Source organism: Candidatus Rhodobacter oscarellae, assembly GCF_001078595.1.
GTDB lineage: Bacteria > Pseudomonadota > Alphaproteobacteria > Rhodobacterales > Rhodobacteraceae > Rhodobacter_B > Rhodobacter_B oscarellae.
In genome coordinates, this window is sequence record NZ_LFTY01000001.1 from 126528 (window position 1) to 240741 (window position 114214).

Genomic DNA, 114214 nt, shown 5'->3' on the forward strand with positions numbered 1-114214 from the left:
CATTTCGTCGCGCACGAGAGCGGCCTTCGCCGCCTTGGCCATCGTCGACAGTTGTTCACGGTCGTGCCCGGCATTGATCACGTCATGCGTGACAATCAGATGGGTCTCGGTATCCACCGCCGACTGGGCGTTGTAGCCAACAAAACCGCTGCCTTTGGCGCTGGTGGCCATCGAGCGGCAATCCGGATCAGTCAGAGAGATCTGACTGTCCGGGCTCTGTCTGAGCGCCTCACCCATGTCCACCAGGCACTCGATCTCCTGCCGGATGCGCTCGCAGCGTTGCGCCAGGTTGGCGATCTTCTCGGCCCGGACCTCACCCTCTTCCTGACGGTCGATCCGGACCATTTCATCAAGATAACGCTGAATGCTCGCGACCAGATGGGCGGTACGGCTGGCGACCTTGCCCTTGGTGAAATTCTTATCTCGATTATTGACCGCCTTGAATTTGGAGCCATCAATGGCGACGCAATCCCCCTTCAGCACCCCGATCCGGCGACAGAGCTCGACGAATTGCGCACAGGTTCGCCGAATGGCGGGGCCGTTATCGCGGCGAAAATCGGCGATCGTCTTGTGGTCCGGAGCTAACCGCCCGGTCAGCCACATCACCTCGACATTGCGAACAGCCTCCCGCTCCAGCGCGCGGCTGGAGGGCACGCGGTTCAGATAGCCGTAGATGAACAGCTTCAGCAGCACTGATGGATGATACCCAGGCCGCCCTGTCCGCGCCGGCAAGGCTCTCAGGAAACCGATCTCCCCAAGATCAATCTCCTCCACAAAGAGATCAATCACGCGAACCGGATTGTCCTCGTCGATCCAATCCTCGAGCCGGTCTGGAAAAAGCGTAACCTGACCCCGCTCCGCACCCTCGATATATCCCGACATGCCTGCCTCCAGCCTTTGCCAAAATATACATCATCTGGAGTTTCCACACACCCTCGGCTCTATCCTGCCGTTCTCCGCATCACAGCAAAGCTGCCAGTCTGTCTAAGGAGCTTGGTCACAAACGGCCCAAAGCAGCCATACGATTGGTGCCTCGAATGCTGCGGGCGCAGCCCGCATTGCGGACATTGGCTGTTTCCTGCAGCCTTTCGGTCTTGGCAATGACGGGGTTGCGGACCAAGTTGACGTTCAACATTTAAAGTTCAACGTCCGCTTTTCCGAGGCAGTGTCTTCAAGACCCACGCAGTTTTGAAACCAATGCCTCAGAAAATGCCGCCTCCAGTGGTTCCGACTTTCACACATCGAGCCAAGAGCAGCTTATGATGCCTAGGTCTGATCCACCCGATGCCGGGACTGACCGCTTAGCTCGTGCATCGCATGGACCAGCTGCTGCACGAATCGTGCCGAAGCCACAGGCAGGGTCCTGCCGCGCATTTGCCCCAGAAGCAGCTTGCCCGGCGCAACATCTTTGGTTGCAACCGGGCGCGTGACGAGCCCCGCCCTGTCTGCGATGCCAATGGGGAACTGAAAGCTGACCGCCCCTTCCCAAAGCACGTAATTGCTCATGAAATCAAAGGATTCGGAAACCAGGACTGGTTCGACGTCTATGTAAGGCAGTTGCTTCAGCGCTTCGTCCAGCAGGACGCGCACTGCAAATTGCGGCGGCGGCATCACAAGCACCTGCCCGGAAAGGTCGCGCAGTCGGATGACATCGTGCCGTGCCAGTGGATGATCGGGCCGCATGACCGCGTGAATCGGCTGCGAGATGGCGGCAATGACTTCGAAATCGGCCATATGTTTGGGCTCGAACACCAGCGCGATATCACTGGCGAAACTGGCAAGCTCCTGTTCGGCGGCCAGCCGGTCGCGGGTGTTGACAGAAAAGGTCACGCCGGGGTGCAGCTCGCGGTAGCGCGAGATTTGTTTCGGCAGAAAAGCGGGCATCAGGGCCTGCGAGCAGGCGATAGAGACATGGCCGCGTCGCACCCCCGAGAGATCCGCCACCTGCGACCGCACCCGCGCCAGATCGGATTTCTGGCGGCGAATATGTTCCAGCAGCAGCTCTCCGGCGGGGTTGAGGCGCATACCGGCAGGCAGACGTTCGAAAATCTCATAGCCGAAGTCGCGTTCGAATCGGTTGATACGGCGGTTGAGTGCAGAGGCGGTGATATTCATATCCTCAGCCGCCTTGCGGATCGATCCGGCTCGCACAACGGCCTCTACGAAATCGAAGTCTATGAACTGACGCATCTTGGTTCCTTTGTATCAGCAAAGCTGGGTGTCAGTTTTGCCGGTTTGCTCAGGTATCGACATGGCTCGTGTTGTAACGGGTGGTGCAGAAAATTCACCGCATATCTGAAATCTTAGCATTTGCAGAACCGGGCAGAAAGAACGCAAAAGGACATCGAAGACGAGGAGTTCCCTGATGGTTGACCTAACGCTCACAAGCCTGCGCGCCGCATATGCCGGTGGATTGAGCCCGACTGAGGTCGTGGATCAGGTCTATCAGCGCATTGCCGAGGTCGATGATCCCAATATCTTCCTTTGCCTGTTTGATCAGGACGATCTGCGGGCCGAGGCGAAAGCCCTAGGGGCTTACGATGCTGCCAAGCCATTGTGGGGTGTACCCTTTGCAATCAAGGATAACATCGATGCAGCGGGCAAGGTCACGACGGCCGCCTGCCCGGCCTTTGCCTTTGAAGCGGACGAGGATGCCTTTGTGGTCGCGCAACTACGCGCAGCTGGGGCGCTGTTGATTGGCAAGACCAATCTGGATCAATTCGCGACCGGTCTGGTCGGGATACGCACGCCCTATGGTGCCCCCAAGAATGCGGTGGACCCAGAGATCGTTCCCGGCGGATCCTCTGGCGGCTCCGGGGTGTCCGTGGCGCATGGTATCGTCAGCTTCGCGCTGGGGACCGATACGGCCGGATCAGGCCGCGTGCCTGCGGCGCTTAATAATATTGTCGGATTGAAGCCCACGCTGGGCAGCCTGTCCGCAACAGGTCTGGTGCCCGCCTGCCGCACGCTCGACACTATTTCGATTTTCGCGCTGACCGTCGAAGATGCCTATACGGCCTTTGCCGCCGCCGCGGCCTATGACGAGGCCGATAGCTACTCCAAAGACATTAGCACGCCAGCGCTTACGCAGGTCAACGCCCCGCTGATCGGTGTGCCGACACCGGACTCCCGCCGGTTCTTCGGCGATGATGTGCAGGCACAGTCCTTTGAAGCCACCTTGGATCTGCTGCGCGCCGAGGGTGCTGTGATCCGCGAGGTGGATTTCACACCACTCTATGATGTGGCTGACATGCTATATGAGGGCGCCTGGGTGGCGGAACGCTATGCGGCCATCGAGGATCTGATGGTCAATCATCCGCAGGACCTGCATCCCGTGACGCGCCAGATCATTGGTGCGGCAGAGAAGCTGTCGGCTGCGGATGCTTTTAAGGGTATCTATCGGCTGAGCGACCTGATCCGGCAGGCGGAGCCGTCGCTGGCGGGGCTGGACATGCTTTGTGTGCCGACGATTCCGACTTTTTATTCGGTAGCCGACCTTGAGGTGGATCCGGTTGGCCCGAATTCGCGTTTTGGCACCTATACGAATTTCGTGAACCTGATGGATATGTGTGGCATCGCGGTGCCGACACCGGCGCGCAGCGATGGACGGCCCGGCTCGATCACCCTTTTGGCCAAAGCGGGCGAGGACGCAAAAATTGCGGCCTATGCCAGCAAGATCGAAGCTGCAGGTGATCGCAGCCTTGGAGCCACAGGCTGGGCGCGTCCAAAGACCAAGCTGCCGAAAGCCGCTCCGCAAGAAGACATGATCGAGGTCGCGGTCTGTGGCGCCCATATGTCTGGCCTGCCGCTGAACGGCGACCTCACAACCCGCGGCGCAGAGTTTGTGCGCAAGGACGCAACTTCTTCGGACTATGCCTTTTATGCGCTTGAAGGCGGCGGCGTTGCACGTCCCGGATTGCTGCGCGTAGAGGCCGGTCAGGGCGCACAGGTGGCGCTGGAGATCTGGCGCATGCCGAGTTCGCAGTTTGGGAGCTTCATCGCTACGATCCCGCAACCGTTGGGCATTGGCACCCTCAACCTGGCCGATGGGGCGCAGGTACAGGGTTTCCTTTGCGAGGCGACGGCAACCAAAGGCGCGCGTGATATCTCTGAACTGGGGGATTGGCGGCGCTATCTCGAGGCGGAGCGATCCTGAGCGGTGCATTTTTTGCACCGGCATCTTGAATATCTAGCACAATCCAGCGGCACCAAAGCGTGCGAACGTCTTGGGCGACACACAAAAACCGTTTGAAATCCGGGCGAGGTGCTCGGGCGGCGGACCAACAGAAAGGGGTGAACGATGACGAAAACGACCACAATGAACCGGCGCGGATTCCTGCGCAATACGGCGGCCTTTGGTGGCGCAGCAGCAGCTGGGGCGATGCTTCCAGGCAGCGCAATGGCAATGAGCGACTTAACAGTGGGCTTCATCTATGTCGGCGCAAAGGACGACTTTGGCTACAACCAGGCCCATGCCGAAGGCGCCGCAGCAGTCAAAGCGCTTTCCGGCGTCAAGGTGATCGAAGAGGAAAATGTTCCCGAGACCGTGGACGTACAGAACACCATGGAATCCATGATCAACTTCGACGGGGCGACGCTGCTGTTCCCGACCTCTTTTGGCTACTTCAACCCGCATATCCTAGAGATCGCGCCCAAGCACGAAGACATCCGCTTCCAGCATTGTGGCGGCTTGTGGTCGGCAGATCAGCACCCCGGCAATGTGGGCAGCTATTTCGGCTATATCGGCATGGGGCAATATCTGAACGGCGTTGCCGCCGGTCACGCCAGCAAATCCAAGAAGATCGGCTTTGTTGCCGCGAAACCGATCCCTCAGGTTCTGCTGAACATCAACGCCTTCCTGCTGGGTGCCCGTTCGGTCGATCCCACGATCACCTGTCAGGTCATCTTCACCGGCGAATGGTCGCTGGCCGTTAAAGAAGCCGAAGCCACCAATGCGCTGGCCGACCAGGGTTGCGACGTCATCACCTGCCATGTGGATGGCCCCAAGGTGGTCATGGAAACCGCCGCTGGCCGTGACGCATTCGTGTGCGGTTACCACGCCAATCAGTCCCCGCTTGCGCCCGAGAAATACCTGACCGGCGCGGAATGGAATTGGGCCGAGGTCTATACATCCATGATCAAGACCGTGCAGTCCGGTGGCGCCGTCGACAACTTTGTACGTGGCGGTCTGCAGGATGGTTTCATCAAGATGTCACCGCTGGGTCCCGCCGTGTCTGACACGGCCCGCAATCAGTTCGAAGCCACCAAGGCCGAGATCATGAAAGGCGGCTTCAAAGTCATATCTGGCCCGATGAAGGACAACAAAGGCAATATGATTGCCAGCGCGGGTGAGAGCTTTGCTGAAGACGATATCGCTTTGGAGAGCATGGATTATCTTGTAGAGGGTGTGCTGGGTTCCACCAGCTAGGCCTCTAGAATACCAAGAAAATCATGACAGACACGACGACAGCCTCTTTTGCGCCACGCCATGCCTACCTGGCGCTTTGGCTTCCCAGAATTGAGGCTGTTGTCATCCCACTGGCGGCCCTGATCTCAGGGCTGCTGGTGTTTTCACTGTTTCTGCTCGCCTTGGGGAAATCCCCGGTCGAATTTTATTCGCTGATCTACAAGGCGGGGTTCAGCTCTGGGTTCTCATGGAAAAACACTCTGTCACGGGTGGCGCCGCTGTTGTTTGCCGCGCTCTGTGTGGCCCTGCCTGCGCGGCTTGGCCTGGTGGTGATCGGCGGCGAGGGCGCGATTGTTCTGGGTGGGCTGGCTGCTGGCATCACGGGGGCGATGCTGATCGGCGCGCCTGCCGGGATCGCGATGCTGATGATGGTGCTGATGTCGGCCCTTGTCGGGGCGCTCTGGATCGGCGGCGTCGGCTGGATGCGCGTCAAACGCGGGGTCAATGAAACCATCGCCTCGCTCTTGATGGCCTATATCGGTATCGCGCTTCTGAACCATTTCGTCGAAGGCCCGTTTCGCGACCCGGCGAGCCTGAACAAGCCCTCGACTGCCCAATTGCCCGATGCTCTGCGGGTGGGCGACATGCCGATCGGCATCGAAGTGCATTGGGGCTTTGGCGCAGGGGTTGTCGCCTGTATTCTCTGCTGGTTCATTCTGGATAAGACGACCATTGGCTTTGCCGCCAGGATCACCGGACAGAATATACGCGCCGCACAGGTGCAGGCGCTGCCTGTGGGCAGGCTGATCATCGGTTTCACCGCGGCTGGCGGTGCTCTGGCCGCTCTGGCCGGGTTCTTTGAAGTGTCAGCCATTCACGGGGCTGCCAATGGTTCGCTGATCGCGGGCTATGGCTATACCGGAATTCTGATCTCCTTTCTGGCGCGGCACAATCCGCTGGCAATCATTCCGGTGGCGATCCTGCTGGCTGGCTTTGAAGCCTCTTCCGGTCTGATCCAGCGCCGCATGGATCTGCCCGATGCGACCATCCTTGTGCTGCAGGGAATCGTCTTTGTCATTCTGCTGCTGAGCGAGACCCTCTATGGCCGTCTTGCTATCTTTCGCCCGAGCTACTGGAGAGTATAGATGAGTGACCCGGCCGATATCGGGCTTTGGGGCGTGCCGCTGGCGATGCTGGGCGGCGCAATTCGCGTCTCTACACCCTTTCTCTTCGTCTCCCTTGGTGAGTGCCTGACAGAACGGTCAGGGCGCATGAACCTTGGTCTGGAAGGCACGCTGATCTTTGGCGCAATGGCCGGATATGCCGCAGCCTATCACAGTGGTTCGGCCTGGTTCGGCGTGCTTGCCGCCGGGTTTGCCGGGATGTGGTTCGGGCTGTTTCACGGCTGGGTCTGTCGCTTCAAAGGGGTCAATGACATCGCAATGGGCATCGCCCTCATGCTCTTGGGCATGGGGCTCGCGTTCTTTTTCGGCAAACCCTATATCCAGCCGGTGGCGCCGGACCTGCCTGCGATCTCGCTGGGCTGGTGGTCCGATATCCCGCAGGTTGAGGCCGCACTGCGGGTCAATGTTCTGTTCATTATCGGCGCGGTGCTGGCGCTGGCCATGGCATGGATGTTTCGCGCAACCCGCATCGGGCTGAAGGTGCGCGTCGTCGGAGACAGCACCGCCGCTGCCCGCGCCATCGGGTTCAACCCCGATCTGGTGCGGCTCTGGTCCACTGCGGCAGGTGGTGCACTGGCCGGTGTCGGCGGGGCCTATCTGTCGCTTTACTATCCCGGCAGCTGGAACGAAGGCATCAGTTCGGGCCAAGGCCTGATGGCGATCGCGCTAGTGATCTTTGCCCGCTGGAACCCCATTAACTGTTTCTGGGCGGCGCTGCTGTTTGGCGGCGCGGGCGCGCTTGGCCCTGCCCTACAGTCCGTCGGAGTGAGCAGCGGCTATTACCTGTTCTTTGCCGCGCCCTATATCCTGACCCTCATCCTCTTGATCGCAACCTCATCGCCGGACCGCGCCCTCAAAGGTGCGCCGAGTGAGCTGAGCATCACAAAATAGGAGCCAACTATGCCCGCCATCGAAAGCACCCCCTATGCCTGGCCCTATAATGGCGATCTGCGGCCCCAGAACACCGCACTGATCGTGATCGACATGCAGACCGATTTCTGCGGCAAGGGCGGCTATGTGGACGCCATGGGCTATGATCTGTCCATGACGCAGGCACCGATCGAGCCGATCAAGGCGGTACTGGCGGCGATGCGGGCCAAGGGCTATCACATCATCCACACCCGCGAAGGTCATCGCCCGGACCTGTCGGACCTGCCCGCCAACAAACGCTGGAGATCGCAGCAGATCGGCGCAGGGATCGGTGATCCCGGACCCTGCGGCAAGATCCTGATCCGCGGTGAAGCGGGCTGGGATATTATCCCCGAACTCTATCCCGAACAGGGCGAGATCATCATCGACAAGCCGGGCAAAGGCAGCTTCTGCGCCACCGATCTGGAGATGATCCTGCGCACGAGAGGCATCGAAAACCTAATCATCTGTGGTATCACCACGGATGTCTGCGTCTCCACCACTATGCGCGAAGCCAATGATCGCGGCTTTGAATGCGTTGTGCTGTCGGATTGCTGTGGCGCCACCGACAAGGGCAACCATGACGCGGCGCTGAAGATGGTCACAATGCAGGGCGGTGTCTTTGGTGCCGTCGCCGACAGTAAGACGCTGATTGCGGGTCTGGTCTGAGCCATGAGTGATGCCCGGACGGCAAGCGCAGTAGAAGTCGAAGCCGTCGCCATGTCCATGCAGTTCGGCGACTTCAAGGCGCTTGACAATGTCACCTTGCGCGTAAAAGCGGGCAGTTTTCACGCACTTTTGGGCGAGAACGGTGCCGGGAAATCCACTCTGGTGAAATGTATTATGGGGTTTCAGGCCCCAACGCAGGGCGGCCTCTTGGTGGGTAGGCGCGAGGCCCGGATCAAGGATCCGGTGGATGCCCAGAAACTGGGCCTTGGGATGGTCTATCAGCACTTCACGCTGGTGCCCTCGCTGACTGGCAAGGAAAATCTGGTGATCGCGCGCGCCGATGCGCCGCATGTGATCGACTGGCGGGCGGAAACCGCGCGGCTTGAAGAATTTCTGGCACGGATGCCGTTTCAGGCTCCTTTGGACCGGCCTGTGACAGACCTGTCAGCCGGGGAAAAACAGCGGCTGGAAATCCTGAAGCAACTCTATCTGGGCAGCCGCTTCCTGATCCTGGATGAGCCGACCTCGGTTCTGACGCCGAATGAAGCGGATGAGGTCCTGACCCATGTGCGTGCACTATGTCAGGAGGGTGGGCTCTCGGTTCTAATGATCACCCACAAGTTCCGCGAAGTCGACCAATTCGCCGATCACGTCAGCGTTTTGCGCCGCGGGAAACTGGCAGGCAGCGCCAGGGTCGGTGAGCTCAGCAATGCAGAGCTGACGCGTATGATGATCGGCGAGGAGTTTACCCCGCAGGAAACTCAGCGCACAAAGACCGGCACCCATGTCATGCTCAATCTGCGAGCGGCCTCAGCACCCGATCAATCGGGGCTGAAGACGATCAAGATCGAGGATCTGAAGGTGCATGCGGGAGAAATCCTCGGCATCGCCGGGGTTTCCGGCAATGGGCAGAAAGATCTGATGGAGATCCTGACCGGTCAAAAGAAACTCAGCACCGGGGCTATCGAAGTAGACGGCAAGCCCTATTGCGCCAACCGCGAAGAGTCTCAGGCCGCACAAATTCGCTTTGTGCCCGAAGAGCCTTTGCAGAATGCCTGCGCGGCACGGATGAGCGTGGCCGAGAATCTGGGTTTTCGCAACTTTGATCGTACAAGAAACGGCGGCTGGAAGCTGCTGGCCAACAAGGCAGACTTACAGGCGCAGGGCATGCGCCTGATTGAAGAGTTCAACATCAAGACCACCTCTGCGCATTCCCCGGTTGGTGTCCTGTCAGGCGGCAATGTGCAGCGAACGGTTCTGGCACGCGAACTCTCCGGAGATGTCAAAGTGCTCGTGGTTGCAAACCCATGCTTTGGACTGGATGTTGCTTCGGTCACCGCCATCCGCTCGCGCCTTATCGCGGCGCGCAACCGAGGCGTTGCAGTCCTGCTGATCTCGGAAGACCTGGATGAAATTTTGGAACTTTCAGACCGCTTGATGGTCATGTACGAGGGCAAGGTCGCCTTTGAGGCTCAGACCAGACAGACCACCAGCTCTGAGGTCGGGACCTATATGGCCGGAGGCTGAAAGACCCTCTCGAATAAAATCCTGGACGAACTGCTGAAGGGCGTGGAGCGCCCTGAGGACCTGCTCGGTGATGCCGGGCTGATAAAAGAGCTGAATATCAGGCTGAACCGCACCGGGTTTGCCGGAGGCTCCAACTCCTGAGTAGGATGGAGCATCATGAGCAAGACAACGAACAAATATTCCCCCGAAGACCGCGAACGCGCTGTTCGCATGTTTCTTGACAACGCAGGGCAGCATGAGAGCCGCTGGTCGGCGATCTTGTCGATTTCCTCAAAGATCGGCTGTGCACCTCAGGCGCTGAATGAGTAGGTCAAGAAGGCCGAGGTCGATCGGGGCGACCGAGCCGGCGTCACGACCGAGATGGCAGAGAAGATGAAAGCTCTGGAACGCGAGAACCGCGCGTTGAAGCAGGCCAATGAATCCTGCGCAAGGCGTCCGCATATTTTGCTCAGGCGGAGCTCGACCGCCGGTCCAGGACATGATCGCCTTTTTCGAAGAGAACAGGGATATCGGGGGCGAGCCGATCAACGGCCTTTTCAAGGCAGCGGTCATTCATCGTCGTGGGCCATGGCGCAGCTTCGACGCCGTCGAATACGCCACACTCGAATGAGTCGACTGATTCAACAGCCGCCGCCTGCTGGAACCCATCGGAAACATCCCGCCAGCAGAGGCCGAGGCAAGCTTCTACGCAGCTCCGGAAAAATCAGACATGGCCGCGTAACCAACCGAAATCAGCCTTCGGCAAACCCGGCGCGGTTCACTTTCCCGGCAAACGAGCGTCTTAGGGCGGTGTTTGCTATTGGCGATCGCGGGGCGAGCCGGGCCCTACGGAGATGCCGAGATGGTTAGATACCCACCCCGACCCAGAGCGGGTACCGTGGTGAGGCGGAGACGGTTACTCAGATCCTAACGCACCGCGCGGCGGATTCGTGACGGCTTCCGGCGAATCGGGGGTTAAGGCCAGTATTTCTTGAGGTTTGGGCGTGTCGGCAAAGCGTCGGCAAAACGTCGGCCTTGCGTATGGCACCTTGTCGGGCAAACGGGCGGGTTAACAGAGCGCGCGGTGGTTTCGCCGGGGTTTTGGGCCCGTAGAGTTGTTTGATTTTAGGGAGCGTTGGTGACCGAAGCAAAACGACCCGTTGCGTCACCGGCTCCGGATGCTGCAACACCCAATGGAGTATCTCTCTCAGCCGCCAGAGGTCCGCTGCGAGACCAATCTGCATAATCGATTTTCGCGCTGCGCGCGCTCGCAGCGCGATTCAGGCTAGACTTGCAAGTGTTCACGTACCGCAAGCTCTCGTTAAAACCCGAAATCTGCCGTCGCAATGCGCGGGCCGTCGCAGTACGCTGACTATTGCAGCCACGAGTAGGTGACGGGCTTCCATTGCTGGTCACACTGGAAGACATCTACCTAGAGCAGAAAGACGGGCTATCATAGGACGCCTATCAACCAGGCGATTCAACACATGCTTGGAAACCAGCAAGCGCATGAAATTGATGAGTTTCACCATTGATATCTTCATAGCTGCCTTTCGCAAACCCAAATGCTTTGAGAGCATTACCGTCTGCTCCCAACACGTGACCGCGCATGTACAGAATTTCCGCAGTCATTGATATCCATTCGTCCGGTTTGTGACCAGCTAATCTTTGGTTCTTCCCATTGACGTGGCCTGACAAAGAAACGGTGCCGTCAGAATTGATCTTTAGATCGATTGCGCCCCCGGCTTCAACAACTGCATGCCCCCCACCTTCGGTAATCAAAAATGCCCCAGAGCCATCAGAAAACGTAAGATTTCCAAGGAAATCTGCATGATCCAAGCCTCCAAGATAGTCTTCATCTTCAACGTTTTTGGTCCGCTGCGGGAACTGGGCTTGGGAGATAGAATGCAATGATAATGCTGCAAATTCTGCTTCAGTATTAGAAGGCATGCTGAAATTTTGCGTCAATGTATAGCCGTTCACACCGACGGAACCATAAGTATCATCGGGAATATTTATTCTTTCCTCACGCCCGCCATAGAATACAAAGTACTCGTCGTTTTCAGTACAATCAAAATTTGTGAAATTTAGTTGGTCGCGAAGCTCTTGATATATTGATGATTCAATAATCTCTAGGCGCTTGCCGTTCTTACTTTTTTCAACCAGAGTGTAACCACTTTGAGATTCATATGATGTTACCGTTCCCTTTTCTTCATCGACACAGATATCGCTTAATACTATGACAGGCCCGATCTCGGTGAGGTAGTGATAGTTTCCAAAGGCTCTTGTCGCGGCACATTGGTCTATTTTAAAGTCCATGAAGGGTTCATTCGGGATCGGATGTGTTACTCGGCCTTCCGCCTGTGCAAAAGCAGCACCTGTCGTTATTAAGAATAGAAAAGTGCTGAAAATATTTACCCGCATCATCCTGCCCCCTCAAAGACTTCCACATGAGTAATGCGACCGTTCTTGCCCATAACTCTAACATAAACGAAGTGCCCGCGACCGAAGAGAACATCTTCTCGGATGTGTGCCTCAACCGGTGGACCAGCTTTGTAGAATTCCGGAAGCTTTGCCCGCAGTCGTTTATCGTGGAAAATTGGGTCATCGTAGTCGAATTGCTGCCGAATACCGAATCGATGGTAATTTGCCCGGTCCTGCGCAAGTATCGCTCCAAAGGATGTCAATTTTGTGCCTTTTGAAGACACCCTGTCTTCCGGGGCCAAAAATGTTGAATACGCAGCGATAACCTCCTCGGCATGAGCGGGCGCCGTGAAAAGTAATGAGGACGCAGTGAGTAAGCTGGCAATTGTGTTTCTGAGCAATTGATTTATCCCAAATATTGACTCTCTTTCACCTCACAATATCCGATGATTTCGACAAGTCCATGCGTTGCGGTTACTTTTGGGTGGGATCGTTTGCCATTGGCGATCGCGGGGCGAGCCCCGCCCTACGGAGACGCCGAGATGGGTTGGGCACCCGCCCCAAAAACGACAAACCCCCGGGCGGGTGCCACGGGGGTCGTCAATTTCTTGGCCAAATGGTGCGTGCAAGCACACACCCTACGGCGAGTGCATGTTACATCATGCCTTCGCGCTGGGCCTTCTTGCGTGCGAGTTTGCGGGCGCGGCGGATGGCCTCGGCCTTCTCGCGCGCTTTCTTCTCGGAGGGTTTCTCGAAATGCTGCCGAAGCTTCATCTCGCGGAACACGCCCTCACGCTGCAGCTTCTTTTTCAGGGCACGGAGCGCCTGATCGACGTTGTTGTCGCGAACACTGACCTGCATGTGGTTGTCACCACCTTTCTAGGTTAAAGTTGCATAAGATTGCAGGAGCGCGCCGTATAGCAGCGGCTTTTGCGTTTGTCTACCGCCAAGGAGTGCTGAATATGGACGCCGTTAAGACCGCCTTACTGAAAGCCGCCCTGCCGCATGTCGCCTTTGACGGCTGGGGCGAGGCGTCGTTCCGGGCGGCCGCCGCGGATGCCGGGCTGGACGCGGAGGCGGCGCGCACCGCCTGCCCGCGGGGCGCGCTGGACCTGGCTGTCGCCTACCACAAGGCCGGGGACGACGCGATGCGCGCCGCCGTCGCCGCGACCCCGTTCGTAGGCGCGCGCGTGCGCGAGCGCATCACCTTCGCGGTGCGCAGCCGCATCGAGGCCGGCGACCGCGAGGTGGTGCGCCGCGGCACGGTGCTGTTCGCGCTGCCGCTGCACGCCGCCGAGGGCGCCGGGCTGATCTGGGGCACCGCGGACGCGATCTGGGAGGCCCTGGGCGACCCCTCGGACGACATCAACTGGTACTCCAAGCGGGCGATCCTGTCGGGGGTCTATGGTTCGGTCGTGCTGTTCTGGCTCGGCGATGACAGCGAGGGCGCGGCGGCGACCTGGGACTTCCTCGACCGGCGCATCGAGGACGTGATGCGCATCGAGCAGGTGAAGGGCCAGCTGCGCGCGAACCCCTTGACCAAGGGGCCGGTGGCGGCGGTGGAATCGCTGCTGTCGCGCGTGAAGGCGCCCAGCCGCACCCCGCGCGACGACCTGCCCGGGCGCTGGCGCGCTTAACCAGCGGCTGCCAGACCACCTTCCCCCCCGCGCCGCGGGCTGCTAAGCCAATGGCCAAACGGAGGTTTGGCGATGCCCGAGATGATGCGCGTTGTGGAAATTACAGAGCCCGGCGGGCCGGAGGTGCTAAGACCGGCCGAGCGCAAGCTGCCCGCGCCGCGCTATGGCGAGATCCTGATCAAGGTCGCCTATGCGGGGGTGAACCGCCCCGACGCGCTGCAGCGCGCCGGCAGCTACAACCCGCCCCCCGGCGCGAGCGATCTGCCCGGGCTGGAGGCCGCGGGCGAGGTCGCCGCGGTGGGCCCCGGCGTGAGCGAGTGGAAGAAGGGCGACCTGGTCTGCGCCCTGCTGCCGGGCGGCGGCTACGCGGAATACGTCACCACTCCCGCCGCGCATGCCCTGCCGGTGCCCGAGGGGATGAGCCTGGACAAGGCCGCCTGCCTGCCCGAGACCCATTTCACCGTCTGGACGAACGTCTTCATGCGCGGCGGATTGAAGGCGGGCGAGCGGTTCTTGGTGCATGGCGGCTCGTCTGGGATCGGCACGACGGCGATCCAGCTGGCGCGGCTCTCGGGCGCGCGGGTCTTTGCCACGGCGGGCTCGGCAGAGAAGTGCCAGGCCTGCTTGGACCTGGGCGCCGAGCGCGCGATCAACTATCGCGACGAGGATTTCGTAGAGGTGATACGCGCCGAGGGCGGCGCGAATGTGATCCTCGACATGGTCGGCGGCGGGTATATCCCGCGCAACGTCAAGGCGCTGGCCGATGAGGGGCGACTGGTGCAGATCGCGTTCCTGAGCGGGCCCAAGGTGGAGCTGAACTTCGCCCAGGTGATGATGCGGCGGCTGACGATCACCGGCTCGACCCTGCGCCCGCAGAGCGATTTTGCCAAGGCCGCCATCGCCGAGGGGCTGCGTGAGCATATCTGGCCGCATCTGGCCTCGGGGCAGATCGGGCCGGTTATGGACAGCGAATTTGCGTTGGAGAAGGCCGCCGAGGCGCATGCCCGGATGGAGAGCTCGTCGCATATCGGGAAGATCGTCTTGAAGGTATAGGGCGCCTGCCCCGGCGGGCCGCCCACCCACCCGCCCCGGCACCGCCGGGGCAGGCGGCGCTTCATCGCGGCGTTGCGAGGGGCGGTGAGGTCGCGCAGTCCGTATTTATGGCCGAAAAGAATGAGGACCGATTCGCCTCGGCGATGGGCCGTCCAGTGGACGGGGCGGGATCCTAATGCGCGGAGCGCCAGACCGGTTCTCACCAGTTGTGCAGATGGTCCCTCGATATGGTGCAATGGCGGTCGATCTTGACGGCCGGAGGACGAGGCCGGATGGCCGAGGACGACTTATAGAGCGCGCCGAAGGCGCTCAATTTAACAGCGGGCCCCTCCCTAGGAGAGCCGGTAGAACTCTTCCGCCGTGCCGCCAAAGACGCGGGCCTTTTCGGCGGGCGTCAGGTGATCGGTTAACTCAAGAGCGGCCTCCCGCCAGCGGTCATAGCTCGACGCCAGCGTGCAGACCGGCCAGTCCGAGCCCCACATGATCCGGGCCGGGCCGAACTCTGCCAGAACGTGATCCACATAGGGCTTCAGGTCGGCGACTTGCCAATCCTCAGCGGCCTCGGTCACAATGCCCGAGAGCTTCAGATAGGCCCCGGTGTCGCGCGCCAGCCGCGTGATCCCGGGCGCCCAGACATCAAAGGCCCCGTCCCGGATCTGCGGCTTCATGCAATGGTCGATCACCGCGCGCATTTGCGGGTACCGCATCAGCACCGTGCGGAAGTTCTGCAAATGGCGCGGGAAGCCCAGCGCGTCAAAGGTCAGGTCCAGATCGACCAGCGCCTCAAACCCCCATTGCACGTCCGGGCGCAGCATCCAATCCACGTCCGGGATGTCCTGGATCATCGGGCGCACGCCTCTGAACTTGGGGTGCCTTGCCAGCCGTTCGAGATGCCTGCGGTCCTCCGGGCGCTCGAAATCCACCCAGCCCACCACACCGGCCACGCTGTCGGCCCCATCGGCGATGCCCAGCATGTATTCCGTCTCGTGGATCGTATCAGCGGCCTGCACCAGCACGCTGCGCGCGATCCCATGGCGGTTGAGCATGGGCTCCAGGTCCCGCGGGCCAAAGGGCCGCGCCAGGATGGGATGATCCGGCGGCATCCAGAAATAGTCGCCGCGGGCGGGGTTCCAGTAATGCTGATGGGCGTCGATCTGCATCTGGCTCAGCCCCCCGTGGGGGCGTCGGCGCGCATCAGCCCCTCGGATTTGAGGTCAGCCCAAAGCCCCGCGGGGATCTCTGCCGCCGCCGCCGCGAGGTTGCCCTCCATCTCCGCCAGGCCCTGCCCGCCGGGGATCACCGAGACATGCGCCGGGTGCAAGAGCGGGAACTGGAACGCGGCGTCCACCAGCCGCACGCCATGCGCCGCGCAGACCGCCTGGATGCGCCCGACCCTGTCCAGCACCGCCTGCGACGCAGGCTCGTAGTCGTAATACGCGCCCTCCACCGGCCCGGTGGCCAGAATGCCCGAGTTATAGGGCCCGCCGGTGATGATCCCGATCCCGCGCGCCTCGCAGAGCGGCAGGAGGCTGGACAACGCCTCCTGCTCCAAGAGCGTGTAGCGCCCGGCCAAGAGAAAGAGGTCGAAATCACCGCGCTCGGCCAGCATCTGGCAGACCGGCCATTCATTCACCCCCGCGCCGAAGGCCTTGATCACGCCGGTGCTGCGCAGCCGCTCCAGCGCGTGGTAGCCCCCCGCCATAAGTTGGTCGACCTTGGCGCGCATATTCGCCTCGCCGCCCTGGTTTCGCGCGTCGATGTCATGCGCCAGCAGGATGTCGATGCGGTCCACGCCCAGCCGCTCCAGCGACAATTCCACCGAGCGCATCACGCCGTCATAGCTGTAGTCATAGACCTCGCGCCGGTTGGGCACCTCGAACCACTTGCCGACGCCGTGGCGCGCCGCGGGCGGGCAGGCCTCCAGGAGCCGCCCCACCTTGGTCGAGAGCACATAGTCGTCGCGGGGCTTGTCCCGCAGGAAGCGGTTCAGGCGGGTCTCGCTGAGCCCGTAGCCATAGAGCGGCGCAGTGTCGTAGTAGCGCACGCCGCCCGACCAGGCGCGCTCCAGCACCGCATGGGCCTCCTCGTCGCTGATCGCCCGGTAGAGGTTCCCAAGCGGCGCGGTGCCCATGCCGATCTCGGTGAACGTCACGCCGCCATTGCCTAGCCGATCCCAGTGCCTTGTCTTCATGCTTTAATCCCCCCGCGCATCCGCGCCCAGAGTAGCGCATCGTGCCCGCAGGGGAACCCCGGTTCCATGGCGTGGCTGCTTAGTGCATGGCGGCGCGCATCGGCGCTTGCGCCAATTCTTCACAGGCGCCAAAAAAATCAACGAAATCTTTACCCGTGACCGGAAAGCTAAAACTGGGTGGGAGCCGCCGGCTCTGCGCCGCGACGCCCTCCCGGATCTATGATCCGGGTCGAATCACCAAGATTTTCCTAACGAAATCCAGATTTCAGCGGCAGCTCGCGAAAAAGACGAATGACCGTCCGTTGGGCGCGTGGCGCGCGCTACAGCCAAAGCCCATGCGCGCGCTGAAAATACTCCACCCCATGCCGGTTCGCGCTGCGCCGGTCCGCGCCGTCGATCACGGATTTGCCCAGCGGCGCGTGGCGCTCGCTCTCGGCCTGGCGCGGGTCCAGCAGGCCGCCTTCCAGCCAGATCGGCACGCCCCGCGCGGCCAGCATCCCCGAGAGCCACACGTCGTCCACCCCCCAGAGCACCGGCGGGATGTCATAAAACGCATCATCGAACATCTGGGGCCGCACCAGCACGCCGGCATAGCCCTCGAAGACATCGATATAGCCCGAGCGCTTGAAGGTGCGCCGCGGCGGGGCCGTCATGTCGCGCCCCTGGGTGAGGTTCTGCCAGAGGTATTTGAGCTGGAACTCAACGTCCGTCACGCGCAAGCGCCGCACCGCACGGGGCTGCAGATCGCGCATAGTCGAACTCGCGGCATATTCCGCCGCCTGCCAGCCGCCCTGGGCGATCACGGCCTCGGGGTGGCGGGACTTTGCCTCCAGGAAGGACTGCGCCCAGCCCGGCCCATAGATATGGTCGTCATCGGCAAAGAGCAGGTCCACGTCCTGCCCCGTGAAGTCGCGCGCCGCGGGTAGGATCTTTGTTGCGGGGCCAAGGTCCGCCGCGCAGCGCCTTATGTCCACGCCCTGCGGCACCGCGGGCAGCGCGCCGTCCCAATCCGGGAACCGCCGATAGGCCTGCGGCACATAGAGCAGCACCCGGTCCGCCCCCTGCCCCACCAGGCTTTCCAGCACCGGGCCTATTTTACCAAACCGCGCCGGGATCGATGACAGGGTTATGATCAAAGCCATATGCCGAACTTTCGCTGCATATGCTCCACGCCCAGCCGGTTCGCGCTGGCGCGGTCCAGCCCCTCGACCACGCTGGTGACCAGGGGGGCGAAGGGTTCGGCCTCGGTGCAGGCGGGCTCGTGGATGTTGCCATGCAGCCAGATCGGCACGCCCATCCGCGCCAGCATCCCCGAGAGCCAGATGTCGTCCACATGGCGCAGCGGCTCGGGGATGTCATAGGCCACATCGTCAAAAAACTCAGGCCGCACCAGCACCCCGGCGCAGCCCTCGAAGATGTCCACGTAACCGGAGCGCTTGAACACCCGGCGGCGCGGCTCCTCGACGTTCAAGCGGCGCGCGCGGAGCTGGCGCCAGAGGAACTTTGCCTGGAACTCGATATCGGTGATCCGCCAGGTGCGCTCCGAGCGCGGCTGATGCGCGCGCGGCCGGGTGCTTTTGGCGATCATATGCGCCTGCAGGCCGAGATTGGCGATGGCGGCGCCCGGGTGCCGGGCGCGATCCTGCAGAAAGCGCGCGGCCCAGTGCGGCGGGTAGGCGCGGTCGTCATCGCCAAAGAGTATCTCGACGTCCTGGCCGCGCAGGTCGCGCGCGGCGGGCAGGATCTTGGTGGCGGGGCCGAAATCCTCGGCGCAGCGGTGGATCTCGACGCCCGCGGGCACCGCGGGCAGCGCGCCGTCCCAGTCAGGAAAACGCCGGTAGCTTTGTGGGATATAGAGCCGGATCGCCTCCACCGGTGCCGTCTGGGCGCGCAGCCCCTCCAGCGTCGCCCCGATTTTGTCAAAGCGCGGCGGGATGGTGGAAAGCGAGATCACCAGGCGCGTCATGGCAGCCAGACCCCGTGATGCGCCTGCAGGTGCCGGATGGCCGCGATGTTCTGGTCATGCCGCGCGGCGTCGTCCAGCGGCGCGGCCGCATGCGCGGCGCTGCGCGCGCCTGCCTCCAGCCAGATCGGCACGCCCTTGGCCGCGAGCATGCCGGACAGCCAGACGTCGTCGACGGGCCAGGCCACATCGGGGATGTCCGAGGCCGCGTCGTCGAACATCTCGGGGCGCACCAGGACGCCGCCGCAGCCCTCGAACATGTCAACATGACCGGAGGCGCGGAACAGCATCGCTTCGGCGCCCGGATGGGCGCGCTTGTCGAGCCATTTCTGCCAATCCTGGCTGGGCTTGGCCTGCGGCCGCAAGACCCGCGCCACTCCTTGGCCGGTTTTCCACGCAACCATCATGCCGCGCAGGCAAAGCGCCGCTTCTGGCTGTGAGGAGCGCGCCTCGCAGAGGCGCCGCCCCCAATCGGAAGGGTAGATGCGGTCATCATCGCAGAACAGGAGGTCGACATCTTCGCCTCGAAAGGCGCGCGCGGCGGGCAGGACCTTCGTGGCCGGGCCGAGGTCTTCCTCGCAGCGCAGGATCTCGACCCCCGCGGGCACGTCCGGCAGCGTGCCGTCCCACTCCGGAAACCGGCGATAGGCGCGCGGGATATGCAGCAGAATGCGATCCGCCGTCACGTCCTGCGCCAGCAGACTGTCCAGCGTGGGCTTAATGTAAGGGAAGCGCGGCGGGATCGACGATAGGCTAATGATCAGCACGGGCCCAAATCCTTACAGAGGATTTGGTTCCGGATTTTTCCAAAAATCCGGCCACCGCCAAGATCAAAGCCAAACGCCATGGGTCTCCTGGAAGTACTGGATGCAGGCCTTGTTGGCGTCGTCGCGGTCGGCGCCTTCGATGGTGGCCTTGTGCAGGGCGTCATAGACGCCCGCGGGTGTGTGCTGGGTGTCGTGCTGGCCCGCCAGCGCCCAGATCGGGACGCCCTTGCGCGCCAGGCAGCCCGACAGCCAGACGTCGTCCACCGCCCAGATCACCTCGGGGATCTCAAAGGCCGTATCGTCGAAGAAGTCGGGCTTCACCAGCGCCCCGCCGAAGCCCTCAAAGCAGTCGACATAGCCGCTTTGGCGGAACAGCACCCGCGTGGGCTCGCGCAGGTATTTGCGCTCCACCGGCGGGAAGAGGAACTCCCAGACCATCTTGGCCTGGAACCGCAAATCCAGCGCGCGCGAGCGGCGGCTGGCGCGTGGCTGCGGGCGGTCGCGCATGGCGGACTGCCCGTAGCGGTCCGCCTCGAACCCCGCGATTGCGATGCACGCCTCCGCGTGCTCGGCCCGTGCGTCCAGAAAGGCCTGCGCCCAGTCGGGTTTGTAGCGGCGGTCGTCGTCGCAGAGCAGCAGCTCAACGCCCGCCTGGCCGCGGAACTCCTGCGCGGCATAGAGCACCTTTGTGGCGGGGCCCATGTCGCGTGGCACGCGGCGGATCTCGACGCCCTGGGGCACCGCGGGCAAGGCGCCGTCCCAGTCCGGAAAGCGCCGATACGCCTCTGGAATATACAGGATGATCCGGTCGATCTGCGCCGTCTGCCGCAGCAGGCATTCCAGGGTCGGCCCGAGCTTGTCGAACCGGGTCGGAATGGAGGAGAGCGTGACGATCAACATATCGGGCAGGGTTTAACCACCTCGGTCGAGATGCCGCAAGTGTTCGGCTTGTGGCAGTGCGGCGATGCCCTTATCTCTGCGCCCATGGCCTACACTGATCAGACCCAGGAACGAGAGAAATCCAAACGCGTTGGCGCGCTGCGCGGGCTGCTGCCGTTTATGGCGCCCTACCGGCTGATGCTGCTGGCGGCGCTGGTGGCGCTGGTGTTCACCGCCGCAATATCGCTGGTGCTGCCGCTGGCGGTGCGCCGCGTGGTGGACGGGTTCGAGACCGGGGCCGCGGCCCTTCTGGACCAGTATTTCGTCGCCGCCTTGGCCATCGCCATCGCCTTGGCGCTGGGCACGGGGCTGCGGTACTACCTGGTCACCCGCCTGGGCGAGCGCGTGGTGGCCGACATCCGCAAGGCCGTCTTTGACCGCATGATCGGCATGTCGCCCGCCTTCTATGAGAAGATCATGACCGGCGAGGTGCTGTCGCGCATCACCACCGACACGACGCTGATCCTCAGCGTGATCGGCTCTTCGGTCTCGGTGGCGCTGCGCAACGTGCTGATCTTTCTGGGCGGGCTGGTGCTGTTGTTCTTCACCTCGCCCAAGCTGACCCTGCTGGTCTTGCTGATCGTGCCCGCAATCATCGTCCCCATCGTCCTGCTGGGCCGCCGCCTGCGCGTGCTGAGCCGCGAGAACCAGGACTGGATCGCGGCCTCCTCCGGCAGCGCCTCGGAGGCGCTTTCATCGGTGCAGACCGTGCAGGCCTTCACCGGCGAGGGCCAGAGCCGCGAGAATTTCTCGGAGGTGACCGAGGAGAGCTTTAACTCCGCCAAGGCGCGCATCATGACCCGCGCGATGATGACGGTGATCGTGATCGCGCTGATATTCTCGGGCGTTGTGGGCGTGCTCTGGATCGGCGCGCGGGATGTGCGCGCGGACGAGATGAGCGTCGGCGCATTGGTGCAGTTCGTCATCTACGCGGTGATGGTGGCGGGCTCGGTGGGCGCGCTGTCGGAGATCTGGGGCGAGCTGCAACGCGCCGCCGGGGCGACCGAGCGACTGGTCGAGCTATTGAACGCGCAAGACAGCGTCGACGATCCCGCCGCGCCGCGCCCCCTGCCCGACCAGCGCCACGGCGCGATCCGCTTGGAAGACGTCACCTTCCGCTACCCGTCGCGCCCCAAGACCGCCGCGCTGTCCTCGATTTCATTCGACATCCAGCCGGGCGAGACCGTGGCCATCGTCGGCCCCTCTGGCGCGGGCAAGTCCACCATCTTCCAGCTGCTGCTGCGCTTTTACGACCCGAGCGCTGGCAAAGTGTGCATCGATGGCGTGGACGTGGCCGAGATGTCACGCGCCGAGTTCCGCAAATGCATCGCCCTGGTGCCCCAGGACGCGGTTATCTTTGCCGCCACCGCGCGCGAGAACATCCGCTTCGGGCGCCCAGAGGCCAGCGATTCCGAGGTCGAAGCCGCCGCCCGTGCCGCCGCCGCGCATGACTTTCTGACCGCGCTTCCGGAAGGCTATGACAGCTATGTCGGCGAGCGCGGCGTGATGCTGTCGGGCGGGCAGAAACAGCGCATCGCCATCGCGCGCGCGATCCTGCGCGACGCGCCGATCCTGCTGCTGGACGAGGCGACCTCGGCGCTTGACGCCGAGAGCGAGCGGCTTGTGCAGGCCGCCGTGGATGAGATCAGCCAGGACCGCACAACCTTGATCGTGGCGCACCGCCTGGCAACCGTGAAGAAGGCCGATCGCATCCTGGTCTTCGACGAGGGCCAAATCGTAGCCGAGGGCACCCATGCCGAGCTGGTCGAGGCGGGCGGGCTATACGCGCGCTTGGCACGGCTGCAGTTCACCGAAGGGCTCGCCGCAGAGTAGCGCCCGCAAACAACCTCAGAGTGAGGGCTGCCTTAAAAATAAGGCATTGCCAGCCCCTGAATGGCTGGTAGGTTGTCCGCGCAGTCCGGATCAGGGACGCATGCGGCGACCAAATTCAACGCCGTTCGCGCAGCGTCCTATTTGGGATCGGCTCTGTAAATGGTTTCTTTCTTTGCTTTGTCGAAGGACCCAGTATCAGTATGACCAATCAACGCGATCATAGCGTCTCTCTGGTCAATCTTCGCCAGTCTGAGCGCGTCCTAAGCGCCGCGTTCTTTGCGCGCACCGCGCTTGTGATCACCCTCGCCACCGTTGGGTGGCAGGTCTTACAGCTGCACATTTTGCCGTTATGGGTCTTGGCCTATTACTCCGCCGTCACCGTCGAGAAGGTTCTGCTGGCCCATGGCGGCAGGCTGGGCGCCACGGTTCAATTCTATCTGATCCTGGTGGCGAGTTTTGCCATCGCCTGCATCTTCGCCTGGCTGCCGCTTTACCTCTGGCAGATGGACGGCACGATCTGGAAGTTCGCCGCAATGGTCCTGATGGTGTGCGGCACGTTGAACATCATCCTGCTGCGCGCGCGGGTCTGGGAGACCGCGGTGGCGTATTTGTTGCCCGTTGCGTTGGTCTTCTTCGTCATGGCGGCTGACTTTTGGGTATCCCCCTGGGGCGGGCCTGCCTTTTGGGCGGCCATGTGCTTGGCGGTCGGCGTGGCGACATATTTTGGGATCGCCGTCTGGGAATCCTTCCGCTCGACCAAGGAGCTCAACGAGGCGCGCGCGCAGCTCTTGCAATCGCAGAAGGTCGAGGCGCTGGGCACTTTGACCGGCGGCATCTCGCACGACTTCAACAACCTGCTGAGCGTGATCCAGGGGAACCTGGAGTTGCTGCAGACCTATCCCGATGTGGAGGACAAGGACGAGTTCCTAAGAGAGGCCTTGCTGGCAACTGCCCGCGGCGCGCAGCTTACTCGAAAGCTGCTGGCCTATGTTCGAAAGTCCGAGCTTACCCCCGATGCTTTGGAGCCGGGCCAGGTATTCGCAGAGGTCGAGGCGCTGGCCCAGCGGGTCATCCCGACCAGCATAGCGCTGGAGACACAGGTTCTGACCGACGGCACGCGATTATTGGCGGATCAGGCCATGCTGCAAACCGCGCTGCTTAATCTGATCGTCAACGCGCGCGATGCGATGCCCGAGGGCGGTCTATTGGTGCTGCGCGCGGAAAGCTGGAGCGGCCCGGTGCCCGGCATCGAAAGGCCCTCTGCCCGGGAATTCGTGCGCCTGCAGGTCTCGGACACCGGCACGGGCATACCGGCGGAGAAGTTGAGCCGCGTTTTGGACCCGTTCTTCACCACCAAGCCGCCCGGCGAAGGAAGCGGCCTGGGCCTGGCCATGGTGCAGGGCTTTGTGCGCCAGTCCGGCGGCGAGCTGGTTGTGGAAAGCGAGCTTGGGTTTGGGACCACGATCTCGCTGTTCCTGCCCCAGGTGGAAGACAAGCGCCCCGAGGTCAGCCCGCATGCAGAGCCCGGCACGCTTGACGCGACGGAACGCGCCTTCGGATAGCCGCCAGCGCATGGAATCTGCGCGAACATAAGATTTCTACTTGCAACATTCCAAGTTTCGCTGCGTCATACTTGCAATAAAACTGCGCGTTAGGTTTACCCAAGCGTCAGGGAGACGCGCATAAGGCGTGGATAAACGGGAGGAACACCGCGATGGGATATGCCACGCTTGATGATCGCAACGCGATCGAACAGGAAATGCCTTGGTCGGAACGGGACGTTCCCACCACCACATGGGAGTTGCTGTGCCGCACCGCGGACGCCCATGGCCCCCGGCCAGCCACGACCTTTCAGATGTTCTCTGGCCCCACCGACCCCGCCGAGACGATGACCTGGGCCGAGCTGCGCGATAAGACCGCGCAGGTGGCCAACCTCTTCCGCTCGCTGGGCGTGGGCGAGAAAGACGCCGTGGCCTTTGTGCTGCCCAACGCGTCCGAGACGATCCTGACCTTCCTTGCGGGGCAAGTCGCGGGCATCGTGAACCCGATCAACCCGCTTTTGGCACCCGAGCAGATCGCCTCGATCCTGCGCGAGTCCGGCGCCAAGGTGGTGGTCACGCTCAAGGCCTTCCCCAAAACCGACGTGGCGCAGAAGATGGCCAAGGCCATCGAGCTGGCGCCCAATGTCGAGACCGTGCTGGAGGTGGACTTGCTGCGCTACCTCACGGGCCTGAAAAAGCTGATCGTGCCGCTGATCCGCCCCAAGAACCCGGTGAACCACAAGGCCCGCGTGCTGGACTTCACCCGCGAGGTCGAGGCGCAGCCCGCCACGCTGAACTTCGCCGACGCCACCGAGGACCGGGTCGCCGCCTATTTCCACACCGGCGGCACCACGGGCATGCCAAAGGTCGCCCAGCATTACTACAAGGGCATCATCTACAACGCCTGGCTGGGCGGGCGCCTGCTCTTCACCGAGAAGGACGTGCAGATCGTGCCGCTGCCGCTGTTCCACGTCTTCGCGACCATCGTGAACATGGGCGCGTCGCTGGGCTCGGGCGCGCATATCGTCTTCCCCACCCCGCAGGGCTACCGCGGCGACGGCGTGTTCGACAACTTCTGGAAGCTGGTCGAGCGCTACAAGGTGACCTTTATGGTGACCGTGCCGACCGCGATCTCGGCGCTGATGCAGCGCCCGGTGGACGCGGATATCTCTACTCTCAAGATGGCGTTCTGCGGCTCCGCGCCCCTGCCGGTGGAGCTTTACAAGCGCTTCGAGAGCGCGGCGAATATAAACATCTGCGAGGGCTACGGCCTGACTGAGGCCACCTGCCTGGTGTCGATCAACCCGCCCGATGGCGAGAAGAAGATCGGCTCGATCGGGCTGCCCTTTCCCTACACCGACATCCGCATCGTGCAGAACGGCGCCGAGCAGCCCACGGGCGAGGTCGGCGAGATCTGCGTGGCCAGCCCCGGCGTGACCCCAAGCGGGACCTATACCGAGGCCGACAAGAACAAGGACCTCTACTACAACGGCGCGCATCTGCGCACCGGGGACCTGGGTCGCCTGGACGAGGATGGCTATCTGTGGATCACTGGCCGCGCCAAGGACCTGATCATCCGCGGCGGCCATAACATCGACCCCGCGATCATCGAGGAAACCCTGGCGGGTCACGAGGCCGTGGCCTTTGCTGGCGCCATCGGCCAGCCGGACGCCCATTCGGGCGAGATCCCATGCGCCTTCGTGGAATTGGTCGAGGGCGCCACTGTGACCTCGGACGAGTTGCTCGCCTACGCCGCCGAGAAGGTCGGCGCGATAGAGCGCGCGGCGGTGCCCAAGTATCTGGAGATCATGCCGGAGCTGCCCAAGACCGCCGTGGGCAAGGTTTTCAAGCCCGACCTGCGCAAAAGCGCCATCACGCGGATCTACAACGCCGCTTTGGCCGAGGCCGGTCTGAGCGCCGAGGTGACCTCGGTGGTGGAGGACAAAAAGCGCGGCCTGGTGGCGCAGGTCACCGCGACGGGCGACGTGGACAAGGATGCTGTTAAGGACACGCTCGGGGCCTTTCCAAGGCCGTTCGATTGGACATAGCGGAGACCGGGCGCGGAGATCGGTTCAGCAAAGGTCGCAAAAACTGCGCCGACCGGCGCCGGCCTTAACCTGATCTCAACCCGAATCGCGCCACCCTCCACGGGTGGTTGGCTCGGGGACTGTCTTTCAGACAGTGCCCCAACCACCACCCGCAGATTCTGCGCGGAGCGAGATTGATATTTCGTGAAGAGCTGCGCGGAGTTGTCTGCAAAGCAGATCTTTCGGTCCGGGTTTCTGCAATCGGCGCGCTGGCCTTCACGTCCCGGCCCTGCACACCAAGACGCCCTATCGGTGTGCCGCCGACTGCCCCAAGGCCGTCATGCCCCCAGGCTTGAAACGCCAATCATAATCTGGCGCGGCTGCCTCGTGATGCTGCACTGATTGCCCATCAAGATGCCGGATCGTGCCTTGTGCCTGACAGGGCTAACCATCCGCGCCAGAACCGGGGCCGTCGGCCCTATTGGCTAGGCCCTTCGGGAAAACAAAAAAACGCAATTCCGTCCGCCCGCCACCAAACGCGTGGGAAAGCATCGCATGGGGCGTCGCGATGGCCTAGCCGAGCGACGCCCTCGGACCGTTACAGAACGCGCCGGATCAACTTGGGTCGGCGGTTGTGCGCAGATAGGACAGCTTTTTCTCAAAGCTTCCGAATTTGGCAATCGCGTCCTCGTCGCTGACCGCGGCCGGGATGATCACGTCCTGGCCATGCGTCCAGTTGGCCGGGGTGGCGATGCCATGCTTGGCCGTGGCTTGCAGCGCGTCCAGCGCGCGCAGGATCTCGGCAAAGTTGCGCCCCACGGTCATCGGGTAGGTCATGCTCAGCTTCAGCTGCTTGTCCGGCCCGATGATGTAGACCGAGCGCACCGTGGCGGTGTCATTCGGCGTGCGCCCGTCCGGCAGGTAGGCCTCGGCGGGTAGCATGTCATAGGCCTTGGAGACCGCCAGCGCCTCGTCCGCCACGATGGGAAAGCCCACATCGGCGCCGCCCACGCTTTCGATGTCCTTGATCCAACCGGCGTGGTCCTCGACCCCGTCAACCGAGACGCCCATCACCTTGGTGTTGCGCTTGGCCCATTCATCGGCCAGCTGCGCCACGGCGCCGAATTCGGTGGTGCAGACGGGCGTGAAGTCCTTGGGATGCGAGAACAGGATCGCCCAGCCGTCACCGATCCAGTCATGGAAATCTACGGTGCCTTGGCTTGTCTCGGCGGTGAAGTTGGGAACGGTATCATTGATGCGAAGCGACATGGGGCAAGTCCTTTGTTTGGTTAATACGACGGGTGTTGGTACTCACATGAGCAGAAATGCCGGTTTATACAAGGGCGCAAAAACGGCGTTGGGCATTCGTTCCACGCCGTTCCGCGAATTGTGAAAAGTTATCTTCGCGAACAGAAGTATCCGAGAATATCATTTCGCCAGCCGGAAAGTCTCGACCGGCAATCTGGGGCAGGGCGCACCGCCTAGAAGGGAACCGAAGCCTTGAAGGTAAGCCCAATGCCGCCATCGGGATGGCGCAGCCGCAGGCTCTCGGAATGCAGCATGAGCCGCTCGAACGCGCGGGCGGGGCCCGTCGCATAGAACGGATCGCCCAGGATCGGGTGCCCGATCTCGCGCATATGCACCCGCAGCTGGTGCGAGCGCCCGGTATGGGGCGTCAGCCGCAGGCGCGTCGTCTCGCCCTCAGCCCGCAGCACGCGCCAATTCGTCACCGCGGATTTGCCATTCTGGTGGTCGACCATCTGCAGGGGCCGGTTCGGCCAGTCCACGATCAGCGGCAGATCAACGGTGCCGGTCTTCTCTGCGACCTTGCCCCAGACGCGGGCCACATAGGTCTTCTTGACCTGCCGCTTCTCGAATTGCAGGCCCAGATGCCGCTGCGCATGCGGGGTCAGCGCAAAGACCATCACGCCAGAGGTGTCGCGGTCCAACCGGTGCACCAGCAACGCCTCGGGGAAGGCCTCTTGCACGCGCGCCAGCAAACAATCGGCCAGATGCGCGCCCTTGCCCGGCACTGACAAAAGCCCAGAGGGCTTGTCGACCAGCAGGATCTCGTGATCCGCGTGCAGGACCTCGAGCGGCGTGTCCGGCGGCGCGTAGACGTCGCTCATCTCGAAGACGCCCAATCGGGCGGATGAGAGCCTCTCAGCGATAAAGTCACGTCAGCGCGTACCCTTCGAAGACATCCGCCAGGATGGATGAGAGCCCCGCCGCGTCGCCCGCGTCAAACGCATCCGGCTGGTCGCTGTCAATGTCCAGAACCGCGATCAGCGCGCCCTTGTTCCACACCGGCAGCACGATCTCGGAGCGCGTCGAGGAGGCGCAGGCGATATGCCCCGGAAAGGCGTCCACATCCGCCACAAGCTGCACCTCGCCTGTGCGCGCGCAGGCGCCGCAGACCCCGCGCGAGAACGGGATCACAAGGCAGCCATGCCCGCCCTGATAGGGCCCGATCTTCAGCAATTCCGGCGCCACGACGCGGTAGAACCCGGTCCAGTCAAAGCGCGCATCCGCGTGATGCAGCTCGCAGGCCACGGTGGCCATAAGCGCCACGGCATCGGTCTCGCCCTCCGTCAAGGCGGCGATGGTCTTTGCGATTGCGGTGTAGTCAATCCGGGTTTGGTCCAGCATGCGCGTCCCCTTTCAGTGCGCCGCCGCTATAGCGCGATCGGCCCGGCGCCGCCACCATGCGAGCCGCATTCCGACCGCCAAAACGCGCCCAAAATGAAGACGGCAGGATTGCGCGGCGGGGGCTTTTGTTTCCGCTGGTCGGCAGGTCCGACATTGGGGCGGGGATTGATCAATCGCGCTCATTTTTTAGGCAATCCCTCTGTTAACTTGATATAAACAGTAGGGTATGGTTGAGAAAACGCGCGTGCCATGCAAAAATGCGCCCATGGCCGTCCAGTACCAGCAAGACCCCCACAAAACAGCGGAATTTGGCGAGAGTGACCTGCAGTCCGCTGTTGGACGTCAGGTGCGCCAGCTGCGCCGCTCTAAGGGGCTGACGATCACGCAGCTCGCCGCCGATGCGCATCTCTCTTCGGGCATGCTCTCCAAGCTCGAGAACGGCCAGACCGCGCCGTCTCTTGGGACCTTAAAGGCGCTGTCACAGGCCCTGGGCGTGCCCATCACCACGCTCTTTAAGGGCTACGAGGAAACCCGCGAGGCGATGCATGTTAAGGCGGGCGACGGCATAATCGCCGCGCGTGCGGGCACCCGGGCGGGCCACCAGTACAACCTGCTGGGCAGCATCTCGGGGTCGTCCAGCGTCACGGTCGAGCCCTATCTGATCGAGCTTACCGAGACCTCTGACACCTTCCCCACCTTCCAGCACGAGGGGCTGGAGTTCCTCTACATGCTCGAAGGCCGCGTCGGGTACCGCCACGGCAAGGCGCTTTATGACCTCGAGCCCGGCGACAGCCTGTTCTTTGACGCCGACGCCCCGCACGGGCCCGAGAAGCTGCGCGCCCTGCCCGCGCGCTACCTGTCAATCATCTGTTACCCGCAGGAAAATTAGCCTTAGAGTCATTCTCATTGGGAACAAAATTTTCCCCGTGAGAATATGGGCTTGAAGCAGGCGCGGAATCTCATAGCTTACGGCCCATTCAACACGAGGTGAGCTATGTGCGGGATTGTTGGCCTATTCCTCAAGGATAAATCGCTGGAACCAGAGCTTGGCGCGATGCTGACCGAGATGCTGGTCGTGATGTCGGACCGCGGGCCTGACAGCGCCGGCATCGCGGTCTATCGCGGCGCCGATGACGGCCAGGTCAAGATCACCCTGCAGTCGCCGGACCCGGCAAGCGGCTTTGACGGACTGGCCGAGCGCCTGGGTGCGCAGGTCACCCAGATCGACACCCACGCGATTGTTTCCTGCGCACCGGGCGAGGCCGCGGCGATGCGCGACCGCATCCGCGCCATGCCAGAGCTGCGGGTGATGAGCCAGGGCGACGCGATTGAGATCTACAAGGAGGTCGGCCTGCCGCGCTCGGTCGCCGAGCGCTTTGACATCCCCGCCCTGCAGGGCAGCCACGGCATCGGCCACACCCGCATGGCTACCGAGAGCGCCGTGACCACCCTGGGCGCGCATCCCTTCTCGACCGGGGCGGACCAGTGCCTGGTCCATAACGGCTCGCTTTCCAACCACAACGACCTGCGGCGCAGGCTGGCCAAGCGCGGCGTGACCGTCGAGACCGAGAACGACACCGAGGTCGCCGCCGCCTATCTGACCTGGCGCATGAACGAGGGCGACAACCTGGGCGCCGCGCTGGAGGCCGGGATCGAGGACCTGGACGGGTTCTACACCTTCGTGGTGGGCACCAAGACCGGGTTCGGCGTGCTGCGCGACCCCATCGCCTGCAAGCCCGCCGTGCTGGCCGAGACCGAGCAATTCGTGGCCTTCGGGTCCGAGTACCGCGCGCTGGTGAACCTGCCGGGGATCGACAACGCCCGCGTCTGGGAGCCCGAGCCCGCCACCGTTTACTTCTGGGAGCACTAAAACATGCAGGAGCTTGACCTGGCTCAAATGGAGCTACGCGCGATGAACGCCGCGCTGCAATCCCAGGAAACAGGATCGAACCTGCGGTTCGAGATTCTCAACCCGCGTGGTGCCCATGCGGTGGCCGTTGGCCTGGACGCGCCCATCGAGGTCACCGTGCGGGGCTCCACCGGGTACTACTCCGCCGGGATGAACCAACAGGCGACCGTAAGGGTGGACGGGTCCGCAGGGCCCGGCGTGGCCGAGAACATGATGTCCGGCAAGGTGGTGATCGAGGGCGACGCGTCGCAATACGCCGGTGCGACGGCCCATGGCGGGCTTTTGGTGATCAAGGGCAACGCCTCTAGCCGCTGCGGGATCTCGATGAAGGGCATCGACATCGTGGTGCATGGCAATATCGGGCACATGTCGGCCTTCATGGCGCAGGCGGGCAACCTGGTGGTGCTGGGCGACGCGGGTGATGCGCTGGGAGACAGCCTCTATGAGGCGCAGATCTTTGTGCGCGGCGCGGTAAAATCCCTGGGCGCGGATTGCGTCGAGAAGGAGATGCGGCCCGAGCATCTTGAGACCCTGGCGCGCCTTCTGGCGGAGGCGGAGGCCGACGCCAAACCCGAGGAGTTCCGCCGCTATGGCTCGGCCCGGCAGCTCTATAACTTCGATATCGACAACGCAGGGGCCTACTGAGATGGACGACACACCACGCACCCACCCGGTGAAGCCCTGGACCTTCGACGACTACACCAACAGCTATATCCGCCGCGCCGCGGCCACCGGCATCTATGACATCAGGGGCGGCGGCGCCAAGCGTCGCGTGCCTCACTTTGATGACCTGCTGTTCCTTGGCGCCTCCATGAGCCGCTACCCGCTGGAGGGCTACCGCGAGAAATGCGAGACCTCGGTCACGCTGGGCGACCGCTTCGCGGCGAACCCTATCGAACTGGACATCCCAATCACCATCGCGGGCATGAGCTTTGGCGCGCTGTCCGGCCAAGCCAAGGAGGCGCTGGGGCGCGGCGCCAACGCCGCGGGCACCTCGACCACCACCGGCGACGGCGGCATGACGCCGGAGGAGCGCGGGCATTCCAACAAGCTGGTCTACCAGTACCTGCCCAGCCGCTACGGCATGAACCCCGACGACCTGCGCAAGGCGGACGCCATCGAGATCGTGGTGGGCCAGGGCGCCAAGCCCGGCGGCGGGGGAATGCTATTGGGCCAGAAGATATCAGACCGCGTGGCCGAGATGCGCACCCTGCCCAAGGGGATCGACCAGCGCTCGGCCTGCCGGCACCCGGATTGGACCGGGCCGGACGACCTGGAGATCAAGATCCTGGAGCTGCGCGAGATCACCCAGTGGAAGGTGCCGATCTATATCAAGGTCGGCGGCGCGCGGCCCTATTATGACGTGACCCTGTCGGTGAAGGCGGGCGCGGATGTGGTGGTGCTGGACGGGATGCAGGGCGGCACCGCGGCCACGCAGGACGTGTTCATCGAGCATGTGGGCCAGCCCACGCTGGCCTGTATCCGGCCCGCAGTGAAAGCGCTGCAGGATCTGGACATGCATCGCAAGGTGCAGCTTGTGGTCTCGGGCGGGATCCGCACCGGCGCAGATGTGGCCAAGGCGCTGGCGCTTGGCGCGGATGCGGTCTCAATCGGCACCTCGGCGCTGATCGCTCTGGGCGACAACGACCCCGCGCTGGAGGCCGAGTACCAGGCGCTGGGCACCACCGCAGGCGCCTATGACGACTGGCACGAGGGGCGCGACCCGGCGGGCATCACAACGCAGGACCCCGAATTGGCGGCACGGCTGGACCCGGTCGCGGCGGGGCGGCGGTTGGCGAATTACCTCAAGGTGATGACGCTGGAGGCGCAGACCATCGCGCGCGCCTGCGGCAAGTCGCACGTGCTGAACTTAGAGCCAGAGGATCTCTGCGCGCTGACCATCGAGGCCGCGGCCATGGCGGGCGTGCCCCTTGCCGGAACGGAGTGGGTGCCCGGGCGCATGTAGCCCTGTGCCCCTTTGGTTCTGCGCAGCTGGGATTTCGGCCTTGATCGCTCGAGGCTGTTGGCGCTCCGCTGTTTAGACCTCAAAGTCCAATACAAGCACACCTTCCGGCCCGCCCTCAGTTGCTGAGACGATGCGCGCACCGACCGCCTGATGCTGTGGGTGTACCAGATAGGCGTCGCGCACCTTAGCGTCGCGGAAGTCGAACCAGAACAGATCCCGAAAGCCGTGCACCACGGGGTCCTCGGGGCTGACATTCTCGCGCATCTGAAAGTCCAGGATGCCGTCGATCAGGGGCGTCAACGCCGCAAGATCCGCGAAGATCGAACGCTTGGTGCTTTCGGTCGTGTCGGGATTGAACTTTAGCGCCACGATATGTCTGATCATACGGTCTCTCCGATCACGGTTGGGGCGTTGGGCCGCTGCGCGACCTGGCAGGGCCAGCATGCACGATGAGCGGGTTTAGTGCACCCCGGCTAAGGCATGCTTGCATTCGCCTTGGTGGAAAAGCCCCTTCGCCGTCGCGCGCATGGCCGCACGCGTGCACGACCGGACCGAAAGCGGGGCAGCTTCACGTAGCTGTCCGCCAAAAAACCTGGGGGCTCCAACCGGGAAGCAGGCGTGCTAGCCGAGGGGTTCCTTTCCAACACCGATCCGCATTCGATGCGGGCCGAAGAGGCAGGCGAGACCAAGGATGATGCCGGAAGCGGTGGCGATCATACCCGCGGCGCTGACGGCGTTCGTCGCGCCCAACCAAAGCGGGCCGTAGCCTGCAAAGACATAGCCCAAGATGGCGGAGAGCGTCGCAAAGGCCACCGACCACCAGATCTGATGCTCCAAAGAGTTCGTCATCAGGCGGGCCGCGGCCGGTGGGCAGATGAACATCGCGATCACGATGATCGAGCCGACGGCGTCAAAGGCCGCCACTGCCGCCACTGCGGCGGTGACCACAAGCCCAAAGCCGAGCGCGGATACCGGGATGCCGAGCACCTGTGCAAACCCTTCGTCGAAGGTCGCTATCTTGAGCCAGCGCCAGAAAACCAAGGTCAGAACAACAACGATGGCGCAGACGATGGCGATCCGGGGCAATTCGTGCGGCAGCGTTGCAAGCGCCGCCGGATCGAGCAGGGAGTGCCAGCCCTCGGCCCGGAACCAGATGAGCGACTCTAGATTGCCCATGAGCGCGTGCTCTACGTCGATATGCACCTTGCTGGTGTCGGTTTGCTCTAGGATCAGCACCCCGCCCGCGAACATTGACGTGAATACGACCCCCATGGCGGCGCCCGGCTCGATCCGGCCCAGACGCTTGACCGCTTCGATCAGGATCACGGCGACCACGGCGGCGCCCGCCGCCCCTATCAGCATCGGGATCGCCGAGATGGTGCCGGTTATGATGAAGGCCACGACGATGCCCGGCAAAACGACATGGCTGATCGCATCGCCGATCAGAGCCTGGCGGCGCAGGATCAGGAAGTTCCCCGGCAAGGCACAGGCGATCGCCGCGAGCACCCCGATAAGGAGCGGCGTTAGCGAGAACTGGACAAAATCTGCACCCATTATGCGCCCCCCACGGCAGCCGGCGGACCGAGCCTGCGGTCAAAATCTGCAATTTCATCCGCGGTGAAGACATCCTCGATGGGAGTCAGCCCGTCATATCGCCCCGTAAGACCAACATCCTGATGCACTTCGCGCGCGACATCCCAACGGCGCTCGTCTCGCGCGATCTTGGCGGCCTGCGCGCGCCCGGTCTGAGTTGGCACGCCGTCGGCGCGCACCAGGCCGTCGCGGCGCAGCAGGCGCAACGTGTAGGCCTCGCGGATCGGATGCTGCGCGGCCAGCGACAACAACCCCTGGCGCCGGTGCACACGCGCCTGGAACCTTCGGTGGCGGATCACGGCGGCCAGCACGCCGCGCACAGGCGCAAAGAGAAGCGACAACACAAAGATGCCCGCCGCGACCAACACGATGATCGGCCCGGTCGGCAGCGCGGGTGCCGAGGCCGAGAAGGCCGCGCCAAGGTAACCCGATGCGCCACCAACCGCGCCCGCGATCCAGATCACGCGGTTCGACCTCTCAGTCCAAAAGCGCGCCGTGACGGCGGGGATAATCAGCATGGCAACGATCAGGATCAGCCCAACAAGCTTGAGCCCGATGACGGTGACGGCCATGACCAGCCCCATCATCAAAAGGTCGATACGGCGCACGTCATAACCCATGGCCGCGGCATACTCGCTGTCAAAGGCCACCAGCGTCATTGGGCGGCGCATGAGCCATGTGGCGAGGACCGCAAGCGAGCCGCCCACGGCAATCACAACGGCATCCTGAAACAACATGCCCGCGGTGGAGCCGAGCAGGAAACCCTCCAACCCCGCCTGCCGTCCGGCGCTCATGGATTGGATGATCGTCAAGAGCACGATGCCGACACCAAAGAACACGCCCAGGACAGCGCCGATGGCGGCATCCTCGGCAAGGCGCGTGCGGCGTGTGATCCATTCGATCAACAAAAGCCCGATCCAGGCCGTGACGGCGGAGCCGAGCAGCAAGCCGATGAGGCTTCGCCCTTCGCCGCCCAGACTGACCATCAGGATGAAGGCGATCCCCACCCCGGGCAGCGTCGCATGGGCCACCGCATCGGAGACAAGCGCGCGCTTTCTAAGAAAAAGGAAGGCGCCCGACGACCCGGCCGCAAATCCCAGGAGCGCGGCGCCAACGGCCACCAGCGTCGCGTTGTATCCCGCCTGCAAAAGTAAGGCATTCAGGAAAGGCTGCACTCAAACGCCCCTCGCCAAGGACAGCTCGTCCAGATGCGTGGCCGCGAGGCGCCCGCCATAGGTGGCCTGAAGGTTCTCGGTCGTAAAGGCCGTCTCGACAGGCCCTTCCGCGATCCGGCGCACGTTGATCAGGAAGACGTGGTCAAAATATTCGCGCACGGTCGAGAGGTCGTGGTGCACGGACACCAAAGCCTTGCCGCCGGCCTTCAAGAGCTCCAGCACATCGATGATCGCGCGTTCGGTCGCGGCGTCGACACCCGCGAAGGGCTCGTCCAGAAGATAGAGGTCAGCGTCTTGTGCCAGGGCGCGGGCCAGGAATACCCGTTGCTGCTGCCCGCCAGAGAGCTGCCCGATCTGCCTGTCCGCGAAATCGGCCATGCCAACGCGATCCAAGCACTCCAAAGCCCATGCCTTCATCTGGCCGGACAGCCGCCTGAGCAGGCCGATTTTGCGATAGAGACCCATCTGCACGACATCAACCACGGTCGTCGGAAAGTCCCAATCCACGCTCGCGCGCTGCGGCACATAGGCGATGCGATCACGGGCTTGTTCAATGGGCTGGCCGAAGACGTGGACCTCGCCGGATAGGCGCGGGATCACGCCGAGCGACGCCTTTAGGAGGGTCGATTTGCCTGCGCCATTCGGCCCGATGATGGCCGACATCGCTTTGGCGGGAAAGCTTGCATCGACGGAGAACACCGCCGGCTTCTCGCCGTAGGATACGGTGACGCCCCTGACAGTGAGGGGCGCGTCCGAAACAGAAGCGACGGCCGGGTACGTGACCCGACCGTCTTGCGCAGCCATTACGGGCTGCTGGATACGTGTTGTGGACGGATCCATCAGTTCAGGAGGCCCAGCATTCCGTCTTCCGGCGATTGACCACCCAGTGCTGCCGAGATGGTGGTCGCATTGTGGTCGATCATGCCGACATAGGTGCCCTCGTAGGTGCCGGGCTCGCCCATTGCGTCGGAGAAGAGCTCGCCACCGATGACGACCTCGTGGCCTTCGGCCGCCGCACCCTCGATCAGCGCCTGGATGTTGCGATCCGATACCGACGTTTCAACGAATACGGCGCGGATGTCACGCGACACCAGCATGTCGACCAGCTCGCCGATGCGCTGGAGACCAGCCTCGGATTCCGTCGAGATGCCCTGGATGCCGACAACCTCAAAGCCAAAGGCGTTGCCGAAGTAGTTGAAAGCGTCATGCGCAGAGAGAACAACGCGGCTTTCGACCGGCACGGTGGACAGAACTTCGTTGGTGTAGCTCGCCAGATGGCGCAGTTGGTCCAGGTAGGCCTCCGCATTTGCGTTGAATGCATCCGCGCCTTCCGGGCTCGCATCAATCAGCGCATCGCGCACATTGACGACGACGCGCGACCAGAGGTTCGGGTTCATCCACAGATGCGGATCGAACCGGCCTTCGTAGTCTTCGGATCCGAGCAGCAGGTTCGCTGGGACCGCCTCGGCCACCGCAACGACGTTTCCGCCCTCGCTAAGACCGACCATGAAGTCTTCCATCTGCGCTTCAAGGTAGAGACCGTTCCACACAACCAGATCAGCATTGGCCAGTGCCACGATGTCGGTTCGGGTCTGGCGGTACGCGTGCGGATCGACGCCTGCGCCCATCAGGGCCTGAACCTCAACGAGGTCGCCACCGATATTCGTGACCGCGTCCGCAATCATACCAGTGGTGGCCACAACGTTTAGCCGCTCCTGCGCGACGGCCCAGCTGGCCGGAAGCGCCATGCTGATCGCCGCGGCGGCAGCCAGGAAGGCCCTTTTGTTGATGATCATAGATAGCTCCTTGTTCGAATCGGCCCGACTGCCGAGCGCGCTCTTTAACGGATTGGTAATGCGAAGCGTTCGCAACGTCAATGAAATTGCGAAGCGTTCTCAAGTTTGTTGCTCAGACTCATTGAATGAGTTAATCACAGGCCATGTCAGAGAAATTCCATAGCGATCGGGGTGATACACTTCTGAGGGTCGCGCGCCTGCAAGTTACGAAGCCGCGGCTGGCAATCGCCCGCGTTCTGGTCGAAGCCGAGGACCACCCGGACGCCGAGCAAGTGTTGGCCCGCGCCCGCAAAAACGATCCAAGAGTTAGCCGGGCAACTGTGTACCGGACCCTCGCTGCCTTGGCCAAGAATGACCTGCTACTTACCCACACCTTCGACGGGAACGCCACGCGCTACGAACTGGCCGGGCGACCGCATCACGATCATATTATCGATGTCGAGACAGGCGAAGTGCGCGAGTTCGTGTCGCACGAGATCGAGCGCCTTCAAGCGCGTGTCGCAGAAGATCATGGCTACAAGATCGTAGCACATCGCCTGGAATTGTACTGCCGGAAGGCGCTGTAGCATGGCGCGGAAACCTTCTAAATCTTACAAGCAATTGCTTGCCGCGAATGGGTTGCGCCCAACACGTCAACGCCTGGCACTTGCAAAGCTCCTGTTTGAGGGGGGCGGACGTCATGTCGAGGCCCAAAAGCTGCATGCTGAAGCTGCGCAGGCTGGTTTCGAAATATCTCTCGCCACCGTCTACAACGCGTTGCGTGAGTTCGACCGTGCTGGCCTAATCCACCGAATTGCCATCCCAAGCGAACGTGTGTGGTTCGATACCGACACCGGTTCGCACCGACACTATTACATTGAGGACGAGGACAGAGTTTTGGATGTGCCGGAGGCAATCGATATTGCAGCCCCAAAAGGCTATCGCATCGCGCGGATCGATACGATCGTTCACCTGATCGGAGCCGAGGACGACGAAACCGTCTTGGAATAGAGCGGTGCATGATACTTTGTAGGTTTCTGAGCCGATTTCGGACGTGCGCCCCTGAACCTCCCAAGATTTTTCCCTGGTTCGCCTGCGTCGTCTTGGCCTCAAGTTAGGCAAACGATCTTTAGGAAACCCCCGTGAGAGTCGTTGAGACCTGTAGCGAGCGATTGAAGGGCAGCGCCCCTAAACGTCCCTAAAATAAGAAAGCCGCCCGAAGGCGGCCTACTTATCACTTTGTTTCCGTTGCGGCTTTTTGGTTGCGGGGGCAGGATTTGAACCTGCGACCTTCAGGTTATGAGCCTGACGAGCTACCGGGCTGCTCCACCCCGCGCCAAGTCCCGATCAACGGAGACCTCCACTTAGCGGCGCGCCCGCCGGGGTTCAATGGGCAAATCCTCATTTTGTAAATTTTTTATGGCGCGGCGTTCGGTTGGTGTTTCTGGGCGCTCCGACGCCAAGGGGCCAACCACGCGCAAAGAGCGTGGCGAGGAGCTCCAGTAGGATTAGGAAATCACCCTGAGAGTTGCGATCAGGGGTCTCGCTTGGCGCGTCGGCGCGGCCGATGGCGGGATGGGCGCCATGATCCAATGCGACATGATGGACCTGCCGCGCGGTGGATCCAGCCTATAGCCGGATCGCGGCGATCAGCCTGCCGTAATCCGCCTCTTTATTGTGGACGGAACGGCGGTAAGAGTAGAACAACTTTGGATCGTCATATGTACAATGGCGCGTCCATTCGGCATGCCCGACACCGGCGGCGCGCAACCGAGACAGCCCAAAGCCCGGCAGGTCGAAATGGTAGCGATCGCCATTGCCGTTCACGAAGAAGCGCGCGTGCTCCTGGTCCGCGTCGAAGAAGCGCTCGAAGAACTCTGGACCGACCTCGTAGGACTTTTGGCTGATCGAGGGGCCGATCACGGCGGTGATCTTTTGGCGCTCTGCGCCCGCCGCCACCATCGCGTCCACGGTGGCCTCTAACACCCCCTCAAAGGCGCCCTTCCAGCCAGCATGCGCCGCACCCACAACCCCGTTCGCGGCGTCCGCAAACAGCACCGGCTGGCAGTCAGCGCTTAGCACGCCCAAGGCAATGCCCGGGGTCGCCGTGACAAGCCCGTCCGCCTTTTGTTCGCCCGAGGCGATTGGGGCGTCCAGCGTAAGCACCCGCGCAGAGTGGGTTTGATGCACGGTGACCAGCGCCTCTGGCGCTATATCCAGAGCCTCGGCCACACGGGCGCGGTTGACGGCTACCGCGCTTCTTTGATCGCTGGAGCCATACCCGCAGTTCAGCCCCTTGAACACGCCCGAGGACGCGCCACCGCGCCGCGTGAAAAAGCCATGCCGCAGCGTCGACAAACCATCGGCGGTAATGATCTCTAGTGTCATGGGTCCAGTCCCGGCAGTCGTGCTGCACCGTCTGGTGTTAGTCCGAGTGCTTTGAACAGGCTCCCCATTTCTTGCGGGTGCGTCAAGCGCCGATGAGCGGCAATATGCGCATCGAGCCTGTCGCCCTCCAACCGCTTGGCCAGGGCCTGCGCGCGCGCCGTTATGCCGAGCCGTTCCAGGAACACGCCTTGATTGGTCATTGCGCTAACCTGGACGCCCTTAGCGGCCATCGAAAGCGCCTCGAAGTCCACATGCGCGGTCAGGTCCGCTTGGCCGGGCTCGGCCAAGGGCGCCACCATTTCATGCGCCTTCAGCGCCTGGAAAGTGTCCCCGCGAGAGCACCAATCACCGTAGTCTAGCAGAATTGCTGCGCCGCCATGCTGACCGATTCGTTGCGCAATCTCTGCGATGATGGGCCGCGCGGGGGCGCAGGTCTCGACGATCTCGCCCGGCTGCGTATCGCTCAGCCGGTGCATCAGGTCGCCATAGGGCGTGTCCGGGCCAAGCACCATCGAAAGCTGCTGATCCTGCGCGGTCACCAGATGCTCGTGCCAGCCCACCGCGCCGCGGGTGAATTGCCGGATCGGCAGCGCGTCAAAGAACTCATTCGCCACCAGAAAAAGCGGCATATGCGGCAGTTCCTGTGCCGTGCCCAGCCAGGTCGCGTCCCGCTGCCCCAGCGCGTCCCGCTGGCGCGCACGCAGCACTGGCGACGCCTCGACAAGGTGGAGTTTCGCGGCCTCCCCCATCCCCGGCACCGTATGGATCGTCCGAAGGATGTCCGCCATAAGCGTGCCGCGCCCCGGACCAAGCTCGGCCAAGGCGAACGCCTGCGGGCTCCCCTGATCCACCCAGGCCTGAGCCAGGGCGAGCCCAAGCATCTCGCCGAACATCTGGCTGATCTCGGGCGCGGTGGTGAAATCCCCTGCCAGCCCGAACGGATCCTGGGTGGTGTAGTACCCATGCTCGGGGTGCAGCAGGCATTCGTTCATGTAGTCGGCGATGGTCAGCGGCCCGGTGGCCGCGATCCGGCGGATGAGCAGCTCGGCCAGCGGCGTCATGCGCGCCGCCGCGCCCAGACGAAGAGCGCCACACCGATTATGATCATCGGCAGCGACAGCAGTTGCCCCATGGTGATGCCCGCGGGGCCGATGGCGATGACATGCCCCCAGGGGTTCTCGGCCGTGATGAACTGCGCGTCCGCCTGGCGGAAGAACTCCACGATGAACCGCGCAACGCCATAGCCCGCAAAGAACAGCGCCGTCAGCAGCCAGGGGGTCTTGAACGCCCCGCGTCGGAAGGCGAGATACAGCAGCAGCGCGCCAAGGACGATCCCCTCAAGCGCCGCCTCATAAAGCTGGCTGGGATGCCGCGCGCAGAGCCCAGGCAGGATGCCCGCGCAGTCCTGCGCCGCCTGGCCGGGGAAGATCACCGCCCAGGGCGCATCGCTCGGGCGCCCCCAAAGCTCTGCATTGACGAAGTTAGAAACTCGGCCCAGCAAGAGAGCCGGCGCCGTGGCCAGGGCCAGAACGTCGGCCACGCTGCCGACGTGCAGCTTGTTGCGCCAGCTAAACAGCACAATCGCCACCCCAACCCCGATGAAACCACCGTGGAACGCCATGCCGCCCTGCCATACCGCCAGGATCTCGCCGGGGTTCTGCAGGTAATAGCCCGGCTGGTAGAACAGCACATAGCCGATGCGCCCACCCAGGATGACGCCAAGGATGATCCCGGTCAGCAAGTCCTCAACCTGCTTGGGCGTCATCACTGGATCGCCCGTCCAGATCGCGGGCCGCGTCACCGCCGCAACGGCGATCCGCCAGCCGATCAGGATGCCCACGATATAGGCCAGCGCGTACCAGCGCAGGGCGAAGCCGCCGATGGAAAAGATCTCGGGCGAGACGTCAGGGAAGGGGATCGCGGCTGGCAACATGGCGGCACTTGGGCCACGGGGCTGCGACGAAGTCAACCTTGCGCGGCGGACATGCGAGCCCCATATAGATCACAAGATGCCGAGGAGGTGCAGATGCAGACCCGGAACAAGATTTTTGATGACCTTGGGCAGTTGATGACCAATGCCATGGGGGTCGCCCAGGGCGCCAAGGACGAGGCCGAGACCGCCATGAAGGGGTTGATCGACCGCTGGCTTGCCGAGCGGGACTTTGTCACGCGCGAGGAGTTCGACGCCGTGCGCGCCATGGCGCAGAAAGCCCGCGAAGAGAACGAGGCCTTGAAGGCAAGGCTGGACGCATTGGAAGCCGCGGCGGCCAAGAAGCCCGCGCGCAAGACAAATACGTCCTGATCTCCGCTATCGGACCCGCGACCCCATGGCGCGCCATGGCCAGACGCGTCTGCTCCGCGCCGTCAATTTTCTTGCAAGAAAATTGCAAAACTCTTGAAAGAGTTTCTTTGGCGCCTGAATGAAGCGTCCCGCCAATTCGATGCCTTGAGGCCGTCCGGGCCCAACTTTCCTTGGAAGGAAAGTGCAAATCTCTTGCAAGAGATTTGCCTCCCAAACGTCAGCAACAGGCAACCAATAAGAGCCTGTCCCTTTAGACCGATGGCGCTGCCTTAAGCGCGTCCAGGCGCGGCATGAGCGACAACAACTCTTGGGTATAGGGTTGCTGGGGCTTGGCGAACAAAGCCTCGGTCTCCTGCAGCTCCACCAGCTGGCCGTTGCGCATCACCATCACTCGGTCGCACATTTGGCGCACCACAGGCAGGTCATGGCTGATGAACAGCATGGTCAGGTTCAGGTGCTCCTGCAAATCCTTCAGGATGTTCAGAATCTGCGCCTGAATGGATACATCCAGCGCCGAGGTCGGCTCGTCGCAGATCAAGAACCGCGGCTGCGTGGCCAGGGCGCGCGCAATCGAGATCCGTTGGCGCTGCCCGCCGGAGAACTCATGCGCGAATTTCAGCCCCGCCTCTTTGCCCAAACCCACGCGGTCCAATAGCTCGTCCACCCGGTCCTTCAGTGCCTGCCCGGCAAGGATGCCGTGGTGCTTGGCGGGCTCGGCGATGATCTGGTCCACCCGCATGCGCGGGTTCAGCGAGGAATAGGGATCCTGAAAGATCATCTGGATCTGCCGCCGGTAGTCGTCGCCCAGCGTATGCGTTTCCTGCCCATCGAACCGGATCGAGCCGCCGTCCGAGCGATAAAGCCCCGCGATCATCCGCGCGATGGTGGACTTGCCAGAGCCGCTCTCGCCCACGATCCCAAAGACCTCGCCCTGCATGACGTCAAAGCTCACCCGGTCCACTGCGGTCATGAACTGTCGCTGCGAGGGGATCAGGCTGCCCTTCTTCAGGAAGCGCTTGGTGAGCCCCTCGATCTGGTAGAGCGGTTTTGCGCGGTCCACCTGCGGCTTGTCCCAGTTGCGCGCCAGGTCCTCGATGGCAAACGCCGTCTCGCGCCCGCCGTAAGAGACCTGCGGGAAGCGGTGCATTTTCACCGTGGGCCGGGGCACCGCGGCGATCAGGCTTTGGGTGTATTCGTGCTTTGGATCGCCCATAACCTGCGCCGTGGGGCCGCTCTCGACCACCTCGCCCTGGTACATCACCGTCACGCGGTCGGTGGTGTCGGCGATCACGCCCATGTCGTGGGTGATCAGGATCACGCCCACCTGGCGCTCGCGGGCGAGTTCCTTGATCAGGTCGAGGATCTGCGCCTGGATCGAGACATCAAGCGCCGTGGTGGGTTCGTCAGCGATGATCACCTCGGGCTCGGAACAAAGCGCCAGCGCAATCACCACGCGTTGTCGCATGCCGCCAGAGAACTGATGCGGGTATTGGTCGATGCGCAGCTCAGGCTCGGGGATGCCCACGCGGGTCAGAAGGTCGATGGCGCGTTGGTTGGCCTCGGCGTCGGTGACATCGAGATGGGTCGAGATCGTCTCGGTCAGCTGCTCGCGTACGGTGAAGAGCGGGTTCAGCGAGGTCAGCGGGTCCTGGAATATCATCGAGATCCGCTGCCCGCGGAGCGCCTGCATGGCGGCGCGGTCGAGGCCCGAGATGGCGTCACCTTGCAGCGAGATCGTGCCGTCCGTGATCCTGCCGGGCCGTTCAAGAAGGCCCATGACGGCGGCGCCGATGGTGGACTTGCCCGCGCCGGATTCTCCGACCAGCCCGTGGATCTCGCCCGGCTCGACGTTAAGGTCGGCGTTGTCCACGGCCACGAAAGTCTGCCGCCGGGTCGGGAAGGCCACGGAAAGGGCCTGAATGTCTAGCAATGTCATTAGCGTAGCTTTGGATTGAGCGCGTCGCGCAGCCAATCCCCCAAGAGGTTCACCGATAGGGCCAGCGCCAGCAGCGTGCAGGCCGGGAAGAACAAGATCCACCACTCACCCGAGAACAGGAAGCCCTGCCCGATCCGGATCAGCGTGCCCAGCGAGGGCTGCGTCGGCGGGGCGCCCACGCCCAGGAAGCTCAGCGTCGCCTCGGCGATGATCGCCAGCGCCAGCGAGATCGTCGCGATCACCAGCACGGGGCTCATCACGTTGGGCAGGATATGCCGCAGCATGATCGCGAAGCCGCTGCGGCCAATGAGTTGCGCGGCTTGCACGTATTCCTTCTGCTTCTCCACCAGGGTCGCGCCGCGCACCACGCGGGCGAACTGCACCCAGTCGGACAAGCCAATCGCGATGATCAGCACCCAGATCGCCATCTCGTTGCGATACTCCACCGGGGTGAAGCCCTTGGCGATGCCAAAGATCAGCATGGCCACCAAGATCGCCGGGAAGGTCAGTTGCACGTCGGCCACGCGCATGATGATCGTCTCGGTCCAGCCGCCGCGATAACCCGCGACCAGGCCGGCGGTGATGCCGATGAGCATGCCCAGAGCCACCGCCGCGAAGCCCACGAATAGCGAGATCCGCATCCCGTAGAGGATTGTCGAGAACACGTCCCGGCCCTGATCGTCCGTGCCCAAGATGAAGGTCTCGCCTGTGAAGGCATTCGGCGCACCCGGCGCGGTGAACCCGTTCATTAGGTTCAGCGTGGCGGGGTTGAACGGGTCATGCGGTGCGATCAGCGGCGCGAATACCGCGCCCAGCAACAGGACCGCCACCACGATGAAAGAGCCCAACGCCACCGGCGAGTGCCGGAAGGACCACATTACATCGGACTGCCACCAAACTTGCATGCGGATCATGACGCTTCTCCCCGCAGTCTTGGGTCAATCGCGACGTAAAGAAGGTCGACCGCCAGGTTAATTCCCACGAACATCACCGAGATCAGCATCAGATAGGCTGCCATGACGGGGATATCCACGAACTGGATCGCGTTGATGAACAGCAAGCCAACACCGGGCCACTGGAACACCGTCTCTGTGATGATCGCAAACGCGATTATCGAACCAAGCTGGAGGCCCGTGACCGTGATCACTGGCACCAGCGTGTTCTTCAATGCGTGGCGGAAGTTCACGACGCGCTCGCTGAGGCCGCGCGCACGGGCGAACCGCACATAGTCCTGCCGCAGCACCTCTAGCATCTCGGCCCGCACCAGCCGCATGATCAGAGTCATCTGATAAAGTCCTAACGTGATTGCGGGCAAGATGATCGCCTTGAGCCCGCTTGCGGTCAAAAGCCCCGTGCTCCACCATCCAAGATGGGTCACCTCTCCGCGACCGAAACTTGGCAGAAGGTCCAACTCCACCGAGAATAGATAGATCAGCAAGATACCGATGAGGAAGGTGGGCAAACTGACCCCTATAAGAGAGACGGTCATGATCACATTCGACCCCCACCCGTCTCGTCGGATCGCGGTGTAGACGCCTAGGATGATGCCCACCATGATGGCCAAGAAGCCACTGACCATCGCCAATTCCAAAGTCGCAGGCAGCCGCTCCACGATGATCTCGCTGACCGGGCGGCCCTGGCGATAGCTGACGCCGAAATTGCCATCTATCGCGCCCTGCAGGAATTTCCAGTACTGCACCGGGAAAGGCTGATCGAGGCCCAGGACCGCGCGCAGCCGCTCGATATCGGCATCCGTGCGCTCCTGGCCGAGCATATTGTCGACCGGATCCCCCACGAAGCGGAACATAGAGAAGGCCACCAGCCCCACGACCAGTAGGACCAGGACGGACTGAAAGACGCGGCGGATGATGTAGTTAAGCAAGCGGCCCCCCATGAGCGATTGATCGTTAGTGGCGCGGGCACGCGGCAGCGTCAAGCGAAAGGGCGTCGAAGGCGCGCCGCTTGCTTGAAGGCCAGAAACGACTCGCCCCAACTGTATCACTGTGCTTAACACTTTCGCAGTTTGTAAATCATAGGAGGTGTCCCTTGCCCCGCACCCTGATAGTTTTTGCCCTTATGACCCTTACCATCCCCACCCTTGCCATGCCCGCCGCCGCCCAGAACCGCATCGATGGGCAGGCGCCCGACGCGCCAGAACTCGCCGCTTATGGCGACCATGCCATTGGCGTGCGGACCCAAACCTTCACCGATCCGGACCGCGTCAATGTGCTGGCGGTCTCCAACGATCAGCCCAAGCCCGACCCGATGCCGGTCTATGACCGCGACTTGACCGTCGAGATCTGGTATCCCGCAGCCGACGGCGCCGAAGGCACGCGGACCCTGACGGCAAACCTGCGCGACCCGGCCATCCAGGTAGAGCTGCAGGGGCAAGCAATGCGCGACGCCGATGTCGCCGAGGGCGGCCCCTGGCCCCTTGTGATCGTCAGCCATGGCTACCCCGGCAACCGCTATCTGATGTCTCACCTGGCCGAGAACATCGCGTCCAAGGGCTATGTCGTGGCGTCGATTGACCACCGCGACAGCACCTATGCCGACCAGGCTGCGTTCGGGTCCACGCTGGTGAACCGCTCGCTGGATCAGCTCTTTGTGCTGGACCAGATGGCGGGGCTGGCCGGGGCGTTCACGGGCAAGATCAACGCCAACACAAGCGCCATCGTTGGTTACTCCATGGGCGGTTATGGCGCGACGATCACAGCGGGCGGCGGGGTCACCGAGGAAGCGGTGGCCTTAGGCTGGGGCGCGCCGCATGGGCTGCTGGGGGTGCATCTCTCGGGCTCCGACAGCCACAACGCGCTGCCCGACCCGCGAATCAAAACGGCGGTGGCCTTTGCGCCCTGGGGGCGCGAGCGCGGGTTCTGGTCTGCCGAGACCTTGGCCGGGGTGCAGATTCCGATGCTTTATGTTGTGGGCTCGGTGGATGACGTCTCGGGCTATGAGGCGGGCGTGCGCCAGATGTGGCAGGAGAGCACCGGCGTGGACCGCGCCTTGCTGACCTATGACAATGCCAACCACAACGCGGGCGCGCCAATGCCCGCCCCCGCCGAGAGCTATGCCTTCAGCGAGGCGCTCGGCTTTGCGCCCTATGGGCACTACGCCGATGCGGTCTGGGATTCGGTGCGGATGAATAACATAGCGCAGCATTTCGTGACCGCCTGGCTGGACCTTTATCTGAAGGCGGACGAGAGCCGTGGCGCGTATCTGGACCTGATCCCGCATTCCAATGACGGCGTCTGGTCAACCGAGCAGGACGGCACGCCCAAAGCCGACCACACCCATTGGGCCGGGTTCCCGAACCGCTCGGCCAAGGGGTTGCGGTTCGAGTGGCTGCGCGCCGGTAAATAACGCCAACCGCAAGCCCCGGGTTGTTGCATCCACTGCCCGTCAGCGCCATATAGCGTGCGACGGGCAGTACGAGGGCGTTGGGCGCATGAACTATCTCGAATTCGAGAAACCTTTGGCGGAAATCGAGGGCAAGGCGGAAGAACTGCGCGCCATGGCCCGGGCCGACGAAGGAATGGACGTCACCGCAGAGGCCGCCGGGCTGGACCAAAAGGCCAAGGCCATGCTGGTGGACCTGTATAAGAAGCTAACGCCTTGGCAGAAATGCCAAGTCGCACGGCATCCGGATCGGCCCCATTGCAAGGACTATATCGAGGCGCTGTTTTCCGAGTATACGCCGCTCGCCGGTGACCGGAATTTCGCGGATGATCACGCCGTGATGGGCGGGCTCGCGCGCTTGGGCGACACGCCTGTGGTGGTGATCGGTCACGAGAAGGGGCACGACACCAAGACCAGGATCGAGCGCAACTTTGGCATGGCCCGTCCCGAAGGATACCGCAAGGCGATCCGGCTGATGGACCTCGCCGACCGCTTCAACCTGCCGGTCATAACCTTGGTGGACACGCCCGGCGCCTATCCCGGCAAAGGCGCCGAGGAGCGCGGGCAATCCGAGGCCATCGCCCGTGCGACCGAAAAATGTTTGCAGATCGGCGTGCCACTAATCTCTGCTGTGATTGGAGAGGGCGGCTCTGGCGGGGCGGTGGCATTCGCCACCGCGAACCGCGTCGTCATGCTGGAGCATTCGATTTATTCTGTGATCTCGCCCGAGGGATGCGCCTCGATCCTTTGGAAGGATGCCGAAAAGATGCGCGAAGCCGCCGAGGCCTTGCGTCTGACCGCGCAGGACTTGTCCAAGCTCGGCGTCATTGACCGCATCGTGTCAGAGCCGGTTGGCGGCGCGCAAAGGGACCGCGCGACGACCATCGCGTCGGTGGGTAAGACCCTGGAGACCTTGCTGGCGGACCTAAAAGCCAAGTCGCGCGACGACCTTGTCAAAGAGCGGCGCAGCAAGTTCTTGCAGATTGGCCAGACCGGTCTGGCCGCCTAAACCAGCCGGGTCAGTTGCATCGGCGAAACTCGGCAAGACGATGCGGAGCGCAAGTCAGCCCCTCGGCCGTCAAAGCACCCAGAAGCGAGGCATAAAGAGCCGCGTAATCGGCCTGGGTGCTGCGCCCAGGCATAAGCTGAACAGAAAACGTCGGGTCCGTTCGGCGCTCTATGCGGATTGCACCAGTTTCCGGATCAAAGCATATGGTCACCGGAAAGGAAACGGAATGATCGTCGGACGATTGGTCCATTCTGGTACCCCGCTTACTAATTCCTTGACGTATAGTTAACAGCAAGCGAGCACGTTAACACTTCGCTATTTATGGGGAGGTTTTTTTCTTCGCATGTGGACTAAATACACGCCACAATAGACGGAGCCCCCAAGCACATACGGATCTGTGGATAGTTCTGGGGAAAACCCTCAAGTCCTAAACTACCACATTGTTTTCTGCGCGCGTTCTGGCCAAGCCGCATCGTAACTTTCGCCGTCAAACTGGTCATTGGTCATCTCTCTAAGGATGTCGCCAACACTCGGCAGATCATCTTCAGCGCAACTACCGGCCCAAAGACCGGACCTTAACAACGCCCGCGCACATTGCGTGTAGATCTCGGATATCGAGATCACGATGACCGAGCGCGGCTGTGTGCCCTTCACCTCAAAGCGCTGGATCAGCGCGGCGTCGGTGCGCAGCTCGGCTGTGCCGTTCACCCGCACCACGTTGGTATTGCCGGGCACCATGAACATCAGCGAGACGCGCCCGTCGCGCACGATGTTGCGTAGCGTGTCCAGCCGGTTGTTGCCGTGCCAATCGGGCATCGCCAGCGTGCCCGGGTCAAGCTCGGTCACCACCGGGTCGATGTCCCCGCGCGGTGAACCGTCGGTCCCCTCCGGGCCCACGGTCGACACCACGCAGAACCGCGAGGCCATGATCCACTTGCGATAAAGCGGCGTCATCTGGCGTGCGACTTTCACCAGCGCGGCCTCGCCCGGCTGGGCCTGGTAGAGCGCCTCTAGCGCCTCAACCGTCTCGACTTTCGACATGGAACCCGGCCTCCGCCATCAGTTGATTGGACTTGGTTTCGACCACGTCCTCGAGCCGGGCCATGAAGTCATCATTCGACAGGCCTGGCGTGATGCGCGGCAGAAACTCCAGCACGGCGTGCCCCGGCTTTCGGTAGATCCCATGGCGCGGCCAGAAGACGCCCACATTCACCGCCACGGGCACACAGTCTTGGCCAAGCTGCTCATAAAGCACCGCCGTGCCCACCTTATAGGACCGCGCCGCGCCCGGCGCCACGCGCGTGCCCTGCGGATAGATGATCAGCTGCCCCGGCAGCGCCGCGCCCGAGGTCACGTCGCGCTTCATTTGCTCGATCGCCGCGCCGCGCTTGCCACGATCCACCGGCACGCAGCCGATGCGCATGGCGAACCAGCCAAGGATGGGCGCGTAGCGCAGCTGCTTCTTCATGATGAATTTCGGGCGCGGCAGCACGCTCACCAGCATGATGATGTCCAAAAAACTCTGGTGCTTGGAGGCGATCAGCACCTCGCCTTGGGGGACCTCGCCGCGGATCTCGGACGAAAGCCCGACCATCCAGCGCGCCGACCAGCGCACATAGCGGCAGTAGTTGCGCACCCCGTCATAGGCGTAGCGGCGATCAAAGACCGCCAGCGGCATGAACCAGAAGAAGGCCATAACCGCCATCGCCACATACATCTGCAATATGAAGACCACAGAGCGGATCCATTGGAACACATCGCGCATTACATCAGCTCCCGCAGGGCGTGGAACGCGGCCAGGCGCGTCGCCCAGAACGCAACCACAGCCGCCAAAAGCGGCACCGCCAGCGGCCAAAGCCAATGGCTGCCCTGGAAGCCCAGCCCGGTCAAAAAGCCGCCCTCGGCGCTCGCGCTGGGAAGCAAGACCACAGCCAGCACTCCCAGGATCGTGCCCGTCAGCGCGCCCAAGAATGCGCGCAGAGTGAAACGTCGCACAAAGGCCCGCGCTATATAGACATCGCGCGCGCCCACCAGGCGCAGCACCCGAATGACCTGCGCGTTTGCCGACAGGGCCGACTGCGCCGCCAGGGTTATCATCGCCGCCATGGCCGCCCCAATCAGGCCGATAGAGACCCATCCAAGCAGCCGCAATCGGTCCGCGGCTCGGATAAGCGGGCGGCGCCATCGGGTGTGATCATCAAGCACCGCACCGGGCACCTCGGCGCGCAGTCGCAACCGCAGCCCTTCGGAATCGTAGCCGTCTCCTGCCTCGATCACCTCGACCATGCGCGGGATCGGCAGCGAATCCAGCGGCAAGTCCGGACCGAACCAAGGCTCTAATAGGGCGCGCTGCTCGTCTTCGCCCAACACGCGCGTCTCGGACACGCCCGGCGTGGTCTCCAGAACGCGCAGGGTAGCTTGCACCTGCTGCTCGACCTGACCTGCCGGCGCCGAGATGCGTATGGTCGAGCTGCGCGCCAATTCCGACCCCCAGCGATCCGCCAATCGCCCAGTCGCGAAGGACAGCGCCAGAGCAAAGACCGCCAAGAACGCCATTGCGCTCGACGAAAAGAACGTCAGCCGAACGGTAAAGCCGGTGGGCGGCACCACTCGGTCCGCCTCTGGGTCGCCCCGAAGAATAAGCCAAAAGTCCCGCAGGCGGCTCACAGGTCGGCCCCCGCCAACTGGATATCCCCGTTGGCTATGCGCAGGACGCGCGCGGCGACCTCGGCCTTGGCCGCGCGGATCAAGTTAAGGTCATGGGTGGCGACCAGGACCGTCTTGCCCATCCGGTTCAGCTCGACAAGCAGCGTTAAGAGCCGCAACGACATCTCCCAATCGACGTTGCCCGTGGGTTCGTCCGCGATAATGATCTCTGGGTCCATGATGACCGCGCGGGCCAGGGCGGCGCGCTGGCGCTCGCCACCCGACAAGGACGGCGGCAAGGCGTCCATCTGCTTGGACATGCCCACCCAGCCCAGAAGGTCGGTGAGGTTTTGCATCTCGGTGCGGGCGTCCTTGCCGGACACGCCAAGCGGCAGGGCCACGTTCTCGGCCACCGAGAGGTGATCCAGGAACTGGCAGTCCTGGTGCACCACGCCGATCCTGCGGCGCAGGCGGGCGATGTCGTCTCGATCCATCCCGCGGGCGTCCTGCCCAAATACCGACACCTGACCGGACGAGGCCAGCAAGTCGCCATAGCAAAGCTTTAGGAATGTGGTCTTGCCCGCGCCGGACGGCCCGGTCAGAAAATGAAACGACCCGGACGCCAGCGTCATGCTGATCCCCGACAGCAAAGCGCCGCCGCCGTAGCTATACGCAACGTCCTGAAGCTCGATCACAGGTGCTCCTTTCGCCCGCTAGCCCTGCGACCGTTTTGCCCCAGCACGCAAGGTGATTCAATCACGGGTGTTGCAAATGGTTTGAAAACACAAACCTTGCTGATACAAGCGCCGAAAAGGATCGGGCTATGGGCATACAACGCGAGCCCGGCGAACAGGTGGCAGAATGCGGCTAATTTGCCCAAACTGTGGGGCACAATACGAGGTGGACGACGCGGTAATCCCCGAGCAGGGCCGCGACGTGCAGTGTTCGAACTGTGGTCACACATGGTATCAACAGCCTGCGCATATCGACGCAGAGACCGCCGAAGACTTGCAGGACCATGCGCCTGTCGAAGAAGAAGTGGCGCCTGAGGATATCGAAGAAGATGTGGCTCCTGAGAGCCGCGTGTTGGATCCAGAGGTCGCGGATATCCTGCGCGAAGAAGCTGCACGCGAAACCGCCGCGCGCGAAGTCGAGGCGGAGGGCATAGAGAGCCAGCCCGACCTCGGCATTGAGGATACCGCGCAAGTCGCGGCTGACCGCTCTGCCGCGGCGCGGGCCAGGATGGCGCGGCTCCGCGGGGCAGAAGACGCCGATACCGACATTGACGCCGCGGCCCTTGCAAGCGCGGTGGGCTCCAGGAAGGAACTGCTTCCGGATGTCGAAGAGATCGACAGTTCTCTGCGCGCACCTGAACCCAACGAGCCCGACGCAGAGACGATGGCCGACATCGCCGATGATGTAGGACAAGAGCCCAGACCCGGCGGCCGCAGCTTTGGCTTCCGATTGATTGTCATCCTGCTGCTTCTCGCGGCGCTCTTGTACCTGTTCGCGCCGCAGATCGTGCAGTATGTCCCCGCGCTAGAGCCCTACATGATCCAATATGTGGAGTTCGTGAACGGGCTGCGCGATCAGATAGACCCGTTGGTGCAGCAGGGCATTGATTGGGTGCGCGGCTTGATCGACGGCGGCGCAGAGTAGGCCCGCGCGGGTCGCAACGCGCCCCATTTTGAGCATTCTGGCGCTATCGGCAGTAGGACCCGCTGCGATGACTGGCCACGTCAAAGTGAAAATGGTCTTGGTGATATCGATCGGAATCCGGGCCAAGCACGGTGCCAAACGGCCCACAGGCGCCGCGATGCACCCGCCTCAGGATCTTGCTCTGGGAGCGGTCCCGCCAGCCTCTTAGCACGGTCAATGATTCGCCGTTCCTGAGGTTGATCGCCGCGATGTCGATCGCGTTGCCCTTGCCATGCTCGGATATCTTGCCGCCCGCGCGGTTGTTGCGCGTCCGGCAGGAGTAATGCGCCACAACTTTTAGCGAAGCAACCCCGCCACCGCGCTTGCCGACGGCTGGCTTTACGGATTTGGTCACCCACTCCCGCAGCGCCGCGGCGGTCGCGCAATTGACCTTCGCTGCCGTTGTCAGCTTCACACCATCCAACGCACCTACGGTGCTAATGCGCTGAAACAGCGCTTCTTTTTCCTCTCAAAGTCAAGGTTTCGGATGAAAACCCGTGCGTTTTCGTCCGGGGCCGCAACTGATCGGAGGAAGAGAATCATGTCCAGAACACGGCTCACTGACGCACGCGTGCGCGCCTTGCGCGCGAAGAAGACCACAAGGAATGTCCGGGACACCAGCCTCGCGGGCTTTGGTGTCAGGATCCTGCCGAGCGGCGGGAAGCGGTTTTTCATGCACACCCAGCACGAAGGCCAGCGCATTTGGAAGATCGTGGGCGACCCCGCCGACATGACGGTGGCCGAAGCCCGTGAGCAGGCACGGGGCCTGTTGGCCTCCCTGCGGTCGGGACGACCCGACGGGGAGACGCTGTTCGAGACCGTGGCGGGAGCGGCATTCCGCCGCCATGGCCGTCAGTGGAAGCCGAGCACGCTCTCGGTGAACCGGCACTATCTCGACAAGCATATCCTGCCCCGGTTTGCAGGACAGCGGATTGCCGACATCACAGCACAAGACGTGCGGGATTGGTTCGCCACGATGCACGCGACGCCGGTGTCGGCGGATCGATCGATGCCCGTTCTTTCTATCATCATGAAGGTAGCCGAGGCGGACGGCCTCCGCCCGGAGGGCACCAACCCGTGCGGGGGGATCAAGAGATACAGGCGGCAGAACCGGGACCGGTTTCTCTCTGAGGCCGAGATCGCCCGCTTGGGTAGAGCATTGCTCGATCCGTCTCCTGCCGTCGCGCTCATCCGGCTGCTGGCACTGACGGGCTGCCGGGCGAGCGAGCTCAGAACCCTGCGATGGACGGACTGTCGCGACGGTCACATCTTCCTGCGCGACAGCAAGACGGGTCCGCGCATGGTGTGGCTGTCAGGGGCTGCCCGCGCGGTGCTCGACGCTCTTCCGCGCATGTCGCCATGGGTCTTTCCCGCCGTCAGGCGCGACGGTTCTATGACAAGGGCGACGCTCAGACACGCGTGGGGCAAGGTCCGCAAGAAGGCTGGCTTGATGGATGTTCGCCTGCACGACCTGCGACATACCTATGCGAGCGTGGCCGTCACAAGCGGCGAAACCGTCCTCGCCGTGGGACGGCTTCTCGGGCACCGCGACCCGGAAACCACGCTCAAATACGCACACCACACGGAGGCCGACGCGGAGCGCGCCTCCGCCCTGATGGGCACCGTACTTGGCGCGGTTCGGACATGAGCGGCGTTCGGTTGACAGATGCGCGTGCAAGGCGGCTCAAGCCGTCTGCGCGGGAATACTCCGTTCAGGACAGGGCGGTGCCGTCCCTTGGCGTTCGGGTCTATCCGACGGGCACAAGGACATGGACTTGCGCCATCGGCGGACGGAAGGTGTCGCTTGGTCGCATCGACCTGATGTCGGTCGAGGATGCGCGCAGGGAATGTCTTCGGTTACAAGTTGACGGGGTTGCGCCGTGCAGGGACCTGCCCACTTACCGGACCTTCGCACTGGGTGTCTGGCATGAGTCAACAAGATGCAAACCGACCACCGTCAAGAGTCGAGACCATGTCCTGACGCGGCAATTGCTGCCCGCGTTCGGGGCGTTGCGGCTAGACCGGATTACGCGGAAGGCCATCGAGGACTGGTTTGACGCCTACAGCGCGTCTGCTCCCGGGGGTGCGAACTACGCGCTGCGGCTCCTGCGCCAGAGCCTGAACTTTGCAATAGAGCGCGGCCTCATCGGCTCCAACCCGGCGGGCTCGGTTCTTCCGAACCGGCGACCGAGGCTCACGCGGTTCCTGTCGCGGGACGAAATAGCGCGGCTGAACGCGGCGCTCGACCGGATTTCCGAAGGGGGCGGAAACGTACAGGCCGACATCATCCGCCTTCTTTTGCTCACAGGGTGTCGCAGAAACGAAATCGTCCGCCTGAAGCGATGTGAGGTCGATGGAAACCGTCTCAGACTTGAAAACAGCAAGACAGGACCGAGAATTGTATATCTCAGTCCCGAGGCCCGCGAGATCATTGAAAGGCGCATGACCGCGCCCCGGGAGTATCTGTTCCCGTCGCCGCGAACCCCGGAAAAGCCAGTCTCGGAAAATCTGACCCTCTGGTACAAGATTCGACGGGATATCGGCATTGAAGACGTGCGCCTGCACGACCTGAGACATTCCTACGCGAGCCAGTGCGTGATGGCGGGCGTTCCCCTGCCGGTGGTGTCCAAGCTGCTGGGCCACAGCCATTGTGCGATGACCCTTCGATACGCCCATGCCGCCGACAGGGATGTCGAGGCAGCGGCGGAGCGCGTCGGCGCACGGATTGCCAAGTTGTTGCAGTGTGAGTGATGTGACCGGGTGGACACCACAGTTCAGGAGAAAGCGGTCCGCTTTCCCACGAATGCGTCACTTTTGTATACTGCTCTGGTGCAACTTGGCATTTTCTGAAGTTGGACGCCTCTAAAAACCGTGCATTTTCTGGTGTGATCTGATGCACTTGAAGTGGTAGGCCGAGCGCGAGTGGATCGCTCCCTCCTACATGACCCGCGTCCTGCGCCTCACGCTGCTTGCGCCTGACATCGTCGAGGCGATCCCGGACGGGCCGGAGGTGACGCTGGCGCGCGTACTCGAGCCGGTTCCACCGGGATGGGAAACGCAGAGTTTCGATCTCTACTAGCTTCGTCGTGGTGCCAAGCGCTGCACCGCAGCTACGCGGGGCTGGTCATTGAAAAATCGGTGGCGCGTCGGCGATATTCTCTGGCATGAGCCTACCTTATAGCCTATCTGGTGCTCCCAAGACGCACTCCATCCACATCATGTGGCGTCTTCGCTTCAGCTTCTTGCGGGAGCCGATGTATGCGTGTAAATTTAATGCAAGAAGTGAGTAGGCGCAACCGTATGAAATTCATAGATTTATTTGCCGGACTGGGTGGGTTCCACCAGGCGCTAGGCCAACGTGGTGGAGAGTGCGTCTTTGCTTCCGAGATCAACAAGCATCTCGCAGGGCTGTATGAAAAGAATTTCAGGATACGCCCTGCTGGCGACATTAGGTCTGTCGACCTGAGCGCCATTCCTGATCACGATGTTCTTTGCGCGGGCTTCCCCTGCCAGCCATTCTCCAAGGCGGGTGACCAAAAAGGCCTTGAGTGCCCGCAATGGGGAAACCTCTTCGACTATGTCGTCGCGATACTAAAACTCAAACAGCCACGTTTTTTTATCATTGAGAATGTTCCGAATCTGATCCGCCATAATCGCGGGAAAACTTGGTCGATCATTTGCGATCGACTCAAAGCAGTAGGATACGAGATCAGCTTTGAGCGCCTGTCGCCGCATATGTTCGGCGTACCGCAGAAGCGCGAGCGGGCCTTCATCGTCGGTGATCGTCAGGGGCTGGGCAATTTTGCATGGCCGATCCCGGAGGACATTCCGCAGACGTCGATCCGCTCTGTCCTCGACGAGGATCCGCTCGAAGCCCATGGCTTGAACAGCGATCATCTTCGGTATCTTGAGACGTGGCAGGAGTTTGTCGCGGCCTTCCCAAAAGATCAGCACCTGCCGTCCTACCCGATTTGGGCGATGGAGTTTGGTGCGGATTACCCGCTGGATGGCCTTACGCCCCATGCACGGGGCTGCAAACGGCTTGGCAAATTCAAGGGCGCGTTTGGGATGCCTTTGGCGGGATTGTCGCCTGAGCAGACCGAAGGCGCATTGCCATCTTATGCGCGCACGACGCTTGACCATTTTCCGGCATGGAAGATCGACTTCATTGCTAAAAACCGCGCGCTCTACGCGGTACATCGCGGGATCATCGATCCCTGGATCGACAAGATCAAAGACTTTCCACCAAGCTTTCAGAAACTCGAATGGAATTGCAAAGGCGCTGAGCGCAGTATCTGGAAACATATCATCCAGTTTCGCGCGAGCGGTATCCGGGTGAAGAAGGAAGATACCGCGCCGTCTCTTATTGCCATGACAACGAGCCAAGTCCCCATCATCGCGTGGAAGAAGCGCTACATGACTCCGCGCGAGTGCAGCCGTTTGCAGAGCATGGGTGGGTTAACCCATCTGCCCGACACCAAAAACGGTGCTTACAAAGCATTCGGAAATGCCGTCAATGTCGATGTGGTTGGCAATATCTACGATGCCCTCGTGGGCAATGCTGACACGGAGGGCGCGGTTCACGCAGCCATGGCGGCTGAGTAATGGCGCAACTAAACTCCGTTAATATCCGCCCCGGCGTCAACGTCCTATCGGTCCTGCCGCACCTGAACTACAAGGCTTGGTACGCCTTGGCCGAGTTTGTCGATAACGCCATCCAGAGCAGCCTGGACCGACAGCGGGACCTCAAGGCGACCGATGGAGCCGATTACCGCCTCCATGTCGATATCCGTTTCGAGTTGCAGGAAAACTGTATCACTATACGCGACAACGCGGCGGGTATCGCTGCGTCCGATTATCAGCGCGCCTTCCGTCCCGCTGAAATCCCCCCCGATGCGTCGGGCTTGTCTGAATTCGGCATGGGGCTGAAGAGCGCGGCATGCTGGTTCGCGCCAAACTGGACCGTGAGAACAACCGCGCTTGGGGAAAATATCGAGCGGACCGTGATCTTTGATATCGACAAGATCGTCGAAGACAGCACTGAAGAACTGCATGTTATCTCGACGCAAGTCTCCGCAGACAAGCACTACACCGAAATCCGCCTCGACAATATCCGCCGTTTCCCGCGCACGAAAACGGTTCAGAAGATCAAAGACCATCTTTCCAGTATCTATCGGATATTTATTCGTGATGGGTCGATGCTTCTTACGATCGATGGCGAGCCGCTCGCTTATAAAGGCCCGGACATTTTGGTTGCCCCGAGCTATCGGGACCCTGACGGGCCTGCCATCACCTGGAAGAAAGACATCGCCATCGATCTGGGAGACGGTCGCGCAGCAACGGGCTTTGTCGCGATCCGCGAACCCGCAAATACGCGCCTCGCGGGCTTGGCGCTCTTCCGTCGCAAGCGCCTGATCATGGGCAGCTTTGACGAGACCTATCGCCCTGAAGACATCTTCGGACGCTCCAACAGCTTCGCCTTCCAGCGCATCTTCGGCGAGATACACCTCAAGGGCTTCCACGTCAGTCATACCAAGGACGGGATCAAGTGGGAGGAAGCCGAAGAAACCTTCCTGAAAGAGCTTCGCGACGAACTGTCGGGTGAAGCCTTTCCGCTGCTCCAGCAAGTCCGCGAGCATAGAAGCAAGAAGGACGCAAAGGCGACACGCAAGGACGCCGCCGCCGCGCTTCAATCGATGGCGGAGAGGCTAAAAAATCAAAGCCTTACGTCGCAGACCCATGCAAGGACGCAAGATCAGGCTGATATGCCGCTCTCTGATCCAGAGCCTGATTACAGCGCGCCGTTACCCGACCTGCCAGATTCCGAAAACGAACATGTCCGTTTTCGGATGCGGTTTCGGAGCGAGGATTGGATCGTCGCCATCGAACTGTCCTACGCCGACAATGGGGCGGACTGGCTGGATATCCGCAATCGCCCATTCATCACAGATCCGGAACCGCGCCAGATCACCATTCGGCTGGCCATGCTCCATCCCTTCATGGCGCAATTTCCAACGCTGGATTCCGAAAGTTTCACCGCCGTCCTGTATATTGCCGCCGCGATGGCGCTTGCCGAAGTCGAGGTCGGGGAGCTTGCCGACCGGAACCCCTCAGCCATCCGCCGTTTCACCAATGAAATTCTGAGAAATCAAATGTCCAAGAGGCTGTCCGATGGCGAATGATCCCCGAACGATCACAATCGCGCCGAGCCCCGCAGACGGGGATGGCGGTTGGTCGCCCACCCAGGGGGCCGCATTTACCGATTTGCTGAGTGCCAACACGGCCTTGTCGGATGACGAGAAAGAACGACTTGTTCAGGAAACCGTTTCGATCATGAGCGATTGCGTCCCGCCCGAGGCAACGGTTGCTGTAAATACCGGGCTCGTGATTGGCTATGTGCAGAGTGGCAAGACCTTGTCCTTCACGAGCCTTGCGGCCCTCGCACGTGATAATAGGTTTCGGCTTGTCATCCTGCTTGCAGGGACCACCAACAACCTTGTCGAACAGAGCTTCGACCGCCTGAAGGGCGATCTGGATACCGCAGGCACCCGTGAATGGAATCTGTTCACCACGCAGCAGAAGGCGTTCCGGCAAAGCGAAGTGGAGCGCGTGAATACCGAAATTGCACGTTGGCGGCGCGGAAGCCCGCGCGCACGGACGATCATGATCGTTTCGATGAAACAACACCAGCACTTGGACAACCTCGCCAGACTTCTTGGCGGGTCTGATTTTTCTGACGTGCCGACCCTGATCATCGACGATGAAGGTGATCAGGCAGGTATGAACACCAAGGCCAAGCAGAGCGACGAGAGCACGACTTATGCGCGGATCAAGGCGTTGCGCGCCTTGTTCCCGCATCACAGCTATATCCTTTATACGGCAACACCGCAGGCACCGCTCCTGATCAGCCGCATTGATGCTCTCTCACCGGATTTTGGGCGCGTCCTGACCCCTGGCACGCATTATGTCGGTGGACAGGAATTCTTCGTCGATGGAGCGGACAAGTACGTCAAGCTGATCCCTTTGAGAGAAGTACCCGACAAGAACGATCCGCCGCATGAAGCGCCGGAGAGCTTGTGCTCTGCGCTTCGCGACTTCTTTATCGGCGTTGCGATCGGCTTGCGTAAAAACGAGTTTCAGAAGGGCCTAAACCGTTCGATGATGATCCATCCAGCCGTCGCCAAAGACGAGCACTTGATGTTCAAGCGATGGACACAGCAGATCAAGGATCATTGGTCAACGGTCCTGCAAGACAGCACGCATCCTGACCATGCGGGGCTTCTGAGAGAATTTCTCAAGTCCTCAGACGGCATCTTCAAGACCTACGACACGCCCCTGACCTTCGAGGATATCGCTCCGATCCTGTTCGAAGCGATGGAAGAAACTGCCGTCGCCGAACTTAATACCCGAGAGAAAAGCCGCATCGCCCCCGTCGATTGGGCAGGCGAATATAGCTGGATTCTGATTGGCGGCATTGGCCTTGATCGGGGCTTCACGGTCGAGGGCCTGACCGTCAGTTACATGCCGCGATCAACAGGCGTGGGCAACGCTGACAACATCCAACAGCGCGCCCGCTTCTTCGGCTACAAGAAGCGCTATCTTGGGCTGTGCCGCATCTATCTTACGAGCGCGAATACCGATGCCTTCACTGACTATGTGAAGCACGAGGAATCCGTTCGCGGCTCTATCCGCAATCATCTCGACGAAGGCGGGAGCCTGAAAGACTGGCGTCGCAAATACTTCCTGGATCAGAAGCTCAAACCCACACGGTCCTCGGTCATCTTTCTGGAGATGTATCAGTCCAAAGGCCAAGGCGGCTGGATCGTCCCCGATCATCCCTTCGACAACAGCGAGACAGTCGCTGAAAACCGGGAACTCGTCGAACGGATTCGACGTTCGTTCGATTTTGCGCGCTATGCGGAAAATGGCTGGAACGACAAACAGATCGTGCCCGATTTCAGCGACACGCTCGGCCTTGCCGACATTCTGCCGATGATCGGCCAATTTCGCTATCGCTGGCCCGACGACAACCTCCGGCACAGCGCACTTATGCTTGGGCTGGAACGCATGGTCTCTGAAGAACCGAGTATGAGATGCAGCTTCTATGCTCTGTCCGGGCCGTGGTCGGGCGTGGACTACAAGCGGACACTGACCGAAAAATCACCGCCGAAGGTCAAGCAACTCTGGCAGGGTGCAAACGCGCCGACCAATTATCCCGGTGCGCGCGCATTGGTGTCTCCTGAGACCGTGACCTTCCAACTCCATCGCTATGATATCCAGACTGCCGACAAGAAGCGCACGGTGCGCGACGTTCCAATCCTCGCTGTCCACATCCCGGATCCGTTGATGGAGCGTGTTTGGGTTGAGCGGTGAGCACCCATGCTGACCGATCTGTATCCCACGCTTTGTCAAACGATCCCCGAGTATGGCGCTGCCCTCTTCGGACTGCCAGTAAATAGCGACTACCCTTACTGGCTTGCCATTGATGCCCAAGCCTTTCCCGCGCTTCTGCTTCCCGCCCGTGCGGATGACCTCCGGCCCGATATTACTTTGCGCGCGGTTGATGCCCTGTTCTCCCGCACCTGCGTCATCGACACGAACACGCGAGTACCACATCAGGGGTGCTACTCGCTTATCCGCCTGAAGGAGAGCGACACGGCCATTGTCCGCCTGTTCCTGAGAATACTGGAAGAGAGTTTCTGCACAGCGAGTCCGCCGAGCACCAACGCCGAGATTGCTGCTTGTGTTCAACAAGTCGCGGCACTCTTCAGCCGGATCGAAGACAATACCCGTGATCTTGTTGGCCTTTGGGGCGAACTCACTGTCATCGCCCATGCACAGAACACCGACGCCGCCGTGCGGTTCTGGAGCACCCGAAAGACCGCGAAGTTTGATTTTGTCGCCGATCATTTCGTACTCGACGTCAAGACCACGACAAAACCCCTGCCGCAGCATCGTTTTTCGCTCGATCAACTCAGGCCGTCAGGAGCATTCGATGCTTATATTGCATCACTCTGTGTGATCGAAGTGCAAAGTGGGCAAACGGTTGCCGATCTTATGGAGACACTCGCGGCCAGGCTTTCAGATCATGACCTGCGCAGTGCCTTCTTGATCCAGTGCCTCACCAAAGGTGGGCGCGACCTGTACCGCAGCGATTTGGCCCTTCAGACCTACCCAGACAACGCCTCACTGAGCCTCTTTCGGGCAGAGGAAATTCCTGTGCCGCACGTGCGCGCGAGTGACCCAATTGAGAACATTCGTTTTGACGTTGATCTTTCACAAATCGTACCGTTACCGGATCAATACCGCGCATCAATTTTGACGTTCGAGCTTACAGAGTGAATTCCCAAGGCATCAGCGTGTCTCGACCGCAGATCTTGAGTCTGTAATCGGCAACACAACGGGTTGTGTCTCGAAAGTGGTGGAAATTATCCCATGGCGTCTCCGAGCGGCTTGATGTTTGGGGCGCCTATGCGGCGCGGTCAAGGATTTCGTTGAGCGGTCAGGGCGATTCAGAGAAAGGCTGTTTTCTTTGGATTTGATATGCGCCGCTCGGACCCTACTCAAGCGAATATCCATCTCTCCCACCAGAGCCATCGAAATGGTCCAGGATGACCGGAACAACGCCGTCAGGTTCATAGTGATGAGATAGGTTGTTTCCGTTTGAACCGCCCCGGGTTTACCGAAGAGCTCTCGCTGGCTACGCCCAAATCCCAAAACTTTGGGAGACATGGATAAATTGAAGGGTGGTAAGCAGGTTCATATCATGACCAGTTCATATCATGACAGTTCATATCATGACCATCGCAATTTTCCTCAATCCCGCATATGGTGTGTGCACTATCATCGCATGGAGATGTCTTTTTTTCGACCTACGGACACCAACGGTTATCATGGAACGGCTTGACCCCAATACAGTGATGACGAGCCCCCGTCCGAAGCGACGGTCGAGCTTCGTGGCCTCGTCAACGCCGCGACGCTGCTTTGATCCCCACTAATGCTTTCCGGTCCACGCCCGCTTGTGAGTGCCGAGCAGACCTTCGGGTATTTCCTGCACGAATACCTCGCCCGGAACGACAGTTCCCACCGTTCCGCCAACCGATGGCACGGTGCGGGCGCGGAATCTCTGGGGCTTGGTCAGCGCGTCGGCAAGCGCAAGTTCATATCGATCCTGTCGGGCCATGTCCCCGGCACAGATATCACACTGGGCCGCGTCATCGACGGCACGCGCCAGCACCGTCCCGGCTGGGACATGACCTTCTCCGCGCCGAAGTCGGTTTCGCTGGAAGCCCTTTTTCGGGGCAGACGGGCGGTGATGCATGCCCATGACGAAGCCGTCCGCGCGACGCTCGACTGGATCGAGCAGGAGTATCTTCAGACCAGAGGCTACGACCCCGCGACGGGCCAACGGCCCCGGGAGGCGGCGGATGGGATGATCGCGGCGACGTTCCGGCACATGGCGAGCCGCAATAACGACCCGCAACTTCACACGCATGCCGTGGTCGCGAACATGACACGCAACAAGGATGGCGCTTGGCGAAGTGTCGAGCCCACGCTATTGAAGCGCAATCGTCGTGTGTTTGGCGCGTGGTACCGCAACGATCTGGCGCGGCGGCTGCGGAGCCTCGGCTACGAGTTGACGTCGACGACCGTGGGCGGGCTGCCGAGCTTCGAGATTTCCGGCTGGTCGCGGGAGTGGCTTGATGCGTTCTCTACCCGGCGGCAGGACATTCTGCAACACATGGCGGACGAAGGCCGCGAATACACGACAGCGAACGCCCAGGCCGCAGCGCTTGTCACGCGCGGCAAGAAGGCGGAGCCGGTCAAGGGCGCGCTTGTGAAGCTGTGGCACCGCCGGGCGGAGCGCCTCGGCCTCGTCGAGGAACCAAGGTCCCGGACAGCAGACTCCACGCAGATGAATGCGGTGTTATCACCGCTGGAAGCTGTCTGGCATGCCATGGAACATCTTGAGGAGCGCCAATGCGTCTTCCGGCGCACCGACCTTCTCGCCGCCGCACTGGGGCGCGAACCGGGACGACATTCGCATGAGGAGTTGGAGGCAGCCATCGACCGGCTGCGCCGCGACAGGCACCTGGTGGACACGACCTCCGGCGACATGACCACGCGCCAGACCCTTCGGGCGGAACGCACCGTGATCGCCACCATGCGGGAAGGACGGTCTGCGCCACTGGCAAACGCGCTGGAGGTCACCGCACAACTTGACGCCACGTCGCTGACGGACGGCCAGCGCAACGCTGTCCGAACGATCCTGCTGTCCGAAGACAGGATCGTCGGGGTTCAGGGGTTCGCAGGTACGGGCAAGACCCGTATGCTAAAGGAGGTCGTCCGGCTTGCAGGGGACCGTTCGGTGATCGGGTTGGCCCCGTCCTCGGCAGCCGCACGTGTCCTTGCGCTTGAAGCCGGGATTGGCACAACCACGCTGCAATGGATGCTCGCACGATATGGGCATCTTGGTGATGGCCCTGATCTTCAGGAGGCCCGTGAGCGGTTCCGGGGTGCCGTGATCGTGGTGGACGAAGCGTCCATGATCGGCACGGTCCAGATGCGCGATCTCCAGCGCGTCGCCGAGAGGATCGGAGCCGCCCGGCTTGCGCTTGTCGGCGACAGGCTCCAGCTTTGGTCCGTTGAGGCGGGGCAGCCGTTCCGTCTCCTGCAAGAGGCGGGCATGGCGACGGCCCGCATGGACGATGTGCTCCGGCAACGCTCGACGGACCTCAAGGCTGCCGTTACGCATATGATTGCGGGGGACGCGGACCTCGCCGTCCAGAGCCTCGGTCGCGACGTGAGGGAACTTCCCCCTGACAGGCTGGCGGAGACGGCGGCGCAGCTCTGGCTTGCGCTTCCACCGGACGCGCGCAGGCGAACCATGCTCCTCGCACCGACCCACGGGCGGCGGGAAGAGATCAACGCCGTGCTCCGCAAAGGGCTTGCCGAGGAGGGGCTGCTCGCTGGTAGGAAGCTTGAGATCGAGCACCTTGTGGACCGCCGCCTGACCCGTGTTCTGGCCGCCGACCCCATGAGCTACCGCGCGGGCGACATCGTTGCTCCCAACCGCGACGTTTACGGCTGCAAGGAGGGAGAGGCCTGGCGGGTCACGGGCAGCGACAAGGACCGGATCGCTCTGGAACGACGCGGCGTCTCCGGCGGGTTCAGGCCGTCGGGAAACGCCGCGCACAATGTGTCCGTCTTCGAGACGCGCCCGATTGAGTTGAGAGCGGGGGACGAGATCGTCTTCACGCGCAATCTCAGGAACCTCGGGGTAGTGAATGGCGAGCGCGGGAGGATCGAAGAGATCGGGCGGAAGCGTCTGCGCATCCGGCTTGCTGACGGGCGGCGGCTGGAGCCGCTGCTTGAAGATGATCGGCTGCGGCATATCGACCACGCCTGGACCTCGACGGTGCATCGTGCGCAGGGTATGACGACGGACAACGTGATCGCGGTTCTGGACGCAGACAGCATGATGACGGACCGTGCGCTGCTCTACGTTGAGATGAGCCGCGCGCGCGACGGGTTTGTGCTGCTGACCGACGATACGGAGCAACTCGTACACCGGCTGGAGCAGGAAACCGGCGTGTCGCATTCCGCGCTGGAGGCGACCGGGCAGGCCCTGCACGTCCCGCACCTCTGCGGGGTGTCGCGGAAGGAACCGCTGCGTCCGGCGCTACGGGAATGGCAAGCGCTTGAAGCGGAGGCCGCACAAATGGGGATTGAGCCATTCCTCATGCCCGGAGCCGAGGCGCTGATGGCGCGGCTCCGTCGGCGGGTGGCCATCGAAGACGCGCCGAAGGAGATTGTGCAAATCCTGACCGACCACGACGCCCATGTCCGTGGTCAGGATTTCGACGCCATCGGGGAGGCGTGGCAGAGCCTGCGTGCGCGGGCGGCAGAAGCTGGCCGCAGCGTCGCGGTCCAGCCGGGAGCGGACGCACTGCTGAAGCGGACCGGCGGGTTGCACAATCCCGGACCGCTTCTGGAGGCGCTTGCCGGGGGCGTCCAGGAATGCAGTGCTTTGCTGTGCGACCTTGGTGAGCGGCTGGAACGCTGCGGGACCGGGATCAGCCGGGAGGCCCGGGAAAGGGATGATGCGCTTGCCGGGCTCGAACGGGACTGGAAGGCCCAGCGGATCAAGGCAAAGATGCAGTCGCACGACATCGCTTTCCTGCCGGGAACGGAGGCGCTGACAGCGCGGACGCACGCTATCGCCGAACAGTACCCCGGGGCTCTTCCCAAGGCCACGGTCGAACACGCGAAGGACTGCGAACGCGTGCAGCAAAGATGGGCGCGGCTCGTGACAGTCGCGGATGTGCTTGCGAACGGCGCGAAGACAGCGCAGCCGCCCGAGGAGTCCACGTGCAGGGCAATGGCCGAGGCGGAGGAATTGATCGCCGACGACCGCCTGACCCATAGGGCGCAGGTCGAAGGCGTTCTCGGGTCAGTGTTGTCCGCCCTGTTCACTTTGAATGAACGGCATGCCGTGGAGGACCGGGCGCAAGACCTGCGAAAAAATTGGAAGACGCTGGAGGCAGAGGCAGAACGGCAAGGCTGCTATCCGTTCCAGGTTGCGGGGTACGGTCGCTTCGTGGAACGGCTCACGGACTTCGGGTACGACCTTCCCCCCGACCTTGCTGCTCTGCCAGAACTGGAGGCGAGGGATCGCAGGCTGAGGCGGGCTGTGAACGAGGTGGTCGCGTTTGACGCCAGACGGTGGAAAATCATCAAAAGGGCCGCGCGATGGCGACCGGACACGCCGCTCGACCGGAGCCGGCTCACCAGCTACGGACGCTGGGCAAGGTCCGCCCCGAAAATGATCGAAAAAGGAAAGCGTCTTGCAGCAGAAGCGCTTCTTTGCCCCGATGATCGGCAGACGCTTGAGAGGGCGCTGGAGCGCATCATCGCCTCGCTTGATGGCTGCGGCCTTGAGGCGCGCCGTCTCGGGATTTTGGAGGAGATCAACGACAGGGCGGACGCGCAGGGATGCCACCGCTTCTTCGTCGAGGGTTACGACACCTTCTTCGAAGGTCTGGGCGAACGGATGGTTGTGGGACCGGGAAAGAATACGCTGGCGGTGCGAGAACGGGCGGTGCGCGACGACATGCGTTACGCACAGGCCTTTGTCAAAGGCGTTGACAGCGATCTCACCAAGGCTCTGCGACAGTGGGAGGACGGCGGTGAGCGCTTCGTGGCGGAGATGCATCCTTACCATCGGTGGGAACGTGAGACAAAGAGCAGTCTCGAAAACGTCCGGCGCGTCCTGTCCAACAAGGAACGATACGGCCCTCATCTTGCAAGGGTTCCCGGACTTGAAGAGCGGCTGCGCGAGACGGCGGCCTCGGTCTCCGAGAAGATCAAGCACGACGCGCCTGTCCGGAAGGAGGTCGAGGCCGCACATGCCGTGAGGGTGGAACGTGAAATAGCAACGCGGGCGCGTGAGCGGGCCCTAACCAGAAGCCGGGGCCCGTCCCGCTCCATGGGTCTTGAAATGTAAACGCTCTGACTTGATCTGACGGACACCTAGCGTGTCGTGTTCAATCGCGCCTTCCGCCAGCGTCGAACGCGTTGTGCGAAGCAAACGCTGCCTCGACACTGCCTTCAGGCTCTTGAATTCAATCAAACACGACACGCTATAAACGAACAGTGCATCACATGCGGCGTGTTGGGCCTCGAACTTTCACCTCGACCGACTTCGCCCCGTGCCAGTCCTTCACGGCCTTTGCCAGAAGGGCTTCCGCCTGTTCCGGCCCGAAGAGCGTCTCGAACGCCAGAAAAAGCTCGTCGAACCTGCCTTCGGAGATCAATTCCGTCACCTTCGCATCGCGCAGGAAGGCGACCTGGTTGGCGAGTTTCTCCATCCACGCAGAAGAAGGCTCGATTATACTCATCATAAAGTTGATCTGGCTGCACATGCGGCTCTGGTCTTCAGCGCTCAGCACCAGCGGCTCCGGGCGGTCACCGAAAATCGACAGGTCCGCATTCAGCGCCCGCTCCACAAGGTAAGGCGACGTTTTCATCCCGACGGCAGCGGCCCGCCGCTTCGCTTCCGCCCATTCCCCGTCGGTGCAGGAGATGTAGAATGTCTTCTTCTCCACCCGCGTCATTTGAGGTCCATCATGTCTGAAGAAAGCTCTCCGTTGTGCAGGCGGTAGAGAAGCTGGACGGCCTCGATAAGTGGAGGCCCGCCATCCGCCCTGCCGAAAAACATTTTGACGAGGCGCATCTGCAACGCGTCAACATTCCGCAGGAGGTCGCGTTGTTCCTCGGGCGTGAGGACAAGCGGACTGGCGGGTGTCGGGGTGCTGTCCTGCAAGGCACAGGTTGTCACGAAGTCCGAGACACTCCTGCCGACCGACTCCGCACGCCTCCTGATCCGGTCCCAGTCCGCAGGATTCCTGCAATAGATTGGATGCCCCCTCTTCATCTCGAAACTCCATCCTCTGCTGCGCCCGAGAGTGTCGGGTCCGTGCGCAGCCGCAACTCGACCCTGCGAAGGGCCGCCGTCCAGCCGTCATCTTCCCCGCGCTCCGCCAGCCGCATCCGCTCCACTTCACACAGCGTCAGGACAGCGGACTCGATCCTATACAGCCGCGCCGAGAGTGTCGCGAGAGATGGCCCGGAGGGCCATTCGGGGGCCAGTGCGCGCTGGACGACATAGCCGCTCGCCGACATCCGCGTGGCCTTGGCGCGTGCCCGGACGATATCCCACTCGCTATCGGTCGCTTTTACCGCCCTTTGCTTTCTGACCGAGTTGCCTTGCATGGCCTGCTCCTGTTATGTGTAAGCCCCGATAGATATATGCAGGTGTCGGACAAGGGGCAGCGCATGGACCGTCAACAGACATGCTTTGTGTATTACACATATGCTTACCCATGCGAATATCAACATCCAACCGGCCTCCAGTAATGCTTAGTCCGTGCATATGTTCCTCCGAAAATGCAACTTTTTACCTTTGAAATGTGCCCACATACCTATGAGCAATGCGTATGTTTTCCACTTGAGCGCACGTGCAACTTGCTGTATTTATTGGCCTATCGTGAGGGAATAGATGCTCTATGCAAGGGGCTGAAACTCAGCTTCCCAGTTTTGAAGGGCCCACACCGTCCACGGCAGTAATACGCACCGGGTTAGAGACGCCGCAGCCGCGAAGCTTGCCCGGGATCGCCGCTATAGGCTCGCCGCGGATCGCGCGGTCGCCGCAGACAGAGCCACGTTTGGTATAGCGCGTGGGCTTCTCGCGTTTTGGCTTCGCCTTCGCGGTGGCCAGTTGCCGTTTGTGGCGCGGCTTCAGTTTGGGGCGTTTGCCGGGCACGGACGACGCGGCCACCGCGAGGCCAGAGGTCGACAGAACGACGGACCTCTCGGGTTCCTGGTCAGCTTCCGGCCTGGGTTCCGGCGTGGCGATCAGCGCAACCGGGCGGCTGCCCGCGGGGCGTGGTTTCGGAAGGATCGACCGCGCCAGCGCAATATCGGGCTGCGGTTTGTCCGCCACTTCGGCGGCAATAGCGGAGCCAGGGCGCAGTTCTGGCAGCAAGGACGAGGTCGGAGCCCTGGCACCCGCGCCATGCGGCAGCGCCAGTAGCCCCAGAACCATCAAGACCCGCAATGTCATTCTTTGGCTGTCCCTCGCCCAAAATTCGGTGCGTCCGTGTCCTGCCCTGCCTCGACGATCCCGCGTCTCACCGCGCGGGTGCGGGTAAAATAGTCGAAAAGATGGTCGCCGTCACCCGTGCGGATGGCGCGTTGTAGGGCAAAGAGCTCCTCGGTGAATCTGCCAAGGATTTCAAGGGTCGCGTCCTTGTTGGTCAGGAAAACGTCGCGCCACATGGTTGGGTCACTGGCGGCAATCCGCGTAAAGTCGCGGAAACCCGCCGCCGAGTAATTTATCACCTCGCGTTCGTCCACGCGCTGCATGTCGTCGGCCACCCCGACCATCGTGTAGGCGATCAGGTGCGGCGCGTGGCTGACCACGGCGCAGACGAGGTCATGGTGCTTTGGCTCCATGCGCCCGATGCTGGAACCCAGGGCCGTCCAGAGCGTCTCTAGTCGCTTCACCGCCGCGGGCGCAGCCTCTGGGCCGGGCACGACCAGGCACCAGCGGTCCTCAAAGAGCTCGGCAAAACCCGAACGCGGCCCGGAATGCTCGGTTCCGGCCATGGGGTGCGCGCCCACAAAGTGAACGCCCGTTGGCAGATGCGGCAGCACCGCATCGAATACTGCCTGCTTGACCGAGCCGACATCCGTGACCGTGCAGCCAGGCTTTAGATGGGGCGCGATCTCGGCGGCGACGGCGCCCATAGCCCCAACCGGCACGGCCAGCACGACCAGGTCCGCATCCGCGACCGCCTCGGCGGCGCTGTCCACCACCCGGTCGACCAGGTTGATCTCGGCGGCCACCGAACGGGTCTCGGCAGAGCGCGCGGTGCCCACTGTCTCGCCCGCCAGCCCATCGCGGCGCATCGCCAAGGACATCGACCCTGCGATCAACCCCAGCCCGACAAACGCCACGCGGTCATAGATCACGCTGCTCATGACAGGTTATCCTTGAATGCCCGGATCGCGGCCACGACCTGGCGGCAGGCGGGCTCGTCACCCACGGTTATGCGCAGGCAATGCGGCAGGCCGTAACCCGCGGTCTTGCGCACCAAGAGCCCCTGCCCGCGCAGATGCGCCTCGGCGCCGTTTGCCTCTTGGGTATCCGCGAACCGCGCAAGGACGAAGTTGGTGCAAGACGCGTCCGACGGCACACCGATCTCGGCCAGCGCGTTGCCCATCCATTCCCGCAGGCGCGTGTTCTCGGCTCGGCACTTATTGACCCAGGCCTGATCGCGCATAGCCGCCTCGGCGGCGGCCAGCGCGGTGTTGGAGAGGTTGAAGGGCCCGCGCACGCGGTTGAGGACGTCAATGACGCCCTGCGGGGCATAGCCCCAACCGACGCGCATCCCACCCAGCCCATAGATCTTTGAGAATGTGCGGGTCATCACCACATCATCGCGGGCCTCAACCAGCTTAACATTGCCGTCAAACCCCTCGACATATTCGACATAGGCGCCGTCCATCACCAGCAGGCAATCGACGGGCAGCCCCTTGGCCAAGCGCTTGACCTCGCGGCCAGAGATCATCGTTGAGGTGGGATTGCCGGGGTTGGTGAGAAACACAACGCGGGTTTTCGCGCCGGCGCGGGCCAGCAGCGCGTCCACGTCCACCTGCCGGTCACGTTCCGGCACCGCAACGGGGGTCGCCCCGGCCATGCGCGCCAGGATCGGGTACATCGAGAAACCGTGCTCGGTATAAAGCACCTCGTCGCCGGGCCCGGCATAGGCCTGGCAGATCAGCGTCAGGATCTCGTCAGAGCCCACGCCGCAGATGATCTTGTCCACGTCCAAGCCGTGCACCTCGGCAATCGCCTCGCGCAGAGGGCGGTGATCGGTGGACGGGTAGCGGTGGATGTTATGGGCAGAGGCGACAATCGCCGCGCGCGTTTCGTCAGAGGCGCCGAACGGGTTCTCGTTCGAGCTAAGCTTGGTGACATTCTCTACGCCCGGCGCATGGCTGGCCCCGCCCTGGTAGAGCTCGATTTCCAAAATGCCTGGCTGCGGTGTGACGGCCATCGTTGCTCTCCTGTTTCGCTCTTCTAGCGGGCAGCCCCAGGGGAGGCCAGCCGCAATCGCTCGGCGCTTGGCGGCATTTGATTGAACCCGCTTGCGGCGGTGACCGACCCATATTCGACAACCGCTAAGGGAGACCGTTATGAACCGCATCGTCACAAAGACCCTGATCAAAGGCCTGCTTCTCGCAGCTGCTGCGACGACGCTGGGCTTGCATGCCCTGCCCAGCCAGGCCGCGTCCGGTGATGGCAACCGAGCAGGCGCGCATGGCAACCAAATCCCGGGCCTCGGGGCGGCGGGAACTGCGGGGCGCACGCAGGTGGATCTGGGCAACCTTAAGCCCAACTGCCCTGCCAGCTTTGCTGTGCATTACTTCTCAAAGAAGGCCTTTGCCTGCGCGATGCAGGCCCCCGCCGGATATGAGGCCGCAACCGCGCTGATCGCGGAAAGCCATGAATGCGCGCCAAAGCGCTACTGGAATGTCGGACCAAAGGTCACGCTGAACACGTCCGGCCGCGTGCTTTGGAAGTGCGAGCACAGATAGCCTTTGGATACGCGCCTTGCGAAGGAGGAGGAAACAAATGCGTCTTACACAACACCTTATGCGCCTAACGCAGGCCGTGGCCCTCGGAGGCCTTATAGCCAGCGCGGCACAGGCCGGAATACTCGACAATCGCGCCGGAAAGGCCCTGGCGCCCGGCGGCAAGAAAGCAGTCAAGATTGTGCCGCCACCGGGGTTGCTGTTGCCCAACTGCCCTAAGGGCTGGAAGCTGACCAAGGCCAGCAAGACGGTCTATCATTGCGGCATAAAGCTAGAGGGCTCGCTTAATCCGGGGGCCGGGAACCCCGGCAACCTGCACAACTTTCCGCAGCTCATGCAGGCCGCTGAGACCACCGCGTGCCATTCGCCGCATTACTGGAATGTCGGGCCGATGATTTACACGCCCGGCCCGGGTGCGGTGCGCTGGGAGTGCCAGCACAAATAGCACCGCTTGAAACGCGAAAGGCGCGCCAAACGGCGCGCCTTTCGTATTTTTTGTCTCGTACCGCCGAGGCTAGTTCTTGGCGTAGTATTCCACGACCAGGTTCGGCTCCATCATCACCGGGTAGGGCACGTCGCCCAGGCCGGGGGTGCGCACGAAGGTCGCGGTCATTTTGGAGTGGTCGGCCTCGATGTAGTCGGGCACGTCGCGCTCGGGCAGTTGCGCGGCCTCAAGGACCAGGGCGAGCTGCTTGGATTTGTCGCGGATCTCGATCACGTCACCCTCTTTCACGCGGTAGGAGGGGATGTTCACGCGCTGGCCGTTCACCTTCACGTGGCCGTGGTTCACGAACTGACGCGCGGCGAACACGGTCGGCACGAACTTGGCGCGGTAGACAACGGCGTCCAGGCGGCGCTCGAGCAGGCCGATCAGGTTCTCACCGGTGTCGCCCTTAACACGGGCGGCCTCGGAGTAGATGCGCTTGAACTGCTTCTCGGTCAGGTCGCCGTAGTAGCCCTTGAGCTTCTGCTTTGCGCGCAGCTGCAGACCAAAGTCGGACACTTTGCCCTTGCGGCGCTGGCCGTGCTGGCCGGGGCCGTATTCGCGGCGGTTGACGGGGGATTTCGGACGGCCCCAGATGTTCTCGCCCATCCGGCGGTCGATTTTGTACTTGGCAGAGGTGCGTTTGGTCACCGTCTGGTCTCCTTCGTTTTAAGTTGTCGAAGGGCGTTGTCCTCTCTCTGGATTTTGCCAGATTGACAGGCATCCCCTTGCGGGGGCCACCAACACCAATGAAGCGGCGCTTATACAGTGCTATCCATGCGAGTCAACGGCACCGCGCGCTAGGAATGCAATAAAATCGCGGTCTCTGCCGACGAAAGGCTGCGGCGCGCGAACGCCCCGAAGCTGCTTCCATCTGGTGACAGCCCGGGAAGCCGGTTCTCCAGCGCCGCCCGATGGTTTGGGTCCATCGCTTCGAGATCCGTTGACGCGGGGTGGAAGCTCTCACTTTCTTGTCCGTTCGCGAACAGGATCTGGTGGCGATCAAACAGCAGATGCACGTAGTGAACCTCTCGCACGCTGTGATCGCGCAGGATGGTCGTGTCGTTGATGAGGTCGCGCGCTTTCACAAGAACCTCGTCCGTGCCGAAGAGGTCGCGGGCCTCCTCGCCCTGCACCAGCATGCGGTGTTCCGGCGAGACCAGCAGGTCCTCGTCCGGCACGCCCGGCAACACGGCCCCGGTCCGAATGCGGATGGGACGCAGCTCTGGCATCGCAAAAAGCCGCGCGCCGCTGACCCGGCGGGCGCCGATCCAGCGGATGGGCTGCGGTCCGTCGTCCTTTGTAAGGACGTGGTCGTCCTCTTGTAGATCCCGCACCCGGACTTGTCCGTCCGGGGTGGCAATTTTCGTGTCCGGGGTGAAGCAGATCAGACTCGGCGCCGTGTCTCCGCTGCGGTTGGGATGCAGCATCTGCTCGGTCAAATGGGTGAGCCACAGGTCGACCCCCGCGGGCGGCACCGCGCCCAGGAACATCAACAAGGGCAACCGATCCGGCACCTCCACCAGCGTCGCCGTGAAGTTCCGCACGCCATCCGTGACCGAAAAGCCGCGGTCCAGAAGAGGGCTGTCCGGGTCCGGAAGCCGTTCATAGTCACTTCGGTCAAACGCCACCTGTACAAGGCGCTGCACTGAACGCGCCGCGTGTCGCCGAAGCTCTGCCACCTCTTCAGACTGCTGCAAAACCAGAATATTGCCGGGTCCATCAACGCGGGTGGCCTCTCCGTGCCATCGCCACGTCGCCCCGACGGCCAACGCGCTCACCGGAGCGGCGTCGCGACCATCTAGCTCTGTCTGCGTCCATGAGATGACAAACGTGCCGTGAAAGCCCGTTGTCATGCCTGTATTCCTGCCGTTTTCGTTTTTTTATTGCTGGTTAACTATCACGTATATCCACAGGCTGTTAAGCCCCGTTGTGGATATTTTTTCCAAGCCCGTGATGTGAGATGAATTCGACACCCACCGGCGTCAGAATTTGAGATCCAATCGCAGCGACCCCACCGTCTGTGCTTCGCGCTGCGCAACGAATTCCTCGCTTAGCCAGGTCACGCCATAGAACACACCCAGGTTGCGCCCCTTCCAATGGACGCCCGCGCGGACGCGCGTTCTTGTGTCGGACGCCACAACACCGCTGGACGACGGCAGAAAGACGCTGTCAGCGACATAAGCCACATCGGCGCCAATCACGCCCGCCCAGCCGGTCCCATCGCGGCGACCGACGACGTAACGCTGACCCGTGGCTGCATCCCGCAATTTGAGCTCCCCCAGAGCGAGCCGCCCAATATGGATGTCACCCCCAACACGGGCCAGCGTTTCTAGGCCGCCTTGGACTTCAACGAATGGGCGTGCTTCGATATGCGCGCCCATAGCAAAACTTCGCCCGGCCTCAAAAGTGACGCTTGGATGCACGCCGTCGGGGATCTGCCCCGCAAGCGTGGTCGCGCTGGGACCGGACACGGATATTGTATCATGGATCGCGCTTTGCAGAGTGGCGAGACCGGTTTGAGGGCCCGTGACATTCACATCGACCCCAAGGCTTAGCTCCAGCGCGCGTGCCTGGAAATGGGTATGCAGGCCAAAGGACAGCGCAGCCGCATAGGGGCGGTCCCCGGCGGCTGGTGTAACTATGTTCTCTGGCGTGATGACCTCGCCCCGAAAGCGGAACTCGATGAGCTCTCCGAAACCTGCGTCCCCTGCGGCAGCCCCCTCACGCGCCTTGACCACGCTGACCACCGCCGCCCCGGTGCGCCAGCGATCATCAACAACCGTCGTCAAAGCGTCATTCGTGATCAGACGCCCCACGCCCACGAAGTCGCGCGGCTCGCCGCGGCTGGGCGGCGCAATCAACAATGTGGCCAGAAAGCAGAGACAGATGAAGCCGCGCATCACACATGATCCGTTAAGAGGCGCCCCCACCTCCGCACTGGTTAATATGTGGAAACACTGTTTCAGGCTAGGGATTTTCGCGGGTCGCGCCTGGGTCGTGGCGAATTGAACACAGGGGGGGGACGCGCCCGTGCAGCGGCGCGTTTGGCTGGTGGCTATGCTGGCGTTATCCGCATTTAGAATGACCGCAATTGCCGCAAGTCATGCAGCCCTCGATCATCTGCATGGTGAATTGCCCGCAGTTGGGGCACGCCGGGCCGGGGCGATCTCCGAGGTTGACGACCTCGGCTTGCGGGTCGGATTTCAGCCCCATCCCCTCGCCCTCTATGAACCCGATCGCCACAAGGTGCCGCTCGATCACGCCGCCAATGGCTGCCAGGATCGAGGGGATGTACTTGCCCTGCATCCAGGCGCCGCCGCGCGGGTCGAACACGGCCTTCAGCTCTTCGACCACAAAGGACACGTCGCCGCCGCGCCGGAACACCGCCGAGATCATGCGGGTCAGCGCCACGGTCCAGGCGAAATGCTCCATGTTCTTGGAGTTGATGAAGACCTCAAAGGGCCGCCTATGCCCGCCCAGGATGATGTCGTTTACGGTGATGTAGATCGCGTGCTCAGAGTCGGGCCACTTCAGCTTATAGGTCTGCCCCTCAAGCGCTTGCGGGCGGTCCAAGGGCTCGGAGATATAGACGACATCGGCGCCGCTATCGGCCTGGGGCGCCACTTCGCTGGTCTCGCTGACGCTTAGAACCGAACCCGTGACCTCGTTGGGCCGGTAGGTGGTGCAGCCCTTACAGCCGGTCTCGTAGGCCTCCATATAGACGTCCTTGAACGCCTCGAAAGAGATATCCTCGGGGCAGTTGATCGTCTTGGAGATGCTGGAGTCGACCCATTTCTGGGCCGCGGCCTGCATGCGCACATGCGCCAGCGGGGCCAGCGTTTGCGCGTTCACGAAATAGTCGGGCAGCTCCTTTTCGCCGAATTTATCGTGCCACATCTGCACGGCGTAATCGACGACCTCTTCCTCGGTCTTGGTGCCGTCCTTTTGCAGCACCTTGCGGGTGTAGCCGTAGGCGAACACGGGCTCGATCCCGCTAGACACGTTGCCGGCGTAGAGGCTGATCGTGCCGGTGGGCGCGATGGAGGTCAGCAAGGCGTTGCGTATGCCATGCGCGCGGATCGCCTCGCGCACGTCCTCGTCCATATCCTGCAGGGCGTCGCTGGCCAGGAAGGCCTCGGCGTCGAACAAGGGAAAGGCGCCCTTCTCCTTCGCGATCTCCACCGACGCCAGATACGCGGCGCGCGCGATGACGTGCAGCCAGGCTTCGGTCTGACGCGCCGCCTCCTCGGAGCCGTAGGTCAGCCCGCACATAATCAATGCGTCGGCCAGCCCGGTGACGCCCAGCCCGATGCGTCGCTTGGCCTCGGCCTCGCGCGCCTGCGCCGCCAGCGGGAAGCGCGACGCGTCCACCACGTTGTCCATCATGCGCACGGCGGTGGCGACCAGCTCGGTCAAAGCCGTTTCGCACACATGCGCCTTGCCATCCTCAAACGGCTGGCAAACCAGCCGCGCCAGGTTGATCGAGCCCAGCAGGCAGGCGCCATAGGGCGGCAGGGGCTGCTCGCCGCAGGGGTTCGTGGCGGAAATCGTCTCGCAGTAGCTCAGGTTATTGGCCGCGTTGATCCGGTCGATGAAGATCACGCCGGGCTCGGCGAAGTCATAGGTCGAGCGCATGATCTGGTTCCACAGGTCCAGCGCGCGAACGGTGCGATAGACCTTGCCGCCGAACGCCAGATCCCATGGCTTATCCGCTTTCACCGCGTCCATAAATGCGTCCGTGATCAGCACCGAGACGTTGAAGTTGCGCAGTCTCGCCGGGTCGGATTTCGCGGTGACAAAGTCCTCGATATCGGGATGGTCGCAGCGCATGGTCGCCATCATCGCGCCGCGGCGCGAGCCCGCCGAGATGATCGTGCGGCACATCGCGTCCCAGACGTCCATGAAGCTGATCGGCCCGCTCGCGTCCGCCGCCACGCCCATCACCGCCGCGCCCTTGGGCCGGATCGTCGAGAAGTCATAGCCGATGCCGCCGCCCTGCTGCATGGTCAGCGCGGCCTCTTTGAGCATATCAAAGATCCCGCCCATCGAGTCCGGGATCGTGCCCATAACGAAGCAGTTGAAAAGCGTCACCGACCGCTGCGTGCCCGCGCCCGCGGTAATCCGACCCGCCGGGAGGAACTTGAAGTCCTCCAAAGCGGCGTAGAACTCATCTTCCCAACCGGCCGCGTCCTCTTCGACCGCGGCCAAAGACCGTGCGATTCGCCGCCAGGTATCCTCGACACTGCCGTCCAAAGGCGTCCCGTCGGCCTCTTTCAGCCTGTATTTCATGTCCCAGATCTGTTCAGCAATGGGCGCGGCAAAGCGGGTCATAGGGCGAATCTCGCTGTTTGAGAGGCCTTAACCTACCTCAAAAATGTGGATAACTCCACTATCTATTGCAGACGCGAGACAACACGCTACGATATGTGCCAGGGGGCCAAATGCCAGGACATCTGCATCTCATCAAGCTTTGCGTGGGCATCGACAGCGTCGAAAGCCTGGTGGCATGGCGCGCGCTCCACAACCCCAAAGGCGCCGAGACGCGCTCGCAGCATGTCACGCGGATGTGGCCCAAGCGCGCCGAGGAACTGCTGGATGGCGGCTCGCTCTATTGGGTTATCAAGGGGCAGATCCAGGCCCGCCAGCGGATCACCGCGCTGGAAGAAGCCATCGGGCAGGACGGCATCAAGCGCTGCGCCATTGTGATGGATCCAGAGATAATCCGCACCAGCAATGCCCGCCGTCGCGCCTTCCAGGGCTGGCGGTATCTCAAGGCCGAGGATGCGCCGCCGGACCTGCCAAAGGGCCACGCCAGCGAGGACACGCTGCCGCCGGAGCTGTCCAGCGCCCTGGCCGAGATTGGTGTCCTATAACCGCCAGCATCAATGCGGGCGGTATCTGGCTCCTGCCCTGAAAGCGCCGCGGCATATGAAACGGTAGGGCCAGTTAACTTAGGCAGACCAACACCCAGACATCATCGTAGAGGGATGGGCCAGACTTTGCATCGCGTGATTGACGCGGCCCCCGGCCGCATAACCGCGTGGGTTCAGGCCATCGGCTTGGGCTTTGAGCGTGTTCTGACCTCCCGCAACGCCCTAGGATTCTAACCCCAGGGCCTCGACCAACCGGTTGAACGTCTCCTCTTGACCGGCCCAATCCGCCGCGGTCGACCGAAACAAGTTCGCCTGGCTGACATGCACAGGATCGTCCTGAAGCACTTTCAGATGGTTGGCCTTCAGGGTGGATCCGGTGGTGGTGATGTCGGCAATCGCCTCTGCGGTGAGGTTCTTGATGGTCCCTTCTGTCGCGCCCTGGCTGTCCACCAGTAGGTAATCCGCCACGCCCGCGGCGCGCAGGTGCTCGCGCACCAGTCGGTGGTACTTGGTGGCGATCCGCAACCGATGGCCATGCGTGGCACGAAAGGCCGCCGCCACCGCGTCCAGGTCGTCCAGAGTCTCGACATCCACCCAGGCCTGTGGCACCGCGATGATCAGATCGGCAAAGCCAAACCCCATCTTCGCCAGCGACACGACCTGCTGCTCCCAATGGGGCAGCTTCTCTCGCACCAGGTCCGAGCCCGTGACGCCCAGATGGATCCGCCCCGCCGCCAGCTCGCGCGGGATCTCACCCGCCGAGAGCAGTACCAGTTCGACACCGTCCACCCCGGTGACCGCGCCGGCATATTCGCGGTCAGAGCCGGTGCGCTCGAGCGTAACGCCACGAGCGCCGAACCACTCGAATGTCTGCTCCATCAACCGGCCCTTAGAGGGCACCCCAAGCTTGATCATCCGCGTGCCCCCGCTGTCAGCGCCGGGCGGATCATGCCGCCGACCGCGGGCATATCCCGCCCCACGGCGCGGGTCAGCGCGTCATAGCGCCCGCCGGTCGCCACGGGTGGCACCTCGGGGCCCGCATCGGCGTAGAACCCGAACACGAACCCGTCGTAATACTCCATATTGGTGCGCCCATAGCTGCCCTCGAACATAAGGCCCGAGACATCGCCCAGCGCCTCAAGCCGCGCCTCGAACAGGTCGGCTGCCGGTGCCAGAGTGGGCAGGTCCGCCGACAGCGCCCGCAGCTGCGTCAGCGCCTCCGGCGCGGCGGCCCTTAGCGCCAGGATCTTGTCGATCACCCCGGCCTCCTGCGCGGGGATGGGCGCCTCGCGGGCGTCCGCGGCGAGGGCCTCGACCCGTGCCCAGATCTCGGCCTCAGAGCGCAACCCAATCATCGGACCGGCATCGGCGAGGATATCCTCGCCCGCCGCCGCCTTCGCCAATAGGCTATCGCGATGCGAGGGCATCGCCGCCCGCCCCGAGAAACGATCCAACAGCCGCCGAAACCGCCCAGGCCGCCAGATATGGCGCAACAGAGCCGCCTTGCGCCGCGCGCTGGTCGATAGCCCTCCGATGGCGGCGATCAACACGCCGATATCCCCGGTCGCCACGCGCAGAGGCAGCCCGGCGAGAACCTCCGAGAACAGCCCGAACACCTCGGCATCCGCGGCGGCGCGATCCGCCACCCCGAAGCTCTCGAACCCCACCTGGTCATACTCGCTGGGCCGGTCGCTGCCCGGCTCCTGCACCCGAAACACCTTGCCCGCATAGGCGTATCGCGCCTCTGCCGCGCCGCGCGCCAGGTGCATGTCCACAACCGGCACGGTGAAATCGGGGCGCAGCATGAGCTCGCCAGCCACGGGATCGCGTGTGGTGTAGGCGCGCGCGCGGATGTCCTCGCCGTAGAGGTCCAGAAGCCGCTCGGCCGGCTGCAGGATCGGCAGGTCCACGACCCGCCCGCCCGCGCGCTCAAACGCGGCCAGGCACCGCGCGGCCTCCTGCTCTGGCGTTGTGGTCATCCGGCGATCTCGAACAGCGACTTCTCGGTCTGGCCGATATAGGCGCTCACGACTTCGACCAGACGCGCGCGCGGAATTTCCACCTGCGCGGGCTGCTCTTTCCATTCCTCATTCGAGGTAATCTCTGCCGCCAGCTTTTTGCCCAGCGCCAGGTCCTTGAGGATCACGACGCCGCGGTTGCGCTCGTCGGAGCCCTCGATCACCGCCACCGGGCAGTCGCGTTTGTCGGCGTATTTCAACTGGTTGCCGAAATTCTTGGGGTTGCCAAGATAGACCTCGGCCCGAAGACCCGCCGCGCGCAGATCGGCGACCATCGCCTGGTAGTCGCCCATGCGGTCGCGGTCCATGACGGTCACCAGCACCGGCCCGGCTTGGGCGCCGCCAATGCGACCCTTGGCGCGCAGCGCGGCCAGCAGGCGGTCCACACCGATCGAGATGCCCGTCGCGGGGACCTCCTGACCGGTGAAACGCTTGACCAGGTCGTCATAGCGCCCGCCGCCCGCGACCGAGCCGAATTGCCGTGGGCGGCCCTTCTCGTCCTGGATCTCAAAGGTCAGCTCGGCCTCGAAGACTGGCCCGGTATAGTACCCCAGCCCGCGCACCACCGAGGGGTCGATCACGATGCGGTCAGGGCCATAGCCGCCCGCCGCCAGCAAGTCCGCTATGGTCTGCAGCTCGTCCACCCCCGCCGCGCCCACGGCGCTCTGGCCGACAGCATTCCGGAGGTTTTCCAATGTCTTAGCCGTGTCGTCCGCGCGCGAGGTCAGGAAGGCCACGACCGGCTCGGCCTGGGCCTCGCTCAGGCCCACGCCATCGATATAGGCGCCCGAGGCGTCCAGCCGCCCCTTGCCCAAAAGCTGCCGCACGCCCGCCTCGCCGACCTTGTCGAACTTGTCGATGGTGCGCAGCACGTCGGCGCGCTGGCCCTCGTCCTGCAGCCCCATCGTCTCGAGCACGCCGTTGAGAACTTTACGGTTGTTGATACGGATTAGGTAGTCGCCGCGCGGGATGCCCACGACCTCTAGGCAGTCGGCCAGCATGGCGCAGATCTCGGCATCAGCGGCCACCGACGGCGCGCCGACCGTATCCGCATCGCATTGATAAAACTGGCGAAACCGGCCCGGCCCGGGCTTTTCATTGCGCCAAACGGGCCCCATTGCGTAGCGCCGGTAGGGCGTGGGCAGGTCGTTGCGGTGCTGGGCATAGACCCGCGCGAGCGGCGCGGTAAGGTCATAGCGCAGAGCCATCCACTTGTCGTCCTCCGCCTCTTGCCAGGCAAAGACGCCCTCGTTGGGGCGGTCCACATCGGGCAGGAATTTCCCAAGCGCTTCAACGGTTTCCACCGCCGAAGACTCAAGCGCGTCGAAGCCGTAGCGATGATACACCTCGGCGATCTGGGCGAGCATCGCGTTGCGCTCTGCCACTTCAGCACCAAAGTAATCGCGGAACCCTTTCGGGGTCTCCGCCTTTGGACGGGGCTGTTTCTTCACCTTGGCCATCGCTTGGGTCCGCCTTTTCGCAGTTGCGGCGCGGTCTATCCCAGCCCCGCCAAGGGAGCAAGTTGGCACGTCGGCATAACGTCGGTATTACGTCGGCATCACGTCGGTGCGAGGGGACCATGGACAGAACCGCTGAACTGGAAGAGAAAGTCGCGCATCTGGAGCGCGTGACCGAGGACCTGTCCGCGGTCATCGCGCGGCAGGATCGCGAGCTGTCAAAGCTCGCCGCCCGTGTCGAGATGCTGATGCGGCGCGAGGCCGAGCGTGAGGCGGACGGCGATGCGGGCAGCGTCCCGCTGGCGGATCAGCGCCCGCCGCATTGGTAGCGGGCCGGATTGGACTCGCATATGCCGTCTCGGCGTGAGTTTAGGCGAAAATTCACCGAATCGGTGCAGGCTGCCGCACGGGTGGGCGGGCACAGCCTCGGGTCACGGCGCCAGCGCCGCCAGCAAGCTATCGCCCATAGACATGTGTCACCGCGCGGTTGCCGCCAGTCATAATGATCTCCATCCAGGGACGGGTCGCGCCAAAGCTTGGGTAGACCGTCAAGAACCCCACATCGCGGATCAAGCGATCATAGCGCCCTTCGGGGCAGGGCTTGCCCTTGCCGACGCCGCAGGCGCGGCGCTTGGCAGCCTCATAGGCGTTGTCCGTGGCGCTATAGGCCGTCTTATTGCGCCTGTCATAGCGCTTTGCCTCGTGCACCTGGGCCGATCCAAAAAGCGCCAGAGCGCCAAGGAACTGGCGCGGGCATTTGTCCTTAAAGCCGGTGATGAACTGCACCCGGGGCTCGATGCCATTGGGCTGGGTGTCGTAAAGGCGATAGGTCCCCGGACCAGGCGAGCGGGCGACTTCTCTGCCAAGGTCGCGTTTCTGAGCGTCGCAGGCCAGGCGCACCTCGCCAAAGCGCAGTGGCGCTGGCCCGGCAGGCCGTTCCGGCAGCGCCGAGGCCAGGACGACCTCTTGATCGGGCGCGGCATCGTCTGGGCTTGGCCCGCTGGCATCCCCGGAGAGGCGCTTGCCCAGAAACCCAAAGAGCCGTGGCCGACGCGAAGGCTCGTCCGCGCCCTCTGGGGCCTCGCCGCGGGTGGTAATCTCTGCGTCAGTGATGGAGGGTTGCGGTTGTCCAACGACCGCTGCGACCTTCTCTTGCTCAACCGCGAGCGGTGCCAGGGTGTCTGTCCCCGAGGCCGGCGCTTCGTCAGGCGTGCGGCGCACAAGAAACCCAAACATGCGCCGTCGCGATGGCTCTGGCGTGCCAGCTTCGGCATCGGCGGTGGCGGCAGCTTCCGGCAAAACCGCGGCGTTGTCCTCCAGAGCCTCGGTCTTTTCGCTGCCGCTCCGCAGGACCCCAAGGAAGCGGCGCTCTGGTTCGGGCAGCGCATTGGGCGCCTCGGCGCTTTCCGCTGTCTCCGGTGCGGGCGCGCGCCGCGCCTTTTGGGCGGCGGTGGGCGGTTCACCTGTGGGGTTTGACGGGGCCGGCGCCGGCATTCTTGCGCATCCTGCGGCGACGCAGAGCGCAATGATTGCCAAGACAACAGGCCCCTTTGCCGTCACCCTCGCCCCCAAAGATACCGCCCGGCGCTCATCTGCGCGCTCCGCCCTTTGCGTTCCAAGCAAAGCGGACTGGCTGATTGCCTGCGCTCATGTGTCCTCGACGGTGACCACGCCGGGCAGCGATTTGAGCGCGCCCTTGATCTGCGGGTTCACGTGGAACGCATCGCCCACGCTGATCTCTACCTCGCCCGGCAGGTCCGGCGCCATGAGGCACAGCTGAACCGGGCCGCGGGCGCGGCTCTTGGCCTCTTTCGTGGCGCGCTCCAACAGGGCGGCAACGGTGTTGACCGCAGCTGGCTGATCCACGAACACGCGCAGTCCCGACCCGGGGGCGTCCGCGGCGACCGCGTCGATCGGGCTGGCCGAACGGGCCAGCAGTTTCAGCTGCTCGGCTTCCATATTGGCTTCGACTTGCAGGACCACATTCGTGCCGGGCTCAAGATGTTCGCGCGCGGCCTCTAGCGTGTCCGAGAACACCGTCACCTCGTAGAGCCCCGTGGGGTCGCTCAGCTGCACGAAGGCAAAACGGTTGCCGCGGGCCGACTTGCGCTCTTGCCGCCCGGCGACGGAGCCCGCGATCTTGGCCACCAGCGGCGCGCGCTCGGCCTGCTGGGTGATCTGCGCCAGCGTCATCACGCCCTGCCGTTTCAGCGGCGCCATATAGTCGTCCAGCGGGTGGCCCGAGAGGTAGAACCCGATGGCCTTATGCTCCTCGACGAGACGCTCATTAGGCAACCAGTCGTCCGCCGGTGAGAGGCGCGGCTCGGGCAGATCCTCGCCCGCGTCGCCAAAGAGGCTGACCTGGTTGGAATTGCGCTGCTCATGGATCGCCGCAGAATAGGCGACCAGCGCATCCACGCTCTCCATCACGCGCCGCCGGTTGCGGTCAAGCGCGTCAAAGGCCCCGGCGCGGGCCAGCATCTCTAACGGGCGCTTGCCGACCCGCTTGAGGTCCACCCGACGTGCGAAGTCGAAGAGGTTCACAAAGGGCAGCTCCTCCGCCCTTGCCTCCACAATCAGCCGCATCGCATCCGCGCCGACATTCTTGAGCGCGCCCAGCGCGTAGACCACCTTGCCCGCGTCCACGCTGAACGTCTCGAGCGAGCGGTTCACGCAGGGCGCCACGATCTCGATGGACAGCCCGCGGCGCACCTCCTCGGCATAGACGGCCAGCTTATCGGTCAGGTGGATATCGCAGTTCATGACGCCCGCCATAAACTCCACCGGGTGGTTCGCCTTCAGCCAGGCGGTCTGGTAGCTGACCACCGCATAGGCGGCGGCGTGAGACTTGTTGAAGCCGTAATTGGCGAACTTCTCCAGAAGGTCAAAGACCTCCTTGGCTTTGCGCGCTTCCACGCCGTTCGCCTTGGCGCCCTTCTCGAACTTGGGCCGCTCGGCGTCCATCGCCTCTTTGATCTTCTTACCCATGGCGCGGCGCAGCAGGTCCGCGCCGCCAAGGCTGTAGCCCGCCATCACCTGGGCGATCTGCATCACCTGCTCCTGGTAGACGATGATGCCCTGGGTTTCCTCAAGGATGTAGTCGATCAGCGGGTGCACTGACTCGATCTCGCGCAGCCCGTTCTTGACCTCGCAATAGGTCGGGATGTTCTCCATCGGGCCGGGCCGGTAGAGCGCCACCAGGGCCACGATGTCCTCGATGCAGGTGGGCTTCATGCGCCGCAGCGCGTCCATCATGCCCGAGCTTTCCACCTGGAACACGGCGACCGTCTTGGCGGCGGAGTAAAGCTTGTAGGTCGGCGCGTCGTCCAAGGGGATCGCGTTGATCTGGTTCGCGGCGCCCTCGGCGGGCTCGTAGATCTGGCTGCCATCCGGCGCGATGTGCAGATCGCGCCCCTGCCCGGCGATCAGGTCCATCGCGTTCTGGATGACCGTCAGGGTCTTCAGCCCGAGGAAGTCGAACTTGACCAGCCCGGCCTGCTCGACCCATTTCATGTTGAACTGCGTGGCGGGCATCTCGGACCGCGGGTCCTGATACAGCGGCACCAGGCGGTCGGTGGGGCGGTCGGCGATCACCACACCCGCGGCGTGGGTGGAGGCGTTCCGCAAAAGCCCCTCGATCTGCTGGCCGTAGGTCAGAAGCCGGTCCACGACCTCTTCGTTCTTGGCCTCCTCGCGCAGGCGCGGCTCGTCGGCCAGCGCCTTTTCGATGCTCACCGGCTTCACGCCCTCGACCGGGATCATCTTGGACAGCCGGTCCACCTGGCCGTAGGGCATCTGCAGCACGCGGCCCACGTCGCGCACGGCGGCCTTACTGAGCAGCGCGCCGAAGGTGATGATCTGCGCGACCTTATCGTGGCCGTATTTCTGCTGCACGTATTGGATCACCTCCTCGCGGCGGTCCATGCAGAAGTCGATGTCGAAGTCGGGCATCGAGACCCGCTCGGGGTTCAGGAAGCGCTCGAACAGCAGCGAGTAGCGCAGCGGATCCAGGTCGGTGATCGTCAGCGCATAGGCCACCAGAGAGCCCGCGCCCGAGCCCCGCCCCGGCCCGACCGGGATGTCGTGGTCCTTGGCCCATTGGATGAAGTCCGCCACGATCAGGAAGTAGCCCGGAAAGCCCATGCCCTCGATAATGTCGAGCTCGAAATCCAGCCGCTCTTGATACTTCTCCGGCGTATCCGCGTGCGGGATCACAGCCAGGCGCGCCTGCAGGCCCTCGTTTGCCATGCGGCGCAGCTCGGCCACCTCGTCATCGGCGAATTTGGGCAGGATCGGGTCGCGCCGCTCGGCCTTGTAGGCGCAGCGGCGGGCGATCTCGACGGTGTTCTCAAGCGCCTCGGGCAGGTCGGCAAAGAGCGCTGCCATCTCTTGCGGGGTCTTGAAATAGTGCTGCGGGGTCAGGCGGCGGCGCGGCTCTTGCTGGTCGACATAGGCGCCCTCGGCGATGCAGATCAGCGCGTCATGGGCCTCATAAATCTCGGATTTCGGAAAGTAGACATCGTTGGTGGCGACCAGCGGCAGCTCTTTGGCATAGGCGGTCTCGACAAACCATTTCTCTGTGACCCGCTCGGATTCGGGTTTCGTGCCATCCTCGCGCGGGTGGCGCTGCAGCTCGATGTAAAGCCGGTTGGGGAAGGCCTGCATTAGGCGCGCAAGCAGCGCCTCTGCCTTGGCAATCTGACCGTCCCGCACCCAGCGCCCCAGCGGCCCGCCCGGCCCGCCGGTCAAGCAGATCACGCCCTCGGCATGGTCGCAAAGCTCATCCACCGTCACATGCGGCAGCTGCCCGTCACCCCGCAGATAGAGCGCCGAGTTCAACGCCATGAGGTTGAGATACCCGGCCTCGTTCTGCGCCAACAGCACGACGGGCGCGGGCGCGCGCGGCTTCTCGCCCGGCTGGGCGGGGTCGTATGCCAGGTCCACCTGGCAGCCGATGATCGGCTGCACACCGGCCCCGGATGCCGCCACCGAGAACTCCAGCGCGGCGAACATATTATTGGTGTCCGTCACCGCCACGGCGGGCATGCCAGCACCGGCGCAGAGCCCAGAGAGTTTCTTGACCGGGACCGCGCCCTCCAGCAGGGAGTATTCGGTATGAAGTCTCAGATGTACGAATTTTGCGCCGCTCATGGCGCGAACCTAGCCCAGAGATTGAGCGAGGGAAATTCAAAATATGGGTTTGCGGCCGCGCGTCGCCACTTCATATTGCCTTCAAGATGAGTGACGCGGACCCTGTTTGCCCCCTCTGCGAGCGCAGCATCCCGCCCGACGCCCCGCAATCCCTGCACCATCTGGTACCAAGGGTTAAAGGCGGGCGCGGCGGCGAGACGGTGCTGTTGCACCATATCTGTCACAAGGAGATTCACGCGACCCTAAGCGAGGCCGAGCTCGCGCGGTCCTACTCCACCGTCGCGGCGCTGCGCGCGCATCCTCGGTTGGCCAAGTTCTTTGCTTGGGTCGCAAAGCGCCCCCCGGGCTTCACATCCCGGGTGCCAGGCCCGAGACGAAAGCGCTAGGCCGCCACGGGCGCTGGCGATTTCTTGGAAGAAATCGGCAAAACTCTTGCAAGAGTTTTGGTCCCATCAAGATTTGAGCTAGCGCACAATGAACTCCGCATGCAGCGCGCCGGCCGCCTTGATGCTCTTGAGGATGTCGATCATGTCGCGCGGCGAGACGCCCAGCGCATTGAGCCCGGCAATGACCTCTGACAACGAGGTGCCTTCGGGTACTTCGGCCAGGCCGATCCCCGGCTCTTCCTCGATTTCAGCGTTGGTGCGTGGGACAACCACGGTTTGGCCCTCGGCAAAGGGGTTCGGCTGCACAACGATGGGCGCCTCTTCGATGCGCAGGGTCAGGTTGCCCTGGCTGACCGCCACGCGGCTGATGCGCACATCCTCGCCCAAAACGATGGTGCCAGAGCGTTGATCCACCACCACGCGGGCCTTGCGCTGCGGTTCGACGGTGATGTTCTCTAGCCGTTGGATGGCATGCGCGGGCGAGGGCGCGTTGGTGCGCGCTATATCAACGGTGACGGTGCCCGCGTCGGTCATCACCGCCACAGAGCGCCCCACCGCGCTGTTGATCGCGGTCTCAATCCGGCTGGCGGTGGTGAAATCCGGCGTGCGCAGCGCCAGCCGCACCACGTCGAGCGTGCCGAATTCAAAGGCGACCTCGCGTTCCACCCGCGCCCCGGACGGGATGACGCCCGCGGTGGGCACGCCTTGGATCACCGCCGCCCCCTCGCCCTCGGCGGAGGCGCCGCCGGCGATCACCGTGCCCTGCGACACCGCGTAGATCTGGCCATCGGCGGCATTCAAGGGCGTCATGATCAAGGTGCCGCCCAGCAGGCTTTTCGCGTCGCCAATGGCGGAAACCGTGACGTCCAGCGTCGAGCCGACGCGGGCAAAGGGCGGCAGCTCCGCCGTGACAAATACTGCCGCGACGTTCTTGGGCCGGAATTGTTCGCCAGTGACATTCACGCCCAACCGCTCGAGGATGTTGGACATGATCTCTTCGGTGAACGGCGCATTGCGGATCCCGTCCCCGGTGCCATTCAGCCCGACGACCAAGCCATAGCCGATCAAGTCATTGCCGCGCACGCCGTCAAATTCGACGAGGTCCTTAATGCGGACCGGGCTGGCCCCGGCGGCCCCCGCAAGGAAGACAGCAAGGCAGCAAATCAATCGGATCATCTGAGGAAATCCACCAGGTTCAGGCGCGAGAGCCGCGCGGTGATCGTGTATAGGGTCTCTAGCTGCACTTCAGTGGACTGCAGCTCTGTCGCGGTCTCAAAGGGGTCCACTTGCACGATATTGGCGCGCGCGATCTCGAGCGAGGTCATCTCGGAGGAGTTGCGCACGGCCGCCTTCTCGATCTGGGCCTCTATGGTGCCGACCCGGGCCCGCAGGTCTGCGAACGCGCCATTGGCGGTCACCATCTTTTCGCCGGCACGCTGCATCGCCAGCGCGCGCTCTGAGTTGTCCACCCCCAGCGCGCCATCGGCGATAACCGTGGCCATGGCAAAGCCCTTTAAGAGGTCACGGATTGCCGCGTCATCGGCGCGCAGGCCGAGGGTCGCGATCTCGTTCTGCCCCACCCGAAAGGGCTGCAGATCATCGGTCGTACCGGTGTAGATGCTGGTCTCGAAGGTGCCACCAGGGGTGTCGAACCAGGCATCCACCGCGGCCTCGACATCGCCCGCCGTCGTGGCACCTGCGACCGCGGCGTTCAGGCTTGCCATCATGGTCTCGGCGTCCACCAGCGCGGGCGCGTCGGTGCCCGTTCCCGCGAGCAAGGTGCGGTCCCCAACGCGGGCGTTCAGCAGCGAGACGATCGTCTCTAACTTGGCGCGCGCATCATTGCCTTGCGCCTGGATGTTTAGCGCGTTGTAAGAGTTCCCTGCCCCAAGCAGGTTCGGCGCGGTCTCGCTGGCGAGGTCCTGAATATGGCCGAGATTGAATTGCACGGATTCGGTGAACAAAGCCGCCTCGGTTGTCGAGATCTCGAAGGCCGCGAGCCGCTTCAGCGTGGTCTCGAGCGCGCTGTAATTTCCAAGATCGCTTCCCGTGGCGCTCTTGAGGTCAGAGACCCGTCCCGTCGCAAGCTCTTCGCCCAGCCGCGCGAAATCGGCCTTCATCTGGGCGTTCTGCATCATTGTGCGGTAATGCGCCGCGAGATCTCCGAAACCTATGGTGCGCATGGGTTAAATCCTCAGGAGGGTTTCAATGAGTTCGTCGATGGTCGAAATCACCTTTGCGTTGGCTGCAAAGGCCTGTTCGACCTGCAACAGCCGCTGCATCTCGCTGTCGGTGTCCACACCACGTTCAAGCTGCCGGCTCAGAAGCGTGTCGGCGCGCGCCCGCGCATAGCTCTGCTCGGATTGGTAGGCGCTTTGTGTGCCCGCGACCCCCCCGATCAGCTCGCCCGCGATCCCAAAGGCCGTCTGCTGCGTGAGAAACCCGCCCGTCGCGGGAGACCGCGTCGCACCCAGCGCATCAGAGAGCGCATTCAACAAGGTAGCATCGCCCGCGGCGCCAGGCGCGGCGGCGCCAAGCCCGTCGCGCAACCGCCACAACGCACCACCCTGGCTGGGATCCGCAAGCGCGTTCACCGAGATCCGGCCCGCCAGCCCGACCTCTAGCGTGACATCAAGCGCCGCGCCGCCATCGGTGAAGAGCCCAGGATCGCCCGCCGTCAGCGTCGGATCGACCGCGGGGGTTTCAAACCGCTCGATAAAGTCGCGCGCGGCGGCATCAAGACGCGTCTGGACCGCCGTGGCCTGCACGTCGCGAACATCAAAGAGCGCGCCGAGCTTACCCCCCGCGATGGGGCCCTTGTCGGCGCTGGTCGAGACGGGCTTGCCATTGATCGTAAGCCCCGAGAGCGAGCCCGCGCCGACATTCATCTCTGGCGTGATCAGCCCCGCCGAGGTGAAGCCTAGTTCCGCCGCCGAGATGTCCAGCAAAATTGCACCGCCCTGGGTGAATAGCGCGATGGAGCCGTTCTCGCGCTGGATCTCACGCATCGGGATCAACTCTGAGATTTGATCCACAAGGCGCATCCGCTCGTCCGCGAGCGCCAAGGTCTGCGATCCGCCGCGGACGATCTGCGCATTCAGATCTTGGATCTGCGAGAGCGCGGTATTCACCGTATTCACGGCCTCTGCGATGGCGCGATCCGCCTGCAAGCGTTCTCGCTGCACAGCGTCCGAGGCGGTGTTAAACCCGCGTGCGACACCCTGCGCCGCGTCCAGGGCGCTTTGCAGGCGGGACTCGCTATCCGGGCGGCTCGAGGCGTTGATAAGTTCGGCGCCGAACTGCGCCAATCGCCCCGACAGAGACCCAGGTTCATCGGGCAGGCCAATCGCCGCCTCCATCGCGGCATAGAAATCCGCCCGCGCGCTTGTCTTGGCAAGCTCCGCCTCGGCAAACCGCCGCTCTCCCTGAAGCACGGGGTCAATGTCACGCAGCACGCCGACCACGCCCGCGCCAAACCCGACGCCACCGATCACGCGCTGGCCGATGACGGCCTCGCGCGCGGCGTAGTGCTCGTTGGACGAATTGGCGACGTTTGAAGACACAGTCTCGGTGATGCGGCTGAGCACGTTCAGCCCCGAGAGTGCATTCTGAAGAGAAGTAGATAGGTTTGTCATAGCGCAGAGCTCGCCCCGTTACGGGTTACCGTTTGATGTTCGTGGTTTCCTGCAGCATCTCGTCGACGGTCTGGATCACCTTCGCGTTCGACGAATAGGCCCGCTGCGTTTGGATCAGCTGAGTTAGCTCAGCCGCCACGTCCGTTGTGCTTTCCTCGCGGGCAAAGCCCACGACCTCGCCCCAGGGTCCGTCACCGGCGTCCCATAGAAAGAACGGGCCGGAATCCGGCGTGGTCTGGTAGGCTTGGTTGGCAAGCGGCTCTAACCCGTTGGGGTTCGGCACATCCACAAGTGGGATCTGGTAGATCGTCCGAGTAAAGCCAATGTCATAGATCGCCGACACGAAGCCCTTGGAGTCCACTTCGACACTCGTCAAGTTACCAACCGGCGAGCCGTCCTTGGAAATCGAGACCGGCGCGAAGCTGTCGGAAAGCTGCGTCATGCCGCCCGGGTCGTTCAGCACGCCGATCACCAGGTCGATATTGCCATGGATGGTGTCGAGGTTAATCGACCCGGTTGTAGCGTCGTATGAGCTTGTCGCAGGATTGCTTGCCCCAGGAACGACCGCGGCCAATGTGCCGCCTGACACGCGCGAGTCAGAGAAGGTTAGGACGTATTCGGCGATCACCGTTGGTGTGCCGGTCGAGCTGTCCACAATCTCCATCGTCCACTCGTTCGAGGAGCCAGTGGCAGGCACATTGGGCGTGAACGTCACATCCAAGAGCTCTGAAGTACCCATGTTGCCGTAGTATTCCAGCGACATCTCCTCTAAGTCGCCCGGTGCGCCCGCTTCTGTTCCGGTTGCGGGCAGGTTCACAGAGACGTTGATCTCCGTGGTCGGGTCACCAGCGAACTGGTTCACCGTCACGCGCACAGGCTCTAGACCGTTGGTGGTGTCACGCGGATAGGGCGGCACTGTGCCGTCAATATTGGCCGGCCAGCCCATCAAGACCAAACCGGTCTCGGATGTCAGGATGCCGTCGCTATCCGGTCGGAAGGACCCGGTGGTCACAAGCTGCAGCGGGAAATTTGTCTGGCCCGGGGTGATCGAGCTGGCCTGCGTCACAGGAAGCAGCCCGCGGCCACTGACCGCCAGATCCGTTGGATTGTTGGTGTTGATCAGCGACCCGCGCTGATCGATCAGGCGCATCGTCGAGGTACGCACACCGCCCGCAGTATAGGAGCTGCCGCTGTCGGGGCCCACCAGCGACGAGAAATCCATCACGGCCTTCTTATAGCCATAGGTGCTGGAGTTCGCGATATTGTCAGAGATAGTCGCCAGCCGTGCGGCATTGGCATTAAGCCCTGCCACGCCAGCGGCCAGGGAGGAGGAAATCGTCATTCGTCGCGCCTTTCTGATGCAAGCTCATCCGTCTGAGCACATCTAGGCGGATCACGCTTAATGCCGCGCTAACATATAAAATTTGCACAACATTCCCGCGCAGAGGCCCAAGGCAAGACCGTCCACGCGGGCCCCTCAATCGGCGCGGACGGCGGTGTTTTTAAGGGTTCAATACCTGCGCAGCCGTTACTTCACCTCGCGCAAAAGAATGATCTCGATGCGCGAGTTGCGCGCCGACATTGGGTTGCGGACGACCGGTTTGCGGTCGGCATAGCCTGTGACGCGCTCAGTGCGCCCCTCTGGCAGTTGCCCGCCTTCTAGCCGCTGGCGCACGATCTCGGCGCGCCCGGTGCTGATGTCCCAAACGGGGTTATCGGCCACGACGATCGGCAAGGAACTGGTGAAAGCGTTAACGGCCACGTTGTTCTCGGCCAGCCGGAAGATGCCCGCGACCATGTCGATCAGCGCCTCCATAATCGGCGTCGGGCTGGTCGTGCCTGGCGCGAAGAGCGGCTCGCCCGGAAGATCGAAGAGCTCGACGATCAGGCCCTCATCGGTGATCTTGGTGACGATATGGCGCGCGATGTCTTCGCTGGCCATGCTTTCGCCGGCCTTGCCCGTCAGCATCTCTTCGAGCGTCTCGAACTGTTCCTTTTCTTCGTCCTGCCCGGACTCGTCCGAGCCATCTTCACTTGCGGATTTCTCGAAACCGGTATCCCCCTGCGAGGCGACGCGCTCGGCAGGGAACCGGTTGCTGGCCCCGGTCCCGCTTTGGATCTGGTTGTCCTCGGTCATGATGGAATCGCCGCCAAAGGCGCCGTCGCCGCCGCCCGAGATCCGATTCACCGGGATCGTCGGATGGAAGTAATCCGCGATGCCCTTGCGCTGCACCTCGGTTGTTGCATTCAACAGCCACATCAGAAGAAAGAAGGCCATCATGGCCGTCACGAAGTCCGCATAGGCCACTTTCCAGGCGCCACCATGGTGACCGTGCCCACCGCCCTTCTTGATCTTCTTGATAATAACTGGAGCGAGCTCTTGACCCTCACTCATCCCACCACCTCATATCGTGCCCCCGCACGTAGGACATATTTAGGTAAGAGGAATGAAAGCGGCCTTAATGCGACCCCGCGCGATTAAAGGATGTTGCTAAAATCTTTCGTAAACAAAGCCTAAAGATCGGCCAGGATTAGGTCGGCGGCCTTCTCGGCGATCATAAGCGTTGGCGCGTTTGTGTTGCCGCTTGTGATGCGCGGCATAACTGAGGCGTCCACCACCCGCAGCCCGGCGATGCCGCGCATTTTAAGCGTCGCATCCAGCGGCGCGGCGTCATCAGCCCCCATCCGCACCGTCCCCACCGGGTGAAAGATCGTCGAGGCGATGTTGCCCGCGGCCTCGGCCAGTTGCGCATCAGTCGTCAGCCCCGGGTCCGGGTGGAACTCCTGCGGCGCATGCCTGGCCATCGCGGGCTTCGCCAGGATGTTGCGCGTGGCGCGGATGGCCTTGGCGGCCACCATGCGGTCGCGTTCCGCGCTAAGGTAGTTGGGCTGGATCTCGGGCGCCTGGTTCGGGTCAGAGGAGAGGACGCGCACATGCCCGCGGCTTTCGGGGCGCAGGTTGCACACGCTGGCGGTGATCGCATCGAACGCGTGCAGCGGCTGCCCGAAGGCGTCCAGCGACAGCGGCTGCACGTGGTACTGCAGGTCCGGCGTCGCCATCTCGGGGCCCGAGCGCATGAAGGCCCCAAGCTGCGACGGCGCCATAGACATCGGCCCGCTGCGGAACAGCGCATACTCGGCGGCGATCTTGGCCTTGCCCCAAAGCCCCGCCGAAAGCGTGTTCAGCGTCTTGGCGCCAGAGACCCTGTAGGCGCAGCGCACCTGCAAATGGTCCTGCAGGTTCTCGCCGACCTGCGGCGCGTCATGCACAACCTCGATGCCCAGGCCGCGCAGGTGCTCCGCCGGACCCACGCCGGAGAGCTGCAGAATCTGCGGCGACCCAATGGAACCCGCGCAGAGGATCACCTCGCGCGTGGCGCGGAAGTCCCTTGTCACCCCATGCTGGCGCACCCTGATGCCGACGGCGCGCTTGCCCTCAAAGAGAACGCGCTCGGTCAGTGCCTTTGTCTCAACCCGGACGCGGTCCTTGGCGGGCCGCAGGAACGCCTTGGCGGTGTTCCAGCGCCAGCCATTGCGCTGGTTCACGCGGAAATAGCCGACGCCCTCGTTGTCGCCGGTGTTGAAATCGTCCGTCCGAGGCAGCCCGGCCTGCACCGCGGCCTCAAGGAAGCTGTCAAGCACCGGCCAGTGCAGGCGCTGGTTCTCCACCCGCCACTCGCCGCCGGCACCGTGATGCTCGGACGCGCCGTCCACATAGTCCTCGGACCGCTTGAAACAGGGCAGCACGTCGTCCCAGCCCCAGCCCGGCAGACCCATCTGCCGCCAGCCGTCATAGTCGGCCGCCTGCCCGCGCATATAGATCATGCCGTTGATCGAAGAGCACCCGCCCAGCACCTTGCCGCGCGGGTAGATCAGGCTGCGGCCGTTGATGCCGGGCCCGGGCGCGGTGTGATAGCCCCAATCAGTGCGCGGGTTGTCGATGCAGTAAAGGTAGCCGACCGGGATGTGCACCCAATGGTAGTTGTCGGAGCCGCCAGCCTCGATCAAGAGCACCCTGCCCCGACGGCTAAGCCGGTTGGCCAGCGCGCAGCCCGCCGTGCCCGCCCCCACGATTATATAGTCCGCATCCAAGTCTTGTCCCCCATCCATGCTATCGCAATATTCCCATCCTGCCGATACTACGCACGAATTGGAAACAGTTCGTTCGCGTTTGCGCACAGATACCATCGCATTTGCTGTTTTATCCGCGCCCCTGCACGGCATACTATTACTGCGGGAAGGCTTGGGGGCACATCATGTTTGAAGTTGCATTGGTCGGTCTAGGATATTTCAGCCAGTTCCATATGAACGCCTGGCAGGCGAACCCGGACGCCACGCTGAGCGCGGTGTGCGATCCGACGCCTGGCCTCGCCACCGAGGCCACCGCGCTGACCGGCGCCATCGGTTACAGGGACTCCGAGCAGATGTTCCGCGACACCGACCCCGACATCGTCGATCTGGTCGTGCCGCCCTCTGCGCAGGCCAAGCTCATCCGCATGGCGCTGCGGCGGGATCGCCTGATCATCTGCCAGAAGCCGTTCTGCACCTCCCTCGAAGAAGCCAAGGCGATCACCGCCGAGGCCGAGGCCGCAGGCGCCACCCTGGTGATCCACGAGAACTTCCGCTTTCAGCCCTGGTATCGCACCGCCAAGCGGTTTCTGCACAATGGGCGCATGGGGCAGGTCTATGGGGCGCAATTCCGGCTGCGGCCCGGCGACGGGCGCGGCGCGGACGCCTATATGGCGCGCCAGCCCAGCTTTCAGCAGATGCCGCGCTTCCTGGTGCAGGAAACCGCCGTGCATCTGATCGATACGTTCCGGTATCTCTTCGGGCCGGTGGCATCCATCTATGCCGATCTGCGCCAGTTGAATCCCGCCATCGCGGGCGAGGACGCGGGGCATATCGTTCTGACGCATGACAGCGGTGTGCAGTCGGTTTTCGATGGCAACCGGCTGGCTGACAGCACCGCCGCCGATCCGCGCCGCACCATGGGCGAGATGTTGGTCGAGGGTGAAGGCGGCGCATTGCGACTGGACGGCGACGGTCGCCTGCACTACCGCGCCTTCGGGCAAAAATCCGTCGAGCCAGTGCTGATCACCGACCGCGTCGACAACAGCCAGTTCGGGGGAGGCTGCGTGGCGGCGCTGATCAACCATGCGGTGACCGCGCTTAGCAACGCGACATCACCCGAGAACACGGCCCGCGATTATCTAACGGTGGTGGAGCTGGTCGAGGCGGCCTATCGCTCGGCTGCCGAGGGCCGCCGCATAGCCGTCTAACTCAGGCCCGAAATGGCGATTATTGTGGGTGTTTCTGGCCTGCAGCGCCTTTTGGGTACGCCAAATCTCTTGCAAGAGATTTGCACTTTCCTTCCAAGGAAAGTGGGGCCCGCAAGCTGGCAAGAGGTTGCAATTGAAGGATCAATGCGGGTCACATCGAAGAAACTCTTGCAAGAGTTTCGCAATTTTCTTGCAAGAAAATTGTGTTGCGCCAAGATCCGCCGAAGCCCAAACTTCCCCCAACCAATCTTTAACTGCGAAGCGCCCCTTGCCTTTATACCCTCCAAGCGGGCCAACCCGCGCCCTGCGAGAAAGCTCCGTCGGGGTATCCTGCGGGGATTGAATGCAAGGAGTTATGGGTGACGGACAGCACGGAACGACCATGCCCGCACCCGGAATGAATTTCCAACGGATGGCGTGCCCAAACCTCTACTCCGGGGCCAAATTCTACTGCGACGCGCCGATCCCCCCGAACGCCACGCCGGACAGATCGGCCATCTCGCGTTTCCAGGTCGTCAGGTCGCCCGCGTTGAACTTTGACACATGATCATGCCCGCAGGCGCGGGCCATGACCTGCATCAGCCCGGCGCTGGCCTCAAAGAAGTTCGCCAATTGCCGCGCGGATTTCTCGACCACGATGCGGCTGACCAGATGCGGCTTCTGGGTGGCGATGCCCACCGGGCAGTTATTGGTGTGGCAGGCGCGCATGCCCAAACAGCCGATGGCCTGCATTGGCGCGTTCGACAGCGCCACCGCATCCGCCCCCAGCGCCATGGCCTTGACGAAATCCGCGGGCTTGCGCAGCCCGCCGGTGATCACCAGCGTCACGTCCCGGCTCTCGCCCAGATGCCTACGGGCGCGGGCCAGCGCCGGGATCGTCGGCACGCTGATATTGTCGCGGAACAGGATCGGCGCGGCCCCCGTGCCGCCGCCCCGCCCGTCGAGGATGATGTAATCCACGCCAATCTCCAAGGCGGCGTCGATGTCGCGTTCGATATGCTGCGCGCTCAGCTTGTAGCCGATGGGGATGCCGCCGGTGCGGTCGCGCACCTCGTCGGCGAACTCCTTAATCTGCGCGGGCTCGGTCCAGTCGGGGAAGCGCGGCGGCGAGATCGCGTCGGTCCCCGCCGGGATGCCGCGCACCTCGGCAATCTTGCCCTTGTTCTTCTTGCCCGGCAGGTGCCCGCCGGTGCCGGTCTTGGCGCCCTGCCCGCCCTTGAAGTGGAAGGCCTGCACGCCCATAAGCTTGTCCCAGTCGAACCCGAACCGAGCCGAGGCGAGCTCGTAGAAGTACCGGCTATTGGCGGCTTGCTCTTCGGGCAGCATGCCGCCCTCGCCGGAGCAGATTCCCGTGCCGGCCAGCTCGGCGCCCGTGGCTAGCGCCACCTTGGCGGGCTCGGACAGAGCACCAAAGGACATGTCCGACACAAAAAGCGGGATCTTCAGGCGCAGGGGCTTCTGCGCGTTCGGCCCGATCACCACCTCGGTGCCCACCGGGTCGTCATCCAGCAGGGGCGGCTTGTGCAGCTGCGCCGTCAGGATCTGGATGTCGTCCCAGTCGGGCAGCGCGCCCCGGGGGACGCCCATGCTCTCGACCTTGCCGTGATGGCCGGTCTTGGACAGCCCGTCGCGGGCGTATTGCTGGATCAGGCCGGTGTAAGTCTCTTCCTTCTCGCCATGCGAGGGGTCCGCGTAGAGCCCCAGATAGGCGTCGCGGTTATAGGGCTGCGGGTTCTCCTGCGCCCATCCGGCGATCTCGTCGGCGTCCACCCAGACCTGCCCGTCCGCGACCCAGCTTTGGAACCTGGGCAGGGCCTCTTCATTGGCGTATTCCGACACCCCGCTATCCAGCCGATAGTCCCAGAAATGCACCCCGCAGATCAGGTTCTTGCCGCTCACGAACCCGTCCGACATCAGCGCGCCGCGGTGCAGGCAGCGCCCGTAGAAGACCGAGACCTCGGCGTCGAAGCGGACCACCACCAGGTCCACCTCGCCCACCAGGGCGTATTTCGGCTTGCGGTCGGGGAGGTCGTCGAGGGCAATGATCGCGGTCTTTTGCATCTGGCTATTCCTTGGCTGGACACTGCGCGAAGTGACGCACGGCAGCGCATGAAAAGCAAATCACGTCGCCCGCGCGCGCCTTTCATCCGGCGCAATCGGCGGCTAGGTTGGAGGCGATCAATTTGCGAGGCGCGGCGATGCGGGTTCTTTTGACGTTACTTTTCTGCCTGGCGGCGCTGCCTCTTTGGGCGCAATGCGCGGGCAATGACCTGCTGGCGCGGATGCCGCCGGCTCAGCGCGCCGCGCTGGACCAGATGGCCGACGCGCATCCCTATCCGAATGGGATCCTCTGGCGGGCCACCAAGGGCGATCAGGTGGTGCATCTGGTCGGCACTATGCATTTCCACGAGCCGCGCCACGGCGCCACCATGAGCCAGATCGCGCCCTGGATCGAAGGCGCGACGACGGTGTTCCTAGAGCTTGGCGAGGGCGACGAGGCGCGGCTCCAGCGCGACATCGCTACCAACCCCTCGCTGGCCTTCCTGACCGAAGGCCCCTCGCTTCTAGAGATGATGGACCCGGCCGACTGGGACCGCCTGACCGCCGCGATGCGCCAGCGCGGCGTGCCCGGCTTTATGGCCGCCAAGATGCAGCCCTGGATGGCGCTTATGACGCTCAGCGCCACCAAATGCGTGATCGAGGGCGTGCGGGCGGGCAAGCGCGGGCTGGACCAGATGATCATTGAACGCGCCAAGGAGCTGGGCAATCCCGCCCGGGCGCTGGAGGATCACGATACCGTCTTGGATATCTTCGGCCTCTTCAGTCAGGACGAGATGATCGAATTCCTGACCCTGTTCCTGCGGATGGAAAACTTCGAACCGGACGACCAGCACAAGACTCTGGTGGAGGCTTACTTCCGCGAAGAGATCCGGGTGATCTGGGAGTTCGCGCTTGTGCAGGCGCTGGCCGAGCCACAAGGGCTGAGCGAGGCCGAAATCCTGGCCGACTACGCGCGCCTTGAGGACGCGCTGATCGGCGCGCGCAATCGCGGCTGGATGGATCGGATATTGCCTGCCGCCGAGGCTGGCCCGGTCCTGGTTGCCGCCGGGGCGCTGCACCTGCCCGGCGAACAGGGCCTGCTGCGGCTGTTAGAGCGCCAAGGCTTCCAGGTCGAACGCGTGCCCCGCCGCATCTCTGAATAGCGGATCCGCGTTCATTGGATCCTCAACGCCAATCAGAAACAAACACTCTCATGTGAACGGACCAGTAATATTATGTCTAAGCTCGGCCTTACGATTCTCATTGTTAGCGTGGCGGTCTGCGCGGTTCTCTTTGCGAACGTCCCGAACGTGCGGGACCAGGTCGCGCTGTTCTCGCAATTCATCGGCGCGTCGGCGCTGATCCTGATGGCCTGGGCGCAGCTCATGGCGACGCGCCTGCCGGTGGTAGAGCCGCTCTTTGGCGGGCTCGACCGGGTCTATGTGCTGCACAAATGGTCGGGCATACTGGCGCTGGCGGCGATCCTTTTGCACGACACGATCGACGCCGATATGGACGGGCTGGGGCGCGAGACGGCGCTGGTCGAGTTGGGCGAGACCCTGGGCGAGCTGTCGCTTTACGGCCTCTTGGTACTCGGCGTGATCTCGGTCGCCACCTTCGTGCCGTATCATCTGTGGAAATGGACGCATCGCGTGATGGGCGCGTTCTTTGTGGCGGGCGCGCTGCATTACCTGTTGGAGCTCAAGCCGTTCTCGAATTTCGGCGACCCGGTGGGGCTCTATGTGTCAGCCTTCTGCCTGCTGGGGCTTTTGGCCTATGTCTACACCCTGCTGCCAGAGACCGCTCGGCGCGGGCGCGCCTACCGCGTTTCGTCGATCGACCGGACCGGCGGCGCGGCGCAGATCTCGTTGGCATCAGAGGGGGCGCCGATGCGCCACGCGCCCGGCCAATTCGCGATCTTCTCGTTCCGCCAGACCGGCCTGACAGAGCCGCACCCCTACTCGCTCTCCGCCCCGCCCCATGCGGACGGCGCGCTGCAGATCACCGTGAAACCACTGGGGGACTTCACGCATCGGCTGTTGCGTGACCTTAAGCCGGGCAGCGCGGCGCAGGTGCAGGGCCCGTTCGGGCGGTTCACCCGGCGCAGCGGCGGCAGCGCGCCCGAGCTTTGGATCGCGGGCGGCATCGGCATCACGCCGTTCCTGGCCTGGGCCGAGGCACTGACCGACAAAGACACCGCGCCGGTGCATCTGTTCTGGGCGGTTAAATCGCGCGAGGAGGCGCCGCAGCTAGAGCGCATCGAGGCCGCCGCCGCCGCGCATCCGAACCTGACCTTGCATCTCTGCGTCTCAGCCGAGGGCACCCGGATGACGCCCGAGGCCGTCGCAAGCGCCGCCGACATGTCCCAGGCCAAGGCCTGGTTCTGCGGCCCCGCGCCAATGCGGCGCAGCCTCGCCAAGGCGCTGGCCAAGCACGGCATGACCCCGCGGCGCTTCCATTACGAGGAGTTTGAGTTCCGCACCGGAATAGGGTTCAAGCGCCTTGCGGCCTCGCTGGGGGATCGGCTGGCGACGCAAAAGGCCTGAGGAGGTCACTCCAATGCGTCGCCCCAATCCGCCAGTGCGGCGCGGCCCGCCTCGTTCAGCCGGTAGACGCCCTTTTCGACCTTCTCGAACCAGCCGTAATGGTTGTCGCGCATCAGCGTGGTGGCGCGGCTGACACCGGTATCGGCCTTGACCGCCGCGCCCCGCGATGCGCCGTATTCCGCCAGATAGGTCGCGCAGCGGATCGCGTCCTGGCGATAGGCCGTCACCAGCCCGTGGCGCGTGGCGCCGCCGTCATTCGGGTCGCCGATGCGGCGGGCGAACTCTTTTTCCAGCCGCGCCTTGCGGGTCTTGGACTTGCGCGGCGCGTAGGGCCCGGGCTCGGCATGGACCTCTAGGAACCCGTCGGAGGCGCGCAGGCTCATCACGCCCAGCCCCAGGCGCCGGCAGAGCTTGATATTCGCCTGCAGGGGCTTCCACTTCTTGGGCCGCGCCACGCAGACATAGACCTGGTCGGTCACCGCGAGCCGCGCCACCGCCTGGTGCAGGAGTGTGAGCGAGAAGGCGAGCTTGAGCTCGACCACCGCCATCTCTTCGTCGCGCATGGCCACCACATCCGCCGCACCGACCTCGCCCTTCACGGCAAAGCCCTGGGCCTCCAGATGCGTCTTCACGGGGCCGTATAGGTCGCTTTCCTTCATGGGGTCCTGCTGCAGATGCCACGCCCAGGGAACCCCAGGCGTGGCGCTATCGCAAGGCCTATCTCCCGCCGGTGCGGCCGGGGAAGCGCGGCGGGCGTCCGCCGGCTGGGCGGGCCTTGGACGGCCCGCGGCCAAGTTCGCGCGGATCGGGGCGCGGTTTTTTGGTGACGGATGGCAGGCGCAGGGGCGCCCGGCCCAAGCCGGGCTTGGGGGTCTCTTTCTTGTTCGGCATGACATTGCCCTCATGAGGTTGGATCAAGGATGGCGGGCCACGGCCCGCGCGAGCGGTCGATGCGTTACTTGTCCATTGTCAGGGCGCTCCTGGAATAGGGCGGTGCCGCGCGGCGGCGGCGGATCGGTGGGCGGCTATGGCCTACTTCTCCATCTGACAAAGCTCCTCTATCCAGGCCGTTCTGCTAGCCGAGGGGCGGCGAAATGTCAACCTCGTGCCCCCGTGACAAGCCGGGCGCGCGCGCCTATAGAGGCCGCAAAATTCCCCCCTGGAAACGGATACGCGATATGACGACGCTCATTTTTGGCCACAAATCCCCTGACACAGACTCGACCGGCTCGGCCATCATCTGGGCCTGGTATCTCAACGAGGTGAAGGGCGGCGACGCCGAGGCGGTCCTGCTGGGCGAGCCCAACACCGAGGCGGCCTTTGTGCTGCGGCGCTGGGACCTGCCCAAGCCGCGCATCATCTCGGATGTCGAGCCGGGCCAACCGGTGGTGATCGTCGACACCAACAACCCTGCCGAGCTGCCCGAGGGCATCAACAGCGCCGACATCCAGGCGATCATTGACCACCACAAGCTGGTGGGCGGGCTGGAGACTGCGGGGCCGATCTCGATCACCATCCGCCCGCTGGCCTGCACGGCCACGATCATGCACAACCTGATGGGGCCGAACGCGGCCAAGATGCCCGACTGGGTGAAGGGCGCGATGCTGAGCTGCATCCTCAGCGACACGCTGGAGTTCCGCTCGCCCACCACGACGGACCAGGATCGCGAGCTAGCGGAGCGGCTCGCCGCAGAGCTGGGCCTGGATCTGGCGGCCTATGCCGCCGAGATGTTCGCCGCCAAGTCCGACGTCTCGGCCTTCAGCGACGCCGAACTGATCCGCATGGATAGCAAGGAATACGCCGTGGGCGAGACCAAGTTCCGCGTGAGCGTGCTGGAGACCACCGCGCCCGAGATCCCGCTGGACCGCAAGGACAGCCTGATGGCCTCCATGGGCGACGTGGCCGCCGAGGACGGCGTGGACCAGGTACTGCTCTTTGTGGTGGACATCCTGCGCGAGGAGGCCACCCTGCTGGTGCCGAACGCGCTGGTGAAATCTGTGGCCGAGAAAAGCTTTGGCGTCGCCGTGTCCGGCGACACCGTGGTGCTGCCCGGTGTCATGAGCCGCAAGAAACAGATCATCCCGAACCTGACGGTCTAGTCGACCTGCGGACCACGCGTTCTTAACCCTCATCCTCCGCCGGGCGCGCCAAATCTCTTTCAAGAGATTTGTACTTTCCTTCAAAGGAAAGTTGGGCCCGCGCGCACTCGAGGGTTCGATTTTCCAGGTCGCACCTGTCGGAGCGGCACAGAAACTCTTGCAAGAGTTTCGCAATTTCTTTGCAAGAAAATTGCGCGTGCCGAAGGCGTGCTTGGGACAAATTTTGCCCCTAACGGCGCGGCTTGCTTTCCCATCGCCGCCTAAACAAGCGCGCGGTTTTTACGTGGCGCGCGTCATCCGCCCAGGGTCCAAGGCGAAAGTAGATCATCGTGGCATGGTCGAAATAAGACATTCCGGTTCCTCCGTTTGAGGCCCCGTCATAGCCGACCCCTCCTGACACGCCCTGTCAGGGGGGTATGCTAGGGTGTCAGCAACCAGACACGGGACCTGCCCCATGCCGCGCACCAATCGCCTCTTTGAGATCATCCAGATCCTGCGCGCCCGCGACCGTCCGGTGCGCGCCGATGACCTCGCCGTGCAGATGGAGGTCTCGGTGCGCACGATCTACCGCGACATGGCCGCGCTGCAGGCCATGGGGACGCCCATCGAGGGCGAGGCGGGAATCGGCTACATGATGCGGCGCGGCTATGACCTGCCGCCGCTCAACTTCGACACAGAGGAGATCGAGGCGCTGCGGGTCGGGCTCTCGATGCTCGCGCGCACCGGCGACAGCAGCCTGCGCAAGGCCGCCAAGCGCATCCGCGAGAAGGTGGACGCGCTGCACGGGCAGGCCGATTGGCTACAGGTGGCGCCCTGGGGCGTGCCCTTTGACGACGCGCAATTGGGCGGCGTGCCCAAGGCCGATCTGCGCGCCGCGATCCGCGAGGAGCGCAAGATCCGCATCCTCTACCGCAGCGAGGACGAGGCCGAGACGCGGCGCACGATCCGCCCCATCGCGCTGGTCTACCATCTTGAGGCCGCCATGCTCGCCGCTTGGTGCGAGCTGCGCGGTGGCTTCCGGCACTTCCGAACCGACCGGATCTATGACTGGGATTTCCTCCAAGAGGACTTCCGTGGCCAGGGCCATGCCCTGCGTGACCTCTGGAAAGACAAGGAGCGCTGGTCGGCCGACGAACCCATCCAGTGATTCCTTGCCGCAATGCGGCACCACCCCCCTGCCCTTCGCCGCACTGACATGATACCGACGCGAAACCCACGTAATACCGGCGCGATACAGACGTCGAACATCCCGGCAGAAAGGCCCATTCCGTGACCCAGATTGTGAACTCCCTCGCCGAGATTTCAGACCGCTACGACGTGCTGTTTTGCGACCTCTGGGGCTGCGTGCATAACGGTCGCCAGGCCTTCCCCGAGGCGGTGGCCGCCCTGCAGGGCTTCCGCCAGCGCGGCGGCACGGTGGTGCTGCTGACCAACGCCCCGCGATCGCGCCATTACGTGGAACCGCAGCTTGAGCGGCTCGGCGTGCCACGCGACGCCTGGGACGTGATCACCACCTCGGGTGACAGCGCCCGGTCCGCCATGTTCACCGGGGCCGCGGGCTCGAAGGTCTGGTTCATCGGCTATGACAGCGACCTGTCCGTGTTCGATCCCCTCCAAATCATTGATAACCCGGTGGAAATCTCCCGCGTAGACCTGGAAGAGGCCGAGGGCATCATCTGCTGTGGCCCCGAGGACCCCTACGCGGACCCCGCGCTCTACCGCCCGCAATTCCTTTACGCCAAGCAGAAGGGCCTGCCCCTGCTGTGCTTCAACCCCGATATCGTGGTGGATGTGGGCGAGAAGCGGCAGTGGTGCGCGGGCGCCCTGGCGCAGCTTTACACCGAGATGGGCGGCCAGAGCCTCTACTTTGGCAAGCCGCACCCGCCGATCTATGACCTGGCGCGGCGGCGGCTCGCTGCGATGAGCAAGGACGTGGACGAGCGGCGCATCCTCTGCGTGGGCGACGGCATCATCACAGACGTGGCGGGCGCGATGGGCGAGGACCTCGATTGCCTCTACATCACCGGCGGGCTGGCGGCGGCGGAAACCAAGACCGAGACGCAGCCCGACCCCGCGGCTTTGGAGGCGCATCTGGCGGCCTCGGCCTATGATCCGCTCTATTCCATCGGCTTTCTGCGCTGAATCGCCGCGCAACTTTGTTGCGGTCCGGGTCAAAAAGTAAACCGTTTCTTGCTTTCGCAGTTGCAGCATCGCGGCGTTTGCTCTAAGCCGCAATGCGACATGACCCTTGGAACGCACCCAATGCTCGACAATCAGCCCCGCGGCACGATCTGCATCGAAGACCTGGAGATCGGCATGAGCCGCTACGTCCAGAAACAGATCACCGACCGCGACATCCAGATGTTCGCCGAGATCTCCACCGATTTTAACCCGGTGCACATGGATGACGGCTATGCCCGGGACACGATCTTTGAGGGCCGCATCGCCCATGGCATGCTGACCGCCTCGCTGATCTCTGCGGTGATTGGCGAGCAGCTGCCGGGCCACGGCACGGTTTATCTGGGGCAGAACCTGAAATTCATGGCCCCCGTGCGCCCGGGCGACCTGGTTCTGGCCGAGGTCTCGGTGAAAGAGATCGACCACTCGCGGCGCCGGGTGACCCTTGATTGTCAGTGCGCGGTGGGGGATACGGTGGTGCTGAGAGGCGAGGCGCTGGTCCTGGCGCCAAGCCGGAAATTCGACTAGAATCTGGGGCCTGTTGCCCCTGTGCGCGGGGGCCGATGAAGACCTTCACCAGCTGGGCAGGCCTGACCGAGGCGGACCGCGGAGCCGCCGCCGCCATCGGCAATTTCGATGGCGTGCATATCGGCCATCAGGCGGTGATCGACATCGCCCGCGCCGAGGCCGCCAAGACCGGCGCGCCGCTGGGCATCATGACCTTCGAGCCGCATCCCCGCGAGGTCTTCGCGCCAAGCGCGCCGCCATTTCGTCTCATGAATTCAGAGGCTAAGGCGCACCGGCTGGAGAAGCTGGGCGTCGACCACCTGTATCAGATCCCCTTCAACGCCGACCTCTCTGGGCTGACCCCTGAGGGCTTCGCGCAGGAGGTCATCGTGGACGGGCTTGGGCTAAGCCACGTGGTGGTGGGCGAGGATTTCTGCTTCGGTAAGGGCCGCGCCGGCACGGCGCAGGACCTGGTGGCATTCGGCGCTAAGATGGGCTTTGACGTGACCCTTTCGCAGCTCATCGAGACCGCGGGCCAGGAGGTTAGCTCCACCAATATTCGCAGGGCCCTCGCCGAGGGGCGACCGCGGGACGCCGCGGCGATGCTGGGCCATTGGCACCGCATCGAAGGCCCGGTGGAGCATGGCGAGAAGCGCGGGCGGGAGCTGGGATACCCCACGGCGAACATGTCCATCGAGGGGCTGCACCCGCCCCAGTTCGGCGTCTACGCGGTGCTGGTGGACGTGCTGGACGGCCCGCATGCGGGCAGCTACCACGGCGCGGCCTCGCTGGGCGTGCGGCCGATGTTTGGCGAGAACCGCGCCAATCTGGAGAGCTTCCTGTTCGACTTCAAAGGCGACCTCTACGGCGCGCATCTCTCGGTCGCCCTGGTGGATTACCTGCGCCCCGAGCTGAAGTTCGACGGGCTGGACGCGCTGATCGCGCAGATGGATGCGGATTGTGACCAGGCGCGCAACCTATTGAGCGCGCTGTGAAAGATCCCATCACGCGAGACGGGCTGCGGCCTGAGTTCTGGGAAAAGGTGCCGCTCAAGAACATGGCTCCCAAGGAGTGGGAGGCGCTCTGCGACGGCTGCGGCAAGTGCTGCCTGAACAAGCTGGAGGACCCCGACACGCAGGAGGTCGCCTTCACCCGCATCGCCTGCCGCCTGCTGGACGACGAGACCTGCCGCTGCGCGCAATACGACATCCGCAAGCAGATCGTGCCGGAATGCGTGGTGCTGACGCCAAAGAACCTGGCCGAGATCGCCTATTGGATGCCCGAGACCTGCGCCTACCGGCTGCTTTACGAGGGCAAGGCGCTTTACGACTGGCACCCCCTGATCTCGGGCGACCCGGAGAGCGTGCACCGCGCCGGGGTCTCGGTGCAGGGCCGCACCGTCCCCGAATGGGAGGTCCCCGAGGAGGAGTGGGAGGACTATGTGATCGAGGGCGATCTCTGAGCGGGCGGGTTTCTTAACCAATCCTTACCCCCGCGCAGCGCTCAAATCCGCGAATCAGCGGTTAAGCCCTTATTTTTATGCCAAACACGTTGTCGGACTTTTGTCGGCAAAGCGTCGGACTTCCGTCGGGCACCAGGTCGGACACGGGCGTGGTTAACAATGCGCGCGGTGCGGATGCGGGGTGAACCCTACGGGTTTGGTCGCGATTGGCCTGGAGCGGGCATTGGCAGGTGGCAATTTTCTTGCAAGAAAATTGCGAAACTCTTGCAAGAGTTTCTTCAGCGCGCCCCGAAATGTTTCTTCCATCGGAACCTCTTACCGGCGCGCGGGTCCACTTTCCTTGGAAGGAAAGTGCAAATCTCTTGCAAGAGATTTGGCCCGTCCAAAGGTCCGCTCCAAGGCCAAAAGAAACCAACCGCATGTTGCGGGCAACTCTTGGATCGTCTACGCGCATGCGCGAGCCAGGGAGAACCAAATTGCCGCAGTTCCTAGAGTCCACCGATCCCGGTTTTGAGGCCCAGTTCCAGGCGCTTCTGACAATGAAGCGCGAGGACAGCCCCGATGTGGACGCCGTGGTGGCGCAGATCATCGCGGATGTGCGGGCCCGTGGCGACGCGGCGGTGATCGAGTTGACGCAACGCTTCGACCGGCTGGCGCTGACCCCGCAATCCCTGGCGTTCACGCCCGAGGAGATCGCGGCGCATTGCGCCGCCGCGCCGTCCGAGGAGCGCGCGGCGCTGGATCTGGCCGCCGAGCGCATCCGCGCCTATCACGCCCGGCAGATGCCCCAGGATGCCGACTGGGTGGACGAGAGCGGCGCCCGGCTGGGCTGGCGCTGGACGCCCGTCGAGGCGGCGGGGCTCTACGTGCCCGGCGGGCTGGCGAGCTACCCTTCCAGCGTGCTGATGAACGCCATTCCGGCGCAGGTCGCGGGTGTGGATCGGCTGGCCATCTGCGTGCCCACCCCGGACGGGGTGGTGAACCCGCTGGTGATCTATGCCGCGCATCTTGCGGGCGTCAGCGAGATCTACCGCATCGGCGGGGCGCAGGCCATCGCCGCGCTGGCGTATGGCACGCAAACCATTGCTCCTGTTGACAAAATCACCGGGCCGGGCAACGCCTTTGTCGCCGCCGCCAAGCGGCGGGTCTTTGGCAAGGTCGGCATCGACATGATCGCGGGCCCCAGCGAGATCTTGGTCATCGCCGACGGGGGCGGCGACCCGGATTGGGTCGCGATTGACCTCCTAAGCCAGGCCGAGCATGACGAAAGCGCCCAGTCGATCCTGATCACCGACGATGCCGGGTTCGGACAGCGGGTCGCGGAGGCCGTGGAGCGCCGCCTGGAAACGCTGGAGCGCCGCGAAATCGCGGGCGCAAGCTGGCGCGATTTTGGCGCGGTTATCACGGTGCGTGACCTCGACGAGGCGGCGGATCTGTCGAACCGCATTGCCCCCGAACACCTGGAGCTTTGCATCGCGCAACCCCGCGAATTTGCTGCGAAAATTCGTCATGCGGGGGCGATCTTCCTTGGCTCCTGGACCCCGGAGGCCATCGGCGATTACGTCGGCGGGCCGAACCACGTGCTGCCCACTGCGCGGTCCGCGCGCTTCTCCAGCGGGCTGAGCGTCATGGACTTCATCAAGCGCACCACCCTGGCCGAGATGACCCCCGCCGCGCTGCGGGCGATCGGCCCGGCGGCGGAGACCCTGGCGCGTTCGGAATCGCTGGAGGCGCACGGGCTAAGCGTCACCGCCCGGCTGGAGCGGCTGAACGATGGCGACCTGTAGGGGCGCCTCCTCTTAACAGCATCTGAACGAGGCGCGCGCAATCCCTGCACGCGAGAGCCGCGAATCGTGGTTTAACGCCTTATTTCTCTGAGAAATTCGCTGTCGGACTTTTGTCGGCAAAACGTCGGACTTTTGTCGGACCCCAAGGCCCGAAAGCGCCGGGTTAACAGCCCGCGCGCCGCGCAACACCACGCCGTCAGCGCGACCGGAACCGGCGGGTCGGCGACACAAGCCAGCCTCCCCTGCCCGACCCGGCGCACTTGCGCCGCATTGCCGCCGACGATGGCTTGCCTTAAAGACCAAAAAAACCATTTGCCGGAAGCCCGTCCATATGACCCGCCTCTCCCAAGTCGACATCGACGACAGCGCGCTGCCGCCGCCCACGCCTGAGATCGAGCAGGAGCGGCGCGTGGCGATCTTTGACCTGCTGGAGGATAACAGCTTTAGCGTCCCGCGCGAGGGCGCGCCGGAGGGCCCCTACCACCTGGTGCTTGCGATCCGCGACCGGCGCCTGGTCTTCGACGTCAAGACCGAGACCGGCGACGCCGTCGCCGAGTTCCATCTCTCGCTTGGGCCCTTCCGGCAGACGGTGAAGGACTACTTCCAGATCTGCGAGAGCTATTTCGACGCCGTCAAGAAACTCCCCCCCAGCCAGATCGAGGCCATTGATATGGCGCGGCGCGGCATCCACAACGAGGGCGCGCGCGTTCTGGAGGAGCGCCTGGAGGGCAAGGCCGAGGTTGATCTGGACACCTCCCGCCGCCTCTTCACGCTGATCTGCGTCTTGCACTGGGGGGGCTGAGACGTTGGCCGGCGATCTGCCCAGCTCGGTTCTGTTCTGCTGCGACCATAACGCGGTGCGCTCGCCCATGGCGGAGGGGCTGATGAAGAAGCTGCACGGCCAGGACATCTATGTGCAATCCGCGGGCGTGTATAACGATCTTGAGATCGACGGCTTCTCGATCGCGGTCTGCCAGGAGCTGGGCGTGGAGTTGTCGCGCCACAAGTCCCGGTCCTTCGACGAGATGCAGGAATGGGGCGACGACCTGTCGGGATTTGACCTGATCGTCGCGCTGTCCCCGGCAAGCCAGCGGCGCGCGCTAGAGCTGACCCGGTTCTTTCACCTCGATGTCGAATACTGGCCGATCCTTGACCCCACGGGGCTGGGCACGCAGCGCGCGGAAAAGCTCGATTCTTACCGCCAGGCGCGCGACCAAATTTTGCAGCGCATGGAGACCCGATTTGGCGGCGCAGGCGAGTGAGCCGCCCGTAAGAGCGCGGATTTTATTCCTTTGTTTTAAAGCGTTACCCGATCATCCGGACCTCAGACCCCGCCGATCCTCGACCCATAGCTGATCGCGCCATCTTAACAATCCCGCAATTTTTATTCGATATTTCGCTCCTCGACGGGTTCGGCCTGGCGCGACCAGGGCTGCGGATAGCAGCCAGTCCAGACCTCAAGTTGCGAGTTACATAAGAGAGACGGTCAAACGATGCGCAAACCGGATACCACTGAGAGCGGCCAAGCGGCGCGGGAAGCAGAAGCGATGATGTCGGCGCTTTCCAACTCCATGGCGATGATCTCATTTGATCCTTCGGGGACGATCCTACAAGCGAATGACAATTTCCTTGGGGCGATGGGGTATGCACAATCCGAAATCGTCGGCAAACACCATAGAATGTTCGTTGACCCCGAAGAGGTGCGCTCGTCCGCCTATACCGATTTTTGGAACAAGCTGAACCAGGGCCTGTTCCATCAGGGCGAGTACTTGCGATTTGGCAAGGGCGGCGCCGAGGTGTGGATCGCGGCGAGCTATAACCCGATACTGGACGCAGATGGGCGCGTGGTGAAGGTGGTGAAATTCGCCACCGACATCACGCAGCGCAAGATCGCCACGGATGCGCTGACAAAGGCGCTTGAGGTGCTGGGGGGCGGAAACTTCTCCATTCGGCTCGGCCAGGAGATGCAGGGTGATTTCGCCACGACCCGCGATAGCTTCAACAAAACGATGGAAGACCTGCAGGAACTCTTCGACGCCATTCTGGAGGGCTCGCAACAGATCGCGCAAGTCTCCGCCGCGGTGAACAATAATGCGGAGGACCTGGCCTCTAAGTCCAACTCTCAGGCCAGCGATCTTGCCGAAACATCCACCTCTATGCGCCAGATCGCCGAGCAAATCCGCGCCACGGATTCCTCGGCGCAGGTGGCGGACGAACAGGCGCGCACGGCCGCTGATAAGTCGCGCCGGGGGTCCGAGATCGTGGCCGGCACGATTGAGGCCATCAACGGGATCGTAGAGATCACCCGCGAAGTGTCCGACATCACCAAGGTGATCGAGAACTTCGCCTTCCAAACCAACCTTTTGTCGATCAACGCCGCGGTGGAGGCCGCGCGCGCTGGCGAGGCCGGAAAGGGCTTTGCCGTGGTGGCGACGGAAGTGCGGTCCCTGGCGCAGCGCTCGGCGGAAGCCTCGCACAACATTGCGGAGCTGACGCGCCGCACGGAGATTGAGGTCACCAATGGGTCCAAGAAGGCGACCGCCGCGGGCGAAGCCTTGGTCGACATCGAGGCGGCCGTGGCCTCTGCGGCGGATCTGATCGACGATATCGCACAGGCGTCACAGCAACAGGCAAACGGCGTCCGCGAGGTCGAGGGCGCCTTGAGCCGACTGGACGAGAGCCTTTCGTCGATGAGCGGGCTGGCGCAGGACGGCGCGTTCCAATCCGCGAGCCTGTCCAACGAGCTGGAGAAGCTGGACGGGCTGCTGTCGCGCTTTCGTGGAGACAAGAACCGGCAACACGAGGCCCAGCACGCGCCGAGGCGGGCATGGGCCAGCTAGGCCCGCCCTCCGGCGGCCGTGCGAGTTGATTAAGACCGGGCCATCACACGAGGCTTCTGCCAGGATTCGTTTGCAGATCAGGCATATCAGCAAAGGAACGGCACCATGTGAGCACCGCGCCGCCTGGCTTTGACGGGGTCGAACAACGCGCCGCGCTCCCGGGGCGAAGTCGCGTATCGGATGTCCTGCCTGGCATAAGCCAATGAAGTGTCAACGTTTATGGGCACCACGGAAACGGCCCGTTTGGGACCCAAGACCTGCACGCGCCCCGCGCATAAGGTAAGGGGCCCATGCGCGCGCTGCGTTTGCTGACGAACCGGCATTGCCCCTTGCAAAACCGCACGCATAAGCTCATTTAGGCCCTGCCCGTTCCGAGCGGGCGCTGATCAATGGAGACCACATGGCCAAGGAAGAAATGCTCGAATTCCCCGGCGTCGTGAAGGAACTCCTGCCGAATGCGACGTTCAGGGTCGAGCTTGAGAATGGCCATGAGATTATCGCACATACGGCAGGTAAGATGCGCAAGAACCGCATCCGGGTTCTTGCTGGCGACAAGGTGCAAGTAGAAATGACGCCCTATGACCTGACCAAGGGCCGCATTAATTATCGCTTCAAGTAGGTTGGCGGCCGCGTTTGGGGCCGCGAAGCAGCGATGAGATTGATCCTCGGATCCGGCAGCCCAAGACGCGTCGAGTTGCTCGCTCAGATCGGGGTCGTGCCCGATGAAATTCGCCCGCCAGATGTCGATGAGACGCCCTTGGCCGGCGAGTTGCCGCATGTGTATTGCGCGCGCGTTACCAAGTTAAAGGCCGAGGCCACGGCCACGCCGCAAGGGGCCGTCGCGCTTTGTGCGGATACGACCGTGGCTTTGGGGCGCCGGATCATGGGCAAGCCCAGCGACCGCGATGAGGCGGCGCGTTTCTTGATTGCGCTGTCCGGGCGGCGTCACCGCGTGATTACCTCGGTGGCGGTCCGAAACGACGCGCGCATAAGCTGCCGCACGGTGACCACGCAGGTGAAATTCAAGCGGCTCTCGCAGGCGGAGATAGACGGCTACCTTGCCACCGACGATTGGGTCGGGAAGGCCGGGGGCTATGCGATCCAGGGTCCGGCCAGCGCGTTTGCGCCGTGGATTCAGGGGTCATTCTCGGCCGTTGTGGGGCTGCCGCTGCATGAGACGGCGGAGCTGTTGCAATCCGCGGGCTACCCGCTTTGGCGGGCGCGGCCTTGAAGGGGCGGGTCCTGGCGGTGGGGCGGTTTGGCGGGCGCAAGGCCGCGGCCCTGCTGGTGGACGGGCGCTGGAGCGATCTGATCGTGGACCCGCCGGAGGACGGCCCGCCCTTGCGGGGGGCGGTTTGCCTGGCGCGCCCGGTCCGATCGGTCCCGAAGCTCGGCGGCCAGTTCGTGCAGATGGCGGGCGGTGCGACGGGCTTTCTCAAGGGCGACGGCATCCCCGACGGCACCTCGGCGCCGGTGCAGGTCTCGGGCTTTGCCGAGCCCGGCAAAGCGATCCCGGTGACGCTGAAAATCGGGTTCCGCGGCTGTTTTGTGGTCGCAACGCCAGGGGCGCCGGGGGTCAACGTGTCACGGCAGATCGCGTCGGAGGCGCGCCGGCACGCGTTAACGCAGCTGGTGCGCTGCCAAGAGCGCGCAGATTGCGGCCTCATCCTGCGCAGCGCGGCCGAGGATGCGGAGGATTCCCAGATCCTGGCCGAAGCGCGCAGGCTAGTGGCCCAGTTCGACCAGATGACGGCGCTGGAGAGTGGCGCCATCCTTGCCGGGCCCGATGCCGCCGAGGCCGCGCAGATTGCTTGGGGCCCAATGGCGCAGAGCGACACCGCCTTTGAGGATTTTGAGGTCGCGGAGTTCATCGAAGCGATGCGGTCCCGCCGCGTGGACCTGTCGTCGGGCGGTGACATCTTCGTCGAGCCGACCCGCGCCTTCGTCGCCGTCGATGTCAACACTGGCAACCAGACGGGAGGCGCCGCGGGCCTGAAGGTCAATATCGAGGCCGCGCGCGAGCTTCCGCGGCAACTCGACAGCCGCGGGCTTGGCGGCCAGGTCGTCATCGACTTCGCGCCGATGTCCCGCTCGAACCGCGCACGCGTCGAACGCATCCTGCAGGAAGAATTCGCACGCGGCTTCGTCAAGACGCGCTGCCTCGGGTGGACCAAAATGGGCCTATTCGAACTGCAACGCAGCCGGGACCGCATGCCGATCTTCTAAGCTTTCTGCGCGGTCGGTGGCCGCGGCGATCCGAACATGAATGGGCCATTCCACGGAACGCAAATTCACCCGGAAATTCCGCTGGACAGCGCCCGACGCTGCGCCTAAAACACCACGACCCAAGCGGCAGCGCCGCGGCCCGTGCCCGGGTAGCTCAGGGGTAGAGCAGTGGATTGAAAATCCTCGTGTCGGTGGTTCGATTCCGCCCCCGGGCACCACAAAATCAAAGACTTAGCCGAAACAGAAGATTCTTAGGCTCGCAATAGGCTCTGGAAAACAGGGTGTAGCGATGTGCACAAACGATCCGTTATGTTTAGGCGAAGTGGAATAGCCCCCTGAAAGTGGTCCACCCACTGGGATAGAAGTATCCCGATTTCAGGAGGACCAGAGAATGGCTGGAAAACGAGAGAGTTCGAGGCGTTCCGCCACTGGTTCGAGGAATGCCGAAGAACGGAAGATATCGTAACGAAGCTGCGTCAGATTGAGGTGTTGCAGGGGCAAGGCATGTCGATTGCAGATGCCGTTCGTCAGGTCGGGACGACGCAGCAGACCTATTATCGATGGCGCAAATTGTACGGTGGGATGGG

103 protein-coding genes, 2 tRNA genes, 3 pseudogenes and 1 other annotated feature (2 of these 109 only partly in view) are annotated in these 114214 nt (G+C 63.1%); of the genes and pseudogenes, 55 read left to right on the forward strand and 53 right to left on the reverse strand.

All coding sequences use genetic code 11. The annotated features are described in order from the left end of the window. Window positions 1–882: pseudogene (locus AIOL_RS00535) on the reverse strand (IS1182 family transposase); it reaches 595 nt to the left of the window's first position. Window positions 883–1266: 384 nt separating this feature from the next. Continuing rightward, window positions 1267–2190 (reverse strand): LysR family transcriptional regulator, encoded by a 924-nt coding sequence (locus tag AIOL_RS00540; RefSeq protein ID WP_049641097.1) that lies wholly within the window; start codon window positions 2188–2190, stop codon window positions 1267–1269. A gap of 175 nt (window positions 2191–2365) precedes the next feature. Here AIOL_RS00540 and atzF point away from each other — a divergent pair, with 175 nt between their 5' ends. The 8 genes and pseudogenes from atzF to AIOL_RS26390 form a co-directional block, all read left to right on the forward strand. Next, window positions 2366–4156 (forward strand): allophanate hydrolase, encoded by a 1791-nt coding sequence (gene atzF / locus AIOL_RS00545; RefSeq protein WP_049641098.1) that lies wholly within the window; start codon window positions 2366–2368, stop codon window positions 4154–4156. 144 nt (window positions 4157–4300) lie between these two features. After that, entirely contained in the window at window positions 4301–5428 is a 1128-nt protein-coding gene (locus tag AIOL_RS00550) for a BMP family ABC transporter substrate-binding protein (protein ID WP_049641099.1), read from the forward strand. A 23-nt stretch (window positions 5429–5451) separates the two neighbouring features. Then, a complete protein-coding gene (locus AIOL_RS00555) occupies window positions 5452–6552 on the forward strand; it encodes an ABC transporter permease (protein WP_049641100.1) in 1101 nt (366 codons plus the stop codon). Continuing rightward, entirely contained in the window at window positions 6553–7482 is a 930-nt protein-coding gene (locus tag AIOL_RS00560; protein ID WP_049641101.1) for an ABC transporter permease, read from the forward strand. 9 nt (window positions 7483–7491) lie between these two features. Beyond that, window positions 7492–8169, forward strand: a complete 678-nt coding sequence (gene biuH / locus AIOL_RS00565; RefSeq protein WP_049641102.1) for a biuret amidohydrolase — start codon at window positions 7492–7494, stop codon at window positions 8167–8169. A gap of 3 nt (window positions 8170–8172) precedes the next feature. Beyond that, window positions 8173–9696, forward strand: coding sequence for an ABC transporter ATP-binding protein (locus AIOL_RS00570; RefSeq protein WP_049641103.1), 1524 nt, complete (start codon window positions 8173–8175; stop codon window positions 9694–9696). Window positions 9697–9852: 156 nt separating this feature from the next. Next, window positions 9853–10005: a hypothetical protein gene (locus AIOL_RS26385; RefSeq protein WP_394298916.1), complete on the forward strand. Its 153-nt coding sequence runs from the start codon at window positions 9853–9855 to the stop codon at window positions 10003–10005. A 127-nt stretch (window positions 10006–10132) separates the two neighbouring features. Then, window positions 10133–10230 (forward strand) — a sequence feature (AL1L pseudoknot). Then, a pseudogene (locus tag AIOL_RS26390) lies at window positions 10214–10417 on the forward strand (IS3 family transposase); the annotation flags it as partial. (Overlaps the previous feature by 17 nt.) A gap of 725 nt (window positions 10418–11142) precedes the next feature. Here the strand turns inward: AIOL_RS26390 and AIOL_RS24770 are convergent. After that, window positions 11143–12102: a hypothetical protein gene (locus AIOL_RS24770; protein WP_152912298.1), complete on the reverse strand. Its 960-nt coding sequence runs from the start codon at window positions 12100–12102 to the stop codon at window positions 11143–11145. A gap of 23 nt (window positions 12103–12125) precedes the next feature. Here AIOL_RS24770 and AIOL_RS24775 point away from each other — a divergent pair, with 23 nt between their 5' ends. Continuing rightward, window positions 12126–12377, forward strand: a complete 252-nt coding sequence (locus AIOL_RS24775) for a hypothetical protein (RefSeq protein WP_152912299.1) — start codon at window positions 12126–12128, stop codon at window positions 12375–12377. Between the two features lie 376 nt (window positions 12378–12753). Here the strand turns inward: AIOL_RS24775 and rpsU are convergent, their stop codons facing one another. Beyond that, window positions 12754–12960 carry a 30S ribosomal protein S21 gene (gene rpsU / locus AIOL_RS00585; RefSeq protein WP_049641104.1) on the reverse strand — a complete coding sequence of 69 codons (207 nt, stop codon included), beginning with the start codon at window positions 12958–12960 and terminating at the stop codon, window positions 12754–12756. A 101-nt stretch (window positions 12961–13061) separates the two neighbouring features. On the opposite strand from rpsU, the gene AIOL_RS00590 reads away from it, so the two are divergent. Then, the gene (locus AIOL_RS00590; RefSeq protein ID WP_049641105.1) at window positions 13062–13736 is read left to right on the forward strand and encodes a COQ9 family protein; all 675 of its coding nucleotides are present in this window, start codon (window positions 13062–13064) and stop codon (window positions 13734–13736) included. A gap of 72 nt (window positions 13737–13808) precedes the next feature. Next, on the forward strand, window positions 13809–14789 hold the full coding sequence (locus AIOL_RS00595; RefSeq protein ID WP_049641106.1) for an NAD(P)H-quinone oxidoreductase: 981 nt from the start codon (window positions 13809–13811) through the stop codon (window positions 14787–14789). A 332-nt stretch (window positions 14790–15121) separates the two neighbouring features. Here the strand turns inward: AIOL_RS00595 and AIOL_RS00600 are convergent, their stop codons facing one another. From AIOL_RS00600 to AIOL_RS00625, 6 genes are all read right to left on the reverse strand, one after another. Continuing rightward, a complete protein-coding gene (locus AIOL_RS00600) occupies window positions 15122–15949 on the reverse strand; it encodes an amidohydrolase family protein (protein ID WP_049641107.1) in 828 nt (275 codons plus the stop codon). Between the two features lie 5 nt (window positions 15950–15954). Beyond that, complete coding sequence (locus AIOL_RS00605; RefSeq protein ID WP_049641108.1) at window positions 15955–16980, reverse strand: aldo/keto reductase; 1026 nt, start codon at window positions 16978–16980, stop codon at window positions 15955–15957. Between the two features lie 320 nt (window positions 16981–17300). Continuing rightward, window positions 17301–18122 (reverse strand): hypothetical protein, encoded by an 822-nt coding sequence (locus tag AIOL_RS00610; protein ID WP_049641109.1) that lies wholly within the window; start codon window positions 18120–18122, stop codon window positions 17301–17303. After that, the gene (locus AIOL_RS00615; protein WP_049641110.1) at window positions 18113–18946 is read right to left on the reverse strand and encodes a hypothetical protein; all 834 of its coding nucleotides are present in this window, start codon (window positions 18944–18946) and stop codon (window positions 18113–18115) included. The genes AIOL_RS00610 and AIOL_RS00615 overlap by 10 nt, the downstream gene beginning before the upstream one ends. After that, window positions 18943–19710 (reverse strand): glycosyltransferase family A protein, encoded by a 768-nt coding sequence (locus AIOL_RS00620; protein WP_053101127.1) that lies wholly within the window; start codon window positions 19708–19710, stop codon window positions 18943–18945. The genes AIOL_RS00615 and AIOL_RS00620 overlap by 4 nt, the downstream gene beginning before the upstream one ends. A gap of 63 nt (window positions 19711–19773) precedes the next feature. Then, window positions 19774–20610 carry a hypothetical protein gene (locus tag AIOL_RS00625; RefSeq protein ID WP_049641111.1) on the reverse strand — a complete coding sequence of 279 codons (837 nt, stop codon included), beginning with the start codon at window positions 20608–20610 and terminating at the stop codon, window positions 19774–19776. A gap of 84 nt (window positions 20611–20694) precedes the next feature. Between AIOL_RS00625 and AIOL_RS00630 the strand changes: the two genes are divergently transcribed. The 3 genes from AIOL_RS00630 to AIOL_RS00640 all read left to right on the forward strand — a co-directional run bounded on the left by AIOL_RS00630 (window position 20695) and on the right by AIOL_RS00640 (window position 26071). Next, window positions 20695–22482 carry an ABC transporter transmembrane domain-containing protein gene (locus tag AIOL_RS00630; protein ID WP_049641891.1) on the forward strand — a complete coding sequence of 596 codons (1788 nt, stop codon included), beginning with the start codon at window positions 20695–20697 and terminating at the stop codon, window positions 22480–22482. 200 nt (window positions 22483–22682) lie between these two features. Beyond that, window positions 22683–24044 (forward strand): sensor histidine kinase, encoded by a 1362-nt coding sequence (locus AIOL_RS00635; protein WP_049641112.1) that lies wholly within the window; start codon window positions 22683–22685, stop codon window positions 24042–24044. Window positions 24045–24196: 152 nt separating this feature from the next. Further along, window positions 24197–26071, forward strand: a complete 1875-nt coding sequence (locus tag AIOL_RS00640) for an acyl-CoA synthetase (RefSeq protein WP_049641113.1) — start codon at window positions 24197–24199, stop codon at window positions 26069–26071. Between the two features lie 594 nt (window positions 26072–26665). Here the strand turns inward: AIOL_RS00640 and AIOL_RS00645 are convergent. The 3 genes from AIOL_RS00645 to AIOL_RS00655 form a co-directional block, all read right to left on the reverse strand. Then, window positions 26666–27319, reverse strand: coding sequence for a peroxiredoxin (locus AIOL_RS00645; RefSeq protein WP_049641114.1), 654 nt, complete (start codon window positions 27317–27319; stop codon window positions 26666–26668). A 212-nt stretch (window positions 27320–27531) separates the two neighbouring features. Beyond that, window positions 27532–28179, reverse strand: a complete 648-nt coding sequence (locus tag AIOL_RS00650) for an RluA family pseudouridine synthase (protein WP_049641892.1) — start codon at window positions 28177–28179, stop codon at window positions 27532–27534. Between the two features lie 46 nt (window positions 28180–28225). Next, entirely contained in the window at window positions 28226–28699 is a 474-nt protein-coding gene (locus AIOL_RS00655) for a GAF domain-containing protein (protein ID WP_049641115.1), read from the reverse strand. Window positions 28700–28964: 265 nt separating this feature from the next. Here AIOL_RS00655 and AIOL_RS00660 point away from each other — a divergent pair, with 265 nt between their 5' ends. The 4 genes from AIOL_RS00660 (at window position 28965) to AIOL_RS00675 (ending at window position 32574) form a co-directional block, all read left to right on the forward strand. After that, window positions 28965–29588, forward strand: a complete 624-nt coding sequence (locus AIOL_RS00660; protein ID WP_200898712.1) for a helix-turn-helix domain-containing protein — start codon at window positions 28965–28967, stop codon at window positions 29586–29588. 105 nt (window positions 29589–29693) lie between these two features. Then, a complete protein-coding gene (locus AIOL_RS00665) occupies window positions 29694–30569 on the forward strand; it encodes a class II glutamine amidotransferase (RefSeq protein WP_049641117.1) in 876 nt (291 codons plus the stop codon). A 3-nt stretch (window positions 30570–30572) separates the two neighbouring features. Then, complete coding sequence (locus AIOL_RS00670; RefSeq protein ID WP_049641118.1) at window positions 30573–31253, forward strand: GltB/FmdC/FwdC-like GXGXG domain-containing protein; 681 nt, start codon at window positions 30573–30575, stop codon at window positions 31251–31253. A 1-nt stretch (window position 31254) separates the two neighbouring features. Then, window positions 31255–32574, forward strand: a complete 1320-nt coding sequence (locus tag AIOL_RS00675) for an FMN-binding glutamate synthase family protein (RefSeq protein WP_049641119.1) — start codon at window positions 31255–31257, stop codon at window positions 32572–32574. Window positions 32575–32646: 72 nt separating this feature from the next. On the opposite strand, the gene AIOL_RS00680 is transcribed toward AIOL_RS00675, so the two are convergent. The 5 genes from AIOL_RS00680 to AIOL_RS00700 all read right to left on the reverse strand — a co-directional run bounded on the left by AIOL_RS00680 (window position 32647) and on the right by AIOL_RS00700 (window position 37138). Further along, complete coding sequence (locus AIOL_RS00680) at window positions 32647–32958, reverse strand: Dabb family protein (protein ID WP_049641120.1); 312 nt, start codon at window positions 32956–32958, stop codon at window positions 32647–32649. Between the two features lie 237 nt (window positions 32959–33195). Then, on the reverse strand, window positions 33196–34128 hold the full coding sequence (locus AIOL_RS00685) for a metal ABC transporter permease (RefSeq protein WP_049641121.1): 933 nt from the start codon (window positions 34126–34128) through the stop codon (window positions 33196–33198). Beyond that, window positions 34128–35342: a metal ABC transporter permease gene (locus AIOL_RS00690; protein WP_049641122.1), complete on the reverse strand. Its 1215-nt coding sequence runs from the start codon at window positions 35340–35342 to the stop codon at window positions 34128–34130. The genes AIOL_RS00685 and AIOL_RS00690 overlap by 1 nt, the downstream gene beginning before the upstream one ends. Further along, on the reverse strand, window positions 35343–36146 hold the full coding sequence (locus AIOL_RS00695) for a metal ABC transporter ATP-binding protein (RefSeq protein ID WP_049641123.1): 804 nt from the start codon (window positions 36144–36146) through the stop codon (window positions 35343–35345). A gap of 35 nt (window positions 36147–36181) precedes the next feature. After that, window positions 36182–37138, reverse strand: a complete 957-nt coding sequence (locus AIOL_RS00700) for a metal ABC transporter solute-binding protein, Zn/Mn family (protein ID WP_049641124.1) — start codon at window positions 37136–37138, stop codon at window positions 36182–36184. A 143-nt stretch (window positions 37139–37281) separates the two neighbouring features. On the opposite strand from AIOL_RS00700, the gene AIOL_RS00705 reads away from it, so the two are divergent. After that, window positions 37282–37704 (forward strand): Fur family transcriptional regulator, encoded by a 423-nt coding sequence (locus AIOL_RS00705; protein WP_049641125.1) that lies wholly within the window; start codon window positions 37282–37284, stop codon window positions 37702–37704. Window position 37705: 1 nt separating this feature from the next. Next, a complete protein-coding gene (locus AIOL_RS00710) occupies window positions 37706–38128 on the forward strand; it encodes a Fur family transcriptional regulator (protein ID WP_049641126.1) in 423 nt (140 codons plus the stop codon). Window positions 38129–38376: 248 nt separating this feature from the next. Here AIOL_RS00710 and AIOL_RS00715 read toward each other — a convergent pair. The 4 genes from AIOL_RS00715 to lgt form a co-directional block, all read right to left on the reverse strand. Next, a tRNA-Met gene (locus tag AIOL_RS00715) sits at window positions 38377–38453 on the reverse strand. 293 nt (window positions 38454–38746) lie between these two features. Beyond that, window positions 38747–39505 (reverse strand): peptidoglycan editing factor PgeF, encoded by a 759-nt coding sequence (gene pgeF / locus AIOL_RS00720; protein ID WP_049641127.1) that lies wholly within the window; start codon window positions 39503–39505, stop codon window positions 38747–38749. After that, the gene (locus AIOL_RS00725) at window positions 39502–40566 is read right to left on the reverse strand and encodes a class I SAM-dependent methyltransferase (protein ID WP_049641128.1); all 1065 of its coding nucleotides are present in this window, start codon (window positions 40564–40566) and stop codon (window positions 39502–39504) included. Before AIOL_RS00725 ends, pgeF begins: the two co-directional genes overlap by 4 nt. Next, complete coding sequence (lgt, locus tag AIOL_RS00730; RefSeq protein ID WP_049641893.1) at window positions 40563–41435, reverse strand: prolipoprotein diacylglyceryl transferase; 873 nt, start codon at window positions 41433–41435, stop codon at window positions 40563–40565. The genes AIOL_RS00725 and lgt overlap by 4 nt, the downstream gene beginning before the upstream one ends. A 96-nt stretch (window positions 41436–41531) precedes the next feature. Between lgt and AIOL_RS00735 the strand changes: the two genes are divergently transcribed. Then, the gene (locus AIOL_RS00735) at window positions 41532–41807 is read left to right on the forward strand and encodes an accessory factor UbiK family protein (RefSeq protein WP_049641894.1); all 276 of its coding nucleotides are present in this window, start codon (window positions 41532–41534) and stop codon (window positions 41805–41807) included. 250 nt (window positions 41808–42057) lie between these two features. On the opposite strand, the gene AIOL_RS00740 is transcribed toward AIOL_RS00735, so the two are convergent. Genes AIOL_RS00740 through AIOL_RS00750 form a run of 3 tightly spaced genes read right to left on the reverse strand, consistent with a single transcriptional unit; the run spans window position 42058 to window position 45625 of the window. Beyond that, a complete protein-coding gene (locus tag AIOL_RS00740; RefSeq protein WP_049641129.1) occupies window positions 42058–43743 on the reverse strand; it encodes a dipeptide ABC transporter ATP-binding protein in 1686 nt (561 codons plus the stop codon). Then, on the reverse strand, window positions 43743–44657 hold the full coding sequence (locus AIOL_RS00745; protein WP_049641130.1) for an ABC transporter permease: 915 nt from the start codon (window positions 44655–44657) through the stop codon (window positions 43743–43745). The genes AIOL_RS00740 and AIOL_RS00745 overlap by 1 nt, the downstream gene beginning before the upstream one ends. After that, a complete protein-coding gene (locus AIOL_RS00750; RefSeq protein ID WP_049641895.1) occupies window positions 44654–45625 on the reverse strand; it encodes an ABC transporter permease in 972 nt (323 codons plus the stop codon). Before AIOL_RS00750 ends, AIOL_RS00745 begins: the two co-directional genes overlap by 4 nt. Before the next feature lie 194 nt (window positions 45626–45819). Between AIOL_RS00750 and AIOL_RS00755 the strand changes: the two genes are divergently transcribed. Continuing rightward, entirely contained in the window at window positions 45820–47106 is a 1287-nt protein-coding gene (locus AIOL_RS00755; RefSeq protein ID WP_049641131.1) for an alpha/beta hydrolase family protein, read from the forward strand. An 85-nt stretch (window positions 47107–47191) separates the two neighbouring features. Then, entirely contained in the window at window positions 47192–48151 is a 960-nt protein-coding gene (locus AIOL_RS00760; RefSeq protein ID WP_049641132.1) for an acetyl-CoA carboxylase carboxyltransferase subunit alpha, read from the forward strand. Window positions 48152–48583: 432 nt separating this feature from the next. Here AIOL_RS00760 and AIOL_RS00765 read toward each other — a convergent pair whose 3' ends face one another. Genes AIOL_RS00765 through AIOL_RS00780 form a run of 4 tightly spaced genes read right to left on the reverse strand, consistent with a single transcriptional unit; the run spans window position 48584 to window position 51492 of the window. Continuing rightward, entirely contained in the window at window positions 48584–49192 is a 609-nt protein-coding gene (locus AIOL_RS00765) for a pyridoxamine 5'-phosphate oxidase family protein (protein ID WP_049641133.1), read from the reverse strand. Continuing rightward, on the reverse strand, window positions 49170–49916 hold the full coding sequence (locus tag AIOL_RS00770) for a lysophospholipid acyltransferase family protein (RefSeq protein ID WP_049641134.1): 747 nt from the start codon (window positions 49914–49916) through the stop codon (window positions 49170–49172). The genes AIOL_RS00765 and AIOL_RS00770 overlap by 23 nt, the downstream gene beginning before the upstream one ends. Then, window positions 49916–50818 (reverse strand): cell division protein FtsX, encoded by a 903-nt coding sequence (locus tag AIOL_RS00775; RefSeq protein WP_049641135.1) that lies wholly within the window; start codon window positions 50816–50818, stop codon window positions 49916–49918. The genes AIOL_RS00770 and AIOL_RS00775 overlap by 1 nt, the downstream gene beginning before the upstream one ends. After that, on the reverse strand, window positions 50815–51492 hold the full coding sequence (locus AIOL_RS00780; protein ID WP_049641136.1) for a cell division ATP-binding protein FtsE: 678 nt from the start codon (window positions 51490–51492) through the stop codon (window positions 50815–50817). The genes AIOL_RS00775 and AIOL_RS00780 overlap by 4 nt, the downstream gene beginning before the upstream one ends. A gap of 166 nt (window positions 51493–51658) precedes the next feature. Between AIOL_RS00780 and AIOL_RS00785 the strand changes: the two genes are divergently transcribed. Next, window positions 51659–52456 carry a zinc-ribbon domain-containing protein gene (locus AIOL_RS00785; protein WP_082152352.1) on the forward strand — a complete coding sequence of 266 codons (798 nt, stop codon included), beginning with the start codon at window positions 51659–51661 and terminating at the stop codon, window positions 52454–52456. Between the two features lie 43 nt (window positions 52457–52499). Here the strand turns inward: AIOL_RS00785 and AIOL_RS00790 are convergent, their stop codons facing one another. Further along, a complete protein-coding gene (locus AIOL_RS00790) occupies window positions 52500–52919 on the reverse strand; it encodes an extensin-like domain-containing protein (protein ID WP_053101129.1) in 420 nt (139 codons plus the stop codon). A gap of 117 nt (window positions 52920–53036) precedes the next feature. Here AIOL_RS00790 and AIOL_RS00795 point away from each other — a divergent pair, with 117 nt between their 5' ends. The 8 genes from AIOL_RS00795 to mobF all read left to right on the forward strand — a co-directional run bounded on the left by AIOL_RS00795 (window position 53037) and on the right by mobF (window position 67001). Beyond that, window positions 53037–54143, forward strand: coding sequence for a site-specific integrase (locus tag AIOL_RS00795; protein WP_160314374.1), 1107 nt, complete (start codon window positions 53037–53039; stop codon window positions 54141–54143). Between the two features lie 149 nt (window positions 54144–54292). Continuing rightward, window positions 54293–55246, forward strand: coding sequence for a tyrosine-type recombinase/integrase (locus tag AIOL_RS00800; protein ID WP_326973073.1), 954 nt, complete (start codon window positions 54293–54295; stop codon window positions 55244–55246). 190 nt (window positions 55247–55436) lie between these two features. Continuing rightward, complete coding sequence (locus tag AIOL_RS25355) at window positions 55437–55574, forward strand: hypothetical protein (protein ID WP_160314375.1); 138 nt, start codon at window positions 55437–55439, stop codon at window positions 55572–55574. Between the two features lie 221 nt (window positions 55575–55795). Then, window positions 55796–57100 (forward strand): DNA cytosine methyltransferase, encoded by a 1305-nt coding sequence (locus tag AIOL_RS00810; RefSeq protein WP_053101131.1) that lies wholly within the window; start codon window positions 55796–55798, stop codon window positions 57098–57100. Next, window positions 57100–58677: an ATP-binding protein gene (locus AIOL_RS00815; protein ID WP_049641141.1), complete on the forward strand. Its 1578-nt coding sequence runs from the start codon at window positions 57100–57102 to the stop codon at window positions 58675–58677. Before AIOL_RS00810 ends, AIOL_RS00815 begins: the two co-directional genes overlap by 1 nt. Then, a complete protein-coding gene (locus AIOL_RS00820; protein WP_049641142.1) occupies window positions 58667–60868 on the forward strand; it encodes a Z1 domain-containing protein in 2202 nt (733 codons plus the stop codon). The genes AIOL_RS00815 and AIOL_RS00820 overlap by 11 nt, the downstream gene beginning before the upstream one ends. A 6-nt stretch (window positions 60869–60874) precedes the next feature. Continuing rightward, window positions 60875–61837, forward strand: a complete 963-nt coding sequence (locus tag AIOL_RS00825) for a PD-(D/E)XK motif protein (RefSeq protein WP_049641143.1) — start codon at window positions 60875–60877, stop codon at window positions 61835–61837. Window positions 61838–62516: 679 nt separating this feature from the next. Then, window positions 62517–67001, forward strand: coding sequence for a MobF family relaxase (gene mobF, locus AIOL_RS00830; protein ID WP_049641144.1), 4485 nt, complete (start codon window positions 62517–62519; stop codon window positions 66999–67001). Window positions 67002–67155: 154 nt separating this feature from the next. Here mobF and AIOL_RS00835 read toward each other — a convergent pair whose 3' ends face one another. The 6 genes from AIOL_RS00835 to hisC all read right to left on the reverse strand — a co-directional run bounded on the left by AIOL_RS00835 (window position 67156) and on the right by hisC (window position 71118). Then, window positions 67156–67611 carry a hypothetical protein gene (locus tag AIOL_RS00835; RefSeq protein ID WP_049641145.1) on the reverse strand — a complete coding sequence of 152 codons (456 nt, stop codon included), beginning with the start codon at window positions 67609–67611 and terminating at the stop codon, window positions 67156–67158. Beyond that, window positions 67608–67820 (reverse strand): hypothetical protein, encoded by a 213-nt coding sequence (locus tag AIOL_RS00840; protein ID WP_152912300.1) that lies wholly within the window; start codon window positions 67818–67820, stop codon window positions 67608–67610. The genes AIOL_RS00835 and AIOL_RS00840 overlap by 4 nt, the downstream gene beginning before the upstream one ends. Before the next feature lie 107 nt (window positions 67821–67927). Beyond that, entirely contained in the window at window positions 67928–68269 is a 342-nt protein-coding gene (locus tag AIOL_RS00845) for a hypothetical protein (RefSeq protein ID WP_049641147.1), read from the reverse strand. 310 nt (window positions 68270–68579) lie between these two features. After that, on the reverse strand, window positions 68580–69119 hold the full coding sequence (locus AIOL_RS00850; RefSeq protein ID WP_049641148.1) for a hypothetical protein: 540 nt from the start codon (window positions 69117–69119) through the stop codon (window positions 68580–68582). Next, the gene (locus AIOL_RS00855) at window positions 69116–70039 is read right to left on the reverse strand and encodes a prephenate/arogenate dehydrogenase family protein (protein ID WP_049641149.1); all 924 of its coding nucleotides are present in this window, start codon (window positions 70037–70039) and stop codon (window positions 69116–69118) included. Before AIOL_RS00855 ends, AIOL_RS00850 begins: the two co-directional genes overlap by 4 nt. Continuing rightward, window positions 70036–71118 (reverse strand): histidinol-phosphate transaminase, encoded by a 1083-nt coding sequence (gene hisC, locus AIOL_RS00860; protein ID WP_049641150.1) that lies wholly within the window; start codon window positions 71116–71118, stop codon window positions 70036–70038. The genes AIOL_RS00855 and hisC overlap by 4 nt, the downstream gene beginning before the upstream one ends. A 139-nt stretch (window positions 71119–71257) precedes the next feature. On the opposite strand from hisC, the gene AIOL_RS00865 reads away from it, so the two are divergent. Together AIOL_RS00865 and AIOL_RS00870 are read left to right on the forward strand one after the other, a co-directional pair. Next, window positions 71258–71659: a hypothetical protein gene (locus tag AIOL_RS00865; protein ID WP_049641151.1), complete on the forward strand. Its 402-nt coding sequence runs from the start codon at window positions 71258–71260 to the stop codon at window positions 71657–71659. A 37-nt stretch (window positions 71660–71696) separates the two neighbouring features. Beyond that, the gene (locus AIOL_RS00870) at window positions 71697–72101 is read left to right on the forward strand and encodes a hypothetical protein (protein ID WP_152912301.1); all 405 of its coding nucleotides are present in this window, start codon (window positions 71697–71699) and stop codon (window positions 72099–72101) included. A gap of 69 nt (window positions 72102–72170) precedes the next feature. On the opposite strand, the gene rpsD is transcribed toward AIOL_RS00870, so the two are convergent. The 4 genes from rpsD to AIOL_RS00890 all read right to left on the reverse strand — a co-directional run bounded on the left by rpsD (window position 72171) and on the right by AIOL_RS00890 (window position 77474). Further along, on the reverse strand, window positions 72171–72791 hold the full coding sequence (rpsD, locus tag AIOL_RS00875) for a 30S ribosomal protein S4 (RefSeq protein ID WP_049641153.1): 621 nt from the start codon (window positions 72789–72791) through the stop codon (window positions 72171–72173). Window positions 72792–72940: 149 nt separating this feature from the next. Next, window positions 72941–73996 carry a Hint domain-containing protein gene (locus AIOL_RS00880; protein WP_049641154.1) on the reverse strand — a complete coding sequence of 352 codons (1056 nt, stop codon included), beginning with the start codon at window positions 73994–73996 and terminating at the stop codon, window positions 72941–72943. A 129-nt stretch (window positions 73997–74125) separates the two neighbouring features. Beyond that, on the reverse strand, window positions 74126–75043 hold the full coding sequence (locus AIOL_RS00885) for a lipid A-modifier LpxR family protein (protein ID WP_049641155.1): 918 nt from the start codon (window positions 75041–75043) through the stop codon (window positions 74126–74128). A gap of 166 nt (window positions 75044–75209) precedes the next feature. After that, window positions 75210–77474 carry an adenosylcobalamin-dependent ribonucleoside-diphosphate reductase gene (locus tag AIOL_RS00890; protein ID WP_049641156.1) on the reverse strand — a complete coding sequence of 755 codons (2265 nt, stop codon included), beginning with the start codon at window positions 77472–77474 and terminating at the stop codon, window positions 75210–75212. Between the two features lie 110 nt (window positions 77475–77584). Here AIOL_RS00890 and AIOL_RS00895 point away from each other — a divergent pair, with 110 nt between their 5' ends. After that, the gene (locus AIOL_RS00895; RefSeq protein ID WP_049641157.1) at window positions 77585–78016 is read left to right on the forward strand and encodes a DUF1489 family protein; all 432 of its coding nucleotides are present in this window, start codon (window positions 77585–77587) and stop codon (window positions 78014–78016) included. Between the two features lie 222 nt (window positions 78017–78238). On the opposite strand, the gene hisG is transcribed toward AIOL_RS00895, so the two are convergent. The 3 genes from hisG to hisS are packed head-to-tail and all read right to left on the reverse strand — an operon-like array spanning window position 78239 to window position 81494. Continuing rightward, window positions 78239–78931, reverse strand: a complete 693-nt coding sequence (gene hisG / locus AIOL_RS00900) for an ATP phosphoribosyltransferase (protein ID WP_049641158.1) — start codon at window positions 78929–78931, stop codon at window positions 78239–78241. Next, complete coding sequence (locus AIOL_RS00905; protein WP_049641159.1) at window positions 78928–79995, reverse strand: ATP phosphoribosyltransferase regulatory subunit; 1068 nt, start codon at window positions 79993–79995, stop codon at window positions 78928–78930. Before AIOL_RS00905 ends, hisG begins: the two co-directional genes overlap by 4 nt. Then, the gene (hisS, locus tag AIOL_RS00910) at window positions 79992–81494 is read right to left on the reverse strand and encodes a histidine--tRNA ligase (protein WP_049641160.1); all 1503 of its coding nucleotides are present in this window, start codon (window positions 81492–81494) and stop codon (window positions 79992–79994) included. Before hisS ends, AIOL_RS00905 begins: the two co-directional genes overlap by 4 nt. A gap of 119 nt (window positions 81495–81613) precedes the next feature. Between hisS and AIOL_RS00915 the strand changes: the two genes are divergently transcribed. Next, window positions 81614–81820, forward strand: coding sequence for a SlyX family protein (locus tag AIOL_RS00915; protein WP_049641161.1), 207 nt, complete (start codon window positions 81614–81616; stop codon window positions 81818–81820). Window positions 81821–81947: 127 nt separating this feature from the next. On the opposite strand, the gene AIOL_RS00920 is transcribed toward AIOL_RS00915, so the two are convergent. Together AIOL_RS00920 and dnaE are read right to left on the reverse strand one after the other, a co-directional pair. Then, a complete protein-coding gene (locus tag AIOL_RS00920) occupies window positions 81948–82985 on the reverse strand; it encodes a hypothetical protein (RefSeq protein ID WP_049641162.1) in 1038 nt (345 codons plus the stop codon). A gap of 153 nt (window positions 82986–83138) precedes the next feature. Then, complete coding sequence (gene dnaE / locus AIOL_RS00925; RefSeq protein WP_049641163.1) at window positions 83139–86642, reverse strand: DNA polymerase III subunit alpha; 3504 nt, start codon at window positions 86640–86642, stop codon at window positions 83139–83141. 86 nt (window positions 86643–86728) lie between these two features. Between dnaE and AIOL_RS24160 the strand changes: the two genes are divergently transcribed. Beyond that, window positions 86729–87028, forward strand: coding sequence for an HNH endonuclease (locus AIOL_RS24160; RefSeq protein WP_082152355.1), 300 nt, complete (start codon window positions 86729–86731; stop codon window positions 87026–87028). 78 nt (window positions 87029–87106) lie between these two features. On the opposite strand, the gene AIOL_RS00930 is transcribed toward AIOL_RS24160, so the two are convergent. From AIOL_RS00930 to AIOL_RS00955, 6 genes are all read right to left on the reverse strand, one after another. Next, window positions 87107–88204 carry a flagellar basal body P-ring protein FlgI gene (locus tag AIOL_RS00930; protein WP_049641164.1) on the reverse strand — a complete coding sequence of 366 codons (1098 nt, stop codon included), beginning with the start codon at window positions 88202–88204 and terminating at the stop codon, window positions 87107–87109. Next, window positions 88201–89211 carry a flagellin gene (locus AIOL_RS00935; protein WP_049641165.1) on the reverse strand — a complete coding sequence of 337 codons (1011 nt, stop codon included), beginning with the start codon at window positions 89209–89211 and terminating at the stop codon, window positions 88201–88203. Before AIOL_RS00935 ends, AIOL_RS00930 begins: the two co-directional genes overlap by 4 nt. Window positions 89212–89214: 3 nt before the next feature. Further along, window positions 89215–90663: a flagellar hook-associated protein FlgK gene (gene flgK / locus AIOL_RS00940; RefSeq protein WP_082152356.1), complete on the reverse strand. Its 1449-nt coding sequence runs from the start codon at window positions 90661–90663 to the stop codon at window positions 89215–89217. Between the two features lie 25 nt (window positions 90664–90688). Beyond that, complete coding sequence (locus AIOL_RS00945) at window positions 90689–92005, reverse strand: flagellar hook protein FlgE (protein WP_049641167.1); 1317 nt, start codon at window positions 92003–92005, stop codon at window positions 90689–90691. 186 nt (window positions 92006–92191) lie between these two features. Beyond that, on the reverse strand, window positions 92192–93058 hold the full coding sequence (locus AIOL_RS00950; RefSeq protein ID WP_049641168.1) for an OmpA/MotB family protein: 867 nt from the start codon (window positions 93056–93058) through the stop codon (window positions 92192–92194). Window positions 93059–93177: 119 nt separating this feature from the next. Then, window positions 93178–94755, reverse strand: coding sequence for a GMC family oxidoreductase (locus tag AIOL_RS00955; RefSeq protein WP_152912302.1), 1578 nt, complete (start codon window positions 94753–94755; stop codon window positions 93178–93180). Between the two features lie 164 nt (window positions 94756–94919). Between AIOL_RS00955 and AIOL_RS00960 the strand changes: the two genes are divergently transcribed. Further along, the gene (locus AIOL_RS00960) at window positions 94920–95942 is read left to right on the forward strand and encodes a Gfo/Idh/MocA family protein (RefSeq protein ID WP_049641170.1); all 1023 of its coding nucleotides are present in this window, start codon (window positions 94920–94922) and stop codon (window positions 95940–95942) included. A gap of 447 nt (window positions 95943–96389) precedes the next feature. On the opposite strand, the gene AIOL_RS00965 is transcribed toward AIOL_RS00960, so the two are convergent. Then, window positions 96390–98003: a glutamate synthase-related protein gene (locus AIOL_RS00965; protein WP_049641171.1), complete on the reverse strand. Its 1614-nt coding sequence runs from the start codon at window positions 98001–98003 to the stop codon at window positions 96390–96392. A 137-nt stretch (window positions 98004–98140) separates the two neighbouring features. On the opposite strand from AIOL_RS00965, the gene AIOL_RS00970 reads away from it, so the two are divergent. Beyond that, window positions 98141–99145, forward strand: coding sequence for a TraB/GumN family protein (locus AIOL_RS00970; RefSeq protein ID WP_152912303.1), 1005 nt, complete (start codon window positions 98141–98143; stop codon window positions 99143–99145). A 72-nt stretch (window positions 99146–99217) separates the two neighbouring features. Next, entirely contained in the window at window positions 99218–100528 is a 1311-nt protein-coding gene (locus AIOL_RS00975) for a ferredoxin reductase family protein (protein ID WP_082152357.1), read from the forward strand. A gap of 5 nt (window positions 100529–100533) precedes the next feature. Here the strand turns inward: AIOL_RS00975 and AIOL_RS00980 are convergent, their stop codons facing one another. Next, complete coding sequence (locus tag AIOL_RS00980; RefSeq protein ID WP_049641174.1) at window positions 100534–101187, reverse strand: DUF2161 domain-containing phosphodiesterase; 654 nt, start codon at window positions 101185–101187, stop codon at window positions 100534–100536. A 519-nt stretch (window positions 101188–101706) separates the two neighbouring features. Between AIOL_RS00980 and AIOL_RS00985 the strand changes: the two genes are divergently transcribed. The 15 genes and pseudogenes from AIOL_RS00985 to AIOL_RS01065 form a co-directional block, all read left to right on the forward strand. Further along, complete coding sequence (locus AIOL_RS00985) at window positions 101707–102627, forward strand: manganese-dependent inorganic pyrophosphatase (protein ID WP_049641175.1); 921 nt, start codon at window positions 101707–101709, stop codon at window positions 102625–102627. Window positions 102628–103081: 454 nt separating this feature from the next. Beyond that, window positions 103082–103774 carry a helix-turn-helix transcriptional regulator gene (locus AIOL_RS00990; protein WP_049641176.1) on the forward strand — a complete coding sequence of 231 codons (693 nt, stop codon included), beginning with the start codon at window positions 103082–103084 and terminating at the stop codon, window positions 103772–103774. A 122-nt stretch (window positions 103775–103896) separates the two neighbouring features. Beyond that, window positions 103897–104769 carry a TIGR01459 family HAD-type hydrolase gene (locus tag AIOL_RS00995; protein ID WP_049641177.1) on the forward strand — a complete coding sequence of 291 codons (873 nt, stop codon included), beginning with the start codon at window positions 103897–103899 and terminating at the stop codon, window positions 104767–104769. Between the two features lie 120 nt (window positions 104770–104889). Beyond that, window positions 104890–105333 (forward strand): MaoC family dehydratase, encoded by a 444-nt coding sequence (locus AIOL_RS01000; protein WP_049641178.1) that lies wholly within the window; start codon window positions 104890–104892, stop codon window positions 105331–105333. A gap of 35 nt (window positions 105334–105368) precedes the next feature. Further along, window positions 105369–106307, forward strand: a complete 939-nt coding sequence (locus AIOL_RS01005; RefSeq protein ID WP_049641179.1) for a bifunctional riboflavin kinase/FAD synthetase — start codon at window positions 105369–105371, stop codon at window positions 106305–106307. Beyond that, entirely contained in the window at window positions 106304–106774 is a 471-nt protein-coding gene (locus AIOL_RS01010) for a YcgN family cysteine cluster protein (protein WP_049641180.1), read from the forward strand. The genes AIOL_RS01005 and AIOL_RS01010 overlap by 4 nt, the downstream gene beginning before the upstream one ends. A gap of 476 nt (window positions 106775–107250) precedes the next feature. Further along, window positions 107251–108561 carry a histidinol dehydrogenase gene (hisD, locus tag AIOL_RS01015; RefSeq protein WP_049641898.1) on the forward strand — a complete coding sequence of 437 codons (1311 nt, stop codon included), beginning with the start codon at window positions 107251–107253 and terminating at the stop codon, window positions 108559–108561. Between the two features lie 331 nt (window positions 108562–108892). Then, window positions 108893–109363 (forward strand): UPF0262 family protein, encoded by a 471-nt coding sequence (locus tag AIOL_RS01020; RefSeq protein WP_049641181.1) that lies wholly within the window; start codon window positions 108893–108895, stop codon window positions 109361–109363. A gap of 4 nt (window positions 109364–109367) precedes the next feature. Next, complete coding sequence (locus tag AIOL_RS01025; protein ID WP_082152358.1) at window positions 109368–109823, forward strand: arsenate-mycothiol transferase ArsC; 456 nt, start codon at window positions 109368–109370, stop codon at window positions 109821–109823. Between the two features lie 231 nt (window positions 109824–110054). After that, window positions 110055–111401, forward strand: coding sequence for a methyl-accepting chemotaxis protein (locus tag AIOL_RS01030; RefSeq protein WP_082152359.1), 1347 nt, complete (start codon window positions 110055–110057; stop codon window positions 111399–111401). A 400-nt stretch (window positions 111402–111801) separates the two neighbouring features. After that, window positions 111802–112020, forward strand: coding sequence for a translation initiation factor IF-1 (gene infA, locus AIOL_RS01040; RefSeq protein ID WP_011455993.1), 219 nt, complete (start codon window positions 111802–111804; stop codon window positions 112018–112020). A 33-nt stretch (window positions 112021–112053) separates the two neighbouring features. Then, complete coding sequence (locus tag AIOL_RS01045; RefSeq protein ID WP_049641184.1) at window positions 112054–112632, forward strand: Maf family protein; 579 nt, start codon at window positions 112054–112056, stop codon at window positions 112630–112632. Then, entirely contained in the window at window positions 112629–113627 is a 999-nt protein-coding gene (locus AIOL_RS01050) for a ribonuclease E/G (protein WP_152912304.1), read from the forward strand. The genes AIOL_RS01045 and AIOL_RS01050 overlap by 4 nt, the downstream gene beginning before the upstream one ends. Before the next feature lie 143 nt (window positions 113628–113770). Then, window positions 113771–113845: transfer RNA gene (locus tag AIOL_RS01055), tRNA-Phe, on the forward strand. A gap of 241 nt (window positions 113846–114086) precedes the next feature. Then, window positions 114087–114214: pseudogene (locus AIOL_RS01065) on the forward strand (IS3 family transposase) (it continues 970 nt past the right edge of the window).

Coding starts and splice junctions, on each gene's coding strand:
- rpsU (WP_049641104.1), bottom strand. CDS start 12,960: ATGCAGGTCAGTGTTCGCGACAACAACGTCGATCAGGCGCTCCGTGCC.
- AIOL_RS00595 (WP_049641106.1), top strand. CDS start 13,809: ATGCCCGAGATGATGCGCGTTGTGGAAATTACAGAGCCCGGCGGGCCG.
- AIOL_RS00630 (WP_049641891.1), top strand. CDS start 20,695: ATGGCCTACACTGATCAGACCCAGGAACGAGAGAAATCCAAACGCGTT.
- hisG (WP_049641158.1), bottom strand. CDS start 78,931: ATGATCAAGCTTGGGGTGCCCTCTAAGGGCCGGTTGATGGAGCAGACA.
- AIOL_RS00685 (WP_049641121.1), bottom strand. CDS start 34,128: ATGGGTGCAGATTTTGTCCAGTTCTCGCTAACGCCGCTCCTTATCGGG.
- AIOL_RS00675 (WP_049641119.1), top strand. CDS start 31,255: ATGGACGACACACCACGCACCCACCCGGTGAAGCCCTGGACCTTCGAC.
- AIOL_RS00680 (WP_049641120.1), bottom strand. CDS start 32,958: ATGATCAGACATATCGTGGCGCTAAAGTTCAATCCCGACACGACCGAA.
- AIOL_RS00920 (WP_049641162.1), bottom strand. CDS start 82,985: ATGCCGGCGCCGGCCCCGTCAAACCCCACAGGTGAACCGCCCACCGCC.
- AIOL_RS01005 (WP_049641179.1), top strand. CDS start 105,369: ATGAAGACCTTCACCAGCTGGGCAGGCCTGACCGAGGCGGACCGCGGA.
- AIOL_RS00885 (WP_049641155.1), bottom strand. CDS start 75,043: ATGCGCGGCTTCATCTGTCTCTGCTTTCTGGCCACATTGTTGATTGCG.
- AIOL_RS00560 (WP_049641101.1), top strand. CDS start 6,553: ATGAGTGACCCGGCCGATATCGGGCTTTGGGGCGTGCCGCTGGCGATG.
- AIOL_RS01030 (WP_082152359.1), top strand. CDS start 110,055: ATGCGCAAACCGGATACCACTGAGAGCGGCCAAGCGGCGCGGGAAGCA.
- AIOL_RS00570 (WP_049641103.1), top strand. CDS start 8,173: ATGAGTGATGCCCGGACGGCAAGCGCAGTAGAAGTCGAAGCCGTCGCC.
- AIOL_RS00970 (WP_152912303.1), top strand. CDS start 98,141: ATGCGGGTTCTTTTGACGTTACTTTTCTGCCTGGCGGCGCTGCCTCTT.
- AIOL_RS00640 (WP_049641113.1), top strand. CDS start 24,197: ATGGGATATGCCACGCTTGATGATCGCAACGCGATCGAACAGGAAATG.
- AIOL_RS00865 (WP_049641151.1), top strand. CDS start 71,258: ATGAACCGCATCGTCACAAAGACCCTGATCAAAGGCCTGCTTCTCGCA.
- AIOL_RS00705 (WP_049641125.1), top strand. CDS start 37,282: ATGTCAGAGAAATTCCATAGCGATCGGGGTGATACACTTCTGAGGGTC.
- AIOL_RS00605 (WP_049641108.1), bottom strand. CDS start 16,980: ATGAAGACAAGGCACTGGGATCGGCTAGGCAATGGCGGCGTGACGTTC.
- AIOL_RS00825 (WP_049641143.1), top strand. CDS start 60,875: ATGCTGACCGATCTGTATCCCACGCTTTGTCAAACGATCCCCGAGTAT.
- AIOL_RS00960 (WP_049641170.1), top strand. CDS start 94,920: ATGTTTGAAGTTGCATTGGTCGGTCTAGGATATTTCAGCCAGTTCCAT.
- hisS (WP_049641160.1), bottom strand. CDS start 81,494: ATGGCCAAGGTGAAGAAACAGCCCCGTCCAAAGGCGGAGACCCCGAAA.
- AIOL_RS00980 (WP_049641174.1), bottom strand. CDS start 101,187: ATGAAGGAAAGCGACCTATACGGCCCCGTGAAGACGCATCTGGAGGCC.
- AIOL_RS00745 (WP_049641130.1), bottom strand. CDS start 44,657: ATGATCCGCATGCAAGTTTGGTGGCAGTCCGATGTAATGTGGTCCTTC.
- flgK (WP_082152356.1), bottom strand. CDS start 90,663: ATGACAAACCTATCTACTTCTCTTCAGAATGCACTCTCGGGGCTGAAC.
- AIOL_RS00785 (WP_082152352.1), top strand. CDS start 51,659: ATGCGGCTAATTTGCCCAAACTGTGGGGCACAATACGAGGTGGACGAC.
- AIOL_RS00670 (WP_049641118.1), top strand. CDS start 30,573: ATGCAGGAGCTTGACCTGGCTCAAATGGAGCTACGCGCGATGAACGCC.
- biuH (WP_049641102.1), top strand. CDS start 7,492: ATGCCCGCCATCGAAAGCACCCCCTATGCCTGGCCCTATAATGGCGAT.
- AIOL_RS00890 (WP_049641156.1), bottom strand. CDS start 77,474: ATGACCCGCTTTGCCGCGCCCATTGCTGAACAGATCTGGGACATGAAA.
- AIOL_RS00625 (WP_049641111.1), bottom strand. CDS start 20,610: ATGTTGATCGTCACGCTCTCCTCCATTCCGACCCGGTTCGACAAGCTC.
- AIOL_RS00760 (WP_049641132.1), top strand. CDS start 47,192: ATGAACTATCTCGAATTCGAGAAACCTTTGGCGGAAATCGAGGGCAAG.
- AIOL_RS00820 (WP_049641142.1), top strand. CDS start 58,667: ATGGCGAATGATCCCCGAACGATCACAATCGCGCCGAGCCCCGCAGAC.
- hisC (WP_049641150.1), bottom strand. CDS start 71,118: ATGGCCGTCACACCGCAGCCAGGCATTTTGGAAATCGAGCTCTACCAG.
- infA (WP_011455993.1), top strand. CDS start 111,802: ATGGCCAAGGAAGAAATGCTCGAATTCCCCGGCGTCGTGAAGGAACTC.
- AIOL_RS00635 (WP_049641112.1), top strand. CDS start 22,683: ATGACCAATCAACGCGATCATAGCGTCTCTCTGGTCAATCTTCGCCAG.
- AIOL_RS00735 (WP_049641894.1), top strand. CDS start 41,532: ATGCAGACCCGGAACAAGATTTTTGATGACCTTGGGCAGTTGATGACC.
- AIOL_RS01000 (WP_049641178.1), top strand. CDS start 104,890: ATGCTCGACAATCAGCCCCGCGGCACGATCTGCATCGAAGACCTGGAG.
- AIOL_RS00650 (WP_049641892.1), bottom strand. CDS start 28,179: ATGAGCGACGTCTACGCGCCGCCGGACACGCCGCTCGAGGTCCTGCAC.
- AIOL_RS00915 (WP_049641161.1), top strand. CDS start 81,614: ATGGACAGAACCGCTGAACTGGAAGAGAAAGTCGCGCATCTGGAGCGC.
- AIOL_RS00950 (WP_049641168.1), bottom strand. CDS start 93,058: ATGAGTGAGGGTCAAGAGCTCGCTCCAGTTATTATCAAGAAGATCAAG.
- AIOL_RS00725 (WP_049641128.1), bottom strand. CDS start 40,566: ATGACGCCGCTGGCCGAGCTGCTCATCCGCCGGATCGCGGCCACCGGG.
- AIOL_RS00935 (WP_049641165.1), bottom strand. CDS start 89,211: ATGCGCACCATAGGTTTCGGAGATCTCGCGGCGCATTACCGCACAATG.
- AIOL_RS00550 (WP_049641099.1), top strand. CDS start 4,301: ATGACGAAAACGACCACAATGAACCGGCGCGGATTCCTGCGCAATACG.
- AIOL_RS00695 (WP_049641123.1), bottom strand. CDS start 36,146: ATGGCTGCGCAAGACGGTCGGGTCACGTACCCGGCCGTCGCTTCTGTT.
- pgeF (WP_049641127.1), bottom strand. CDS start 39,505: ATGACACTAGAGATCATTACCGCCGATGGTTTGTCGACGCTGCGGCAT.
- AIOL_RS00880 (WP_049641154.1), bottom strand. CDS start 73,996: ATGACAACGGGCTTTCACGGCACGTTTGTCATCTCATGGACGCAGACA.
- AIOL_RS00600 (WP_049641107.1), bottom strand. CDS start 15,949: ATGCAGATCGACGCCCATCAGCATTACTGGAACCCCGCCCGCGGCGAC.
- AIOL_RS00795 (WP_160314374.1), top strand. CDS start 53,037: ATGTCCAGAACACGGCTCACTGACGCACGCGTGCGCGCCTTGCGCGCG.
- AIOL_RS01020 (WP_049641181.1), top strand. CDS start 108,893: ATGACCCGCCTCTCCCAAGTCGACATCGACGACAGCGCGCTGCCGCCG.
- AIOL_RS00965 (WP_049641171.1), bottom strand. CDS start 98,003: ATGCAAAAGACCGCGATCATTGCCCTCGACGACCTCCCCGACCGCAAG.
- AIOL_RS00930 (WP_049641164.1), bottom strand. CDS start 88,204: ATGATCCGATTGATTTGCTGCCTTGCTGTCTTCCTTGCGGGGGCCGCC.
- AIOL_RS00740 (WP_049641129.1), bottom strand. CDS start 43,743: ATGACATTGCTAGACATTCAGGCCCTTTCCGTGGCCTTCCCGACCCGG.
- AIOL_RS00590 (WP_049641105.1), top strand. CDS start 13,062: ATGGACGCCGTTAAGACCGCCTTACTGAAAGCCGCCCTGCCGCATGTC.
- AIOL_RS00645 (WP_049641114.1), bottom strand. CDS start 27,319: ATGTCGCTTCGCATCAATGATACCGTTCCCAACTTCACCGCCGAGACA.
- AIOL_RS00945 (WP_049641167.1), bottom strand. CDS start 92,005: ATGACGATTTCCTCCTCCCTGGCCGCTGGCGTGGCAGGGCTTAATGCC.
- AIOL_RS00810 (WP_053101131.1), top strand. CDS start 55,796: ATGAAATTCATAGATTTATTTGCCGGACTGGGTGGGTTCCACCAGGCG.
- AIOL_RS00615 (WP_049641110.1), bottom strand. CDS start 18,946: ATGACGCGCCTGGTGATCTCGCTTTCCACCATCCCGCCGCGCTTTGAC.
- AIOL_RS00700 (WP_049641124.1), bottom strand. CDS start 37,138: ATGATCATCAACAAAAGGGCCTTCCTGGCTGCCGCCGCGGCGATCAGC.
- AIOL_RS25355 (WP_160314375.1), top strand. CDS start 55,437: ATGACCCGCGTCCTGCGCCTCACGCTGCTTGCGCCTGACATCGTCGAG.
- AIOL_RS00610 (WP_049641109.1), bottom strand. CDS start 18,122: ATGGCTTTGATCATAACCCTGTCATCGATCCCGGCGCGGTTTGGTAAA.
- AIOL_RS00850 (WP_049641148.1), bottom strand. CDS start 69,119: ATGACATTGCGGGTCTTGATGGTTCTGGGGCTACTGGCGCTGCCGCAT.
- atzF (WP_049641098.1), top strand. CDS start 2,366: ATGGTTGACCTAACGCTCACAAGCCTGCGCGCCGCATATGCCGGTGGA.
- AIOL_RS00660 (WP_200898712.1), top strand. CDS start 28,965: ATGGCCGTCCAGTACCAGCAAGACCCCCACAAAACAGCGGAATTTGGC.
- AIOL_RS00845 (WP_049641147.1), bottom strand. CDS start 68,269: ATGCAAGGCAACTCGGTCAGAAAGCAAAGGGCGGTAAAAGCGACCGAT.
- AIOL_RS24775 (WP_152912299.1), top strand. CDS start 12,126: ATGAGTAATGCGACCGTTCTTGCCCATAACTCTAACATAAACGAAGTG.
- AIOL_RS00905 (WP_049641159.1), bottom strand. CDS start 79,995: ATGACCACAACGCCAGAGCAGGAGGCCGCGCGGTGCCTGGCCGCGTTT.
- AIOL_RS00555 (WP_049641100.1), top strand. CDS start 5,452: ATGACAGACACGACGACAGCCTCTTTTGCGCCACGCCATGCCTACCTG.
- AIOL_RS00540 (WP_049641097.1), bottom strand. CDS start 2,190: ATGCGTCAGTTCATAGACTTCGATTTCGTAGAGGCCGTTGTGCGAGCC.
- AIOL_RS26385 (WP_394298916.1), top strand. CDS start 9,853: ATGAGCAAGACAACGAACAAATATTCCCCCGAAGACCGCGAACGCGCT.
- AIOL_RS00985 (WP_049641175.1), top strand. CDS start 101,707: ATGACGACGCTCATTTTTGGCCACAAATCCCCTGACACAGACTCGACC.
- AIOL_RS00665 (WP_049641117.1), top strand. CDS start 29,694: ATGTGCGGGATTGTTGGCCTATTCCTCAAGGATAAATCGCTGGAACCA.
- AIOL_RS01045 (WP_049641184.1), top strand. CDS start 112,054: ATGAGATTGATCCTCGGATCCGGCAGCCCAAGACGCGTCGAGTTGCTC.
- AIOL_RS24770 (WP_152912298.1), bottom strand. CDS start 12,102: ATGATGCGGGTAAATATTTTCAGCACTTTTCTATTCTTAATAACGACA.
- AIOL_RS24160 (WP_082152355.1), top strand. CDS start 86,729: ATGAGTGACGCGGACCCTGTTTGCCCCCTCTGCGAGCGCAGCATCCCG.
- AIOL_RS00870 (WP_152912301.1), top strand. CDS start 71,697: ATGCGTCTTACACAACACCTTATGCGCCTAACGCAGGCCGTGGCCCTC.
- AIOL_RS00815 (WP_049641141.1), top strand. CDS start 57,100: ATGGCGCAACTAAACTCCGTTAATATCCGCCCCGGCGTCAACGTCCTA.
- AIOL_RS00765 (WP_049641133.1), bottom strand. CDS start 49,192: ATGTCGAAAGTCGAGACGGTTGAGGCGCTAGAGGCGCTCTACCAGGCC.
- AIOL_RS00655 (WP_049641115.1), bottom strand. CDS start 28,699: ATGCTGGACCAAACCCGGATTGACTACACCGCAATCGCAAAGACCATC.
- AIOL_RS00975 (WP_082152357.1), top strand. CDS start 99,218: ATGTCTAAGCTCGGCCTTACGATTCTCATTGTTAGCGTGGCGGTCTGC.
- AIOL_RS00710 (WP_049641126.1), top strand. CDS start 37,706: ATGGCGCGGAAACCTTCTAAATCTTACAAGCAATTGCTTGCCGCGAAT.
- AIOL_RS00835 (WP_049641145.1), bottom strand. CDS start 67,611: ATGACGCGGGTGGAGAAGAAGACATTCTACATCTCCTGCACCGACGGG.
- AIOL_RS00855 (WP_049641149.1), bottom strand. CDS start 70,039: ATGAGCAGCGTGATCTATGACCGCGTGGCGTTTGTCGGGCTGGGGTTG.
- dnaE (WP_049641163.1), bottom strand. CDS start 86,642: ATGAGCGGCGCAAAATTCGTACATCTGAGACTTCATACCGAATACTCC.
- AIOL_RS00990 (WP_049641176.1), top strand. CDS start 103,082: ATGCCGCGCACCAATCGCCTCTTTGAGATCATCCAGATCCTGCGCGCC.
- AIOL_RS00755 (WP_049641131.1), top strand. CDS start 45,820: ATGACCCTTACCATCCCCACCCTTGCCATGCCCGCCGCCGCCCAGAAC.
- AIOL_RS00770 (WP_049641134.1), bottom strand. CDS start 49,916: ATGCGCGATGTGTTCCAATGGATCCGCTCTGTGGTCTTCATATTGCAG.
- AIOL_RS00895 (WP_049641157.1), top strand. CDS start 77,585: ATGCCAGGACATCTGCATCTCATCAAGCTTTGCGTGGGCATCGACAGC.